Genomic DNA, 115,343 nt, shown 5'->3' on the forward strand with positions numbered 1-115,343 from the left:
TGAGGGCCCGATAGGACCGGCTCAGCACGGTCTCCTCGGACTCGGGGACCGGGGGGACGCCGGAACTCTTCGCGACACCGGTGTCACGCGGCTCAAGGACACTCATGCCCGCCAGCGTAAGGGCCACAACCCACTTTGACCCCTGTCGGGAGACGGCTCCGACCTGGGACCTTGGTCGTACGACCGGAGTTTCATGAACGCGGTATGGCAGTCCCGTTGCAGGGCCCGCGATTCCCTTGAGCCGCCCCCGGCCCCGCCCGTACGGTCGAACCACTGACCAAGGCGAACACCCGAAAGTCAGCGATGGCCGTGTGCCCGAGTGGTTCAGGGACTCGCCTGCAAAGCGAGTTACGTGGGTTCGATTCCCGCCACGGCCTCCAGAACAGCGCTACGGCCGACCACTGGCGGGTGGTCGGCCGGGTGCCCGAAGGTCTCCCCCTTCTCCCCCTCTTCTCCTCAAACGCCAGCACAACCCTCAGCCCCCTCCAGATGTCCAGAACATGACTGGACGGCAAAGCTCCGGTCGCCGTGCTTCCTGTTTGGACGAGGAGACCCACAGTGCGTCAGCACCTGCGCCCGCACCTCCGTACCTCGGCCGCCTTCGTGGCCGCTGCCGCGATCGCCGCGGCCGTTCCCGTGGCCGTCGCGCCCGCGGCGCAGGCCGAGGAGGGGGAGCCCTCTCTGGTGATCTCGAATCTGCCGCGTACGTCGCCCAAGCCCGGTGAGGTGTACGACGAGTCCGTCGTCGTCACCAACAAGGGCACCGCGGCCGCGAACGGCATCACCTTCCGGATCCGGCTGACCCGAGGGCTCGACTTCCCCGAGAACGTGGAGGGCTGCACCTACTCGACCATCGAGGACCAGGTCAGGCAGGCGCTCTGCGAGCTCGACACCGTCATCGAACCCGGCGCCTCGATCGAGACGCCCGTCCGGTTCAAGGCGCTGCCGAACGCGCTGATGGAGGCCGTCCAGTACGGCACCGGCCCCACCGGCGAGGCCCCGGGCGAGGGATTCGACAACAGTCACCTGCGGCTGACCCTGACCGCCGACAGCTCGGCCGACCTCGCCGCCGTCGGTGACGACACCGAGGCACTCGCGGGCGACAAGCAGTCCGTCACGGTGAAGCTCCGCAACGACGGCCCCGGCTGGATCCAGAACCAGGAGAGCGACGACCTGACCGCGCTCATGGTGCAGATCCCCAAGGGCACGGTCGCCGCCGAGGTACCCAAGGAGTGCTCGCCGTTCGGGATCGACGGGCCGTCCGCGCCCGGTGGGACGCCGCGCAAGGCCAAGTACGTCTGCCGGCCCGCCGACGCCACCCTCGATGTCGACGAGATCGCCTCCTTCACCTTCATGCTGGAGATCAAGGACGACGCCAAGACCACCACCGGCGAGGTGAAGGCGACCTCCATCTACGACATCCACCCGAAGTTCGACAAGAACCCCGCCAACGACAAGGCCCAGATCCGCATCGAGATCCCCACCGACTACGAGCCCGGCCCCTCCACCTCCGGCGGCTCCGGCACCGGCGGCGGTTCCACGGACGGCGGCTCCTCCACCGGCGGGAACGGCAACGACCCCGACGGCCAGTCCACCGGCGGCTCGGGCAGCACCGGCGGCTCGGGCAGCACCGGCTCCACCTCCACGGGCACCACGACCGGCGGCACCGGCTCCGTCGACGGCAACCTCGCCAGCACCGGCGCCGACGGCACCCCGCTCCTCGCCGGCGCCGCAGCCGCCACGGCGGCCCTCGGCGGTGTCCTGGTCATGGCCGTACGCCGCCGCCGCGCGACCGCCAAGTCCTCCTGACCACTGCTGTCCCTGAGGCCGGCGGCCAGAAGGAGCCGGCCGGTCTCAGGGGTACGGCGTCGTCCGTGCCACGTGCGCCTGGAGGAGACGCGCCGACTCGGTGAAGCCCTGGCGGATGTACGCCGGCACCGCCCGGGGTGAGGAGTGGACGGTGACCCGCTCCAACCCGAGCTCCCTCGCCCGGTCCAGAGTCTCGGTGATCAGCCGGCCGCCCAGCCCCGCGTCGCGCGCCTCGGGGACGACGTACACGCACTGCAGGTCACCGGACGCCCGGTGCAGCGCGTGCGGTGTCGGGACGCGGTGGACGACCGCCAGCCACGCCATGCCGAGGATCTCCGTGTTCCCTGTGCTCTCCCCGTCGCGGGCCAGGACCATGCAGCGGTGCGAGGCGGTGTTCTGTCCCGCCCAGGCGACGAAGTGGCGTACGAAGTCCTCGCGATCGACGTCCGGGGATGCCGGTGCGGCGCCGTCGTTCTCCAGGATCCACTGCCAGCGGAGTCCGGCGACGGCCGCCAACTCGCCGGGCTCGGCCGGGCGGACGGTGATGTCGTCCCTACGGTCGCCGCCCCCCGACCCCCATCCGGCATTCCCGGGTCGGCTCACCGCACGCCGCCGACCGACTCCAGCACCCCACTCGCCACGTCCCGGAACGCCTCCGTCCAGTAGTGCCGGCCGTCCCTGCCCGCCGCGGCGACGCCGGTCGGGTCGACCGTGGACAGGACCTGGAGCATCGTCATGGCCAGTTGGTCGTAGGTGTCGGTCGTCAGCTCGTGGCCGGACTCCTCGTCGATCGCCTGCTCGCGGTGGAGCAGCCAGAGCGTGAAGGCGAGCGTCGAGACGTCGGTGTTCAGGGGGAACAGCCTCGCCTCGGGTTCGCTCCAGTTAAGGACCGCGCCCGTCGCGCCGTCGACCACCAGGCTGTTGTCCTCGACGAGGAGGCCGAGGCGTATCAAGTGGTCGGCCCGATAGGGAAGTTCGGCCGAGGGGTCGACGTCGGCGTAGTACTCGGCCAGCGTCGGCAGCGGGACGTCCGTGTCGAGGTCGAGGGAGAACAGGTAGCCGTCCTCCGGCAGCCCGACCTCGCGCAGGAAGCGGCGGGTCGGCTCGTGCGTGAGCGTGGAGGGGAAGTCGACCTCCTCGAAGCGCACCATCCTGCGCGCGCCGAACTCCTGGTCCAGGAGGCGCCGCGGCAGGTCCAGGGCGAGCCCCGACTCTCCGGCCCGGCCCGCCACGAGCGCGAGCGGGCGGATCAGGGCCGCCATCTTCCAGAACGGCGCCGGCTCGCCGTCCGCGCCGTCCTCGAACACCGCCAGCAGGTGCCGGGAGGCCTCCGCGACCGCCTTCGGGCCGTACCGGCCGACGTAGGAGGCGAACTGGCCGCGCAGGCCCGCCAGTTCGTCCGTGGCCTCCGCGAAGCGGACCAGCGTGCGCAGGCACGGGGCCAGGGGACGGCGGTCCATCAGGTCGGGGCGGTCGTACAGGAAGTGCGTCGTCGAGATCTCGCCCGTCGCGCCGTCCAGCAGGACCGACTCCGTCTCCAGGGCGCCGGGGCCCAGGAGTCCGCCTATCACCAGCTGGTCCCGCAGCTCCGCTGCCAGCCGGTCGACGGGGCCGCACGTCGAGTCCGCCACCGTCCGCAGGCCCTCGCGGGACAACTCGGCGAAGCTCAACACGCCGCTGTCGCGGGGCAGTCCGACGCCCGTCAGCCATCGCCGCGACGACGCGTGCGTGACGTACGGATCCAGCTCGGTGTCGGTCAGGATGATCGCCGTATCACCGGCGTGCGTCGTGATCGTCGTGCTCATGGCTCCCCCGCATGCGCTTGCTCACCGCCCCGGGCAGGACACGGCCGACCGTCCGGTCCGCCGGACCCGGCTGCCGTCCCCACTGCCCAGAACACTACGCGCCACCACTGACAACGCCCCCGGATCGGCACGAGCACCGACGACGCACCGAATCAGCACGACCACTGACAGCGCTTCACATCAGTAAGACGCTCAACCCACCCTCGCGCGTTCCCGCCCGGCCAGAATCGTCTCCACCGTCTCCCCCACGGTCAGCTCGGAGGAGTCCACCCACAGCCCGATACGCGGCGTCCGTGCCCGCAGCTCGCCATCCAGCCGCTAGACCGTCCAGGCCCGGTAGCCCGTCTTCGCCCGCCCAGCACCACGTCCTGCACGACCGCCGTGAACCCGGCCTCCGCGCACGCGACCGCCGCGGCCGCCGACAGCCGGTACTGCAGCCGGAGTTGGGCCTCGCACTCGCCGCCATCGTCGCCGTCGCCGTCGTCGCCCGAGGCTCCGGGTTCGTACTCCACCCGTCCCGAGACGATCATCCGCCGGAACACGTCGCCCCGCACATGCGCCGCCCTCGGCAGCCTCTCGGCCGGCGCCTGCGCGACCGTCCACTCCGGCCGCCTCCCCCGCTGCAGCGGGGGCAGGCTCACTGCCCGGTCACCACCGCCGCCTGCGGCCGGATCGGCAGGCGGTTCACCGGGCGGCCCGTCGCGGCGCGTACGGCCGACGCGATGGCCGCCGGCGAGGTCACCACCGGCACCGCGCTCACCGCCTTCGCGCCGAACGGCGCGACCACGTCCCGCTCCTCGACCAGCTTCACGATCTGGATGTCGGGGGCGTCCAGGGCCGTCGGCAGCGAATAGCCGGTCAGATCGGGGTGGCGGATCAGGCCGCGTGCCGAGCGCAGGTTCTCCGTGAGCGCTATGCCCACGCCCTGCGTCACGCCCGCCTCGATGCGCGCCTCCAGCTGGGCCGGGTTCAGCACCCGGCCGACGTCCTGGGCGAGCGCCAGCTCGACCACGCGTACCGAGCCCAGCTCGATGTCGACGTCCACCACCGCGCGGATCGCGCAGAAGGACATGCCCACGAAGGCGTCGCCCTGACCGGTGTCGTTCAGCGGCTCGGTCGGGTGCGGGCGGCACTGGGCCGTCGCCCACAGTTCCTTGCCGTCCAGCGCCTCGGTGACGGTGGTCGACAGGACGCCGTCGTACGAGGTGATCTTGCCGTCGGTGATCTGGAGCAGCTCGGTGGACATGCCGAACTTGTGCGCCAGGGGCTGCAGCAGCTGCGTACGGACCATCTTCGCGGCCCGTTCCACCGCGCCGCCCGACACCCAGGTGTGGCGGCCGCGGCAGCCCGCGCCCGCCGGAGGCTGGTCGGTGTCGACGGGCGCCACGTGCACCTCGTCGATGCCGAGGGTCTCCTGGACGATCTGCCGGGCCAGCGTGGTGAAGCCCTGGCCGGTCTCCACGGCCGCGCACAGCACCGTCGCCACGCCGTCGTGGACCTTCACCGTCGCCGTGGAGACCTCGTCCGCGCCCTCGGCGCCGAGCATGTGCACCATGCCGATGCCGTAGCCGACGCCGCGCCGCACGGCACCCGGTTCGCCCGCGCCCTCGGGGCCGCCGGGCAGCAGCCACTCGTCCTCGGGCGTGTCCTTGGGGAGGGCGGGGAGCGGGTAGTCCCGTACGGCCTGCAGCAGTTCCGCCACGGGGGCCGGGCAGGTCACCGTCTGGCCCGTCGGGAGTACGTCGCCGGTGGCCAGGGCGTTGCGCAGGCGCAGCTCCGCCGGGTCCACGCCGAGCTTCTTGGCCAGCTTGTCCATCTGCGCCTCGTACGCGGCGCACACCTGCATGGCGCCCTCACCGCGCACGTGCCCGGAGGGCGGGTTGTTGGTGCGTACGGCCCAGCCCTCGATGAAGGCGTTCGGGACGACGTACGGACCGCAGGCGAAGGCGACCGCGGCGGCCAGGGCGTCGGAGGACGTGTCGGCGTAGGCGCCCGCGTCCAGCAGGATCTGCGCCTCGACCTTGACCAGCTTGCCCTCGGCGTCCGCGTGGTGGCGGTACCGGAGCAGGGTGGGGTGCCGGTGCGTGTGGCCGAGGAAGGACTCCTCGCGCGTGGCCGTCAGCTTCACCGGGCAGCCGGTCTTCAGCGCGAGCAGGCCGAGCGGGAGCTGGAAGCCCTGGTCCTCGCGGTCGGCGGTGGCGCCGGGGACGCCGGTGACGACGACCTTGACGCGTTCGGGTTCCAGGCCGTAGCAGGCGGCGGCCCGGTCGCGGTCGGTGTGCGGGTCGGTCGAGGCCAGGTAGAGCTCGACGCCGCCGTCGGGGCGCGGTACGGCGAGGCCCGCCTCGGCGCCGATGGGCGCGGGGTCCTGGCGGCCGATGCGGTACAGGCCCTCGACCACGAGGTCGCCGGCCGCGTCCGGGTCGCCGTGGCGCAGCGGGATGTGGCGGATCAGGTTGCCGTCGGGGTGCAGCGGCTCGGCCTCGAAGGCCTGCTCGGGGTCGGTCACCGGGTCGAGCACCTCGTACTCGACGATGACGGCCGCGGCGGCCAGGCGCGCGGTGTCGGGGTGGTCGGCGGCGACCGCGGCGATGGGCTCACCGTGGTGGCGTACGACCTCGGAGGCGAAGACGGGACGGTCGGCCTTGCCGCGGCCGAGCAGCGGGCTGCCCGGCACGTCCTCGTGCGTGACGACGGCCCGTACGCCGGGCATCTCGCGCGCGTGGGACGTGTCGATGGACGTGATGCGCGCGTGCGGGTGCGGCGAGCGCAGCACGGCCGCCCACAGCAGGCCCTCGGCCCACAGGTCGGCCGCGTACGGGAAGGTGCCCTCTGTCTTGGCGCGCGCGTCGGCGGCCGGCAGGGAGGCGCCGAGGCCGTGCGGGATCTGATCGGGGGCGGGGGCTGCCTCCGCGGCTGTGGTCGCGGTGGCGGCTTCGTTGCTCACGCCTGGCCTCCGTCCTGTCCGTACGGCTGGTCATGCGGTCCCCTGGCACCGCGCGGCTCGAACGCCGACGGGTTGACCCCGCCGGCTCCCGGGCCCGCCTGGTGAGGGATACGCGGCTCGTCGCCGTTCTGTTCGGAGTGGTCGGCCGCCGACTGCGCCTCGCGTTCGGCGACGACCTCCTTGACGGCCTCCACCACACCCCGGTAGCCGGAGCAGCGGCACAGGTTGCCGCACAGCGCCTGGCGGGTCTCCAGCTCGGTCGGCGCCGGGTTGCCCTCCAGCAGGTCGTGCACGGTCATCGCCATGCCCGGCACGCAGAAGCCGCACTGCACGGCGCCGCATCGCGCGAGTGCGCGCTGCACGTCCGAGGGCTGCCCGTCGGCGGCCAGGCCCTCGACGGTGCGGACCTCGGCACCGGCGGCGGTCACGGCGGGCACCAGGCAGGACGCGACGAGCCGTCCGTCGACCTGCACGTTGCAGGCCCCGCACTCGCCCTGCGAGCAGCCGTCCTTGGCGCCCGCGAGGCCGAGCCGCTCGCGCAGCACGTAGAGCAGCGACTCGCCGATCCAGGCGTCCGAGACGGGCCGGTCGGCGCCGTTGACGCGCAGGACGTAGGAGGCGAGGGGGTGTTCCTCGCCGGGAGGCGCCGGTACGTCGTCGGAGGCGGCCTGGGTGGCGTCCTCGGTGGCCTCCGCGGCGGAGTCGGCGCCCTCGGCGGGGGCGCTCTCCGCGGAAGCCTCTGCCGGGCCCTGAGCGGCCTCTGTGGCGCCCTGGGCGTCCGTGACGGCCTCACCGGCCCCGGGAGCGGCCTGTGAGGCCTCCGAAGCGCTTTCGGCGGAGTCCTCGGCCGAACCGGGCTCCACGCGCGCGTGCCCGTCCGCACCCGGCGCCGCGGGCCGGTTCCCGTCCGGGCCGAACCCGGCCGAGGCGGGCGGCTGCTCGTGCGAGTCCGGGACGAGCCGCTCGCCGGGCCGGCCACCGGGGTGTCCGGCGTGCTCGTCACCGGTGTGCGCTCCGGGCCGTTCCGGCTGTCCGGGCTCGCCGGGGACGTGCCCGGCATCGGCGGGCCGTCCGGGCGCGGTTCCCACCGCTTCCCCGGTCGCGCCGGCGGCCTGGGCCTGCTGCCCCCACGGCTCTCCGGTCGGCTGCGTCGCCCACGGTGCGGGCGCGCCGCCCGGCAGCGTGGCCGGAGGGGTTCCGCCCCACTGCTCGACCAGCGACGACGTGGTGAACTCGCCCGATTCGTCCGGAAGATCACCGTCGGCGACGGGAATCGACCACTGCCCGGTGACGTCGTGACCGGGCGTCGCGGCGGCCTCCGGGCCTGCCTGACCTGCCGCGGTCTCCGAGAAGTTCCACTGCTGGGTGGCCCCGGGGTTGTACGTGAACCGGTCGCCGCCGTCCTGCGGGGCGGCGTTCGGGTCGGGCCACTGGGCACCCTCGGCGGGCGTGCCCGCGACCGGCCAGCCACCGGTGGCCGCGGGGTCGGCGCCCGGGGCCGAGCCCGGCGCGAACGCTATCTGCGGCGGCACGTACCCGTGTCCGGGCGCGGCCAGCGGGGTGTCGGAGGAGGCCAGGAGGGCGTCGATGCCCCCTTCGGGGAGCTTGACGAAGGCGGTGGCGCCGTCGTCGTACTCGCCCTGGGGCAGCGGGTCCCAGCGGCCCGCGCCCTGGGGCGCGCCCTCTGCGTGCTGGTCGTCGGTCACGACAGCGCCCTCCCCAGTGCTCGTCGGGCCAGTGCGGCGACGGTGCGCCGCAGGTGCAGTACAGCGGGCGGATGCTGAGTCACGGTCCCGTCCTCGGCGGGGGTCGGGTCGGGGATGCAGGCCGCGGCGACGTACTCGCCGAAGGCGTGCAGGGCCTCCGGGACGATCGCGCGGTTGTTGTCCCAGTCGATCAGCTGGGCGACCCAGTGCTCGGCCTCCAGGGGCCTGAGCGGCATCGGCGCTATGGCGCCCACGGCGCACCTGACTCCGCGCCGGGCGGGGTCGAGCACGACCGCGACGGACGCCATGGAACGCCCCGGGCCGGTACGTCCGGTGGCCTTGAGGAAGACCTGCGGGGCGTGCAGCAGCGGCACGCGCACGTAGCCGATGAGTTCGCCGGCGCGCAGCATCTCCATGCCGGCCAGCAGGTGCGACACAGGGATCTCCCGGCGGGCTCCGCCCGGGCCCGCGATGATCAGGGTCGCTTCGAGTGCGGCGAGGACCGGCAGCGCGTCACCGTTCGGCGACGCCGAGGCGATGTTGCCGCCGAGGGTGCCCGCGTTGCGGATCTGCGGCGGCCCCGCGGCGCGCGCGGCGGCCGCGAGCGCCGGGATCAGGGCGGCGAAGTCGGGGCGGCCCATACGCGCGTGCGTGAGGCCGGCGCCGAGCAGAGCGTGACCGTCCTGGTACTGCCAGCCGCGGATCTCGCTGATCCGGCCGAGACCGACCAGCGCGGCGGGCCTGAGCTGTCCGGAGTTGACGGCGGCCATGAGGTCGGTGCCGCCCGCCACCGGCACGGCGGCGGGCATGGCGGTGAGCGCCGCCACGGCTTCGTCCAGCGTCGTGGGCAGCGTGACGGCCTGCGCCGCCTGCGGTGCGCTCGTGGTCAAACCGGCTGCCCCTTCCCGCTGCCCCACCTGGTCCCACCTGTGTTGCCGTACGGTACGTGCTGACAGGGCGGACGTGGCAACTCTGGCACATCTTCGCAGGACCCGAGGACAGGGGTCCGCTAGGAGGCATTCGCCCACCTCATCGGGGAGATGGTCCGTTTTCGTACGGCATCACCGGTGCGTGCCGATTGACACTCTTCGGTGACACCTTGCCGGTTTTTTCCATTACCTGTTCGGGGGCGGGCCGTCGATCGGTCGCCCGAGCACACCGGGGCGCCGCTGCCACGGCCGCGGTCCGGCCGGGGGACGGTAGGCGACCCCAAGGGCGTCAAGTCGCCGGTAATGGGCGGCCATCCGCCGCTCGAATCCGGTGAAGTCCCGTTCCGCCGGGGCGGGCAGGGGGCTCCACGCCACTTCGGCGAAGGCGGCGAGGCGCGGGAACGTCTGGTAGTCCACGCGCCCCTGGTCCTCCATCACCTCGGTCCACACGTTGGCCTGCGTGCCGAGCACGTGCCGGGCCTCGTCCGGCGTCAACTCCGCGGGAACGGGCTCGAACCGATAGACGTCCTCCAGGGTGCGGACGTAGCCGATGGGGACCGGCTCGTCCGCGCCTTCGTGCTGACGGTGGTCCAGGTACACCTGCTGCTCCGGACACATGACGACGTCGTGGCCCGCGCGGGCCGCCGCGATGCCGCCCGCGTACCCGCGCCAGGACGACACCGTCGCCCCCCGCGCGAGTCCGCCCTCCAGGATCTCGTCCCAGCCGATGAGCCGGCGCCCGCGCGCGGAGAGCCAGGTGTCGAAGTGGCCGATGAACCACGCCTGGAGCTCGTCCTCGTCCTTCAGCCCGAGTTCCCTGATGCGCGCCTGCGCGGTGGGCGACTGGCGCCACTGGTCCTTGAGGCATTCGTCGCCCCCGACATGAATGAACTCGGAGGGGAACAGCTCCAGGACTTCCTCGAAGACCCCCTCGTAGAAGCGCAGGGTGTTGTCAGTGGGGGCGAGTACGTTCGGATTGATCCCCCAGGTGTCCCAGACGGAGAGGGCCGAGGTGTCGATGACGTCGGAGTTGCCGAGTTCCGGATACGCGGCGATGGCCGCCTGCGAGTGTCCCGGTACGTCGATTTCGGGGACGACGGTGATATGGCGCTCGGCGGCATACGCGACGATCTCGCGGATGTCGTCCTGGGTGTAGAAGCCACCGTGCGGCTTGTCGTCCCAGAGCGGCGAGGCCCGATGGCCGAATTTCGTGCGCGCCCGCCAGGAGCCGACCTCGGTGAGCCGGGGGTACTTCTCGATCTCGATGCGCCAGCCCTGGTCGTCCGTCAGATGGAAGTGGAAGACGTTGAGTTTGTGGGCGGCCAGCAGGTCGAGGTAGCGCAGGACTCCGTCCTTGGGCATGAAGTGCCGGGCCACGTCGAGCATGAGGCCGCGCCAGCGGAATCGGGGGGCGTCCCGGATCTCGGTCAGGGGCAGCCGCCACGTCCGGCCGGGAAGGGGTGCGCGCCGGAAGGCGTCGGGGCCGAGGAGCTGGCGCAGTGTCTGGGCACCCCAGAAGACACCGGCGGGCGAGCCGCCCTGGATGTGCACGCCATGGGGGGCGATGACGAGGCGGTATTCCTCGGCGTCGAGGCCTGGCCGGACGGACAGATGCAGGACGTCGTACTCGTCCCCCTTCTTGGGCGGCAGCGCGAACCCGGTCGCCGCGCCGAGCGTCGCGCGCAGCCGGCGCGCGGTGTCCTCGGTGCCCGGCCCAGCCTCGATCCCGAAGCCGTCGCCGAGTTCGTAGAAGCCCTCGGCCCGCTCCATCTGGCGAGGTGCCGGAATGAGATCCATGGATGATCAGACCCTTCAGTCCTTGACCGCGCCGCCGAGCCCGGACACCAGGCGCCGCTGTACGAGTACGAAGAAGACCAGTACCGGAATGGTCATCACGGTCGAGGCCGCCATCACCCCGCCCCAGTCCGGCTCGTCCGGCTTGTAGAAAACGAGCAGGGCCATCGGGAGGGTGGACTGCGAGGTGTCGCTGATGATGAAGGACTTGGCGAACAGGAAGTCGTTCCAGGCCGAGATGAACGAAAACACGCTCGTGGCCACGAGCCCCGGGAAGACCAGCGGGAAAAGGATCTGCCACAGGAATCGCGACCGGCTCGCCCCGTCGATGTACGCGGCCTCCTCCAGCGCCTCCGGAACGGCCTTCACAAACCCCCGCAGCATCCAGATCGCGAACGGCAGCGAGAAGGCGATGTGGGGCAGGATCAGCGAGCCGAGCGTGTTCAGTTGGCCGAAGTCCCGCATGAGGAAGAACAAGGGGATGGTGAGGGCCTCCACGGGGACCATCTGGGCCACCAGAAACATGATCAGCAGGGTGGTCCGCAGGCGGAACCGGAATCGGGTCACCGCGGTCGCCGCCAGAAACGCGATCAACGCCGAGACGATCACGACAGTGCACGCGACGACAAGGCTGTTGAGGAAGTAACGGCCGAATTCGTTCTGCTCGAAGACCCGCCGGAAGGAATCCAGGGAAGGCGCGAGCGTCCACGGCCGCGGCTCGCTCGACTCGATCTCCCCGGCCGGTTTGAAGGCGCTGAGCACCATCCAGTACAGCGGAAACGCGACCACCACGGCGATCAGCAGCGCGGACGTCTCCGCGAGCAGCCGCCAGGGACGCCGTACGAAACTCAGGGAAGTCACGGACCTCACGAACCTCACAGCTCCTCCCCCTGCCTGCGCAGCAGCCGCAGATAGCCGAGCGTCACCGCCAGCAGGATCAGCAGCATCACCACGCCGATCGCCGAGCCCAGGCTGTACTGCGAGGACGCGAACGCCTTCTGGTAGGCGTACACGTTCAGCACCAGGTTCTGGCCCGCGATGCCGCCGCCGTTCGTCATGACGTAGATCTGTGTGAAGACCTTGAAGTCCCAGATCACCGACTGGATGGTGACGACCACCAGGATCGGCCGCAGCATCGGCGCCAGCACCGACCGCCAGACCCGCCACTGCGAGGCGCCGTCCAGTTCGGCGGCCTCCAGCACCTCGGCCGGTACGGCGCGGATGCCGGCGTACACCGTCACCATCACGAACGGGAAGGAGCACCACACCACTTCGAGCAGGACGAGGAAGAAGGCGCTGAACCGCCCGTACGTCCACGAGTGGTCACCGAGTCCCAGCACCCGGTTCACCGGGCCGAAGTCCGGGTCGAACAGGAACAGCCACACCGTCGACCCGGTGATGGCGGGCGTCGCCCACGCCCCCAGCGCGGCCAGCATCAGTGCCAGCCGCGGCACGGCACGCACGCGCGTGAGCAGCACGGCGAGCGCACAGCCCACGGCGAGCGTCGACACGACGCAGGCCGCCGCGAAGACGACGGTCGCCCCCAGCACCTGCCAGAACTGGTCGTCGCCGAACAGCTCCGCGTAGTTCCCCAGCCCCTGGAAGCTCGTCGGCTCCCCACCGCTGACCTGCGCCTGGGTGTACTGGAAGAACGAGATCAGCCCGAGCTGGTAGATGGGGTAGGCGAGCAGCCCGCCGAGGACGACGAGGGCAGGGGCGAGATAGAGCCAGGGGGTCCAGGACGGCTTCGTACGAGGACTCACAGGCTCAACCCATGGAGGCGAACGCGTCGTTCATCTTCTTCGCCGCGTCCGCCGAGGCCGCCGCCACGTCCTTCTTGCCGCTGATGACCTCCTGGAACATCGTCGGCAGAACGAGCGAGGAGTCGATCTGCGCCCACGCGGGCGACGCGGGGACGAACTTGGTGCCCGCGGAGAGCGTCTGCGCGAACGGCTCGACGTACGGCTCCTTGGCCGCGACCTGCTGACGCACGTCGGAGAAGGTGGGCAGGAACCCCATCGCTTCGAACATCGAGGCCTGCGTCTTCTTCGAGGTGAGCTGTTCCATCAGCTCGACCGCCAGCGTCCGGTGCGACGTGCTCTTGAGCACACCGATGTTGTTGCCCCCGGCGAACGCCGGCGCGACGGACCCCGCCCGCACGCCCGGCAGCGGCACGACCGCGTACTTGCCCTTCACCTTCCCGGCCTCCACCGCGGTGTGACTGAAGTCGCCGCCGATCGCCATGCCCGCCTTGCCGGCCGCGAACGCGGTCACGGTGTCGTTGCCGCCCATGCCGGCGCACTTGGCGGCGGGACAGTTGTCGTCGCTGAAGAGGGACGTGTACGCCTTGATGCCCTTCTGGGCCGCCGCGCTGTCGATCGCCGAGGCGTAGCTGCCGCCCTTGCCCTCGGCTATCTCACCGCCGTTGGCCCAGACGAAGGGCATCGCGCCGTACGTGTAGGCGCCGCCCACCACGAGGCCGTACAGCTCGGGCTCGGCGGCGCGGATCTTGCGGGCGGTCGCCGCCAACTCGTCCATGGTCTTGGGGACTTCCAGGCCGAGTTCCTCGAAGACGTCGGTCCGGTAGTACAGGGCGCGGACCCCGACGTAGAAGGGAGCGCCGTAGATCTTGCCGTCCACGGTGACGGACTGCCTGGCCGTGGGGTCGGTGTCCTTCGTCTCGCTCCAGGCGCCGAACTCCTTGGTGACGTCGAGGAGTCCGCCGTCCTTCACATAGCCGGCGGTGTCGGTGTTGCCGTACTCCATCACGTCGGGCGCGGACTTCGGGTCGTTGAAGGCGGCCTTGACGCGCTGGGCGCGGGTCTCGATCGGGATGTACTCGATGTCGACCTTCGTGCCCTCGTGATCCTTCTCGAAGGCGGTGACGACGGAGTCGACGACCTTCTCCTTCGGCTTGTTGCCGACTTCCTGGAAGAGCCAGACCCGCAGCGTGCCGGTCTTCTCGTCCTTGTCGGAGGAGGAGTTACTGGAAGTCTGGGGGGCGCAGGCGGTGATGACCGCTGCCGCCGCCAGGAGTGCGGCGAGTCGCGAGGGAAGCTTCATGGAGTGTTCCTCCGAGCGTTGCGTTGCAACATATGCAATGACTATTCCACCCTGTACAACGCATCGGAGCCTAGGGACTACATGAACATGTCCACAAGAGGTCTCAACCACTTCGTGACACGCAAAGGCCCCCGGGGTGCGCCGAACAGCGCCCCGGGGGCCTCGCGAAACTCAGGTCGAAGGCAGGGTTACTTCTTGTCGCCGCCCTTGCCCTTGTCGTCCCCACCTGCACCCATGGACTCGTAGATCTCCTTGCACATGGGACACACCGGGTACTTCTTCGGGTCGCGGCCGGGCACCCAGACCTTGCCGCAGAGCGCCACGACGGGGGTGCCGTCGAGGGCGCTCGCCATGATCTTGTCCTTCTGGACGTAATGGGCGAAGCGCTCGTGGTCGCCGTCGCCGTGGGACACCTGTGGCGTCGGCTCTACGAGGGTCCCCGTACCAGTCCCGCGCTCGGGCTCGAGAGTGCTCATAACGCCAAGAGTACTGAAGCTCACATGTTTCAGTTGAGCGAAGGGTCGTCCGGGTAGGTGGCCACCATCGCGAGCTCGTTGCGCTGGCGGCGCAGCACCTCGCGCCACAGCCGTTCCGGGGACGGCGAGGAGACGTCGCCGGGCTCGGACTCGACGACGTACCAGGCGCCCTCCACCAGCTCGTCCTCCAGCTGGCCGGGTCCCCAGCCGGCGTACCCGGCGAAGATTCTCAAGGACCCGACGGCCGAGGCGAGCAGCTCCGGCGGGGCCTCCAGGTCCACGAGCCCGATCGCGCCGTGCACCCGGCGCCAGCCCAGCGGGGCGCTCTCGCCGTTCGCATCACCGGGGATGACAGCGACACCGAGGGCCGAGTCCAGGGACACCGGGCCGCCCTGGAAGACGACACCGGGTTCGCCGGCGAGGTCCGCCCAGCCCTCCAGGATGTCGCCCACGTCCACGGGGGTCGGACGGTTGAGGACGACACCGAGGGAGCCCTCCTCGTCGTGGTCGAGAAGGAGCACCACCGCGCGGTCGAAGTTCGGGTCCGCCAGGGCGGGCGTTGCCACGAGCAGCCGCCCTGTGAGCGAGGACACCTCGGTCATGCCAGACATGATCCCGCATCTTCCCTTCGTGTGGGGAGGCAATGGCGGTTCGGGAGTGAATGCAGCTCAGGGCGGAAAGAAGCAGGATCGGGCGCACGACGGCGATGGTCACCGCTTGTGCCCGACGGCGAACGGTTCGTGTTGTGACAGAGCTATGACGTTCCTGAGCCGTCCTCGGGCTTACAGAAGGGGGGTCGGCGGCGATTACCCTTTCCCTTCTGGCCCCTGCCCAACTCATCGGAACGCGAGATACATGACCGTCAACGACGATGTCCTGCTTGTCCACGGCGGAACCCCGCTGGAGGGCGAGATCCGTGTCCGCGGTGCGAAGAACCTCGTACCGAAGGCCATGGTCGCCGCCCTGCTGGGCAGCGCGCCAAGTCGACTGCGCAACGTGCCGGACATCCGTGACGTGCGTGTCGTAAGAGGCCTGCTGCAGCTGCACGGGGTCACGGTCCGTCCGGGTGAGGAACCCGGCGAGTTGGTGATGGACCCCTCCCACGTGGAGAGCGCGAACGTCGCTGACATCGATGCCCACGCTGGTTCGAGCCGCATCCCGATCCTGTTCTGCGGCCCCCTGCTCCACCGCCTCGGCCACGCCTTCATCCCCGGCCTCGGCGGCTGCGACATCGGCGGCCGTCCCATCGACTTCCACTTCGAGGTGCTGCGGCAGTTCGGCGCGCGCATCGAGAAGCGGGCGGACGGGCAGTACCTGGAGGCTCCGCAGCGGCTGCGCGGCACGAAGATCCGGCTGCCGTACCCGTCCGTCGGCGCGACCGAGCAGGTGCTGCTGACGGCGGTGCTCGCGGAGGGCGTCACCGAGCTCTCGAACGCGGCCGTGGAGCCGGAGATCGAGGACCTCATCTGCGTCCTGCAGAAGATGGGCGCCATCATCGGCGTGGACACCGACCGCACGATCCGCATCACCGGTGTGGACTCGCTCGGCGGCTACAACCACAAGGCCCTCCCGGACCGTCTGGAGGCCGCCTCGTGGGCGTCCGCGGCGCTGGCGACCGAGGGCAACATCTACGTCCGCGGCGCGCAGCAGCGCTCGATGATGACGTTCCTCAACACCTACCGGAAGGTGGGCGGTGCCTTCGAGATCGACGACGAGGGCATCCGTTTCTGGCACCCCGGTGGCCAGTTGAAGTCCATCGCCCTCGAAACGGATGTGCACCCGGGCTTCCAGACGGACTGGCAGCAGCCGCTGGTGGTGGCCCTGACGCAGGCGACGGGCCTGTCGATCATCCACGAGACGGTCTACGAGTCCCGCCTCGGCTTCACCTCCGCGCTGAACCAGATGGGCGCCCACATCCAGCTCTACCGCGAGTGCCTCGGCGGCTCCGACTGCCGCTTCGGCCAGCGCAACTTCCTGCACTCCGCGGTCGTCTCGGGCCCCACCAAGCTCCAGGGCGCCGACCTCGTCATCCCCGACCTGCGCGGCGGCTTCTCGTACCTCATCGCGGCCCTGGCGGCCCAGGGGACTTCGCGGGTGCACGGCATCGACCTGATCAACCGTGGCTACGAGAACTTCATGGAGAAGCTCGTGGAGCTCGGTGCCAAGGTGGAGTTGCCCGGCAAGGCACTGGGGTAGCTCCCGGCACGGCCGGCGTTCGCGGCCGTTGACAAGTGAAACCACGATGGGGCGGCACCCGAGAACCGGGTGCCGCCCCATCGGCGTTCTACAAGCCGCACACCGTCCCGTGGTGTACAGACGGCAAGGTCACTTGCCCTTGGCGGCTTCCTTGAGCTTGCTGCCCGCGGAGACCTTCACGCTGTAGCCGGCCGGGATCTGGATCGGGTCGCCGGTCTGCGGGTTGCGGGCGGTGCGAGCGGCACGGTGGGTGCGCTCGAAGGTCAGGAAGCCGGGGATGGTGACCTTCTCGTCGCCCTTGGAGACGATGTCGCCGACGACCTCGGCGAAAGCGGCCAGCACGGCGTCGGCGTCCTTGCGGGTCACCTCGGCGCGGTCGGCCAGCGCGGCCACCAGCTCACTGCGGTTCATGTTGTTACTCCCGTGTTCTTTTTGCCGTTGAGGCGTGCCACGCGGCGGAGCCGCATATCGGGCACAGCGAAGTCGATGCTGCCAGGGCCCTGGGACAGTCCCCGGACCCGGGTCCGTCGTCAGACCCTCGCGCCCAGAGACGCATCCTGCCCCTACCTGCGGCGGGAAAGCCAATCCGGCGCCCGGAGGAGTCGTGAGAACACCCGTGGGAGTCACACGAAGAGAGGGCCTGAGCTTGGCCGTCACGATAAACGCCGTTTCAAGGCCCTTGGTTCCACGACGCGCCGTTACAAGGGCTTGCCGTGGCGATCCTCACAGCCCACGCACACTTTTCGGGGCTGTGAGGCGCCGAACCCAGGTGATTACTCGGCCGACGGCACCGCGGACGCCGCCTTCGCCGCCTCCCGCACCGCCCCGGCGACCGCGCCCGCGACCTTGTCGTTGAAGACGCTCGGGATGATGTAGTTCGGGTTCAGCTCGTCCTCGGTCACCACGTCCGCGAGCGCCTTCGCGGCCGCGAGCATCATGTCGGTGTTGACCGTGCGGGACTGGGCGTCCAGCAGACCGCGGAAGACACCCGGGAAGACCAGCACGTTGTTGATCTGGTTCGGGAAGTCGGAGCGGCCCGTGGCCACAACTGCGGCCGTCTGACGGGCGATTGCGGGCTCGACCTCGGGGTCCGGGTTCGCGAGCGCGAACACGATGGCGTCGTCGGCCATGGCGGCCACGTCGTCGCCGTCGAGCACGTTCGGGGCGGAGACGCCGATGAAGACGTCCGCGCCGCGCACGGCCTCCTTCAGCGTGCCGGTCAGGCCCTCGGGGTTGGTGTTGTCGGCGATCCAGCGCAGCGGCGAGTCGGTCGCGGCGTCCACCAGGTCCTCGCGGCCGGCGTGCACGACACCGTGGATGTCGGCGACGACGGCGTTCTTCACGCCCGCGGCGATGAGCAGCTTGAGGATGGCCGTACCGGCCGCGCCCGCGCCGGACATGACGACGCGGATGTTCTCGATCGCCTTGCCCGCGACACGAAGTGCGTTGGTCAGGGCGGCCAGGACGACGATCGCCGTGCCGTGCTGGTCGTCGTGGAAGACGGGGATGTCGAGGGCCTCGCGCAGCCGTGCCTCGATCTCGAAGCAGCGGGGGGCGGAGATGTCCTCGAGGTTGATGCCGGCGAACCCGGGGGCGATCGCCTTGACGATCTCGACGATCGCGTCGGTGTCCTGGGTGTCGAGGCAGATCGGCCAGGCGTCGATGCCGGCGAACCGCTTGAAGAGGGCCGCCTTGCCCTCCATGACGGGCAGCGCGGCCTTCGGGCCGATGTTGCCGAGGCCCAGCACCGCCGAGCCGTCCGTCACGACCGCAACGGAGTTGCGCTTGATGGTGAGGCGGCGGGCGTCCTCGGGGTTCTCGGCGATGGCCATGCAGACCCGGGCCACACCCGGCGTGTAGATCATGGACAGGTCGTCACGGTTGCGGATGGGGTGCTTCGACGCCATCTCGATCTTGCCGCCGAGGTGCATCAGGAACGTACGGTCGGAGACCTTGCCGAGCGTGACGCCCTCGATGTGACGGAGCTGCTCGACGATCTCGTCGGCGTGCGCGGTCGAGGTGGCCGCGATGGTGACGTCGATGCGGAGCTTCTCGTGGCCGGACGCGGTCACGTCGAGGCCGGTCACCGAGCCTCCGTGGGACTCGACGGCTCCGGTGAGCTGGGAGACCGCGGTTCCGCTCGCGGGCACCTCCAGCCGGACCGTCATCGAGTAGGAGACGCTGGGCGCCGTTGCCATGGCCGACTTCCTCTGCTTTCACCGTGTAACGCTGGGTACGCCGTCCGATCGTCGCACCTACCGCCGAGTAGGGGTTAGCCGGGCTTGAATTGCGAACGTATTGTTCGCCACGCCTTCTCATGAGAAGGGACCCACGTCACATGGTGACGTGGGTCCCTTCTCTACGTTCATGACACCGACCCGCCATGCTCGCCTCGCGGCAAGTGGTCGCTCGTAGCGACGAAGGTTGGGCCCGGGGGCTTGGATCGAGCCGGTGCCACACCCAGGCTAACAAACGGATCCCGTAAGGCCATTCCCGTACCGGTGGTTCATCCGGATCAATCTCGAAGGAGGTCGGGCACCCCGGTGGTGTCCGGCTCGTCCCGCTCCGCCGATACGACCGTGAGCTGCTGGGTGGCCCGGGTCAGCGCGACGTACAGCACCCGCAGCCCGGCCGGTGACTCGTCCGCGATCTCGGCCGGGGAGACGACGACCGTCGCGTCGTACTCCAGGCCCTTCGCCTCCAGGCTGCCGAGCGCCACGACCCGGTCGCCGAGCCCGGCCAGCCACTTGGCCGCCTCCTCGCGGCGCTGCATGGCGACGACCACGCCGACCGTGCCGTCGACCTGGTCGAGCAGCCGGGCGGCCTCTTCGCGGACGGTCTGCGCAAGGGAGTCGCGCACGACCGTGCTGTGTCCATTGTTCGTTGTCACAAAACGGGGTTCGACACCCGTGGAGCGCACCGCCGACGGTGACGTGGAGCCCGGCATGGCGAGCGCCAGCACCTTCGCCGCGAGTTCAGCGATCTCGGCCGGGTTGCGGTAGTTCACGGTGAGCTGGAAGCGGCGGCGCGGGCGGGTGCCGAGGGCCTCGTCGCGGGCCTCGGCGGCCTCGTCCACGTCGGACCAGGACGACTGGGCCGGGTCGCCGACGACCGTCCACGTGGCGTGCCGGCCCCGGCGCCCCACCATCCGCCACTGCATCGGCGTGAGGTCCTGGGCCTCGTCGACGATGACGTGGGCGTACTCGGTGCGCTCGGCCGCCAGCCGCTCGGCGCGCTCGCGCTGCGACTCCTCGCGCACCGGCATCAGCTCCTCCAGGCCGCTGAGCTGGTCGAGCGGGTCCAGCTCGCGCTTCTTCCTCGGGCGGGCCGGGGTGCCGAGGATCGCCTGGAGCTCGTCGAGCATGGCGATGTCGTGCACGGAGTGGCCGTCCCGCTTCAGCGAGCGGGCCACCTTGCGGATCTCGCCGGGGTTGAGGATCCGGCGGGCCCAGCGGCCGAGCCGGCGCTCGTCGGCCATCGCGTCCAGGACGGCCTTCGGAGTCAGCTCCGGCCACCAGGCGTCGAGGAAGCCGATGAAGCTGTCCTCGGAGATCACGTCCTCGTCGAAGGAGGAACGCAGTTCGGCGGCCAGTTCCGGGTCGGTGTGGCGGGAGGCGCCGCCCGACTTCGCCCACAGGGCGTCGAGCAGCAGCTTGCGGGCGCGCGGGCGCAGCAGGTTCACGGGGGCGGTGCCGCCGAGGGCGGTCCGGCGGATACGTTCCAGCGCGTCGGCCTCCAGCTCCAGGCGGCGCCCGAAGGCGACCACGCGCAGCCGGGTGGGAGGTCCGGCGGAGGTCTGGGCGGGTGAGTCGGCCTCGTCCTCGCCGAAGGCGAGCTGACCCGTGCCGTTCGCCCCGGCGGCACCGGCGGCGGGCCGGCCGGGAGTGGCCCGGCCTCCCGGCCCCAGCTCCAGCGCGCCCCGCGCCGCCTTCCGCAGCACCTTGAGCATGCGGTACGAGCCCTTGGCGCGGGCCACGGCCGGTGAGTCGTACAGCGTGGCCTCGGCCCCGTCGACGAGCGAGCCGATCGCGCGGATGGCGACCTGGCCCTCCTCGCCCAGGGAGGGGAGCACGCCCTCGGTGTACGCCACCAGCAGCGGGGTCGGCGAGACGATCAGGATGCCGCCCGCGTACCGGCGCCGGTCCTGGTAGAGCAGGTAGGCGGCGCGGTGCAGGGCGACGGCGGTCTTGCCGGTGCCGGGACCGCCCTCGACATACGTCACCGAGGCGGCGGGGGCGCGGATGACCAGGTCCTGCTCGGCCTGGATGGACGCCACGATGTCCCTCATGGTGTGGCTGCGGGCCTGCCCGAGGGCGGCCATGAGGGCGCCGTCGCCGATGACGGGCAGCTCGTTCCCGCCGAGGAACGCCTTGAGCTCGGGGCGCATGAGGTCGTCCTCGACGCCCAGCACGCGGCGCCCCTTGGAACGGATGACCCGGCGCCGTACGACCCGCCCGGGATCGACCGGGGTGGAGCGGTAGAAGGGCGCCGCGGCCGGGGCCCGCCAGTCGATGACCAGCGGGGCGTAGTCCTGGTCGAGCACACCGATACGGCCGATGTGCAGGGTCTCGGCGATGTCGGCGGTGTTGTCGTCGCGGACGGCGCCCTCGGCGGGCTCGACCGCGGTGTAGGCGCCGTCGGGCCCCTTCTTGCCGTCCTTGCCGAGCAGCAGGTCGATACGGCCGAAGAGGAAGTCCTCGAACTCGTTGTTGAGCCGGTTGAGGTGGACGCCCGCCCGGAAGACCTGCGCGTCCCGCTCGGCGAGGGCGCCGGGCGTACCGACCTGGCCGCGCTTGGCCGCGTCGTTCATCAGGAACTCGGCCTCGTGGATCTTCTCCTCGAGGCGCCGGTACACCCGGTCCAGGTGTTCCTGTTCGACGCCGATCTCTCGGTCTCTCCGGGAGTCTTCGAGCGCGGTTTCCTGTTGAGCCTGAGCGGCCACCGGGCCCCCTTCTGACGTGCTGGGCAGCCGTCAACCGTACGCGAAGGGGACCCGGAAAAGCTACGGCGACTACACGTCGACGTCGGCCAGCTTCTTTCCGTCGAAGGTCATGACCTCGATGTGGTCGACCTCGTCGGGAGCCATGGACACGCCGCCGCTGACGTAGAGCGGGTTCCTGGCCTGCTCGGTCTTGGCGTCCGGGATGCCGTAGCCCCACTTCGGGACGGACCAGGAGGCGGCCGTCTCGCGCTCGCCGTCCTTGCTGACGAAGATCAGGGAGCACTTGAGCGGACCCTTGACGCCCTTGAGTTCGAGGGCCGTCTCGGTGCCCCAGAGCTTCTCCTGCAGGGCGACGGTCGCGCTGACACCGGTCGTCGAGTCGTTGCCCGAGACCTTGTTCTTGATGCTGGTGAACAGTTCCTTGGCGGGGTTGGCCGCCGTCACGACCCGGTTCCCGCCGTCGCCGCCGTCGCCGTCGCCGCTGCCGTTGGTCGCCACGGCCACGAACGGCCCGCCGACGATCAGCGCGGCCGCCGCGGCCACCATGTAGAAGCTGCGCCGGCGCTTCTGGGCACGGCGCTCGGCGACCTCGTCGACGAGCTTGTTGACCAGCCGCGGGCTGGGCTTCGCCGACAGGGACTCGCCGATGGCGGGCGTGCCGGAACCGGGCAGGTCCGCGAGCGCGGCCAGCATCGGCTCCATCCCGGCGAGCTCGTCCAGCTGCTGGGCGCACCATTCGCAGGTCGCGAGGTGTGCTTCGAAAGCGGTTGCCTCAGCGTCGTCGAGGATCCCGAGGGCATAGGCGCCGACGGTCTCGTGCTCGCTCGGAACCGGATGTCCCTGCATGGGTCCAGACATACCCGAACCGCCCATCCCGAATCCCTGGTTTCCCCCGTAAACACTCATCACGCCGTCACCCCCCGCTCCTCCAGAGCCAGCTTCATCGACCGCAGGGCATAGAAGACCCTGGAGCGGACGGTGCCGCTGGGTATGCCCAGCGTCTCGGCCGCCTCGTTGACGGTACGTCCCTTGAAGTACGTCTCGACCAGCACCTCCCGGTGGGCAGGAGTCAGGTCGTCGAGTGCGTCCGACAGCGTCATCAGCCACAGCGCCTTGTCGATCTCGTCCTCCGCGGGGATGACCTCCAGCGGCGACGGATCGACCTCCTGCGGCCGGGCCTGCCGGCTGCGGTGGCCGTCGATGACGATGCGCCTCGCGACCGTCACCAGCCAGGGGCGTACCGATCCGGTCGCTCGATTGAGCTGTCCGGCGTTCTTCCAGGCACGGATGAGCGTCTCCTGCACGACGTCCTCTGCTCGTTGCCGATCACCGGCGACCAGTCGAAGGACATACGCAAGGAGGGGTCCGGCGTGCTCTCTGTACAGCGCACGCATCAGCTCCTCATCAGGTTCCGAGGGCTGGGACATGCGATGTCGGGCCCTCGATCCACGTTCATTGGCCACGACGGAATCCTTGCGCACGCCCACCTCCGATGTCCGGGGGTTCCCCCAGTCGGTCGCTCGACCACCCGTACGGAAGCGGCCCTTTGAGCGTTCAAAGTGAGGCGACAGTTTTCTGTGGAGTGACGTGACGAGCGGGACATGGCAGCACATTCCCACCGTGCGATCTTTACATTTCCACCACATCGGCAAGATCGAGCCCGTGCTTCCCTACGGGTGCGTAGGTAAACGAGGTGTAATCGAAATCACTTCGACAGCCCACGCACACAAGCCGCATAACGGACTGTCAGGCTCGGGTGAGAGCGGCGCGACGGCGATGCCGGGCGACCCTTTCGCGGTTCCCGCAGACCTCACTGGAACACCAGCGCCTCCTGCGCCCCCGGGACGTATCGAGATAAACGATCGGACAGTTGTCGCCCTCGCACTCCCTCAGCCCGGCCCGCGCGACCGGATCGGTGAGCAGCTCCAGCACGTCCCGGGCGACGGCCCCGAGCAGGGCGGCACACTCGGGCGGATGATCCAACTCCCGCACGAGGGTGCCGTCTTCACCGCGTACGGCGCGGGGTGCCGGGGGCGCGGCGAGAGCGATGTCGTTGACCTGCCCGAGCGCGATGTCGTACGACGGCCAGGGCTCGGGATGGAGACCGCCTCGCACCAACTGTCCGATACGTCCGCGCAGTTCGCGGAAGGCCACGAGCCAGGAGGCGTCCGCGTGGGCGAGCGGCGTGCCCGGTGGGACGAGCCCCGCCCCGGCGATCCAGGCGCACAACACCTCGACGGAGTCGAACCGTTCCTCGGGGTGCGTGGTCGCGAGGAGGTCCAGACAGATCCGTCCGGCGTCGAACCGCAGCTCGTACGCGTCCGTGACCGTACCCAGTGCCATGTGCCTGTCACCGCCTAGGGGTCACCCCGGTCAGGAGGGGTCGGTGAGATGCCGTGAGGAGGGCTGGGGGAACCGTTCCCTCTAACAGTGCCTGCCCGCTCGCGGAGCCGGAACCCCTCGTACCGGTGGTTGGCGCTGGACGACCGCGTATGGAGCTGCGCGTGACGGCCATGTTCGGGCGGCGTTCACGCCCGTTGACTGAAGGACATGACACGAAACGACACGATCGCCGGAACCGTACTGGGCGCGGCCACCGTCGCGATGGGCCTGATCGCCGGGAGCTTCTACGTCTTCGCGTGCGCGGTGATGCCCGGGCTGGCGCGCAGTGACGACCGGGTCTACGTCGAGGTCATGCGCGACATCAACGAGGTGATCCAGAACCCGGTGTTCTTCCTGAGCTTCCTCGGGGCGCCGGCGCTGACGGCGGTGTCGGCGTGGCAGCTGCGTGGGGAGCCGTACCGGTGGTGGGTGCGGGTGGCACTGGCGGCGTACGCGCTCGCCTTCCTCGTCACGGTCGCCTTCAACATCCCGCTCAACGACGGGCTGGAGGGGGCCGGCGATCCGGCTGCTCTGCGGGAGGAGTTCGAGGGACCGTGGGTGGCGTGGAATGTGGTGCGGGGGGTTTTGTCGACGGTGGCGGTGGGGTGCTTGGGGCGGGCGCTGGTGGAATACGGCCGCTCTCGGCGCCGGTCAGTTGATCTCAGCCCGTCCGGGGCCCCCTCTGGGGGAGTTTGAGGACGAGGCCGTTCAGGCCGATGGGGGGTCCAGGGGGCGAAGTCCCCTGGCGGGGTCGAAGAGGCGGAGCCCCTGGAGAGGGGACGGGTAGGGGCGGCGGGGGCGAAACCAGCTCAGACGTCCGCGTACTTCGCGTCGGCGGCAGGGTCCAACGCCAGCCGATACCCCCGCTTCACCACCGTCTGGATCAACTTCGGCGCCCCAAGAGCCGTCCGCAGCCGAGCCATGGCCGTCTCGACCGCATGCTCATCGCGCCCGGCACCCGGCAACGCCCGCAGCAGCTCCGATCGGGCCACCACCCACCCGGGCCGACGGGACAGAGCCCGCAGCAGGGACATACCCGCCGGCGGTACGGGCCGCAGCGCCCCGTCGACCAGCACCGCATGACCGCGGATCTCCACCTGGTGCCCGGCGATCGGCAGCGACCGGGCCCGGGCGGGCAGCTCCTGGCACAGCAGCTGGACCAGCGGACCGAGCCGGAACCGCTGAGGCTGCACCGTGTCGACCCCGCGGGCCTGCAACGGCAGCGCGGTGACCGGACCGACGCAGGCCGGAAGGACGTCGTGGTTGAGGGCGGCGAGCACCTCGGGAAGCAGCCCGCGTTCCTCGGCCCGCGACAGCAGGGACGCCGCGGCCGGGGCGCTGGTGAGGGTGAGCGCGTCCAGGCCGCGGGAGACCGTGGCGTCCAGCAGACGGTCGACCGGCCCGATGTCCTCCGGCGGCAGCCACCGGTACACCGGCACCCCGAGCACCTCCGCTCCCCCGACCCGCAGCGCCTCCACGAACCCGGGCAGCGGCTCACCGTGCAGCTGGACGGCGATACGGCGCCCGTCGACACCCTCCTCCAGCAGCCGGTCCAGCACCTCGGCCATGGACTCGCTGGACGGCGACCAGTCCTCGGTCAGCCCCGCGGCCCGTACCGCACCCTTGACCTTCGGCCCGCGCGCGAGGATCTCGACCCCGCGCAGCCGTTCCAGCAGGTCCTCGCCCAGCCCCCACCCGTCGGCGGCCTCGATCCAGCCCCGGAAGCCGATCGCGGTGGTGGCGACCACGACGTCGGGCGTCCGCTGGATGATCTCCTTGGTGGCGGCGAGCAGCTCGCTGTCGTCGGCGAGCGGCACGATCCGCAGGGCGGGGGCATGCAGAACCGCGGCGCCGCGACGCTGAAGCAGCGCCCCGAGCTCGTCGGCCCGGCGCGCGGCGGTCACACCCACGGTGAACCCCGCGAGCGGCCCGTGTTCCGGTTGCTGCTGTTCGTCGTACATAACTCTCGTCCCGCACTCGAGTTGTGGTACTTGCGCCAGGTGTTTGCACCGAGGGAGTTCCTGACTTCACCCAGGGTGGTCGAACCTGCATGCCGATCGAGCCTGTCAACGGTGCGTGACAGGCTCGGTTCGGCTTCATGTCGGCAGTGTTACGTCACACTTCGGCGTAGCTGAGCTGCGGCTTTGCCTCGGTCGCCGATGTGGCGTGAGTCTCGGAGGCGGCCGGGCGGCGAAGGTATACGGCCCAGGTGACCGCGAAGCAGAGGCCGTAGAAGGCGAGGAAGGCGACGAAGGCGCCGGTCCCGGAGCCCACGGTGAGGAAGGACTGGCGGAAGGCGAGGTTGATGCCGAGGCCGCCGAGCGCGCCCACCGCGCCGATCAGGCCCATGGAGGCGCCGGAGAGCCGGCGGCCGTAGGAAGCGGCCTCCTCACCGGTGAGCCCCTTGGCGGCGGCCTTCGCCTGGAAGATGCCGGGGATCATCTTGTACGTCGAGCCGTTGCCGAGGCCGGTCAGCACGAACAAGGCGATGAACGCGGTGGTGAACAGCGGCAGCGACTCCTGCATCGAGGCCACGATGATGACCGTGGTCGCGGCGGCCATGGCGACGAAATTCCACAGCGTGATCTTCGCGCCGCCGTAGCGGTCGGCGAGCCAGCCGCCCACAGGGCGGATCAGGGAGCCCAGCAGCGGGCCGATGAAGGTGACGTAGGCGGCCTGGAGCGGCGTACGCCCGAACTGCGTCTGGAGGACCAGACCGAAGGCGAAGGAGTAGCCGATGAAGGAACCGAAGGTGCCGATGTAGAGGAAGGACATGATCCAGGTGTGGGCGTCCTTCACGGCGTCCTTGGCGGCGCCGGTGTCGTTCTTCACGGACGAGATGCTGTCCATCTTCAGCCAGGCGAGGACGGCGGCGATCACGATGAACGGGATGTAGATCCCCAGCAGGACGCGCGGGCCGGCGCTGGCGCCGATGACCGCGAGACCGACGAGCTGTACGACGGGCACACCGATGTTGCCGCCGCCGGCGTTGAGTCCGAGCGCCCAGCCTTTCTTCCGGAGCGGGAAGAAGGCGTTGATGTTGGTCATGCTGGAGGCGAAGTTCCCGCCGCCGACACCGGCCAGCATCGCGCACAGCAGGAACGTGGTGAACGAGGTCCCCGGCTCCATCACGGCGAACGCGGCGATCGTCGGCAGGAGCAGCATGCTGGCCGAGATGACCGTCCACATCCGGCCACCGAAGATGGCGACGGCGAAGGTGTAGGGCACGCGGACGATGGCGCCGACCAGCGTGGCCATCGAGACGATGAAGAACTTGTCGGCGGGGGTGAGCCCGTACTCCGGCCCCATGAAGAGCACCATCACGGACCACAGGGTCCAGATCGAGAACCCGATGTGCTCGGAGAGGACGGAGAAGAAGAGGTTCCGGCGGGCGATCTTCTCACCGGTCTCGTTCCAGAACGCCTCGTTCTCGGGGTCCCAGTGGTCGATCCAGCGGCCTCCCCTGCTCGCGGCGGGGGCTGTGCTAGGGGCTGTCATGACGCCTCCACGGTCTTCGGGGCTCGGTCGCGCTTGAGTGGCTGGTCCCGAAGGTAGGGAGGGCGCGTTTCCGGTCTGTGGCACCGGGTGACCGGAAAGGAACTTTGCTCTCACCCGGCGGGGAGGGCGGGTGAGAGGTTGTGTTGGTCGTCCCTATATAAGGGCGAGATATGGGGACGGGATGCGGGACGAGGGTGGGACTGGATGCGGGGCGGGATGTAAGGGACACCCGGTGGTGGATATAGAGGATATAGGGGCACGAAGAGAACGCCGCCGTGTCAGCGTTGCGGGGGCTGCCAGTGGGGGTTCTGCTGCGGGTGGGGCGGCTGAGGCGGCTGGGGGCTCTGCTGCGGGGGGTAGGGCTGGGGCTGGCCGTACGGCGGCTGGGGCTGGGGCTGCTGCGGCGTGCCGTACGGGCCCTGAGGCTGGGGAGCGCCGTAGGGACCCGGTGCGGGCTGGTTGCCGTACGGGCCGGGGGCGGCGGGCTGCGCGGGGTAGGCGCCCGGCGCGGCAGGCTGAGCGGGATACGCACCCGGCGCGGCAGGCTGTGCAGGATACGCACCCGGCGCCGCGGGCTGGCCGTACGGCCCGGGGACCTGCTGCCCGTAACCGGCCGGGGCGCCCGGCGCGGGGGCGGGGGCCGGGGCCTGGTTGCCGTACGGTCCGGCCGCGAACGGGTTGCCGTGCCCCGGCAGCTGTCCGCCGGGCGGCAGATAGCGCACCCGCCCGGTCTCGTCGGTGATCGGCGCGAACCCGGCGGCCTGCAGCCGGGCCGCGAACTTGGCGTTGCGCTTGCGGTTGACCGCGAAGCCGATGCCGATGATCGCCATGAAGATCACCCACACGATGACCGCCGTGATCCAGGCAGCGGCGTCCGCGCCGAGCCGCACTCCGAGGACCCCGGCGCCGACGGTGAGGCCGATGGCCCCGTAGGCCATCCGCTTCTCGGCGTTCTTGCCGGTGAGGTCGAAGTTGATACGGGCCTTGAGGAGTTCGAAGGCGTCGGGCACGAGGGGCGGTACGGACACCCCGTCGCTCGCGTTCGGGTACTGCGCCCAGTTCTGGCCGGCGCGGGCGCGGGCCTGGGGGCTGGGGTCGGGCGCGATCAGCATGACGAGCGCGTTGTTGCGCCCGGCGCTCTGCCGTACGTCCACGTACTCGTACCCGAACTGCTGGGCGATGAAGGCCAGCCGGGCGAGCTTCTTCACGGAGGCCAGGGGGCTGGTGAGCTCGACGGGCTCACAGCTCGCCATCAACCGCAGCATCTTCTGTACTTGCCGCTTGCTCATCGCCGTCCGCTCCCCACCGGCCACCTGGGCCGCTCGGCCCCTCGGGCCACCCCGTTCACCTGCGCAACCCGGTCAGTGTTCCATGGGGGTCTGCCAGTCGGAACCTGGGTGGGCGTGCTTCACAGGGTCTTGGTGGGACTTTGCCGGGGGAATGCTGGGCAGCCGCCGCTACGGCTGTGCGCGAGCGTCATCACGCTGCCACCGTCCAAGGACTGACCAAGGTCCTCCGCTTCCGCCTGGCCAGCGGCTGAGCAGTGGGTTACTGAGGAATGGCCCACTTTGCAGCCTTGGGCGCGCCATTGGGTCCCCACACAGCCAGGGCGGGCCGTGCGCTGCGGGCGCCCAGGAAGTCGATGGTGCCCTCGGCGCACTGGCCGGGCTTCAGCACAATGTCATTGCTCGGGAAAGCAGTCTTGGGATCGGGGGCCTTCATCTTGATGGTGTTCACTTCGCCCGTCGGCCTGATAAGCGCGATGAATCTCCGATAGACGGTGATCGGCGTGCCGGCAGTGCTGCAGATACGGACTTTCACCTGGTCGTATCGAAGGTTCTCATCCGCCGGGCTGGGCGGCTTGTGTTGCTCGTAGGCCAGCACCGCTGTTGTGCCGGTGGCCTTCGCACCGCTGCGTGTTGTGCTGGTCCACTGCCATGCCTCGCCGAGAGCCATCGGCCTGTCCGGGGGCGCGGAATAGGTGAGGCCTGCAGCGGTTTGCGGATCGTCGGCGCTCGGCTCATCTGCTTGCGCAGGTGTAGGCACTGAAGCCGACTTCGTCTTCTGTGCGGTACCGCTGACAACATCGGCTGTACCACTACAGGCAGCGACGGCGGCGCAGAGCAGGCCGACGGACAATGCTGCGGTGATGGTGCGCATGCTTCCCCCCGAGCAGTCGTCCACTTGAGTGGAAACTGGTCTAATTCTTCGAACGGGCAGGCTTCAACGAACTCGGCAGCCCGGAAATCCAGACCGTTACATCGTAAGAGATATCGGATGCTGAACCACTGACCACCACTCGATGCCGTCGGCTCTGGGGAATCTGTCACGGGGCTTCAACCTTGCGAGCGCTACGAATGCGTATCGCTCGCCCAGTCAGTTCCCGCGACACCATTCGGAGAATTAAAATCCACCGAACATAAATCCCAGCATCGGTCCAGCTTGACCCGACTTCGGGATTCTGGGCGGTGAAGAACTGGGGGCCTTAATACTCCACCCCTTTTTCAGGATACCTTTCTGCTTGAACCTTGATGGATTCACCGCTATACACCTCGTCTGGATCGATGTAGCGCCCGGTCGGCACGAGGACAGACTCTGGGAGCATGGTCGTTTCATCCCCGATGAGGACAGCGTAGATCCTCTCGTCGACGCCTTGACTCTTGCCCAAAATCACCCCTGCGGCACCAGCAACTCCGAGTTCTACAGTGTGGCTGGTCTCAAGAACGGTGACGACTTCGTCGAAATCGAACAATCTCATCTATGAGTCACCTCCCCAAATGGGTCTACATTGACGTGGCGATTATCGCGAGAGAGCCAACCGATCTTCTCCCGTCCTTGACGCGACAACTGAACATCCCACTCGAAAGGATGCCCCTCGGTACGCGATGGACCCACTGTCCACTCGTTACCGAATCGGTCAACATATCCACCGTTACGACCTCGCGGCAAGGGGTTCGCGGGATTATAGCCCTTCGGGGGCACATATCGAATGCGACCTTGGTTCGGCAGACCGAATTCCTCCCCCGGACCGGCTGCACGCATTCTTGCCTTGACAGTCCAACAGTTGCTGTTGTGAACGAGTACCGGAGTCTCCCCCGCCAGCACATAGTACGTGTGCTACGCGAAGTCTTCGACCTGCTTTTTCGCTGGTCAAGTGCGGTTTGCTGGTCCGGTGACGTGCGTGGGCGTCCGTGGTTGTGCGGGGTTGTTGCCGTCAGCTACTGCCGTCAGCCGGCTCAGCCCAGATACGGCTTCTCACGGTGTTCCAGAAAATGCTGGAGCCTGAGCTGTTGGGTGTGGTGCATCGGCAGCTGCTCGATCTCTTCGGGCGATACGAACCGGAGCTCGGTGGACTCGTCGGAGATTGCCAGCTGGCCGCCGGTGATGCGGGCGGTGAAGCAGACGTTGAACTGGCGGCGGACCTCGCCGTCGGTGTAGGCGATGATGTGTTTCGGGTCGGTGTAGGTGCCGACCAGGCCGGTGATCTCGACGTCCAGGCCGGTCTCTTCTTTGACTTCGCGGACGGCCGTGCCTGGCAGGGAGTCGGTGAGGTCCATGCCTCCGCCGGGTAGCGCCCACAGGTCGTTGTCGCGGCGGCGCTGGAGGAGGATGCGGCCGTGGTCGTCGGTGACGACGGCGGAGGCGGCGACGACCATGCTGTTCGGCTTGGGGGCGTTCGGGTCGTCGTAGTACTCGGTGCGGGCCACGATCAGCCTTCCTCTCGTACGGGCGTCGCCGTCGCCCACACCGCGTCGAAGCTCGCGGCATAGGTATCGAACATGCCGCCTGTCTCATGTCGCCGAAGATGCCACACGGGGGCGGCGTACGCGTTGACGCCCCAGACGTGGGCGTTGACGAGTTGCTGGTCGTCGGCGCGGTAGAGGGAGTTGTAGAGAGTGGTGCCGTGGGTGCGGACCTCGATGCCGGGGCTGCCGGTGAGCGGCCTGTAGTGCATGAGGGCGAGGCGGCAGCGGGATTCGATGCCGTGGCCGAACCGCTCCTCCTGGCCGCGGGCTTGGACGTTGTCGCTGTCGGCGTCCCCGATCGCGATGCGGACGGTGCAGCCTTCGGCGGCGCGTTCGGTGAGGAGTTCGTTCAGCCGGGGGTACGCCTCGTGGAGGAAGACGGCCGCGTACACGAGGATGTCGATCCGCTCCCGGGCCTGGGCCATCAGGTCGGTGAACGTCGAGGCGGGGATGTCGGCCCGCTGCTCGTAGAGCGCGACCAGTTCGGGGCTGATGGCGCGGGCGGGGCGGGCCTGGCGGAGCGCCGGCCAGAGTGCGTGCACGTCTTCTCCCAGGGCTCGGGCCGCCTGGAGGGCTGTGGTCCGGCGTGGCGTGCGCCCGAGGTTCACCCAGCGCTCGACCGACTTGGGGTCGACCTCGACTTCCTGAGCGAGGGCGGCGTACGTCCAGCCTCCCGCCGACATGACGGCTCGTAGTCTTTCGTTCGGCATGAGTCTCCCCCTTCGTCTCAGGACGGCACTAGGGACGTTCTACATGGTGCGGGACGTCCCGGAGTGGGGTTTGGTGGAGGTTCCTTCGTCCTGGCGACCGGCGTGAGGATCGGTGCCGACCCTGCGGCACCGACAGGCCCAGGGGCACGGATTCACGCCGCTGAGGAGCGTCTACGTGCGAAAGTGCGCCACACCTTATGTTCCCGCCCTGCGACTGGATGCCCGGTCGCGGACCGCCTTGCCGGGGTGGTCACGATGACGGACCGCAATTCTGACGCGGTCCAGTGCACCGCCTCGCCCAGTGTGGGCGCCGTGGCGGTCGACCGGCGGAACGGCAAGGTGGGCGTGGTGATGGGGCATGTCGGGCCGTACGTGCAGCTCCGGCCGCCACGCGGTGGCCGGGAGTGGGACGTGCCGCCCGAGGACGTACGTCCACCGACCCCGGCCGAGGAGCTGAGCGCCAAGGTGGCCGTGGCCAACCGGAGGTGGGGACGGTGACCCCTCGCTCGGTCCTCCGCTACGAGACCTGGACTCTCCAGCCTGACCGCGAGCCGGACGCGGAGCCGGTCCTGTACGCGATGCAGTGTGCCGTGGACGGCGAGACGTCCCCGGCAAGCGAGGACTCCACCGAACCGCAGAACTGGGTGCTGCGGCACTGCGGCCAGAACCCGTCCCACCACACCTACCGGGAGATCATCACCCGGCCCTGGCGGGCTTGGCGGCAGACCTGACCACCCTGCTCGCCCGGGTACCGCGCTGACCCACCCGACTCCCGTCCCTGCCGGGCGCAACTGATTGAGGCTCCCCCGTCCTCGTCAGCCTCGGCAAGGACGGGCCTTCACGTGCGCGCCGCGCCCATGACCGTGAGGCTCTGGCCTCAGCCCCAGAAAGTCAGCCACAACGGCGGGCGTGCCGACCGATCACCCGCCACGTGTGTCTCGCTCAACCCCGCACCGGCACCAGCCCAGTTACTCCATCGTCACGGCCCCAGCCAGGCATCACGGCTGGCGTTCCGGACGACAGCACCGCCGGGATACTGGTGCTGGCCTTGGCGAACCGTTCTTCGGCGGCGGCGAGTTCGGCGGCTACCTCGTCGTCGCTCTTTCCGCTGAGTCGTGCCGCTTCCTCGTCCGCACGTCGCTGGGCGATGCTCTCGTCGAGCATCTCGTTGTAGCGCTTGAGGAACTGATCGCGCGGGCTGAGCTGGCGGACGAAGACGCCTCGGCCCTGTACGGAGTAGATCAGCCCTCTTCCTTGAGGACCCGCAGGGCGTTCTGCGCGGTGGAGTTGGCGATGCCGTACTGGGCTTGCAGGTCGCGGGCGGACGGGAGCTTGGCACCGGGCGCGAGCCGGCCGTCCTGGATCTGCTTGCGGAACTCGTCCGCGGTCCGCACGTACGGGGGGCGTGGATCGTCAGCGGGACTGTCGGCAGTCTGCCAACCACGCCGGAGGTCACCGAGACCGATGTACTCGAGGTCGGACTCGCCGGGATCGACCTCGTTCAACGCCCACGCCGGAGCCTTGTGGGCACGCTTCACCACCTACCTGCGCCGGGAGATCGCCGCCGGGCTCGGCATGACCAAGGCGTCGAACTCGTCGTGATCAAGGAACTCCTCGGCCACGCTCACATCGGCGTGACCGCCACCGTCTATGCCCACGTCCGACTCCGCCTCCAGCGCGACGCCATCGACGCCCTCGGCACCGCGCTCGACGGCGTAACGAACACGCAAACCAGCCGAACTGACGGCGACGATCCGCCTCCGCTCCCCGCCCTTGTCCGTTGACGTTGCCGTCAACTACTGCCGTCATAGCCCACGGGAGCCCCACCTACGGGGCTCCTGTTTTGCTACAGCACTTTGCAGATTAACTCACGTCGACGTCTGGCGTGTAGCGCATAATGTCTCACATGAGCTCTCTCGCCCCCACGGACAATCAGGGCCTACTGCGTTTTCTACGGAGATGGTATGGTGCCCCGAAATCGCCCAATGTGAGACCGGAAGAATCACCTGAAACGCCCAGGGAACTTGTCGAGTGGCATGAAACCTCTGCCCAGTGGGACGGGGCGATCACGTCGCACAACTACGCCATTCCCCTGCCGGAACTCGCAGTAGAAGATGGAAAGATCCCGTTCTGGGTTGAGAACCAAGGAACTTGGGTTTGGGCATTCGATCCGAACGACGAAGATCACTCTGTATACGAGCGAGAACCATCCGACGAACCGAACCCCTGGAAGCGAACTGGCGAGCGACTCTCAGAATTCTTGATTCACGCCACAGTCCTAGAAGCCATTCTGGGTGCTCCTGCAACGAAAGTCACGCAAGGAGTACAAGCGGATTGGCTCTGGTCTCAGGAAGGCAGTCGTGAATTCCCCTTCCCTGCATGGAACTGGCCGGCCCGCGATTCACGCATCCTCTGCGGCGAGAACTGGCTGGCTCTCGTCCACCCGAGCGATGACCCCGAGGCAGGTCATGACATCACCCTGGCAGCGATTGCGCCAGAGGATCTCACCTGGGCGGAGAATACGCCAGGAATCAAGTGGCGCTCATACTCCGGCGCTCAGGACTACACAACTGATGAGCCGCCCCCCTGGTAGGTAGCCAAAACATGAATCGGCGGCCGATCCACCCGGATCGGCCGCCGATGACGTTCCTGAATCAGTGAGCTTCTTCAGCGTTGCAACTCCAGTGTGAGGACGGCCTTGGCGATTGACGTCATGCGGTTGGGGCTGCAGCGGGACCTGCGGAAGATCCGCCAGGACTTCAGGCGGGCGACTCCGCGTTCGACGGGTGCGCGCGCTGCGGCCAGGGCACGGTTGCGAGTCTTCTCGGTGGGAGTCAGTTTCTTCAGGGGCCTGCGTTTGATGCCCGTAGTCAGCCACGGACCGGCGCCCTGGTAGGCGAGATCGGCCACGATCGGAACGCCCTGGCGCTCGCAGATCCGGATGATCCGGTGGGTGCGGGCAGCGGTCAGGTCGTGGGTGCGGCCCGGCAGGGCGGGCGAGAGCCACAACAGCCGGCCGCCGGGATCGGTGACGACCTGCACGTTCACGCCGTGGCGCCGGTGTTTGTGGGAGTAGTCGGCCCGGCCGTCGCCGACCCGGTCGCACTCGGCGAGAGTGCCGTCGAGCAGGACGAAGTCGGGATCATGCTCGCGCAGCGTCTTCAGCAGACCCGGTGCACGGGCGGCGAGGAGGTCGACGACTGCGCTGGTGTAGGCATGCACGGTGGACTCGCTGATCCCGAACCCGGCAGCCATCTTCGCCAGAGTGATGTGCTCGCGCAGGTACACCAGTGCCACCATCGCTCGCTGGGACGGACGGAGCTTGCAGCGCCGGTCGCCCTCACGGGTGACGATCAACATGGTGACCCACTCCACGAGTGCATGCGGCAGGTCAAGTGCGGCAGGATGGACGACCAACGAGGCCCCCGAGCAACGTGATTGAGACGTCAGACATCTCGATCAACAGCCCGGGGGCCTCGCTCGTTGCGCTGCACGGGCCGTCACCCGATCGGTGGCCACATCGAAGAAGCTCAGTCAGGAAGTCCCACGAATTTCTCAGTCCTCCGTGGTGAGATCACCCAAAGCTGAGCACCTTCGGGCAGCATGTCAGGCAAGGTACTTCGGCAAGTCCCACACGCCCCCGTCGGATAGTCAATATAGAGCACGGCCTTTCTGACACCTGGATTCATGCGCAAGAATGCTGCTGCATGCGTCTCCACGTGCTCTGCGTTGGCCCTGGTCCTACCCGGAAGATTCTTGAGGAGCCCGGACTGCCCGCCAGGACCACTGATCATCGGAAGCTGGTCGCCGCCGACATCAAGAATCCCCACTGTGCGCCGCGGGTAGTCCTTCTGCAAATCCTTCAGGGACGGGCCGCAATTTGCATTGTGAACCAGGACCGGCGTCTCCCCCGCCAGCACATAGTACGTATGCAGGTCGTCAACCGTGAGGTTGTACGTACGAGCGTGCTTGGTGAAGGAACGGTTGGCGGTGACGATGACGGTGTCGCCCTCGTCGGTGAGCAGGGTCATGCCCGGCTTGAGGTCTCCCGCTTCGACCCAGCTTCGTTCCGATGGCGACCAGAACGGATGCTCGTACGTGGCCGTCAGTTTCTCGATGCCGTCCGCTGTTGCGATGGATAGCTCGTTGAAGAGCTTGTCGTCCTTGGTGACGATCAGGCGAGTTACCTTGCGCGGGCCGGTTTCCCCGGTTTCGGGGTCCGTGGCCAGTACTTCATCGCCGACCTCTACGTCCTCGATGTCCCTCGCGCTTTTGTCCGCCAACAGGACGTCAGTACCGGCGAGGAAACACTTGCAAGGAGCTGGGCCCTGCGACGTACGGCTCCGACCGAATCCGATGCCACCCCGCCCTGTCCCGCTTTCTGCGGCAACCAAGAGCCCGGACGCCATCGCGGCAGACATTGCGTAGCCAAGACCTGCTGGGCACTTCCTTCCCGCGGCCAGGCAGGCGTCGCCCTTCGCACCGTTTACTGTCACGGAGTTGGACGCGAAGGACAAATCGGCACAGGATTCACGGCCGTAATAACAAAGCTCGTCTATCGTCTTGTAGAAAGCATTGATGTACTTGCTGACGTTTTTCCACTTGGCTTCGACGTTGACTGTGGGGAATATCGAAATGTAGCCGTCCCCGTTGTAGTCGTACTGACTTGTTCCCTCGTCCCTCCAGTCCGTCGAGGGCCGTTCTCCGTCAGGGACGTCACGTACACAGCCACCTGGCTTGGTGCACGTTGCTGTGCCCCCATGCGCGGCCTCCAGCACCAGTCCGGTCGGGTCGCTCTTGCTCACCGGGCTGTTGTTGCTGTAGGCGTACCCGTTCATCTGAAGCGGGTCCGCGATGTCGATGATCGGATCCGCCGAAAGGAAGCGGCCGGAGTTCTGGTCGTACTCGCGGGCGCCGATGTGGGTCAGGCCGGTGGCCGCGTCGTCGATGCCGACGCCCAGGTAGCTGCGCTTGTTGGGCCAGTTGGTCGGCTTGGTGCCCCGGATCTCGCCGTACGGCTTGAAGGCGCGGTGGGTGGCCGCCTGTCCGCTCGCCACGTCCACCGATGTGTTCGCGGTGCCCAAGTGGTCCGCGAGCAGGACGTTCAGCTTGTGGCCCGTCGTCGCGCCGTTGCTCGTGGTGCGGGTCACCACAGGTGCGCCGGGTTGGGCGTAGGAACGGGAGGCCTTGGTGATCGCCCCCGTGGCTCCCGTCGTCACCTCGGTCTCGCCCAGGTAGAGCGTCGAGCCCGACGGTGAGTTCTCCAGGATGCGGTTGCCGGCGGCGTCGTAGACGTACGTCGTCTTCTTGCCGTCGTCGGTGATCGTGTCGAGCCTGTTCTCGGACGTCCAGGTCAGGTTCTGCGTGGTGGCGGACAGGGAGCGGGTCTCGGTGTTGCCCACGGCGTCGTACGCGTAACTGCTGCCCTTGCCCGACGGGTTGGAGCTGATCCACTTCATCGTGTGCGGCTGCGCGGTGGTGCCGTAGCCGTACGTGTAGGTGACGTTCTTGGTCGCGTCCGCCGGGTCGTGTTCCGTCAGGGTTGCGCGGTTGCCCAACCAGTCGAAGGTGAACGACTGACGGTACGCCGTCGCGCCAGTGGCCACGATCGTCGCGTCGGGAGCTGTGGCCGCCAGGGTCGAAGACAGGGAAGCGTCCGGGCTCGACCTGTCGCTCGCCGTGTCTGGGGCATGGGCCACCGGGCCGGAGGAGTTCCGGTAGTCGGTGCGATAGCCCCACGTTGTGCCGTTCGACGCCTTGCAGCCGGTGGCGTTGCCGGCCGGGGTGATGTTCGACGTCCAGGCGTTCACCAGCTCGCCCATCACGTCGTACGTGAAGCACTGGGTGTCCCACGTGGCGCCCGAAGCCTCAGACAGCTTGCGGGCGTTCGACGTGATAGTGCCGGACGCGTCGTACGAGTAGTAGCTGTCGGTGATGCGGTGCGGGCCGGAGGTCTCGCGGTCGGTGACCGTGCGCTGGAGGCTGCCGGTGTGCGGGTCGACGAAGTTGGTGGTCCAGACCCGGTAGGGCTGGGAGCTGGACACCGCCCGCAGGACCTCGCCGTACGGCGAATAGGTGGCGTCGGACGTGTACCAGGCAAGGCCGGAGGTCGACTCGGCCAGGCCGTCCCCGTTGTAGCGAGTGACGACCTTCTCCTTCGCCAGTCCGCCCACGGCAGGCAAGGTGACCGACTGCGGCTTGCCGGTCTGGGTGTAGGCGTACGCGTACGCGTAGGTGCCCGCCAGGCCCGCTGTCAGCGTGTTCGACGGGATCACCGTCTCACTGCCCGTGGGCCGGTAGTCGGTGTCGTAGCCGGTGACCCGGTTGATGTAGTCACCGCCCGGCGTGTGCCGGGTCGAGGCGACCGGCTGGCCCAGCGCGCCCGGCAGGCTGTCGTACGTGAACGACCTGACCGGGGCGGCGGTTGCCGAGCCCTCACGGACGAGCGTGACCCGGCCGAGCTCGTCGTAGTCCGTGTACGTCGTCCGCGACTTGGCGTCCGTCACCTTGACCGGGCGGTCGGCGTCGTCGTACCAGGTCTCCGTCTTGCCTGTGTCCGGGTCGGTGGTCGACGTCACGCGACCCCGGGCGTCGTACGTGTAGGTCCAGGCGTTGCCCGCCGGGTCGGTGACCTTGGTCCGGTAGCCGCGGGCGTCGTACTCGTACGTCGTCTTGCGGCCGCTGCTCTCGGAGGTGGCGGAGTCCCAGTTGCTCTTGGTGGCGTTGTCCTTGTAGTGGCGGATCGCGGTGACCCGGCCCAGTGCGTCGGTGTATGTGCGGGTCTGAGGGGCGGTCGAACCCGCCGGGTCCGTGAAGGCGCTGGTGTCGTCGTAGAAGGTGTACGAGAGGTAATCGGCCCTATAGGTGTCGCCGTGGTACGTCAGCTGGATCGACGGCCGTTCCAGACCGTCATAGATGTGCTGGACCCGGCTCGGGATCAGCGCTTTCGATCTCGGCGCGAACAACTCGGCCGCCGGCTCGCCCTTCGCGAGGTAGCCGCTCGTCTGCTCAACGACCAGGCCGTGGTCGTCGTACTTCGTGTCGGTGATGATCCGGCCGGGCCCGTGTGCCTCGGACTGGGTCTGGACCTGGCGCATCAGACCGTCGTAGATCGCCACCTGACGGCTGTACGTACCGTCGTCCTTCAGCGTCTTCATGGTGACGGCGGCGGGCCTGGTCTCGGCGGAGGTGGCCACCGCGCCCTGGTACGCGATCTCCACGTCCGGGGACTTGCCGCCCGAGGAACGCGACGGCGACCAGCCCTTCACCAGGCGGCCGAGGGCGTCGTACTCGTTGCGCGTGACCCGGCCGTTGGCGTCGGTGACCGTCAGGGCCAGGCTGCGGCCCGGGTCGTAGGTCGTGGTGACGGCGTGGCCCATGGCGTTGATCGTCTTCACCGAGGTGACCGGTCCGCCCGCGTCCGCAGGCGTGTACTCCGTCCTGGTGGTGCCGGCGCCCGGCTTGGTGACGGTGCGGATGCGGCCCAGCGGGTCGTAGGTGGTCTTGGTGACGACCGAGTACGAGGTTCCTGCGCCGTTGATCCCGGCAGCGGAGGTGACCCGCCCCTTCGTCGGTGTCTGACCGACCTCCAGGTCGTCGTAGCTGTTCTGCACCGCATTGATGAGCTTGGTCGCCGGGTCCGCCGTGTCGTGGGCGGCACAGGACGTGCCCGTACTGCGCCGCTCCTTCGGCAGACCGATCAGCCACGCGGAGGTGTTGTGCACATACGACGTCTTGGTGCAGGTCTGGTCGGAGAGGGTCTCGCCGCTGCCGTTCGGCTTGACCACGGCCCTCTCCACCTGGACCGGCAGGCCGTAGGTGCCGTCGACCGTCGTCAGCGTCCGGACGGCCCGCCAGCTGTCGTCGACCTTCTGGATCTCCTCCGTACGCTCGACCCCGACGCGGTGCGCGAGCAACGGATCCATGTCCGTGCCGTTCTCGGCCTCCCGCGGGCGGGACGCGGTCTGCTTCGACCAGGGGAAGTTGAGCGTGCGCTTGTGGATCCGCTTGTCGGCGTCCCGGTAGGTGATGGTCTCCGCCGTCATGCCCGCGTACTGCGGTGCGTCGTCGGCGAGCAGCGTGTGCTTGTCTTCGGAGTCCTTGACCGCCCCGCCCACGCCCTGGAAGTACCGGGTCTCGGAGTATGACTGCGCCTGCGGGAAGTTCAGCTGGTTGGTGGTTCTACTGCCCTTGGTGACGGCCACCTGGCGGTAGCCGCGCCAGACGCTGTGCGTGCGCAGGGACGGGCGGGTGAACTCGTCGTCGCTCTTGGCCCAGGCGGGTTCCGAGTACGCGTATGTCGTGTGGACGGGCTTGCCGTGCGAGGTGACCTTGTCGGTCTCGGTCACGGAGTCGACGACGTACTTGTTGAACCAGGACTTCGCGGGCGTCTTCTCGTCGCCGTCGGGCGACCAGCGGACGGGGTAACAGGTGCCGTTCCGCTCGCCCTTGTCCTCGGACGGCTCGGTGGCGCAGCCTCCCGTGTACTCGACCTCGATGTCGCCGCCGTACTCCGTGGCGACCGTGCCGATACGCGGGCGCGTGAACGCGGGGCGCTGATCGTTCGGGCCGCTCGGCACCAGGTTCGGCAGCTGACGGTCCTTCAAGCGGTCGTGCAGGGGCGAGGTGGGGCCGACCGAGTACTCGGCGAAGCTGACGCCGTCCTTGTGCTGGAGGGTGCCGGTGGTGTCGCCGGGGGCGAAGCCGCGACGGGTGATCGAGTTGAGCCACAGGCCGGGGGCCGTGTCGTACCAGTCCTCGGGGAAGGACTGGTGGAGCTGGTACGTGTCCACCTTGCCAAGGCCGGTCTGGCCGGCGCGGGCGGCCTTCGTCGTCACCGTGTCCAGGCGCATCTGCGTCCAGAAGGACGGGAACGACGGGCACAGCTTCGAGGTGGACTTGCAGTTGAGGTTGCCGGGAGTGTCCCACCAGGGGCGGTACGCGCCCGGGTCGTCCGTCTTGGCGAAGTTGGCGGGGTCGCAGGCCGTCTCGGACTTCAGGCAGCGCTGCTTGACGCCGAACTCGACGGTGGCGGACGGCTTGGTCAGGTCGGTTGGACGCATGCCGTACTCGATCGACGTCGGGTAGGCGTAACGGTCGTACTGTTCGGGAGTCTTGAACCTCTTCTTGACGGCATTGTGGTTCGTCTCCTGCTTCCAGTTGACGACCATCGTGTTGCCGTGCACGTCGACGACCTTGTCCAGGCCCCAGCGCCAGGCCTGCTTCTTGCCGGCGCCGCAGCGGGAGTCGGCGAAGGCGGTGGCGTGGCAGGGTTCGCCGGGGTGGTTGCCGAAGACGGGGACCGTGGAAACGGAACTCGTGTCGGCGTGGCCGCCGCCGACCTGGTTGAGACCGAAGTAGTACTTGGTGCCGTCCCGGGTCGTGACGATCCAGTACTCGCCGTCGTTGTCGCCGTTGGCTCCGCCCGTCCGGCGCTCCACGCGGATTCCGTCGTCGCTCTGGGGGCGGTAGATCTCGGTGTCGGTCTCGGGATTGCTGCCCGCGGCCGCGTCCCGCACCAGCTCTACGCTCCGGCCAGCCAGGGACATCACCGCGCGCAGAACGGGGCCAGGAACCGCTGAAGAGGCGCGAGCCTTGCTTTCCCGGGCGGGAACGGAAGTTCATTCGTCGAATGCGTGACCATTGCGTGGAGTGCTCGTTAGGTGCGGTGAGAGGATCTTCGCACCGGGGGGAGGCTGTCGAATGAGCGGGAAGTTCCGGCCACGGCCCGGTTTCGTGGTGCAGGCCTACAAGTTCGCGCTGGACCCAAACACCGCGCAGGAGCGGGCGTTGCGCTCGCACTGCGGCGCCGCCCGCGCCGCCTACAACTGGGCCGTGTCCTGGGTGACCGCCTCGTGGTGGCAGCGCAAAGCCGAAGCCTCCTATGGCCTGGGCGAGGAGGGGCTCACCTCGTGGCGTCCGTGGTCGCTGCCCGCGCTGCGCAGGGAGTTCAACAGGGTCAAGATCACCGATCCCAGGTTCGCCGACTGGTGGGAGGAGAACTCCAAGGAGGCCTACAACACCGGGCTGGCGAATGCGGCCGCCGCGTTCGACAACTACGCCAATTCCAAACAGGGCAAGCGCAAAGGCCCCAAAGTGGGTGTCCCACGCCGGAAAGTGAAACGGAAGGCACGACTGGCCTGCCGGTTCACCACCGGGACGATCCGCGTCGAGTTGGACGGTCGGCACGCCACCCTGCCCCGGCTGGGCACGATCCGCACCCACGAACCCACAGTCAAGCTCCTGGCCCGCCTCCAGGACGGCACAGCCCGCATCCTGTCCGCGACCATCCGGCATGAACGCGGACGCTGGTTCGTCTCCTTCCAGGTCGAGGCTGCACGCGAGATCACCCCCGTTGCCCGGCCCGATGGGGCCGTCGGCATCGACCTGGGCATCAAGCACCTCGCGGTCCTGGCCGACAGAACCGGTGAGATCCGCTACGAGCCCAACCCACAGCATCTGGACGGCTCCCTCAAGCTGCTGCGGTTCCATTCTCGCCGCGTCTCCCGACGGCAGGGACCGGACCGCAACAAAGGCATCCAACCTTCCAAGCGATGGATCAAGGCCAATACCGAGCGCAACAAGGTGCACCACCGGGTGGCGAACCTGCGCACGGACGCCCTCCACAAACTCACCACCCGTATCAGGGCCGAGTACGGCACCGTGGTGGTGGAAGACCTCAGCGTCGCCGGAATGCTCAAGAACAGCCGCCTTGCACGCAAGGTCGCCGATGCCGGGTTCGGGGAGATCCGGCGCCAGCTCACATACAAGGGCCAACGGAACGCCTGCCGCACCATCGTGGCGGACCGCTGGTACCCCTCCTCCAAGACCTGCTCGGCGTGCGGCGCGGTGAAAGCCAAGCTGCCGCTGCACGTCCGAGTCTTCACCTGCGATGTCTGCGGCCTGGTCATGGACCGGGACGAGAACGCAGCCCGCAACCTCGCCGCTCTCACCGCGGCCGTAACAACTGGTACCGGAGTGGCCGGAGACCAGGACACGCCCTGCGTGTCGAAGCCTCGTGGAGCCGACCGTAAGACCCGCCGCCAACGCCCCGACCGGAACACCGGCCGAGGCGGGCGGGCAGGTGGCGCAACCCTGCCGCACCAGCGACAGACGGAAGCGAGAGACCGTCGTCAAGCCGAAGCCCTCGTGCTTTGGTGACGTCACGGACCTTCCCATCCGAAAGGATGGGACTGCTGAAAGCTACTGAATCTTTCAGTGTCGGAAGGGGAGCTCGCCCGAGGACGCGCAACTGGCGCCGTGTGCCCGGACCTCGGACCACCGCAACTGGCATCACCTTCATCGGCCTCGGTCTGGACGAACCCCGGCTCGCGCGGCGGGTCGGGCCGTGCGGAGAAGGCGAAGCCCGTGACCGAGGCCGCCGCGATCGCACGAGCGACGAAGACGGGCAAGTCCGTCGAGGTCACCGCGCTGCGCACCGCGCGCTCCACTACGTGGGCGCGGCCCGACGGTCTGATGGCCAAGGAGCTGTACTCCGCGCCGATCCGGGCCAAGGTGGGCGGTGAATGGAGGGACATCGACTACGACCTCCACCGCACGAAGGCCGGTTGGGAGCCCAGGGCCACGAACACGCGGATGGTGTTCTCGGCCGGCTCCGAGGCGCGCGACGGGAAACAGCGCGCCTCACGCTCCTCAGTACGCCGGGTCTCCCTGGTCCAAGGGCTGAAGAGCGCTGACGAGACCGCGAGCCCCCTGGTCACCCTGACCGTCGACGGCCACGCCATCCAGCTCACCTGGCCGGGCCCGGTCCCCGCCCCGGTCATCGACGGCTCGCGCGCCCTGTACCCCGAGATCTTCCCGGGCGCCGACCTGGTGCTGACGGCCGACGACGACGGGTTCGCCCAGCTGCTGGTCCTCAAGAACCGGCAGGCCGCGGCCGATCCGCGGGCCCGGCAGATCTCGTACGGCATCACCTCCACGACCCTCAACTTCCGGCTGGATCCGGTCACGGGCGTCCTCACCGCCGAGGACGCCTTCGCCGCCGAGCTCGCGATGTCGCCGACCCCGCTGATGTGGGACAGCAGCGGCCAACCGGCCGTCACCGACGGGTCGGTCGGCGCCACCGCCCAGCCGACGACGTCGGAGAGCCCCGCACCGACCGAGTCGGCCACCGACGGACCGAGCGAGAGCCCGAGCCCCACCGAGGAGCTCATCGAGACGGACGAGCAGGCGGACACCGCCCCCGAGACCCTGCCGGCGGCCACCGACGGCCCCGAGCCCTCGGTGTCCGAGTCTCCGCTGCCCACCGCTCCGGCCGAGCCGACGCCCGCACCCTCGCAGACCGGCTCGGCGGCCACGCTCAGCCTTCCCGGGCTCGACGGGCCCTCCCCCGACTCACGCGGCGAGCTGGTCGAGCCCAGCCTGACCGGGGCGAACTGGGTGCTCACCCCCGACCTGGCCTTCCTCGACGACCCGGCCACCACGTACCCGGTCTTCATCGACCCGTCGGTGAAGAAGCACACGCAGAACTGGACCACCGCCTACAGCCGCCACCCCAACGCCACCTTCTACAACGGCAAGGGATTCAACAAGGGCGGTACGCACGAGGCGCGAGTCGGCTTCGAGTCGGACACCTGGGGCACCTCGCGTTCGTTCTTCAACATCGCCTTCGACAAGGACCTCAAGGGCACGAAGATCACCAGTGCGAAGCTGCGCATGCTGGAGACGTACTCCTGGTCGTGCAGCGCCCGTTCGATGAGTGTGCACCTCACCGGCCCGGTCAACGGGAAGACCAACTGGAAGAACGCGCCCAAGCTGCATGACGGCAACAAGTTCGCGACCAAGAGCTTCGCGCACGGATACAAGTCCGGGTGCCGGGACGCGTACGAGACGTTCGACGTGCGGAAGGCCGCGCAGAAGCGGGCCGATGAAGGCAAGGAAACCATCACCTTCGGCCTGCGGGCACGGGACGAGCACTCGCAGTACGCCTGGAAGAAGTTCCAGGCCAACGGGGACAACGCACCCGTACTGGAGCTCGTCTACAACCGCAAACCCACGGTCGACCCCAAGTCGCTCGATCTCGGCCCGGAGGCCAAGTGCACCACCACCGAGCCGTACGTCCGTATGGGCTCGGGCGACCTGACGTTCACCGCGCGGGCGTCCGACAAGGACAGCAACCTCGACCACCTCGATTTCGACCTGTGGCCGCACAAGAAGTGGCAGACGACGGGCGATCTGCTGGGCTCCACCGGCAAGGTCTCCGTCGGCGGTGACAAGGACACCGCGTTGCGCACGACGACGGGCTTCTCCACCAGCAAGCTCACCAACGGGACCACCTACTCGTGGAGGGTGCGCGCCGTCGACGACGCCGGTGCCAGCTCGGCGTACGCACCGGGTAAGACGCCATGCCGGTTCATCCTCGACACCACCGCGCCGAGTCCGCCGAACGTGACCTCCACCGACTTCCCCGACGCCGACGGCAAGGAGAACGGCTTCGGCAACGACGCGGAGGACGCCAACTGGTCCACGAAGAAGTTCGGTACACCCGGATCGTTCACGGTCCGCGCGCTCCAACAGGACGTCGTGCGCTACGAGTACGGCTTCAACTCGCCCACCTACAGCGGCAGCCTCCCCCGCACCGCCGGCACGGCCGTCAGCGTCAGTGCGACCATCTCCAACGCCAAGCCGCCGACGGCCGGACCCAACGTGCTCTATGTCAGGGTCGTGGACAGCGCGGGCAACCCCTCGGCGGCGACGAAGTACTTCTTCTACGTCACGCCCCGGGACCAGGCCGACGCACCCGGCGACTTCACCGGCGACAAGCTGCCCGACATGATGGTCGTCACCGAGGCCGGCAACCTGGGCATGTATCCCTCGGAGGCCACCACCACCGACCTCAACAAGGGCAGCGGCGACCTGAACTACTCGATGCCGGGCGCCTACCGGGACAACCCCGACAAGGACCCCAACGGCGACGACCTGCCACCCTACGTGCCCGCACCGGGCGGTCACTTCAAGGGTGCCCTGATCACCCACAACGGCGACATCTACGGCGGCGACGGCCTCCAGGACCTTGTCGTCCGCGTGGGCGGCAAACTGTGGGTGTATCCCGGTGACGGCTACGGCGCGGTCAACATCGACAAGCGCCGCGAGATCCTCCTCCCCGACGGCGCTCCGAGCCCCGCCGACCTGACCCAGTTCGTGTCGGCCGGCGATGCCACCGGAGACGGGCGGACCGACTTCTTCGCCACCATCGGCGACGAGTTGTGGGCCTTCACCGGCTACCACGGGGCGACCATCGACCAGGCGACCCGGCTGTGGACCTCGGGTTGGACCAGCCGGGACATCGTCACCGCGCTGGACGTCAGCGGCGACGGTGTCACCGACCTCGTCTACCGGTCGGACACGTCGGGCAAGCTCCAGCTCCGCAAGGGCATCGCCGCCTCCGGAGGCGGCGTCAGCCTCACCTCCCTGGGGAACGCCGGAAGTTCGGCCGGGGGCAACGACAGCGAGTACGGTGCCGCCGGCTGGGAGGTCAGCAATTTCCCGCTGCTGATGGGCACGCCTGACACGAACGGCGACGCGGACACCACCCCCGATATCTGGGGTGTGCGGTCCGACGGATCGGTGCGTTTCTACGCGGGCGGCCCGAGCGCGGTCGTGCCAGGGTCCGGCACGGAGATCATCGCTCCGGCGAGTTACTGGAAGACACGTATCGCGATCGGGTGACGCGGGTCCCCGGCCGCCAGTTCACCACACTGGCGGCCGGTCCCCTTCCACCTGGCGTGTGTACGCCTCTTCCACCTGGCGTGGGTACGCCTCTTCTACCTGGCGTGGGTACGCCTCTTGCGAGCCCCGTCCGGCCACACCTGCGGCCTCCTCTTCGCCGCCAGGTCCTCCGCCCACCCGAACCACACGATGCAGCTGCCGATGAGCACCCAGGTGAAGGCCAGGACCGGCCACGGGCTCTCCAGCAGCCAGGAGAAGTGCATCCACATCACGTCGATGCCCCACAGCTGGTCCCACATCGTCGCGGCGATGAGGATGCAGGTGTTGTGCCACAGGTAGATCGTCACCGCGCGGGAGTTGAGCAGGGTGATCACACGGTCCCAGCGGCGCAGGCGGCGCGGCCACTCGGACCACGAAGGGCTGAGGTGCAGCAGCAGCATGACCGTGCCGAAGGACCACAGGGCCTGGGCCATGGGCATGCTGTCCAGGTCGTTGCCCTCGCCGAAGTCGTTGTTCAGGGCGTACCAGAGGCCGACCGCGGCGAAGATCGGGGCCACGGAAGGCACGACGTAGCGCGGGATCCGGCGCAGGATGCCCTCCTGGTGCGCCATGCCGAGGATCCAGCAGGCGCCGAAGGTGCTGAAGTCGGTGAGCGCGGACGGGACGCGCTCGCCGGGGAGGGTGAGGTAGCCGAAGTTGAACGCCGCGGACAGCGCGAGCGGCGCCAGGAGCGTCACCAGTGGCATCGCGCGCAGCGCCTTCAGCAGGAACGGCGAGAGCAGGACGTACCAGAGGTAGGCGCGGATGTACCAGAGCGGTCCCGCGAGGTCGACGGCCCAGTTCTCGCCGATGAAGCCGTGGATACCGGGCAGGCCCTCGGCGTACGGGGGGTCGCTGAGCGGAACGATCCAGTAGGCCAGGTGGATCCACCACCAGCCGGGGTGGCCGTCGGCGTCCGGACCCCAGCCCTGGATGACCATGCCGGTGACCCCGACCACGCCCAGCAGCCACAGCGGGGGCAGGAGGCGGCGTATGCGGCTCCGGATGACCTGTACGGGCGGGCGCTTCAGGGAGCGGGCCATCAGGTTGCCGGCGAGGGCGAACATCACGCCCATGGAGGGGAAGACCAGCGGGAGCCAGGCCCAGCCCGTCAGGTGGTAGAGGACCACGCGGAAGAGGGCCAGGGCGCGCAGCAGGTCGAAGTAGCGGTCGCGGGCCGGGGCCGGCCGGGTGGCCTGCTCGGGCTTCGCCGGGTCGGTCGGCGGGGTGGGCGCGGGTGCGGTCGCGGTCGCGTCCAGGACCGGGCCCGCCGTCGGTACCGCTGCGGCCGACGCGCCGGCCGCAGCGCCGGTCGCCGCCCCCGTCGTCATCGAAGGACCGTAGAGCGAAGGGTCGTAGGAGGGAGGGTTCATCGGACCGGCCTCTCGTCCATGACCTGCCGGCGCTGCGTCGGCACGGTCGGCGGTGCGGACACCCCGCCCTTGCGCCGCAGCTTCTGCCAGCGCAGGCGGCCGCCGGTGAGGGCCGTGATCCAGGACTGGAGCAGGACGACGTACATGAGCTGGCGGTAGAGGATCTGCTGGAGCGGGAGCGAGATGAGCGGGGTGAGGCGCTCGCGGTCCAGGACGAAGGCGTAGGCCGCGCAGGCCGCCTGGATGGCGAGGACACCGAACCAGGCCAGGATCGTCTTCTCCGTGGGCCCGAAGACCAGGCCGTAGATGAGGAAGACGTCGATCAGCGGGGCCAGCAGCGGTGCCAGGACCATGAAGAGGGACACCAGCGGCAGGCCCACCCGGCCGAAGCGGCCCGACGGGCCCCGGTCCACCAGGGCGCGGCGGTGCTTCCAGATCGCCTGCATGGTGCCGTACGACCACCGGTAGCGCTGCGACCACAGCTGCTGGACGGACTCGGGCGCCTCGGTCCAGGCCCGGGCCTTCTCGGCGTACACCACGCGCCAGCCGTCGCGGTGGATCGCCATCGTGATGTCGGTGTCCTCGGCGAGGGTGTCGTCGCTCATGCCGCCGACCCGTTCCAGGGCCGAGCGGCGGAAGGCGCCGACCGCGCCCGGGATCGTCGGCATGCACTGCAGGACGTCGTACATACGACGGTCCAGGTTGAAGCCCATCACGTACTCGATGTGCTGCCAGGCGCCGATGAGGGTGTCCTTGTTACCGACCTTGGCGTTGCCCGCGACCGCGCCGACGCGCGGGTCGGCGAAGGGCTGGACGAGTTCGCGGACGGTGGACGGTTCGAAGACCGTGTCGCCGTCCATCATCACGATCAGGTCGTAACGGGCGTTCGCCAGGCCGCGGTTGAGCGCCGCGGGCTTGCCCGCGTTGAGCTGGCGGATGACGCGGACGTTCGGCAGTCCCAGTCCTTCGACGATGCGGGCCGTGCCGTCGCTGGAGCCGTCGTCGATGACGATGATCTCGATGGGGTACTCGCTGCGCATCAGCGACCGCACGGTGCTCTCGATGCACTTGGCCTCGTTGTACGCCGGGACCAGCACCGACGCCGGTTCGGTGACCGGCGCGTTCGGGCCCCAGACGAAGTCCCGGCGACGGGTGCGGCGGGCGTGGACGGCGGAGAGCAGCAGCATCAGGCCGAAGCGGCCGATGACGAGGGAGCCGATGGCGGCGAGGCCGACGACCAGGATCGCGGTGATGTTGTCGGAGGCGTCGACCAGGAAGACCCAGGCCTTGCCCTTCCACAGCTCCAGACCGGTGACCTCGGTGTGCGCGCTGGGCGCGTCCAGTGCCTCGGTGAGGTTCTGGAACTCGTAGCCCTTGCCCTTGAGCTGGGGGATGAGCTTGTCCAGCGCCTGCACCGTCTGCTGCCGGTCGCCGCCGGAGTCGTGCATCAGGACGATCGCGCCCTGGCCGCTCTTGGGCGTGGAGTTGCGGATGATCTGGTCGACGCCCGGCTTGCGCCAGTCCTCGCTGTCGGTGTCGTTGACGATGGTGATGTAGCCGCGGCTGCCGATGTACTCGGTCACCGGCCAGGAGTTGTTGTCCATGTTCACGGACTTCGACGAGTACGGCGGCCGGAACAGCGAGCTGCGGATGCCGACCGCGCCCGCGAGCGCGAGCTGGTTCTGGGACAGCTCCCAGTCGATGCGCTTCTTGGACTGGTAGGACAGGTCGGGGTGGTTGAAGGTGTGCAGGCCGATCTCGTGCCCCTCGTCCACCATGCGCTGCACGAGGTCCGGGTAGCGGGAGGCCATCGTGCCGGTGATGAAGAAGACCGCGTGCGCCTCGTTCCGCTTCAGGGCGTCCAGCACCTTCGGCGTCCACTCGGGGTCGGGGCCGTCGTCGAAGGTGAGGACGACGCTGTTGTCCGGCACCCGCAGCGTGCTCGCGCTGCCGTCGCGGGTGTCGATGACGGGGCCGCCCTTGAGGATCTCCTGCGGCACCTTGTCGTTGGCCGCGGCGGGCCGGATGCGGTAGTCGGCCAGGATCTCGCTGTGGACGTAGCCGCGCAGCATCAGCATCGCCATCAGCGCGACGAGGACGAGCGAGGGCAGAAGCAGGCGCATGGGCACGCGGCGGCGCCGGGAGCCGTCGGGGGCCCCCTTCGCGGGCCCACGGCGGCGGGTGCGGGATGCCATCAGAGGGTGTACTCCGGGGACGGGGCGGCGGGCGCGGGAGCGGAGGCGTCCGGCTCCTGCGCGATGGGGCTCGGGTCGTTCGGGCCGTTCGCGACCGTCCCGGTGGCGGGTTCGCCGGTGGTCGCGGGATCGGTCGGCTCCTCGGTGGGGCCGCCGCCGTCCGTCGGGCTCGGGTCGGGGTCGGGGATGGTGGGCTCGGTGGTCGGCTCGGGGTCGGGAGTGGGGTTCGTGCCCGGGTTGGTGGTGGTCTTGGTGGGGGTCGGCTTCGGGTCGGCGGACGCGCCGGGGTCGGCGCTGGTGGACGCGCCGGGCGTGGTGGCGTCGGCGCCCGGGGATGCGGTCGCGTCCGTACCGGCCGTCGGGGAGGTGCCCGGGGAGACGCTGCCGGTGCCGGAGGGCTGCGGTGCCGACTCCGCGGGCAGCGGCGGGGTGTCGACCTGGCCGGCCGGCTGCTCCTTGGGACGCTCCACCGGCAGCCAGGGCGCGTGGGAGTTGCCGGACAGCAGGGTGGCGACGATGACCACGGCGTAGACCGCGCAGGCGAGGCCCACGGCCATGCCGATACGGCGGTAGAGGCGGCTGCGGCGGCCCGACTCGTCGACGAACACCGGCCCGTCGGAGCCCTCGCCGCCGCCCGGGGCGTCCTTGGCCGCGCGCAGCATGTTGTCCAGCTGCAGGCCCACGCCGTCGAGCTGGATGGTGACCTCGTGCGGATCGTGGGTGGCGCCGGCGTCGGGGCGCGCCTCGGCGTGCCCGGTCCGCTCCGGTTCCTGGGCCTCCGCCCACGGGTCGCGGACCACGGGGGTACGCGAGGGCCGCTCGAAGGCCGACCAGCCGTCCGATCTACCGGTCGACGGACGGACGTCCGCCGCCTGCCCACCAGTCCGGCTCACGTCCGCCGCCTGCCCGACCGCCGGAAGCACCGCGGTCTCGTCGGCGTCGGCAACGGCCCCTCTGGGACGGACCCGCAGGATCGCCGTCTCGTCGGCGTCCCCGGTGGTGCGGCCGCCGCCGCGGAGTATCTCCGTCTGTCTTGTCCCCGTCTCGGATCGGGAACGCCGGCCCCGATCGGGGACCTCGGTCTCCCCGGTCGCCGGGAAGGCCTGGGTGTCGCCCTTCGAGCCCGCCGGGGAAGAACCGCCCCCTGCTCCGGATGCGACCTCGGGCCACTCCGGTTGGGCGTCTTCTCGCCACTTCTTCACGCGCACGCACATCCCCCCACGGGACCGTTCTGGGTGCGCGCACGACACTGAGCACCCGTCGCCGTACCGAGCCCCCACCCGGCCGAGCGCCCCCCTTTACCACAAACGTGCTCAGGCCAAGAATGTAGCGCACGCGGAGGTTTTGTGTTTGCCGAGTGTCAGTTGTGGACGTTCATCGTGTCCAAATCGATGGCTGGAATCCATCCCCCAGCGGGCCGCCGCAGCCACCCCTCCTCGGCCGCGACCTGCGCCGCCGCCCGTCGAAGGGCGTCGAATGCGGGGTGCACCAGGCCCTTTCGCCACACCAATGACACCGGCGACAGAGGCACGGGGTCGGTCAACGGGCGCAGCACCGCCCCGGGCATGGCCGGAAATTCGACGACGGCGAGCACGGGGGTCCGCGTCTTGGCCATGATCCGCTGGAACTCCTCGTCGCCGACGGCGAGCGGCGCGGGCGCGGCGATCTCGATGCCGCGTCCGTCGAACAGCCGGTGCGCGAGGTCGGTCCACTCCGGGGTACGGGGGTTGCCGGCACCGGCGTACACGGTCTCGCCGGCCAGCGCGGCCAGCGGCACCCGGTCCGAATCGGCCAGCGGATGCCCCTCGGGCAGCAGGATCGCCATCGGCTCGTAGCGCACCGGCTGATGGTCGAGGCCCGCCCGCAAGGCCGGGTCCAGTCCCGCGAACCGCCCGAAGGACGCGTCCAGCCGCCCCGCGACCAGCTCACCGGCCGCACCCGTCAGACCGCTCTCGTAGCGCGCCATCAGCTCGTGCTCGGGGGCGAGTTCGCGGGCCCGGTGCAGGATCCTGCGGCCGGTGGCCATGCCCGGCGAGTTCAGGTCCACCAGCAGGGGGCGGGTCTGCCCGAAGGCGGCGAGCAGGTCGTCCTGGGCCTGGAGGGCGCGGCGGGCGTACGGCACCAGTCGCTCGCCGTCGGCCGTCAGCGTGACCTGCCGGGTCGTCCGCACGAACAGCTCGGCGCCCAGCTCCCGCTCCAGCCGCCGTACGTCCCGGCTGAGCGCCTGCTGGGCGACGTACAGCCGAGCCGCGGCCCGCGTGAAGTGCAGCTCCTGGGCCACGGCGAGGAAGGCGCGCAGGAGTCGGGGGTCGAGGTGCGCGGGAGCGGAAGCGGACATGCGGCGAACTTACAACGCGAGTGCGTGAATCCGCGCCGAGCAGGTGTTGGACCCCTTGATCCACCGGGGGCGAGGGTGGTCCCATGCCGCACCAGCCGTACGAGAAAGCCCCGCAGGTCACGAGGACTTCGAAATCCCCGACGCCTCCGCTGCTCACCGTCACCGCCGACACCCTCGTCGCCGTCGACTTCGGCCCCCGCACGACGCGTCGCGCACCCGGCCCGTACCGCCGGCTCTTCGCCCGCCCCGGCGCCCGCGCCTTCACCGTCGGGAACCTGATCGCCCGGCTGCCCATGGGCATGTTCAGCGTGAGCGCGGTCGTGATGATCGCCGGTTCGCGGGGGTCGTACGCCCTCGCCGGCGCCGTCACCGCTACCGGCCTCGCGGCGACCGCGCTGGTCGCGCCCTGGACCGCGCGGCTCGTCGACCGGTACGGCCAGGCGCGGGTCGCGGTGCCGGCCACGCTCCTCGCGGCGCTGGGCAGCCTCGCGCTGCTGCTGTGCGTGCGCTACGACGCCCCCGCCTGGACCCTCTTCGCCGCGTACGCCGCCACCGCGACCACCCCCAACACCGGCGGCATGTCCCGCGCCCGCTGGGCCCATCTGCTGAAGGACGACACCGAGTCCCTGCACACCGCGAACTCCTTCGAGCAGGCCGCCGACGAGCTGTGCTTCATGCTGGGCCCGGTGCTGGCGGCCTTCCTGTGCGGGACGTTCTTCCCGGAGGCGGGGACCCTGGTCTCGGTGGCGCTCCTGGTGACGGGCGTGCTGCTCTTCGCGTCCCAGCGGTCGACCGAGCCGCCGCCCCGGGGCCGTACGGCCGACGGGTCGACGCGGTCGCCGCTCCGCGCTCCCGGCATGCCCTCGCTGATGGCCGTCTGCCTCGCCATGGGCGCGGTGTTCGGCGCGACGGAGGTCGTCACCATCGCGTTCGCGGACGCGCGGGGCCACCGCACGGTGGCGGGTGCGGTGCTCGCGCTTCAGGCGGCCGGGTCCTGCGCGGCGGGCCTGTGGTTCGGCCGGCTCCGACTCTCCGGGCCCCCCGAGTACCGCTACCCCTGGTGCATAGCCGCGATGACGGCCCTGCTGACGCTGCCTCTGCTCGCCGCGTCCCTCACCGGCTCGCTCCTCCTGCTGTCCGCCGCCCTGCTGATCGCCGGCATGGCCACGGCCCCGACCATGATCACCAACATGGCCCTGGTCCAGCACCGCACCCCGGAGGGCCGCCTCAACGAGGGAATGACCCTCGCGGTGACGGCCCTCCTCGGGGGCATCGCGGCCGGCAGCGCGATCGGCGGCTGGATGGCGGAGCACCTCTCGCCGACGGCGGCCTACGGCGTCCCGGTCACGGCGGCGGCAGCCGCACTGCTGATCGCCCTGGCAGCAACGCCCTCAGCAGCACGGGCCATCGCGCTCACAGCAACGCCCTCAGCAGCACGGATCATCGCGCCCGCAGCAACGCCCCAAGGGGCGCGGGGAACTGCGCGACCAGCCACAACGGCGCAGCAGACAACCGACAACCCATCGCCGCACCCCCCACCCGCCTAACCCCGCGGAGCGACCCGCGCCCGAGCCGGCCCTTTGGCCATCAACGTGATCCCCGCCCCGACCGGCACCTCCCCCACCTCCGCGTCCTCGAACTCGAACTCCCGCAACAGCACCGCCAGCCCGAGCACCGACTCCAGCATCGACAGGTGCTGCCCTATACACGCCCGCGGCCCGCCCCCGAAGGGGAACCAGGCATAGCGCGGACGCCCCGCCTCCGCCTCCGGCGTGAAGCGGGCGGGGTCGAAGCGCTCCGGGTCCGGCCAGTAGGCGGGGTGGCGCTGGGTGACCCAGGGGCTGACCAGGAGGTCGGCACCGGCCGGGATCCGTACGCCGTCCACCTCCGCGTCGGCGACCGAGCGGCGGCCGATCACGGGTGCGGAGGGGTACAGCCGCATCGCCTCCTTCAGCACCATCGTCAGATACGGCAGCTCCTCCATGTCCTCGGCCGTGGGCGCCCGTCCGCCGGGCCCACCGAGCACCCCGTCCACCTCGTCCCGCACCCGCCGCTGCTCTCCGGGGTGACGGGCGAGGAGGTGCAGGGCGAAGGCGAGCGCGGTGGCGGTCGTCTCGTGGCCGGCCAGCAGGAAGATCAGGACCTGTTCGCGGAGTTCGTCGGCGTCGAGGCTGCCGTCCTCGGCGTTCTCGGCGTGCACCAGGAGGGTGGCCAGGTCGTCGCGGTCGTCCCGGTCCCGGCGGCTGTCGATGATGCCGTCGCACAGGGCGTGCAGCTCGGCCTGGAGACGGGCGGCGCGGCGGTTGGCGGGGGTGGGCCAGGTGCGGGGTGCCTTGAGCGGCGAGAAACCGCGCTTGAGCGAGTACTCCTGGAGCGGCGGCAGGGTGCGCTCGATCACCCCGAACGCCTTCTTCACGTCCGTCCCGAACAGGATCCGCCCGACGAGGTGCAGCGCGAACCGGTGCATCTCACCCACCAGTTCCACGGTCCCGCCCGGCGCCTCCCGCCACTCGGCGGCCAGCGCGTCCGCCTCCCCGGCGACCTGCTGCGCGTATCCGTTCACCCGGCGCCGGGTGAACAGCGGCTGCACGAGCCTGCGCTGGCGCAGGTACGCGTCGTCCTGGCTGGTGAGCAGCCCGTTGCCGACCGACTGGCGCAGTTCCTCGTAGAAGACGTTGTCCTTGCGGAAGTTGGCGGCCTGGGTCGCCAGCACCTGCTGGGCGCCCTCGGCGGAGAACACCGCGTAGATGTCGGTCCGCAGCCCCGGCGGCCCGGCCCGGAAGCGCACCACGTCGCCATGGTCGCGGCGGGCTCGCAGGTAGGCGGCGAGGGGATCGTTCAGCAGGTCGCTCATCGAGCCGAGCAAGGGACTCCCCGCCACGATCGGCGCCTGGGCGGCCGTCGTCGTCATCGTCATGGTTGCCCCATTCCCGCCGGAGCCATTGACGCACCCTCAGCCCACACCCGCGGCGACCTGATGACGGGACCGGTCATGACGATCGACGCCCACACCCCGATGCCCGACGTCATCGGCCTCACCCTCACCCACTTCGCGGGCGAGCAGCCCCGCGGCCCCGAGTTCGAGCCGGCCGGGTCCTGCGCGTTCCGGCCGACCTGTTGCTGATACGGAAGCCGGACGGCAAAGACGTACCGGAGGCGACGCCGCTGCCACCGGGGATGACGGAGCGGGCGAGTACCGCGCGGCGGGAGCCGACGTGAACGGGCGCTGACAGCGCGGCATCGGGCCGGACGCGAGGCATCCCCCCAGCCGTCTCAGGCACGGTCTCGTCGGACCCATGCGCTAGATTCACGGCGATGATCATGCCGACGAGGGGCGATTACGGGTGAGTTGCGGGTGAGCCGAGCAGATCGGGGACGGGAGACGGCCGAGCGGGCGAGGGCGCTGATACCGGCGGGCGAGGTGCTGCGCGCCGACCACGGGGTCTCCTTGGCCGGCAGAGCGCCGAGGCCCGGCTATTTCCGCCGGCCGCGCGCTCTGCGCTCCGAGCGCCGCACCCTCGGGAGCTGGTTGCTGATCCCCGTCAACGGGGTCGCGAGGCTTCTCTCCATCAACTGGAACCCGTTCGATGCTTTCTTCGAGGCGGTCTTCTGGCGCGAGAAGAAGAAGCCGGGCAAGCCGTTCCACGGCGGCTGGGACAGCATGGCCGGCCGGCTGGCCCGCGCCGTGGTGCCCCGCACCAAAAACAGCGCGGCCGTGATGCTCCAGGTGACCGACCGCCGCCTGCAGGTCGCGTACGTGTCCCGCGCGCGCTCCTTCTTCACCGGCACACCCGGTCCGGCCGAGGTGGGGTGGGCCACGGACCTTCGCAACGTGGCCTACATCCGCGACCGCAGCGACGTGGCGGGCGGCAACCACGAGATCGGCTTCGCCGACGGTTCGTGGTGCTCGGTCCACTTCGCCGGGCAGGGGTGGAGCCGGGTGTCGGACGCGTTTCCGGTGCGGCTGAGTCACCTGGACGCGGTGCCGGTCTCGGGGTGAGTGAGCACTCACGGACCCGGCTCTCAGCCCAACCCCCAGGCCAGCCCCATCCGATACGCGGCACACACATTCACGTCGAGCAGGTACGCCCCGGCACTCCCGCACTGCTCGGCCCCGCTCCCCGGATCGACCGGCTGACCGTGCCCCATCCCCGTGACGCTGTACGTCTCCACGACCGCGCGCCCGCCCGCGTCCCGGAAGACCCGGTGGGGATACCCGGCGACGGTGTCACTCACGTCGGCGGCCTGATCGGCCCCCTGCACCTCGGTCCACTGGCGCGTCAGGTCCGTCATGTTGACCGGCTTCACGGTGTAGTCGGCCGTGCCCTGGAAGGCGACCAGCGTGGGCCAGGGACCGGCATACCCCGGCCGGGCGGCGCGTACCCGGTCGCCCCACTGCCGCGGGGTCTGCGTGGCGCCGACGTACATGCACACGTACGGCGACCCGGCGGCCTGCGCACACCCGTACGGCAGCCCGGCGACGATCCCGCCCGCCTCGAACTTCTCCGGGTACGCCGCCATCATCACGGCCGTCATCCCGCCCCCGGCGGACAGCCCGGTGACATACACCCGTGACGTGTCGCCGGTGACGTCGGCGAGCTGCCGGTCGACCATCTGCGCGACGGACGCGGCCTCGCCCTGTCCGCGTGCGATGTCGCCGCTCTGGAACCAGTTGAAGCAGGACGAGGCGTTGTTGGCGGTCTGCTGCTGCGGCAGGACCACGGAGAAGCCCCAGCGGTCGGCGAGCTGGGTCCATCCGCTGCCGGTGCCGTAGCCGGACGCGTTCTGGGTGCAGCCGTGCAGCGCGACGACCACGGGCCGGCCGGCGGGCAGCCCGTCGGGGACGTACCGGAACATCCGCAGCGCACCCGGGTTCGACCCGAACCCGGTGACCTCCTGAGGCGGGGCCGCCGCGGCCCGGCCCGGCGTGAGGACGACGGCGATCAGCGCGACGAGGACAGGCAGCAGGGCGAGGACAGGGCGAGGACTTGCGGCTCTGGTCTGTGTCATGCGGATGGACCGTAAAGGCGTGAACCACCCGCCGATATGGGGTCGGACACCACAACGGACACGCCCGCCATGGTTGCTCAGCGCGTGCTCGTCGTACGGAACTGCCGCACGAGCACCTTCGGGTCCCGCGCGACCTCCCACAGACCGACCGCGAGCAGCAGCACGCTGCTGACGAAGCAGACCCAGAACACGAACTGGGCGCCCGACGCGAGGTTGTCGGCGCCGCCGCCCTCGTGGAGGCAGTACGCCTGCGGGGGAAACGCCTTGGAGACGCCGACGCCGCCGTAGCGCAGGGAGCACGGGTCCTCGCCGGGATCCTTGAGGGTGTCGTCCGCCGTGACGACCAGAAGCCAGGCCAGCGCCGCCCCCGGGACCGTGCCGAACACGGTCATCTTCGTCCAGGTCGGCAGGCGGGGGTGGGCGAGGAGCCCGTTCAGCGCGATCAGTACGACCACGAACACCGCTGCGACGGCCACGGCGGCGAAGGGCTTCCCGAACACCGTGCCCAGGAGCCACATCACTGCGCCCACCGGCGGCGCGGTCAGGACAAGCACCTTGATCCCGGGCGCGATCCCCGAAAGGGCGAGCAGATACAGCGCGACCGCCCACCCGAGGATGACGACGAAGCCGGTCACGGGCGCGGGGTGCCGGCCGCCGCAGGATCCCGGTACGTCTCGTCCTTCTGCCACGGCCCGACGCCGAGCTTCCCCGTCGTCCCCAGGTCCAGTTCCGGCACCACCATCACGGGGCGTGCCCCTTGCTTGGCCCGCACGCGGACGTACGGCGCGTTCACCGGTTCGCCGAACTGGGTGGTGTTCCGCCAGGCCAGCGTGGTCTGCGCGGCCTCGCCCGGCCGCAGAACGACGGGCTGCGGGCCGCCGTCGCCGCCGACGCCGGTGCTGATCCGATCGGTCCCGTGGAGGATCCGCACGCTGTCGACGTTGTCGTGGTCCTCGTCGAGGATCTCGAGTTCCGGGTAGCCGTCGAGCTCGTAGGGCCCGGTGCCGCAGTTGACGAGATGCAGGCCGACGACACGCAGGCCCAAGGCGGCGTCCCCGTCGTCCGCGTAGACGTGCAGCCCGGAGGCGGGGCAGGGCCCCGAGGCGGACGACGCCTCGTCGACGGGGACGCTGCGCACCTTGACCACTTCCACGCCCGACACATCGGATTCCACGCCGGACACATCGGCGCCCCGTCCGAGCGACTCCCCCATGCCGACGGTCTTCTTGACGGTCCGTCCCGGCCCGACCGACGCGACGATCTGCTCCACGTCGTCGACGCGGCCTGCGGACGCCGAGCGGAACCCGAGGGTGACGGTGAAGGTGGCCGCCTCGTTCGCCTGGTTGGTGACCTCGAACTCGGCCGAGAATTCAGCTCCGCACGCGTACAGTCCGGTGACCTTCACACCGTTCTCGCCCGGACCGTCGAGCGAAGGCAGGGGAATCGGAGTCGGCGAACCGGAGGGCCGGCTGCCCTGACGTAATTCCGACGGGCACGACACCTCGGTACCGGCCGGAGCCTCCGAGAGGCTCTCCGAACCGCACGCGGCGAGCAGCAGAACTCCGGCGAGGGCGGTGGGAACCGTGCGGAAGACTGTGGGCATCCGCTCACCCCACCAGGAGGCCGACTTCGCAAGCTGTGGCGGAACCCACACCTCCTGTCACAGCGGTGTCACAGGCCACCGTCTTTCGTCGTCCGGCATGACAAAGGCCCCGCTGCCCGAAGGCGGCGGGGCCTTTGCCCACATGGGATGAGTGGAGATGGCGGGAATCGAACCCGCGTCCAACGGTGCAGAATCAGGGCTTCTCCGTGTGCAGTCCGCTGTGATTTTCTCGGCCCCGGCGATCACGCGAACAAGTCGCCGACGGGCCCAGTCACTGTTAGATTTCCCTCTTCACCCCGTGACCGGGATCAAGGTTTAGTTCCCTAGCTGATGCCAGGATCCGGGTCGGGAACAGCCCCGGGCTGACACTTCGCAAGTCGCTACTTAGGCAGCGAGGGCGAAGGAATCGCGCTTGGTGTTGGCGATTATTTTTTGCGACATATGGTTTACGAGATCATTGCCGCTTCCTCGACACGCTTCCCCTGTTTCAACAGCCGCTGTCGAAACCGATCATCCCCATGTTGTTTTTTCAATCCCCACCGGACGGATCCGGAAGGGGGCGCGCACCCTCTGTGAGGTGCAGTGCCATCGTACGTGACCAACGCACGCCGATGCCACTGTATTCCCGCCCGTCAGACGCCCCGCTGCCGCCGCTTCGCCGCCGCGATCGCCCGGTCCGACTCCCGCCGGTCCTGCTTCTCCCGCAGGGTCTGCCGCTTGTCGTACTCCTTCTTGCCTCGGGCCAGGGCGATCTCCGCCTTCGCGCGGCCGTCCTTGAAGTACAGGGCGAGGGGCACGATCGTGTGACCCGTCTCCTGGGACTTCGCCTCCAGCTTGTCGATCTCCTCGCGGTGCAGGAGGAGCTTGCGCTTGCGGCGCGCGGAGTGGTTGGTCCAGCTGCCCTGGTGGTACTCCGGGATGTGGGCGTTGTGCAGCCACGCCTCGCCCCGGTCGATCTGGACGAAGCCGTCTGCCAGCGATGTCCGACCCTCGCGCAGCGACTTGACCTCGGTGCCCATGAGCACCAGGCCGGCCTCATAGGTGTCGATGATCGCGTAGTCGTGCCGGGCCTTCTTGTTCTGGGCGACGATCTTGCGCTTGCCGCCCTTCTCGCCGTCCCTGGCCTTCGCGGCCGCCGCCCCGCCCTGCTTGGGCTGGGACTCCTTCGGTACGTACATTCCCTTGCTCATAGTGCCGTCCATTTTCGCACTACGGACGGGGTACGGGGAAAGCCGATTTACGACTCGCCCAGGCCGCTGAGGACCGTCTCGGCCCGCCCCAGGACGCCCCGGTCGGCCTCCAGGTCGGGGGTGATCCCCATGCCGTCGACGGCGCGGCCGGAGGGGGTGCGGTAGTGGCCGACGGTCAGCTCGGCGACGGAGCCGTCGGGGAGGCGGCTCGGCATCTGGACCGAGCCCTTGCCGAAGGTGCGGGTGCCCACGACGACCGCGCGGCCGCGGTCCTGGAGCGCGCCGGTGAGCAGCTCGGCCGCGCTCATCGTGCCGCCGTCGACGAGCGCCACCAGCGGCCTGGTGGTGTCGCCGCCGGGCTCGGCGTGCAGGGCGCGCTGGTCGCCGTCGACGTCGTACGTGGCGACGAGGCCGCCGTCGAGGAAGGCGGAGGCGGCGGTGACGGCCTCGGTGACCAGGCCGCCGGAGTTGCCCCGCAGGTCCAGCACGATGCCGGTGGCGGCCGGGGACTGCCGTACGGCGGAGCGGACCGCGTCGCCGGAGCCCTTGGTGAAGGAGGCGATCCGGATGACGGTGACACCGTCGGCGAGTTCTCGAACAGTGACCGAATCGGTGGACAGGACGGCCCGGCGCAGAGTGAGGTCCCACGCGCGCTTGCCGCGCTCCAGCCCCACCTTGACGGCCGTACCGGCGGGCGCGTCCGTCGCGTCGCCCCTCAGTAAGGAGACGACCTCGGTGACCGGACGCCCGTCGACCTTCGCGCCGTCGACGCTGCGCAGCCGGTCGCCCGCGCGGATCCCGGCGGCGGCCGCGGGCGACCCCGGCCGCACCTTGGTCACCTCGATACGGCCGTCCCGCTCGCGCCGCGCCCACAGGCCGACGCCGGTGTACTCGCCGTCGAGGGCCTCCTCGAACTCCTCGTACTCGCCCTCGGAGTAGACGGCGCCCCAGCGGTCCCCGCTGCGGCTGACCGCTCGCTCGGCGGCCTCCATGGGGGACTTGCCGGCCGCGATGGCCTCGGCGGCCACCTCGGCGAGGTCCTCGTGTCGGACCGCGGCGGCGTCCGAACGGGTGGCGCCGTCGGACGGCTTCCGGTCGGGGCCGGGCAGCGAGCCGGTCGCGGCACCGGCCACGAGCACGCTCGCGAAGACCAATGTCAGGGCGGCCCCGCGGCCGAAGCGGCGGGGCTGACAGAACAGGTCACGACCTGACATGCCGGTGAGTCTAGGACAACGCAAGGGGCCGTACGGTCCGTTGTCCGTACGGCCCCATTGGCGTTGGTCACACCTTCAGGTACTTGCGCAGCGCGAAGAACGCCGCCAACGCCGGCATCAGCAGGCTGGTCGCGAGGATGAGCGGGAGCTTGGTCAGTACGGCGTCCCAGCCGATGAAATTGACCAGTGTCAGCTGGTCGGCCAGGGCCAGCCCGTGATCGATGAGGAAGTACCGCGCGATCACCAGGAAGGCGCAGGCGACCGTCCCGCCGATGAGCCCGGCGACCGCGGCCTCCATGATGAAGGGCGCCTGGATGTAGAAGCCCGAGGCACCGACGAGCCGCATGATCCCGGTCTCACGCCGCCGGCTGAACGCGGACACGCGCACCGTGTTGACGATCAGCATCAGCGCGACGACCAGCATCAGCGCCATCACCGCGCGTGCCGCCCAGTTCATGCCGTTGAGCAGCTTGAAGAGGTTGTCCAGGATGCCCTTCTGGTCCTGCACGGACTGCACGCCGTCCCGCCCGTTGAAGGCGGTCGCCACGACCTGGTACTTCTCCGGGTCCTTCAGCTTGATCCGGTACGACTCCTGCAGCTGGTCCGGTGTGAGCGAGGCGGCCAGCGGGGAGTCGCCGAACTGCTCCTTGTAGTGCTTGTACGCCTCGTCCTGCGACTCGTACGTCACCTTCTCGACGACCGACATCTTGTCCAGGTCGCCGAGGATCTCCTTCTTCTGGTCCTCGGTGACCGCGCCCTTGGCGCAGTTGGGGTCGGACTCGGCGTCGCTCTTGTTGCAGAGGAAGACGGAGACGTTGACCTTGTCGTACCAGTAGCCCTTCATCGTGGTGACCTGGTCGCTCATCAGGAGCGACCCGCCGAACAGGGCGAGCGACAGGGCGACGGAGACGACGACGGCGAACGTCATCGTCAGATTGCGGCGGAGACCGACACCGATCTCGGACAGTACGAACTGGGCGCGCATGGCGTCTGGTTGAGCCTTTCCGTGGACGGTGCGGTCAGTGCTGGTAGCCGTAGACGCCGCGTGCCTGGTCGCGGACGAGGCGGCCCTGCTCCAGCTCGATGACGCGCTTGCGCATCTGGTCCACGATGTTCTGGTCGTGCGTGGCCATCACCACGGTGGTGCCCGTCCGGTTGATCCGGTCGAGCAGCTTCATGATGCCGACGGAGGTCTGCGGGTCGAGGTTACCGGTGGGTTCGTCGGCGATGAGCAGCTTGGGCCGGTTGACGAAGGCCCGCGCGATGGCGACGCGCTGCTGCTCACCACCGGACAGCTCACCCGGCATCCGGTCCTCCTTCCCGCCCAGCCCGACGAGGTCGAGCACCTGCGGCACGGACTTGCGGATCTCGCCGCGCGACTTGCCGATGACCTCCTGCGCGAAGGCCACGTTCTCCGCGACCGTCTTGTTCGGCAGCAGCCGGAAGTCCTGGAAAACCGTCCCCAGCTGGCGGCGCATCTGCGGCACCTTCCAGTTGGACAGGCGCGCGAGGTCCTTGCCAAGAACGTGCACCTGCCCGTGGCTGCACCGCTCCTCGCGGAGGATCAGCCGCAGGAAGGTGGACTTTCCGGAGCCGGAGGACCCCACGAGGAACACGAACTCGCCCTTCTCCACTTCCAGGGACACATCCCTGAGTGCGGGGCGGGTCTGCTTGGGGTAGACCTTGGAGACATTGTCGAATCGGATCACGGATGCACCACGGGTCGCCGGGGGTAGATGAGCGTGACCATACGCGAACCGGAGGCGGGGGCGCAGTCGCCGGAGGGGTTGCGCGAGCCTTGTGCACTTTTGTGCGGGGTTCGCTTCTTGACGAACAGCGGGGAAGCGCCCCTTTAGGGGCGCGGGGAACTGCGCGAGCAACCACAACGGCGCCGCGGCCGCGAATCCCCCTCAGCCACCCCTCCGGAAGCGACCCGGCGCAGCTTCCGCAGGAACCTGGCACAGTAGAGGTGGGGAACGTTCTGGAGGCCGAGCCCGTTGAACCCCCGGAGGGAACACGCTAGGAGGGTGGCGCATGACGTACGACCGGCTGGTGTGCGCGAACTGTGCCGCGCCCGTGAGTGAGGGCCGCTGCCCCGTGTGCCGGGCGAACCGAGAGCGGCTGCAGCACGAAAACCTGTTCGCGGGGCTGAACCCGATGACACTGATCGCCCTGCTGGCGGTGCTGATCGCAGCGGTCGCGCTACTCGCGCACCAGACGGCGTAGGGCGGCGCACCTCCCGTACACGGACATGGCGAGGGGCCCGGAGCGAAACGCGCTCCGGGCCCCTCGGCCGTACAAACTACGTCACACGGCGTGCATCAACGGCTACCGTCAGGCAGCCGCACCGCCGCGGCCGCCCGCGAGGCGCGGGAGGATGCGGAAGCCGATACCGCCGGCGATCATCGTGGCGGCGCCGACCAGCAGGAACGTGGTCTGGGCCGCACCGGTCTCGGCGAGCTGCTCGCCGCCGCCCTGGGCGGACGTGCTGGTGCCCGTGCCGCTGTTCGAGCCGGTGTCGGCGAGGCCGGAGGAGCCCTCCTGCTGCGGGGAGGTGCCGCCGTCGGGGTCGGTGTTGTTGTTACCGCCGCCGTTGTTGCCGTTCCCGTTGCCGTTCCCGTTACCGTTCCCATTGCCCGGGTCGGTCGGGTCGGTGGTCGGGTCGTCGGTGGGGTCCGTCGGCTCGGTCGGCTCGGTCGGGTCCACCGTCGGGTCCGTCGGGATGTCCGTCGGCACGTCGGTCGGGATGTCCGTCGGGATGTCCGTCGGGATGTCCGTCGGGATGTCCGTCGGCGGGTCGGTCGGGTCGTCGTCGCCGAGACCCGTGTCGACGCTCACACCGATACCGCTCTCGTCGGCGCTCACGCCGATTTCCAGCGCGGAAGCGGCACCCGCAGCGGTCAGCGAGGCACCGGCCGCGATCACGGCGCCGGCCGCGATCCGCGCGATACGGATCCGCGTCTTCTTAGTCATCTGGTTGCTACCCCCAGTAGCTGAATCGTCGGTGAGGCGGGCGCTCGGGGGCCGTGATCGACGGAGGTAGTGCTGCAGTTGAGCTCCCCCGGTTCACATGCGCCCCAGAGATACGCATGCCACGCTTTACCCTTCCCATTTTTCAAAGACTCGTCAAGGCCGTTTACTTGCGCCATGTCCAAATACGGGGGCTATGCCAGGGGTTGGAGCCTGTGAGTGTGATGTAAAACCCAGACATGCAGGCACAGAAAAGGCAACTGCCGCCGAAGTGGCGGCAGTTGCCTTGTCGACAAAGTTACTTCTCCTGCTGCTTGCGCCAGCGAATTCCGGCTTCGAGGAACCCGTCGATCTCACCGTTGAACACGGCCTCGGGGTTGCCGACCTCGAACTCGGTGCGCAGGTCCTTGACCATCTGGTACGGGTGCACCACGTAGGACCGCATCTGGTTGCCCCAGGAGTTGCCGCCGTCGCCCTTCAGGGCGTCCATCTTGGCCTGCTCCTCCTGCCGGCGCCGCTCGAGGAGCTTGGCCTGGAGGACGTTCATCGCGGTGGCCTTGTTCTGGATCTGGGACCGCTCGTTCTGGCAGGAGACGACGATGCCGGTGGGGAGGTGGGTGAGTCGCACCGCGGAGTCGGTGGTGTTCACGCCCTGGCCGCCGGGGCCGGACGACCGGTACACGTCCACCCGCAGCTCGGACTCGTCGATCTCGATGTGGTCGGTCTGCTCGACCACGGGGAGCACCTCGACGCCCGCGAAGGAGGTCTGCCGCCGGCCCTGGTTGTCGAAGGGCGAGATACGCACGAGCCGGTGCGTGCCCTGCTCGACGGAGAGAGTCCCGTAGGCGTACGGCGCCTGCACGGCGAAGGTGGTCGACTTGATGCCGGCCTCTTCGGCGTACGACGTCTCGTAGACCTCGGTCTTGTAGCCCTTCTGCTCCGCCCAGCGCAGGTACATCCGCTGGAGCTTCTCGGCGAAGTCCGCGGCGTCGACGCCGCCGGCCTCGGCGCGGATGTTGACGAGCGCCTCACGGGCGTCGTACTCACCGCTGAGAAGCGTCCGCACCTCCATCTCGTCCAGCGCCTTACGGACGGCGGCGAGCTCGGACTCGGCCTCGGCACGGGTGTCCGGGTCGTCCTCCTCCTCGGCCATCTCGAAGAGAACGCCGAGGTCGTCGATACGACCGCGGAGGGCCTCGGCCTTCCTCACCTCCGCCTGGAGGTGGGAGAGCTTGCTGGTGATCTTCTGCGCCTCGTCCGGGTTGTCCCACAGGGACGGCGCGGCCGCCTGCTCCTCGAGCACGGCGATGTCTGCCCTCAGCTTGTCGAGGTCCAGAACGGCCTCGATCGACTCCATGGTCGAGGAGAGGGACTTGAGCTCTTCGGATACATCGACGACTGCCACGCCTCCAGCGTAACGGCTCCGCCAAGCGGGGAGCTCCGGGCACTGCGGGCTGACGTGACGCCCGGTGACGCCTCTCTCCGACGCGGGTGCGCCTTTCGGCCCGTTCCGCCGCTCGACGCGCCTTCTCGACGCCGGCCCAGGCATGTCAGCCCGTCCGGCGTTTGAGGACGAGGCCCCTTAAGGGCCGAAGCGGGGGTCTGGGGGCGCAGCCCCCAGAAACGCCCCGGGGTCGAAGGGGCGGAGCCCCTGGAGGGCGGGACGGGTAGGGGCGGCGGGGGCGAGGAGAGCTAGGGGGCCGCCGGGGCCGAGTTGTTCGTGTCCTGCGGCGTCGCGTCCGCGTCGTCGCCCGACGTGGCCAGCCACGTCCCCACACCCGCCGCGGCGACCAGCGCCACCGCCGCCGCCCCCAACGCCACCCGGCGCCGCCGCGTGGCGGCCCGGTGCCGGGCGGACCCCGGACGCGGCGCCCCCGCCGCCCTCGGCACCCGTGCCGTACCGCGCGCACCGCCGGCCAGCTCGTCCGGAGCCGGCACCCTCATCGACGTATGGGTGTCACGGTTGGAGTCGGCCGGCTTGGCGCCAGGCACCAGCGGCACCGCACCCCGCCGCCGCACCCGCTCCCCCGCCGGAGCCGCCTCCTGCGCGACCGGCGCCTCCTCCTGCGTCGGCTCCGAGTCCGGCTCGTCCACGTCCAGCGGCGGCATCCCGGCCAGCATCGGCAGCAGCTCCCGCAGCCGCGCCCCGAGCTCCGACGCCCGCAACCGCGAGGCCGGCGCCTTCGCCAGGCACTGCACGATCAGCTGCCACAGCTCGTCGGGGATGCCCGGCAGCGGTGCCACCGACTCCGTGACGTGGCGGCGCAGCACCGCACCCGGGTGGCCGCCGCCGAACGGCGTGAAGCCCGCCAGCAGCTCGTACAGGACCGTGGCGAGGGCGTAGATGTCGACCGCCGCTCTCGGCGGCAGTCCCTCCACGATCTCCGGCGCCAGGTAGTCCGGCGTACCGATGATCTTCGTCGCGCGGGTCCGGCGCGGTGAGTCGATGAGTTTCGCCACACCGAAGTCCGTCAGGAGGGCGGGGTGGGAGCCGCCGGGCCCCAGCGGGCCCTGCATGTCCAGCAGGACGTTCTCCGGCTTCACGTCCCGGTGCACGACCCCGGCCGCATGCGCCGCCGCCAGCCCGTCCGCGATGTCGGCCACGATCGCCACCGCCGCCTCGGGCGCGAGCCGCCGGTCGCGGTCGAGCCGGGTGCGCAGGTCCGTGCCGCGGACCAGGTGCATGACCAGCGCGAGGTCGTTGCCGTCGACGACCAGGTCGCGTACGGAGACCACGTTCGGGTGCTCCAGGCCGAGCAGCGCCGTCCGCTCCTGCACGAAGCGCCCGACGAGCTCCTGGTCGGACGCGAGATCCTCACGCAGCAGCTTGATGGCGACGGGCCCCTCGGGCCCCTCACCCAGCCACACCGTGCCGGCGCTGCCCCGCCCCAGGATCTGGTTGGCGGTGTACCGGCTGCCGATCTTCCGTGCCAAGACTGCTCCTACCGACGCGTGTTGTCGCCGCTGCGTCATTCCGGGGGACGACCCCCCGGACCCCCAGCCGACAAAACCGGGACCCCCGGTCGATAAAACTACGCGTTCAAGGAGCCAACCTTCACTCCGGAGACGGAAATCACCCGCGAGGTGTCGACAAATCACCAACCCAGCTCAGGCCTTGCCGAATCCGGGCGGTACCGAAGCCTTGGCTCAAGCGGTACCGGAGCCTGGCTCAGGCAGTACCGGAGCCTTGGCTCATGCGTTGCCCGAGCCTTCGCCCAGCTCCCCGATCCACCCGGTCACGGTGCTGAACCAGTCGGTGAGCTGGTCCCAGTAGCCCTTGCCCGTGCCGATCCAGCCCTGCAACGGGCTCAGCTCCCAGATCAGCCAGCCCGCGACGAACAGGATGACGATCGTGAACAGGCATCCCTTGAGGCAGCCGAGCCCGGGGATCCGCATCGGGTTGGCGCTGCGCTGACGCGGCTGACGCGGCTCGCGCTGCGGCCGCTGCGGCTCCGGCGCGGGCGGCGGGGCGTAACGCTGGGGCTGCTGCTGCGGCCGGCGCGGTGGGGCGTACGGCTGCGGCTGGTGCTGCTGCGGATGGCCGTACCCCTGCGGCGGCCGGCCCTGTGAGGGCCGCTGCTGCTGGGGCTGCTGCTGCGGGCGGGCGACCTGCCGCTGGGGGCGGCGGCGCAGCGGGTCCTGGTCGGGGTCGAGGTACTGGACCTGCGTCTGCTCGTTGCGGTCCCGGGCCGCGCGCAGCTGGTTCTGCCAGGGGTGCGGGTCCTCGGGGCCTGGCTGGCCCGGCTGCTGTCCGGGGGGTCCGGGCGGCATCGACGGCATGACGGCCGTCGGGTCCGCGGCGCCGCGTGCGCCCGGGCCGCCCGTGTTCGGCAGTACGGCGGTGGGGTCGGCGGCGCCCGCCGGGCCGGGGGCGCCGGTGTGCGGCAGGACGCTGGTCGCGGCGTTCGGGTCGAACGCGCCCGCGCCGTGCTGCAGCACCTGGGTGGGGTCGGCCGAGCCCGGCACGGCGGTCGGCGAGGGGTCGGGGGCGAGCAGCGCGGCGACGCCCTCGGCGGCCGCGATCTGCGCGGAGTTCGCGTGCACGCCGACGCCCTCGGCGACGACGCGCAGGGCGCGGGCGAGGTTCTCGGCGCTGGGCCGTTCGTCGGGGCTCTTGCGCAGGCAGCGTTCTATGACCGTCCACAGGGGGTCGGGGACCGTGGACGGGCGGCGCGGTTCGGCGCTCAGGTGCTGGTGCAGGACCTCCAGGGCGGAGCCGCCGCCGAACGGCGGACGGCCGGTGACCAGCTCGTAGAGGAGGATTCCGGCGCCGTAGATGTCGACGGCGGACGTCTGCGGGCGGCCCTCGGCGGACTCGGGCGCGATGTACGCGGGCGTGCCGACGAACTCATGGGTGCGGGTCAGGCCCGGGGAGTCGGCGAGGCGGGCGATGCCGAAGTCGGTCAGCATCGGGTGCATCTGGCCGCCGCTCTGCTTGAGCAGGACGTTGGCGGGCTTCAGGTCGCGGTGGACGACGCCGTCGGCGTGGCTGGCGCCGAGCGCGTCGGCGATCTGCGCGGTGAGCAGGGACGCGGCGACCGGGCTGAAGGGGCCGTTCTCGCGGAGGTAGCGGTGCAGGTCGGGGCCGTCGACGAGGTCCATGACCAAGGCGAGCAGATCGCCCTCGACGACCAGGTCACGGACCCGGACGATGTTCGGGTGGGTCAGCCGGAGCAGGACGGAGCGCTCCCGCAGGAACCGCATGACGATGTCCGCGTCGCTGGCGAGTTCCTCCTTGAGGACCTTGATCGCGACGGTCTCGCCGGGCTGCCCCGGCACGGCCGCCTCGGCCCCCGCGGTCTCCCGCTGGCGGGCTCGCCAGACGGTCCCCGTGGCGCCACGACCGAGCGGCTCCTCGAGGAAGTACTTGCTGCCTACCGGCCGCACGTCGCGCTCCCTGCTGCTTGCCTACGTTCCGATCCACTGTAGTGCCGTCCCCCACGACACCGGCCTGTCGTCATTCTGTGCGTCTTACGTACGGCTTCCCGTACATGTTCGAAGGAAAGACGCTCGGCTCTGTCTCGTGGTTGCCGCAAGCGGACGTGAGCGATCTCAAGTGATCGCCGGCAGTGCACTTGTCAGGCACTTTTGCGGGCAGAGCCGACCAATCAAGATCACTTGCCTTCGGGCGGGGGGCGCGTTGTCAGTGGCAGGTGCGAGGATGCGTGCAGTACTGGCCGAAGTGCTCGTGTGGGGTGGGGAGATCCGTCGGACGGGCCCTGGTCCGCGCCCGCGCAGAAGGGACCGCTGACGCCGATGCAGATCCGGCTGACCGTCGTAGACCCGCTGGCCTCGCCTGCCCCGGCGAGGGGCCGCGCCGCGAGCTGCGACGTGCTGGTCACGGCGCCCGCGGGCACGGCCCTGGCCACGGTGGCGTCGGCGCTCGCCTCGGCGGTGTCCGGCGGTGACGGCCCCATCGTGCTGTACGCGGGCACGGAGCGGCTCGACGACCACCGCAGCACGCTCGGCGAGCCCCCGCTGATAGACGGTGCGGTGCTGTCCCTGGGCGCCCCGCCCGCGCCCGAACCGCACCCCGAGCTGGACGACGCCCCGACCCAGCTCCATGTCGTGGCGGGGCCGGACGCGGGCGGGGTCCACCTGCTGCACGGCGGCGAGATCCGCATCGGCCGCTCCGCCGACGCCGACGTCCCGCTCGACGACCCGGACGTCTCCCGGTTCCACTGCGCGGTCACGGTCGCCGCCGACGGCCGCGTCTCGGTGGCCGACCTCGGCTCCACGAACGGCACGACGCTGGACGGCACCGGCGTGACCACCCGCCCGGTGCGGTTCGCGCCGGGCGCGCTGCTGCGGATCGGGGAGTCGGCGCTGCGGCTGACTCCGGCCGCAGGCCCGGGGGCGCGGGTGCGGACGGAGCCGGACGGGGAAGGGCATGTGCGGGTCCCCGCCGGGGACGACGGGCTCGATCTCCCGCCGGGGCCCGCCGCGGACGCCTCGACGGTGGCGCACACGCGCGTGGCGGACGGCGGCGACGCGTCCGGGTCCTCGGGAGTCCGGCCGGCCGCTCAGGAGCACGGCTCGGTCGAGCCGGCCGTCGTGCCGCTCCAGGGCGGGGCACCGCGGATCGAACGGCACGCCGGGGCCGAGCGGCCGCCCACGGCACCGCGCGGCGGCGACACGCACGGCGCGGGCTTCGAGGTGGGCGCCTTCGGCGGGGACGGCGGGGGCCACGGCGCCGACGGCGAGGCCGGCCGCGACGCCGCCCCGGCGCACGGCAGCAGCCGTAAGGGCACCCCGCTGCGGGGCACGGACGTGCCGCCGGGCGTGCGCAGGCGCGGAGGGCTCTCGAAGTGGGCGCGGCGGCTGGCCGGCGGGCGCGGGGAGCAGGGGACGGCGCGGCATGAGGCGTACGACGATGACGAGCGGGCCGAGGCGACCGAGCTCCCCTCGACGGCGAACGGACCCCGCGTGCCGGAGACCTGGCCGGACCCCGCCTCCCTGCTGCTGACGGCCCTGGGCCCCGGCCCCCGGCTGTGGGAGCGCGCACCGGGCCACCCGGAGGCGCTCACGGTACGGCTCGGCACGGCGGACCGGTCGGCGCCCGACGGCTCGGGACTGCTGCCCGCGGTACCGGTGACGGCCGATCTGCGCGAGGTCGGGGCGCTGGGTCTGGCCGGCCCGCGCGAGCGGCTCACCGGGCTGGCCCGCGCGGTGATCGCCCAGCTCGCCGCGCTGCACTCGCCGGACGCCCTGGAGGTCGTCCTGATCAGCGCGGACCGCCACCGTCCTCTGGAGGAGCGCACCGCGGAGTGGTCCTGGCTGGGCTGGCTCCCGCATGTCCGCCCCGGACACGGCCAGGACTGCCGCCTTCTGCTGGCCTACGACCGCGAGCAGGCGACGGCCCGTACGGAGGAGTTGCTGCGGCGCCTTGAGGACCTGGCGGCTCAGACGCCCGCCGGGGCGGGGTCCGACGGTGCGGCGCGGGGCGCGGACGGGCAGCTCCCCGACCGGCGTGCCGTCCGGCGGCCCTCCTGGGCGCGGGACGACGACCCCGCCGACGGGGCGGACGGATTCGCGGGGCCCTACAGCGTGGTCGTCGTCGACGGCGATCCCGGCGGTGCCGACGTACGCGAGGCCGTGGCGCGGCTGACGCTGGAGGGTCCGCGGGCCGGGATCCATGTCGTGTGCCTGGCCGAGACGGCCGCGGCGTCGCCCGCCTCGCCGGTGACGGAGACCTACGAGGCGGCGTGCACGGTGTCGCCGGTGTTCCGGGAATGCGGTGCGGTCGCGCTGCTCAGCGGCGATGTGGCGACGGCGCTGCGGCTGATGCGGGTGGCGCGGGGCGGCGGCGTCGATCCGGGCACCGTGGGCCCCGGGCGCGTGGCTGACGGCACGGCCGGCGACGGCCAGGCCGGATCCGCGCCGGCCTCCGCGGCCGACCCCGGCCACGGCCCTGTCGGGCACGGCACCGTCGCCGCCGTGGACGCCGTCTCGCTCGCCTGGGCGGAACGGTTCGCGCGGGCGCTGGCGCCGTTGCGGACCGAGGGAGCCGCCGGGGAGCGGCACGCGCGCGTGTCCGTGCCGTTGCCTCAGGCGGCGCGGCTGCTGGACGAGTTGGGGCTGGCCCGGGCCACACCCGCGTCGCTGATGGCGCGTTGGGCCGACGCGGGCGATGACGCGGAGGCCCTCGGCGGGCGGGCGTGTGCCGTGCTGGGGGCCGGGCCGCGCGGGCCGGTCAGCGCGGACCTCGGCGCCGACGGGCCGCACCTGCTGATCGAGGGGCCGCCCGGCAGCGGGCGTACGGAGCTGCTGCGGGCCGTGGTCGCCTCGCTCGCCGCGGCCGAGCGGCCGGACCGGCTCAGCGTCGTGCTGATGGACGGCCGGGACACGGTGAGCGCGGGCGGCGCGCACGGCGACGGACTGCGGGTGTGTACGGACGTCCCGCATGTCACCACCCATCTCACCGCCAACGACCCGGTGCGGATGCGGGAGTTCGCCCAGTCGCTCAGTGCCGAGCTGAAGCGGCGCGCGGAGCTGCTCGGGCGGTCCGACTTCACCGAGTGGCACACGGGCCGTGAGCTGTCGAGCCGGATGGTCGCGCAACGCGCGGCGGGGACGGGGGCCGGTACCGGCAGCGGTGACCTCACGGGCGATCTCGACACACCGCCCAGCTCCACCATCCGGCTGCGGCCGGGGGCGGCGCGTCGGCAGGCCGAGGCCGTGCCGCCGCCGTTGCCGCGGCTCGTCGTGGTCGTGGACGACCTGGACGCGTTGGTCTCGCCCGCGCTCGGCTCGCCGGGCAGGCCGGCCGCGGGCTCGGTGATACGGGCGCTGGAGGCCGTGGCGCGCGAGGGCGAGCGGCTCGGCGTGCATCTGGTGGCCGCCGCGGGGATCGGAGGCCGTACGGCGGAGTCGGAGCCGGCCCGCCTGGCGACGTTGCGGGTGACGCTGGACGCGGTCGCGGCGGGGCCGGACGAACCGGCGCCGGGGCGCGGGCGGTTGACCTGGGCGGACGGGAGAGCGGTGCCGTTCCAGAGCGGGCGGGTCACGGGGCGTATTCCGCGGACGGCGACGCTGCGGCCCACGGTGGTGCCGTTGGAGTGGCACCGGATGGGCGATCCGCCGGCCCGGCGTCCGGTGCGCGAGTTGGGGAACGGTCCTACGGATCTGGCGTTGCTGGCCAGTGCGTTGGAGAGGGCGGCACGGGAGGTCTCGGCCACGGCGGTTCCCTCGCTGCTGTGAGGCAGGTGCCGTGCGGGGCCCGCTCGGCCGGCCAGGCGGCCGGGCTTGAGGGCGAGTCCGCCGGTGCCGATGGCAGGGGTGCGGGGTCCTTGGTCACGAGGCCGTCACGATCCCCCGCTTGACAGCGGACGCGGTCTTGCCGCCCCCCACCCCAGGGCGTAGACCAGATCAAACGGGACAGCGCTCGAACGTTCGACGAGGCACGAAGAACGGGGCAGTGATGCGCAGCACGAGCAGCAAGAACCGGACAGGCAGGGCCGCCAGGGCCGCGGCGGCCGTACTCGCGGGAGCCCTCGCTCTCTCGCTCACGGCATGTGGCGGCGACGGCGACGACGATGGCGACGAACAGGGCGGTTCCGGCAACGAGGAGACCGCCGGCGCCGTCACCCTTCCCAAGCTGAACGGCGAATCCCTCGAGGTCGCCGCCGTATGGAGCGGTGCCGAGCAGGAGAACTTCAAGAAGGTCCTCGCCGAGTTCGAGAAGCGCACGGGCGCCAAGGTGACCTTCGTGCCCGCCCAGGACCCGATCATCAACTTCCTCGGCTCGAAGGTCGCGGGCGGTCAGCCGCCGGACATCGCGATGCTTCCGCAGCCCGGCGCCATAAAGCAGGCCGTCGACAAGAAGTGGGCCAAGCCCCTGGGCGCCGACGCGATCAAGGAGCTCCAGGAGAACTACTCGCAGGGCTGGCAGGACATCGGCAAGGTCGACAACAAGCAGTACGGCGTCTACTACAAGGCCGCCAACAAGTCCCTGATCTGGTACAACGCCAAGGTCTTCGAGAACGCGGGGGCCAGTGAGCCCAAGACGTGGGACGAACTGCTGAGCACCGCGCAGACCGTCTACGACTCCGGCGTCACCCCGTTCTCCGTCGGCGGCGCGGAGGGCTGGACCCTCACCGACTGGTTCGAGAACATCTACCTCTCCCAGGCGGGCCCGGAGAAGTACGACCAGTTGGCCAAGCACGAGATCAAGTGGACCGACCCGTCCGTGAAGGACGCGCTCACCGCGCTCGCCCAGGTGTGGGGCAAGAAGGACTACGTGGCGGGCGGCGCGACCGGCGCGCTGCAGACGGACTTCCCGGCGTCCGTCACCCAGACCTTCACCGGCGGCGACCAGCCGAAGGCCGGCATGGTCTACGAGGGAGACTTCGCGCAGGTCAACATCGTCCAGGCGAAGGCGAAGGTCGGCACGGACGCGAAGGTGTTCCCGTTCCCGGCCGTCGGCGACACCGCGCCCGTCGTCTCCGGCGGCGACGCGGCCGTCATCCTCCAGGACTCCAAGGCCGCGCAGGCCCTGGCCACCTGGCTCGCCTCCCCGGACGCCGCGACGATCCAGGCGAAGCTCGGCGGCTACCTCTCGCCGAACAAGAACGTGGACAACTCGGCGTATCCGAACGAGGTGCAGCAGAAGATCGCCAAGGCGCTCATCGACTCCGGCGACGACTTCCGCTTCGACATGTCCGACCAGGCCCCGCAGGCCTTCGGCGGCACGCCCGGCAAGGGCGAGTGGAAGGCGCTGCAGGACTTCCTGAAGAACCCGACGGACATCGCGGGAACGCAGCGCAAGCTGGAAGCCGACGCGGCCGCGGCGTACGGAAACTGACGCCGTGTCGTCGGCGGAAGCGGCAGGGGCCCCGCCGGCCCCTGCCGCACCCAGGTCGCGCAAGAGTGTGACCGGCACGCGCAGGACCATGGCGGCGCTGTTCCTGCTGCCCGCCCTCGTGCTGCTCGGCGCGCTCGTGGTCTACCCGATCGGGTACTCGGTCGTGCGCAGCTTCTACGACCAGTCCGGCGGCGGCTTCGCCGGATTCGACAACTACGAGGCCCTCTTCACGGATGACGGCATCCGCACCGCCCTCAAGAACAACGTCATCTGGGTGGTGTTCGCCCCGACGGTCGCCACCGCGCTCGGTCTGATCTTCGCGGTGCTGACCGAACGGGTGCGCTGGGGCACCGCGTTCAAGCTGGTCGTCTTCATGCCGATGGCGATCTCGATGCTGGCGGCGGGCATCATCTTCCGGCTGGTCTACGACCAGGACCCGGACAAGGGTGTCGCGAACGCGGTGTGGGTGGGCGTGCACGACACCTTCGCGCAGGCGTCCGCGTTCCCGAAGGCGCACCCGGGCCGGGAGTCGCCCCTGGAAGCGGCGCCGGGCGGCGGTTTCATCACCAAGGCCACCGTCAGCGCCGGCACCCCGGTCGTCCTGCCCCTCGTCGGTGTCGCCCCCGACCAGATGCCGGACGACGCCAAGGCCGCCGTACAGGCCAAGGCCGACCCGGACAGCATCACCGGCACCACCTGGCAGGACTTCACCCGCGGCAAGGGCGTCGGGACGCTCGGCGGGGTCGACGCGTCCGAGCTTGGCTATGCCGGGATGAAGATCGAGGCCGTGAAGGACGGCAAGGTCGTGGCCTCCACGAAGGCGGCGGACGACGGCACGTTCACGTTGCCGGCCGCCGCCGAGGGGGCCCGGCTCAAGCTCCCGGCGGACAACTTCAAGGAGCCGTACAACGGGCTGGACTGGCTCGGCCCGTCGCTCGTCACACCGTCCATCATCGGGTCGTACATCTGGATGTGGGCCGGTTTCGCGATGGTGCTGATCGCGGCCGGGCTCGCGGGCATCCCCCGCGATCTGCTGGAGGCGGCCCGGGTCGACGGCGCCAACGAGTGGCAGGTGTTCCGCAAGGTCACGGTGCCGCTCCTCGCACCCGTCCTCGCGGTCGTCACCGTCACCCTGATGATCAACGTCCTGAAGATCTTCGACCTGGTCTTCATCATCGCCCCGGGCTCCTCCCAGGACGACGCGAACGTCCTCGCACTGGAGCTGTACCGCAAGGGCTTCTCCGAGGACCAGCCGGGCGTCGCGAGCGCGATCTCGGTGTTCCTGCTGCTGCTGGTGATTCCGGTGATGTGGTTCAACATCCGTCGGTTGAGGCGGGAGGGGCGGCGATGAGCGCTGACGCCGGAAGGCTTACCAAGGCGGCGCCCGAGCCGCTCAGCGTCGTCAAGGGCGAGCAGTCCCTGGGCGGACGGCTCGCCTCCTTCGTCAGCGGTGGGCTGGTGCGGGTGTTCCTCATCGTCGTCGGACTGTTCTGGCTGGTCCCGACGATCGGACTGCTGATCTCCTCCCTGCGGCCACCGGAGGAGATGACGGCCAGCGGCTGGTGGGAGGTCTTCAGCAAGCCCTCCCAACTCACCTTCGACAGCTACGACAAGCTGCTGGGCAACAGCGACATCACCAACTCGATCCTCAACACCGTGCTGATCACGGTCCCGGCGACGGTCCTGGTCGTCATCATCGGCTCGCTCGCGGGCTACGCGTTCGCGTGGATGGAGTTCCCGGGCCGCGACTGGTGGTTCCTGGGCGTGGTCGGCCTGCTGGTCGTGCCCGTGCAGGTGGCGCTGATCCCGATCGCCGAACTGTTCGGCAACATCGGCATCTTCGGCTCCCTGATCGGCGTGATCCTCTTCCACGTCGGCTTCGGGCTGCCGTTCGCGGTGTTCCTGCTGCGGAACTTCTTCGCGGAGATCCCGAGGGAGCTGCTGGAGGCGGCCCGGCTGGACGGCGCCGGTGAACTGCGCCTGTTCTTCCGCGTCGTGATGCCGCTCGGCGGGCCGGCGATCGCCGCGCTCGGCATCTTCCAGTTCCTGTGGGTGTGGAACGACATGCTGGTCGCGCTGATCTTCACCGACGCCGACAGCCAGCCGATCACGGTCGCGCTGCAGACACAGGTACGCCAGTTCGGCAACAACATCGACATCCTGGCGCCCGGCGCGTTCATCTCCATGGTGATCCCGCTGGTCGTGTTCTTCGCGTTCCAGCGGCAGTTCGTGTCCGGCGTGATGGCGGGCGCGGTCAAGTAGCCGCGGGGAAGGGCGGCCGCCGTACAGGACGGTGCCTCAAGGGGGCGGGCCGACATCGGTTCGCCCCCTGCCGTTCACTCACGGTCCCCCGTATGCCGTAGGTCCCGTAACCAAGTCACTCCATTGGCCGTTCCCGGCAAGGCGACAGCGCCCCACCGCCCCGGCCGACCCAGTGGATGTCCCTTGCCCAGGTTCAGTGTCATTGTCCCCGCGTACAAGGTTCAGGCGTACCTGCACGAGTGCCTGGAATCGGTGCTCTCGCAGTCGTACCCCGATCTCGAGGTGATCGCCGTCGACGACTGCTCGCCGGACGCGTGCGGCGCGATCATCGACGAGTTCGCGGCCCGCGACCCGCGCGTACGCGCCGTGCATCTCGCCGAGAACCGGGGCCTTGGGGCCGCCCGCAACGCCGGTATGGCCGAGGCCACCGGCGACTACCTGGTCTTCCTCGACAGCGACGACACCCTCACCCCCGACTCCCTGCACGCGATCGCCGACCGGCTGAAGGAGACCGGCGAGCCGGACGTCCTGGTCTACGACTACGCGCGCACCTACTGGACCGGTGAGACGATCCGCAACCAGGCCGCGGACCGGCTCACCGAGGAGGGACCGGCGCCCTTCCGGCTGGCGGACCGCCCGGGGCTGCTGCGGATGCTGATGGTCGCCTGGAACAAGGCGTACCGGCGGGACTTCGTCGAGCAGGAGGGCTTCGCCTTCCCGTCCGGCTACTACGAGGACACGCCCTGGACGTACCCGGTCCTGATGACCGCGGAGTCGATCGCGACCCTGGACCGGGTGTGCGTGCACTACCGGCAGCGGCGCCGGGGCGGCATCCTCGGCACGACCAGCCCGCGCCACTTCGACATCTTCGAGCAGTACGACCGTGTCTTCGCCTACGTCGACCGGAACCCCGAACTGGCCCGCTGGCGTCCGCTGCTGTTCCGCCGCATGGTCGATCACCTGGTCGTGGTGTTCGCCCGCCGCGACCGCCTCCCGCGCCGCCGCCGCGCCGAGTTCCTGCGCAAGGCCCGCACGTACTACCGCCGTTACCACACCCCCGGCGCCCCCGTCCCGGCGCGCACCCGTGTCCACTACGCCCTCGTCCGCCTGGGCCTGCACCGCACCTACCGCGCCCTGCAGCGCATGGCGGCACTGTCCCGCCGTACCGCCAAGTTCACCAGCCGTCTGCTGAAGGGCCTGCGGGCCGGCGTCCTGCGGCTGCACTACCGCGTCCAGCGGTGCCTCCCCGTGCGTGCCGACCGCGCCGTCTTCGCCGCCGACGGCGTCCGCGGCCACGGCTGCGGCCCGGGCGCCCTGGAGCAGGCGTTCCGCACACACGCCCCGCGCATCCGCACCGCCTGGATCGCCGAGGCCGAGCAGCACGACGCCGTGCCGACCGGCACCCGCCGGGTGCGCCCCGGCACCGTCGGCTACTGGACGGCACTCGCCCGCTCCAAGTACCTCGTCCACAACGCCGACTTCGACCGCCGCCTGGTCAAGCGCCCCGGCCAGGTCCTGGTGCAGACCCGGCGGGGCACCCCGCTCAAGCACATGGGCCTGGATCTGCGCGAACGCCCGGCCGCCGCCGGGGACACGGACTTCGACGAGCTCCTCGGGCACGTCGACCGCTGGGACTACGTCCTGTCCGCCAACCGCCACTCCACCCTGACCTGGGAGCGCGTGTTCCCGGGCGGCTACACGACCCTGGAGTACGGCAGCCCGCGCAACGACGTCTTCCAGCAGGCGACGTCGGCGGACGTGACCCGGATCCGCGAGTCGCTCGGCGTCCCCGAGGGCGCCGTCGCGATCCTCTACGCCCCCACCCACCGCGACTACCGCCGCACCCAGCGCGCCACCCTCGACCTGCACCGCGTCGCACGCCGTCTGGGCCCCCGCTTCGTCGTCCTCGCCCGCGGCCACCACCGGCACGGCGGCCCGCTCGCCCCGGCCGGCGACCAGGTCATCGACGTCACCGACCACCCGAGCGTGGAGTCGCTGTGCCTCGCCTCGGACGCGCTGGTCACCGACTACTCGGCGATCATGTTCGACTACGCCAACCTGGACCGGCCGATCGTGATCCACGCCGACGACCGGGAGGCGTACGAGGCGGCCCGCGGCACCTACTTCGACCTGCGGTCCTTCCCGCCGGGCGCGGTGTCGCGCAGCGAGGACGAGCTGATCGACATCTTCGCCACCGGCCACTGGCGCGGCTCGCGCTCCACCCAGCTGCGGTCGGCGTTCCGCGAGCGCTTCTGCCCGTACGACGACGGACGCGCCGCCGAGCGGGTCGTACGCCATGTGGTGCTGGGCGAGACCGGTCGGCCGGCCGTCGTGCCGCTCGGCAACCGCCACCCCGTGCCGTCGGCTGCCGCGACACCCGCGCGCTCCCCGCGCACCGCCGTGCCGCAGCCCACGGACCCGCTGACCGTCACCGAGAACCTCTGAACGCCGTTCTCACGGAAGAGGAGCCCCCATGCCCTCCAGTCCGTCGCGGCCCACGCCGAGCCGGCCCCACACCTGGCGTCCGGCCGGGCGGCCCGGCCGTCGTCGAAGCGGGCCGGGGCCGGCCCCGGCGTCCCGGGGAACCTCGGCAGCCTCCTGAAGAACCTCGACAGAAAGGGCAGTATGCCCCGCTTCAGCATCATCGTTCCGTCCCACGGGGTCGCGGGCCGGCTGTCCCTGGCGCTGGACTCGGTCCTCGCCCAGTCCTTCGGCGACTTCGAGCTGATCCCGGTCTGCGACGGCCCCGACTGCACGGCGGCGGCCGTCGTGGCGGGGTACGCCGAGCGGGACTGCCGGGTGGCGCCCGTGCACTCGCCGCCGGCGGCCGGGCCGGCCGGGGCACGCAACGCCGGGGCGCGGGCGGCGATCGGTGAGTGGCTGCTGTTCCTGGACGGTGACGACGTGCTGGTGCCGGGGGCGCTGGCGGCGCTGGACGCCCGGCTGGGCGAGACCGGCGACGTGGACGTCCTGCACTTCGAGCACGAGCGGACGCCGTGGTGGGTGGGCGAGCCGACCAACCCGGCCGCGCCACTGCTGGCGCGGGTTCCGGGCGGGGTCTTCTCACCGGAGCAGGCGCCGGAGCTGACGGGGGTCCGGCTCCCGGCCTGGAGCGCGGCCTACCGCCGGGCCTTCCTCACCGAACGGCAGCTCGCCTTCCCCGACGGCCACTTCACCGATGTCGGCTTCGGCGGCCTGGTCGCGTTGAGCGCCGAGCGCATGGCGGTGCTGCGCCAGGTCGTCGTACGGCATCTGCTGCGGCGGCAGGGCAGCCGGCTGGGCCTGCCGGGCGAGCACCACTTCGAGCTGCTGGACCAGGCCGAGCTGGTGCTGACGCGGGCGGCCGGGCAGGGGCTGTCCGGGGAGCGGTTCGCGGCGCTGTTCGAGCAGCTCTTCGGCGCCGTACTGAAGACGGCCGCGCATCCACGCCGGCTGCCGCGCGGGCGGCGTGCCTTCTTCCGGCGGGCGAGCGGGCTCTACCGGCGGCATCGTCCTGCCGGGTTCCGGGTGCCGGGCGGCAGTCTCGGTGTGCAGCACCGGCTGCTGGCGACGGGGGCGTACGCGGCGTTCCGGGCGCTGCGCGGGGCCAACCAGGCGGCGGCGAGGCTGGCGGCGGGTGTGCCGCGCCCGCGTGGCGGACTGCGCACGCGGCTGCGGTACCAACTCCAGCTGCGCCGCCGCCTGGACCCGAACCTCGCCGTGTACTGCGCGTACTGGGGCCGCGGTTATCTCTGCAACCCGGCCGCGATCCACGCCAAGGCACGCGAACTCGCCCCGCACCTGCGGTCGGTGTTCCTGGTCGAGGCGGACCAGGCGCACACGATGCCGAAGGACGTGGAGTACGCGGTCATCGGCAGCCGTGCGTACTGGGACGTGCTCGCCCGGGCCACGTACCTGGTCAACAACGCCAACTTCGCGGACGCCGTGGTCAAGCGCGAGGGCAGCGTGCACCTGTCGACCCAGCACGGCACCCCGCTGAAGAAGATGGGCGCCGACCAGTCGACGTACCCCGTGGTGGCCGCGGCGACCGGCAGCTTCGCCAAGCTGCTGGCCCGCGTCGACCGCTGGGACTACAACCTCACCTCCAACCGGCACTCCACGGAGATGTGGGAGAGCGCCTACCCGTCCGCGCACGAGCCGCTGGAGTACGGCTATCCGCGCAACGACGTCTACTACACGGCGGATGCGGCCGACGTGGCCCGCGTCCGCCGCGAACTCGGCGTCCCCGAGGGCAAGAAGGCCCTGCTCTACGCGCCCACGCACCGCGACTACGCCACCGGCTTCGAGACCAGCCTCGATCTGGAGGCGCTGTGCGAGGAGATCGGCGACGAGTACGTCGTGCTGCTGCGCGCCCACTACTTCTACGACCAGGGCGGCGAGCGCGGCACCGGCCGGATCATCGACGTCACCGGGCACCGCTCCTCCGAGGACGTGTGCCTGGCCGCCGACGCGCTGATCACTGACTACTCGTCGATCATGTTCGACTACGCCAACCTGGACCGGCCGATCGTCGTGTACGCCGACGACTGGGACGTCTACCGGGAGCTGCGGGGCGTCTACTTCGACCTGATGGAGGCGCCGCCGGGGCGGGTGGCGCGGACGCCGGGCGAGCTGGCGGCGGTCTTCCGCGACGGCTCGTGGGCGGACGGGGAGGCCAAGGCGCTGCGGGCCGCGTTCCGGGAGCGCTTCTGCCAGTTCGACGACGGGCAGGCGGCCGAGCGTGTCGTACGCCGGGTGCTGCTGGGCGAGCCGCCCGAGGCGATCCCGCCGGTGATCCCGCTGGCCGAGCGCATCCCCGCCCCCGCCGCGACGACCCTCGTGAGGAACTGACGTGCCCCGCTTCAGCATCATCGTCCCCGTCTTCAAGGTGCAGGGCTTCCTGCGGGAGTGCCTGGACTCGGTGCTCGGGCAGTCGTACCGCGATTTCGAGGTGATCGCCGTCGACGACCGCTCCCCCGACGGCTGCCCCGCCATCCTGGACGCCTACGCCGAGCGCGACGCACGCGTGCGCGTGCTGCACCTGCCGGAGAACGTCGGCCTCGGCCGGGCCCGCAACGCGGGTCTGGAGGAGGCGAGCGGCGACTACGTCCTGTTCCTCGACAGCGACGACTCCTACACGCCGGGCCTGCTGGCCGCGGTGGCGGCGCGCCTGGAGGCGGGCGACGACCCCGACATCCTGGTCTTCGACCACGTCCGCACGCACTGGTGGGGCCGCGGCGGGCGCAGCACGGCGGCGGACCTGCTGGCCGCGGCCGGCTCGGACACCTTCTGCGTCCGCGAGAACCCCGAGTACCTGCATCTGTTCCTGGTCGCCTGGAACAAGGCGTACCGGCGCGACTTCCTCCTGAAGCACGAGCTGCGCTACGCGCCGGGCCTGTACGAGGACGCGCCCGTCACCTACCGCTCGATGGTGCTGGCCGACCGCATCGTGTGCCTGGAGCGGATCGGGGTCGAGTACCGGCAGCGCCGGCAGGGGGCGATCACCAAGACGCCGGGGCGGCGGCACTTCGACATCTTTGCGCAGTACGAGGGCCTGTTCGCGTTCCTCGAGGAGCGCCCCGACCTGGCGTGGGCGCGCCCGCTGCTGTTCGAACGGGCCCTGGACCACATGCTGTTCGTGCTGGCCCGCGAGGACCGGGTGACGCCCGCGGACCGGCCGGACTTCTACCGCGAGATCCGCTCCTTCCACGCCCGCCACCTCCCCGAGGGCTTCACCCCGCCGGACGGCTGGCGCGGCAAGGAGATGCGGCTGCTGGCGACGGCGCCCTACGCGTCGTACGCCGTGGCGCGCGGGCTGCGCGATCTGCGCAGGGCGGCGGGCAGCGGCAAGCGGCGCGTGACGCGGGCGGCGGCGCAGCGGACCCAGCACGCCTGGTACGCGGCCCAGTCGAGGCTTCCGCTCGATCCGCACCTGGCGGTCTACTCGGCGTTCTCGCATCGCGGGGTGCTGGGCGATCCGGCGGCGATCCACGCCAAGGCCCGCGAGATCGCCCCGCACATCAAGGGGGTGTGGGTCGTCCAGGAGGACGCGGTGGACACGCTGCCGCCGGGGATCGACTTCGTGACGCCGGGCTCGTGGCGCTACCACCAGGTCATGGCTCGGGCCACGTACTGGGTGAACAACGTCAACTGGCCGGGCACGCTGGCCAAGCGTCCGGGCAGCGTCCATCTCCACACCCACCAGGGCACCCCGCTCAAGTACATGGCGGCCGACCTGCTGACCAAGCCCGGCGCCCGGCACGGTTTCGACGTGCCGAAGATGCTGTGGCGGGCCGACCGCTGGGACTACAGCCTGGTGGCCAACCGGCACTCGGAGCTGGTGTGGGAGCGGGCGTATCCGTGCCACTTCACGTCGCTGCGGACGGGGAGCCCGCGCAACGACGTGCTGGTCAACGCCGGTCCGCAGGCCGTCGAGGCGGCTCGTGCGCGGCTCGGTGTCCCCGCCGGGCACACCGTCGTGCTGTACGCGCCGACCCGCCGCGACTACCGCCGGGGCGGTCATGTCGACCGGATCGATCTCGCCCGGTTCGCCGAGGATCTGGGCGCCGGCCACACGCTCGTCGTACGGCTGCACCCGTCGCTGGCGAAGGGCACGGCACGCGGGATGGGCCTGACCGACCTGCACCGTCGGGGCGTACTGATCGACGCGACGGACGAGCCGCACGTCGAGGACGTGATGCTCGCCGCCGACGTGCTGGTCACCGACTACTCCGCCCTGATGTTCGACTACGCCCACCTGGACCGGCCGATCGTGATCCACGCCGACGACTGGGGGGCGTACACGGCGAGCCGGGGGGCCTACTTCGACATCACGGCCGAGGCGCCGGGCCATGTCTCGCGCTCCTACCGGGAGTTGGCGTGGCTGTTCGCGTCCGGGACGTGGCAGGACGGGGAGTCGGCGCGGGCGCGGGCGGGATTCCGGGAGCGGTTCTGCGAGTTCGACGACGGACACGCCGCCGAGCGGGTCGTGCGGGCGGTGCTGCTGGGTGAGGGGACATCGCAGGGAGCGGTCGGGGCGGAGCGGGTGCCCGCTCCGGCGGGCGCGAGGTCGCTGACGGACGCTCACTAGGTCCCGCGGTCGTCGCTCACTCGATGAGGTGACGTGAGGCAATGTCGTTGACCCGATCGGGAATATACGACAAATGCCCCAAACCCACTCAACCTCCCCCATCGGAAAGGCGGCCGTCGACACTCTCGTCCGGAGGGCGGTGCGCGGTGCGACCGCGCTGTGCGGCGGCCGCGTCTGGCGACCGACGCCGTACCAGGTCTTCGGGTTTCTGTTCTTCCTGGTGATATCGCTGGCGTACTGGGCCGTGCCGCTGTGCTGCGACGCGGGCCAGCACGCGGCGGTGGTGGAACGTCTGAGGGCGGACCTGTTCCACCCACGCCACCCGATGGCGGACCTGCCGGGCGCGGGCAGCCCGTACTACTCGCCGTACGCCGTCACGCAGGGCGCGTTCGCCCGGCTGAGCGGGCTGGGCGGCTGGGAAGTCGTACGGCTGGCCGGGCCGCTGAACCTGCTGGTGCTGCTGACCGGCATCGGCCGCTTCGTGCGGGTGCTGACGCCGCGGCCGTGGGCTCCGGTGCTCGCGCTGGGCGCGATGACGCTGCTGTGGGGGACCGAGCGGGCCTGGTGGAGCGGGTACCTGAGCCTGATGTCGATGACGGGGAACCTCGGCTATCCGTCGGCGTGCGCCATCGGGCTGACCTTCTGGGCCTGGGCCCTGACCGGGGCGCGGGCGCGAAGGCAGGGGCTCGTCCGGTACGTGGGGCCGAGCGGGCTGCCGGGTCTTGCCGGGTACGCGGGGATCGGGGCGCTGTACGGGCTGATCCTGCTGGTCCATCCGATCACCGCGGTGGCGGCGGTGCTGGGGGCGGTGGCGTTCGTCGCCGGGTGGCAGCGCGAGTGGCGGAGCCCGGTGGTGCTGCGGTGGGGAGTGGCGGCGGGGACGGCGGCGCTGGCCGCCTGGTCCTGGCCGTACTTCGATGTGTTCGCGCTGGCCGCGGACGACAGCGTGGACTGGATGCACCGGCGGCTGTACGAGCAGCTCTTCGGGCAGTTCTGGCTGGCACTGCTGGGGCTGCCGGCGCTGTGGCTGCGCGGGCGGCGGGGTTCCTGGCGGGATCCGCTGGTGCTGCTGTTCGCCCTCGACTGCCTGCTCGTGGCATACGGCTGGGTCAGCGGCCACTACACCTACGGCAGGATCCTCGGGCTCACCCTCGTGCCGTTGCAGTTCGCGCTGGCGGTGGAGCTGGCGGCGCCCCGGCCCTGGGGCAGGGCACGCCGGGCGCTGGGCGGGGCCGCGGCCGCCGGGGCCTGTGTCGGGTTCCTGACCGTGCAGGGCGGGGCGGTGGTGCCGCGTGTGCTGGATCCGGTCGGGCTGGAGCAGCCGTCGATCTGGCCGTCGTACGCGTGGGCGGCACGGCATGTCGACAAGGGCGAAGTGGTCATCTCCGACGGGCACTTCGCCCCTCGCTCGATCCCCGGCTACGGACCGAACCTCGCCGCGCCGATCTGGCCCGACCCGGCCCTGGACGAGCGGGAACGGGATCGCAGGCTCGCCGATGTCCACGCCTACCTCTCCCCCACGTCGACCCGGGCCGAGCGCACCGCCGTCGCCCGGCGCTACCACGCGCGCTGGCTGCTGCTGACGCGGTGGAAGCGGGTGCCGGAGGAGGCGGTGATCGTGGCTTGGAGCCCGGAGACGGGGGAGGTGCTGGCGCGGATCGGGTGACCGTCGACTCCGGGCGAGGTCACGCGAGGACCCCGGCCGGGGTTGCTCGACGGCTCCGGGCGGGGTCACGCGAGGACCCCGGCCGGGGTTGCTCGACGGCTCCGGGCGGGGTCACTCGACGGCTCCGGGCCGACTACTCGATGACGAGGTCGACGTCGATGTTGCCGCGGGTGGCGTTGGAGTAGGGGCAGACCTGGTGGGCGGTCTCGACGAGCTTGCGGCCGGTCGCCTCGTCCAGGGTGTCGGGCAGCTCCACGCGCAGCGTCACCTTCAGACCGAAGCCCTCGCCCTGCTTGCCTATGCCGACCTCGGCGGTGACGGCGGCGTCGGACACGTCGACCTTGGCCTGGCGGCCGACGAGGCCGAGGGCGCTGCCGAAGCAGGCGGCGTAACCGGCGGCGAACAGCTGCTCCGGGTTCGTGCCCTCGCCGTTGCCGCCCAGCTCCACCGGCGGGGCCAGCTTGAGGTCGATCTTGCCGTCGTTGGAGACGGCGCGACCATCGCGGCCGTGGGTGGCGGTGGCGACAGCGGTGTAGAGCGCGTCCATGGAAACCATCCCTCTCAAGTCACGTTCCGGCGGCTCTGGTGGCGGCCGCCGCACGACCACAAGTAGAGCACACAATTCAATTGCACACAACTAAATGGCGGAACACGAGCTACCCTGGAGGCATGACGACCACGCCCACGGCCGACTGGCTCCGCCTCGACCAGCAGATCTGCTTCTCCCTGAACGCCGCCTCGCGCGCCTTCGGCGGCGTCTACCGCGTTGTCCTGAAGGACCTGGGGCTCACCTATCCGCAGTACCTGGTGATGCTGGTGCTGTGGGAGCACGGCGACCTGCCCGTGAAGAAGCTGGGCGAACACCTGCGTCTCGACTCAGGCACGCTGTCTCCGCTGCTCAAGCGGCTGGAGGCGGCCGGTCTGGTGCGCCGGGAGCGCAGCGCGCGTGACGAGCGCTCGGTGGAGGTGCGGCTGACCGAGGAGGGCACCGCCCTGCGTGAGCGGGCCCTGCAGGTGCCGCGCCGGATCGCCACGGCGACGGGCTTCGACGTGGACGAGATCCGCGAGCTGCGGGCACGGCTGGACCAGCTCACCGAGGCTCTGGACGCGGCCGCGGTGGAGGAGACGCCGGGGCAGGGTGCGTAAGCGGAGCATGATGCGCAGGCCGGGGGTGGGGTCGGGACCGGTGCGCGGCCGGGGCGGGGCGCGGAGACGACGCGCGGCGGACGTAGAGCCGTAGGGGGCCGTGGGGCTGTCCAGCGGCAACGGGCCTGAACTCCTCGCCGACGATGTCCAGCTTGGCGCGCTCGGTCGGGTTGCGTGGATACCAGGGCGAGTTGAGGGCGTACGGCTCGGCGACGACCCAGACCCGGTCGACCGGCTCCAGCCTGCGCCGCAGCTCCCCGGCCCCGACCTCACGGCCGTACAACGTCCCCGACCTCGGCCCGGACTGCCGCAACGCGACGTCCCAGGCCGACCGGAACCCTCGTGGATAGGCCAGCGCCGAACGCCGCCCGATGGACGGCAGGAACAGCACCGGGTCGCCGGGGCGCAGGTGCCGGGCGGCGAACGCGGAGGTGGCGGCGAGGTTGTCGGGGCGGTGCGCCGCGGAGCGGTCCTGGCGATGGAGGGGGAGGTGGTGGAGGAAGGCGAGGGTGATGGCGAGGGCGCCGGCCAGGGAGGTCAGCGGCCTCAGCGGCCGGCCGCCGTACGGGTGTGCGCGAGCCACGAGGCCGACCACCCGGTCCGCCCCCGCCGCCACCAGCAGCGGAGCCCCCGCGAGCGCGTACAGCACGTACCGGTCGTCGTACACGGGCCGCACCTGCGACACGGTGACGAGAAGCACCGGCGGGACCACCACCAGCGGCAGCGCGACCTCCGTGACCCGCCCCGCCCGCAGCCCCACCACCATCAACAGGACACAGGCCCCGAACACCACCCCCGTGGGCCCGGCGACGAAGCCCCGGAGCAGGCGTTCCGCGGTCCCCCACCCCGGCGCCGCCAGCCACTCCACCTGCCCGGCCTGCGCCCGGGACACGGCCACCAGCGGCAGCAGGGCGACACCCGCACCGGCCGCCGCGCGTGCCCACCCGAACCACACCCGCCTCGGCGCACGGCCCGCCGCCAGGGTCACCGCATGGGCGCACACCGCGAGGACGGCCAGTTCGTGCAGCAGACAGGCAGCCCCGAGGACGACTCCGTACGCCCACCACACCCGCCGCACCAGCAGCAGCGTCGCGCCGGCCACCCCGGCCGTCACCAGCGCGTACGACCGGCCCTCCTGCGCGTAGTGCCCGACCATCGGCGTCACCGCGAACAGCAGTCCGGCCCACAGCCCCACCCTCGGCCGCGCCAGCCGCACCCCGAGCGCCGCGACCAGCCCCGCCGCCACGGTCGCGCCGAGCACCGACGGCAGCCGGAGGGCGACCTCGCCGGGGTGAAGGGCGAGGACGGCGTGCATGAGCAGGTAGTACAGGCCGTGCACGGCGTCCACAGCCTGCACCAGCCGCCAGATCTCCGGCACCGACCGGCGGGCGACCTGGAACGTCACTCCCTCGTCCCGCCACATGCCCTCACGGTCGAGCCCCCACAGGCCGATCCCGAGTGTCACGGTCATGGGGACGGCCATCGGGACCGCGACGGCGCCGGCCGTGCCGACCGCACGGCCGCTCCACCCCTGCTTCCTCCGCCCCGGTTCCGCGTTCCTCACAGGGCCGATTTTGTGCTATTAGCAGACTCTTATTATTCATTGACGGCGTATCACCACAAATATGGCGTTCGACCGGCTTACGATCCGCCGTGATGAACAGTGAACCGGACCTCGGTTCCGGCCGTCTTCCGGAGCGGGCCCCAAGTCCCGCCCAACGGGCGACACCCCACCACACCCTCGATCCCGGAACGGGCCCCATGCACCCTCCCGCCGCAGACGCCGGGCACGCCGAGCGCGAGCCGCAGGTCGGCGTCGTCGTCATCGGCTACAACGACGCCGCGCACGTGACGGCCGCCGTCCGCTCGGCGCTGGCACAGGGGCCCGCCGTCCGGGAGGTCGTCGCCGTCGACGACTGCTCGACCGACGACAGCGCGGAACTCCTCGCCCGCCTCGCCGCGACCGAGCCGCGCGTGAAGGTGGTCCGGCGCCGGGTCAACAGCGGCGGCTGCGGCAGCCCGCGCAACACCGGGCTGGACCGGGTGACATCGCCGTACGTGATGTTCCTGGACAGCGACGACGTCCTGCCGCCGGGCGCGGTGGACGCGCTGCTCGCGGCGGCGAAAGAGGCGTCCGCGGAGGTGGCGGGCGGGCTGTGCGTGCGACGGGAGCTGCCCGAGGGGCGCACGGTGCCGTGGCAGGCGTCCCTGTACGCCGCGCACGCCGTGTACGAGCGGCCGGCGCAGCGCCCTCGCCTGGTCCACGACACGCTCTGCGTCAACAAGCTCTACCGCACGGACTTCCTGCGCGACCACGGCATCCGCTTCCCCGAAGGCCGCTTCCCCTACGAGGACTTCGTCTTCACCGCGCGCGTACTGGCCGCCGGGCCACGCATCGCCCTCGTCCCGAACGAGGTGTACGTCTGGCACGTGCGCCGCTCCGCCGACCGGCTGTCCATCTCCCTGGACCGCGCCGGCATCACCAACTGGCGGGCGCGCACGGAGGCGTGCCGGCTGGCGTACGAGATCCTGCTGGGCGCCGGCCAGAAGGAGCTGGCACGGGCGGCGCGCGGCAAGTTCCTCGACCACGAACTGCGGATGTACGTACGCGAGTTGGGCCTGCACGACGCCGAGTACCAGCAGACGTGGTGGGCGCACACCCGGGCGTACCTCGCCGAGTACGACGCGTCCGACTGGGCGTACCACCCCACCGCACCCGGCCGTCTCATCGGCCGCGTCGTCCTGGCCTCCCCCGAGCCCCGCGACCTGCCCCGCCTCAGGGACCTCGCCGCCCGCCCCGCCCGCCTCCTCCCTCCCTACGCCCACACCCCCGACGGCACCCCCACCTGGTCCGCCGGCCTCCCCCAGGTCACCCTGGAGCCCCTGCTGACCCGCCCCGTCGGTCTCCTCCCCCTCGCCGTGGACGCGGAACTGCGCCCACGCGCGCGTGCCGCCCAGCTCCGGCTGCGCCTGCACGAGCTGTACGGCCGGGTGGCGCAGGCGGGCCCCGAGGCGCTGGAGGTGGAATGGCGGTGCCGGGAGACGGGGCGGGCGGCGGGGCCGCGGACGACGGTGGGGCTCACGGCATCGGGGGGCGGGGCCGACGGGACAGGCGAGGCCGACGGGGCCGACCGGGTGTGGTCCGCCGAGACGACGGTCTGCTGGGCCACGTTTTCCGGGGCGCCGGGGACGAGCACATGGGATCTGCGCCTGCGCGTGCGCTTCCGAGGCGGTGCGTACCGCGAGGTCACGGCGCACGCCACGACGGGCGCCGGCCCGCTGCGCCGCCGCGCCGCGTTGAGCACCCGGCACGCCGTAGTGCTCGTACAGCCGTACGCCACACACTCAGGGGCGCTGGCACTACGTGTGGCCCCTGGTTCACGCGGAGTCATGGCAGTGGTCCGCGCCAGAATCCACCGCCTGCTTCACTGTCACTGACACCGACCACTGACGACCACGGACAACCACAGGCCTTACTGACGAAGGGGACGGCCGCACATGACCTGGCTGATCACCGGCGGTGCCGGTTATATCGGAGCGCACGTCGTACGGGCGATGACCGAGGCGGGCGAACCCGCCGTGGTGTACGACGACCTGTCGACCGGCATCATCGAGCGCGTGCCCGACGGCGTGCCGCTGGTGGTCGGCTCGACCCTGGACGGCGAGCGCGTCGCCCGCGCCCTGACGGCACACCGCATCACCGGTGTCGTCCATCTCGCGGCGAAGAAGCAGGTCGGCGAGTCCGTCGACCTGCCGCTGCACTACTACCGGGAGAACGTCGAGGGCCTGCGCGTCCTGCTGGAAGCGGTGACCGGGGCCGCCCGCGTACGGTCCTTCGTCTTCTCGTCCTCGGCGGCGGTGTACGGCATGCCGGACGTCGACCTGGTGACGGAGGAGACACCGTGCGCGCCGATGTCGCCGTACGGCGAGACCAAGCTCGCCGGCGAGTGGCTGGTCCGGGCCACGGGCCGCGCGACGGGCCTGTCCACGGCCTCGCTGCGCTACTTCAACGTGGCCGGCGCGGCCACCCCCGAACTGGCCGACACCGGCGTCTTCAACCTCGTCCCCATGGTCTTCGAGAAGCTCACCGAGAACGCGCCCCCGCGCATCTTCGGCGACGACTACCCCACCCCCGACGGCACCTGCGTCCGCGACTACATCCACGTCGTCGACCTGGCCGAGGCCCATGTGGCCGCGGCCCGCGCCCTCCAGACCTCGCCGGGCCGCGACCTCACCCTCAACATCGGCCGCGGAGAGGGTGTTTCGGTCCGCGAGATGATCGACACGATCAATGCCATCACCGGCTACGACCGGCCCCCGACCGTCACGCCCCGCCGCCCCGGCGACCCGGCCCGCGTCGTCGCCTCCGCCGACCGCATCGCCACCGAGCTGGGCTGGAAGGCCAGGCACGACGTACAGGACATGATCACGTCGGCGTGGGAGGGGTGGGTGCGGTCGCATCCGGACGCGGCGCGGGACTGAGGTCTGGTGGAGGCGGAGCGGACTGCGGTCTGGCGGAGGCGGAGGCGGAGCGGACTGCGGTCTCCGGTGCCTCTGGTTTCTCCGGTGCCTCCGGTGCCTCCGGTTTCTCCGGGGCGCCTCTGGTTTCTCCGGTGCCTCCGGTTTCTCCGGGGCGCCTCTGTTACCGGGCTACTTCCGAGCAGGTCTCGTCGGCGTCGTGCGCGATGATCTCTGCCTCGGTCCGCGCGGCCGGCCCGTGGAACACCACCGTGAAGCAGCGGTCGACCGTCGCCTGGGCCGGTCCGAAGAGCGTCAGCGAGCGCTCGAAGGTGCGGGAGAACTGGAGCACAGTGCGCGTCCGCCCCTCGGTGGAGCGCATCGCGTACAGCAGGCCCTGCCCCTTCCCGACGGCGGAGTCCAGGGCCCGCTCGGCGTCCCGCCGGTCGTGCGGCGGGCCTTCGTTCCCGTCGACGACGGCATCCGCGAAGCGCTGCGCGTCGGCGCGGGTCGCCTCGAAGGCCGAGCGCTCGCGGTCCGCTTCACGGGATTCACCGACCGCGTAGGCCACGATGACGACCGCGAGGAAAACAAGGAGAACCGCCCCGAGGGCCTTGGCCCAAGGGGCGCTCCGTCCGGCCTGACGGGATGCCATCGATACCCAGGGGTTGCTCATCGCTCGGCGGAACGCCTCGGCGTATGCGTGGGTGCCTACGCGGTTCGGATGGTAGCTCTCCCGGTCACGCTCGGCGTGGCCGATCCGATGAACGCCGGCGGCGCCAACGCCACTTACCCGGCCGGTTAGCCTCGCGGGGTGACCGAGTCCCTTCGCACCGCGCGCGCCCTGGGCGCCGTCATCGGCTCCGCGGTGGGCGACGCCCTGGGCGCCCCCTTCGAGTTCGGCCCCGAAGGAGCCTTCTCCGCCCGCTTCCCGAACCCCGGCCATGGGGGCGAGATGTGCGGGGGCGGCGGCTGGGAGCCGGGCGAGGCCACCGACGACACGCAGATGGCCGTACTCGTCGGCGAGTCCCTGCTGGAGTGCGGCGGGCTCGAACTCGCGGACGTCTTCCGACGGTTCCAGCGGTGGGCGGCCGCCGGCCCGAAGGACATCGGCCTGCAGACGGAAGCCGTCCTGAGCAGCGGCGATCCCTGGGACATGGCCGCAGCCCTGCACTTCCAGGTGAACCAACGGGCGGCGGGGAACGGGGCGTTGATGCGCGCTGCTCCCTCCGAGGTGTACTTCGCCCGCCCCGGCTGTGACGGCAGCGGCGGCATCGGCAGTGGCGGCGGCATCGCCGATCGTGACGGTCGTGCCGCCACCATGGACGCGGCCCGCCGCATCGCCGCCCTCACCCACGGGGACCGGGCGGCGTGGGAAGGCACCGCTGTCTTCCACGAGCTGGTGCGCGTCGCCATGGAGGGCGGCGACCCTCTGGCTGCCCTCCCGGCCACCCTCGCGGCGGTCCATCCGGATCACCGGAAGCGGTACGCCGACGTCCTCGCCCCCGACTGGCATCCCGACCGGGCCACCGAGTTCAACGGCGCCGTCTGGCCCTGCCTCGGCTCCGCCGTCTGGGCCCTGCGCACCACGTCCTCCTACGAGACCGCCGTACGCGCCGCGATCGACCTCGGCGGCGACACGGACACCGTCGCGGCCGTGACCGGCGGGCTGGCCGGGGCGGTGTACGGCATCGCCGGGGTGCCGGAACGGTGGGCCGCGGCCCTGCACGTGCCGTTGCCGGGGTTCGGCGAACGGGTGCTGCGGGTCGGGGAGTTGGCGGAGCTGGCGCGGCGGTTGAGCGGCTAGGGGGTGTCTTCTGGATCAGGCCGGCTGCAAGGAACGGCGCGACGCCGGCATGATCCGCCGGACAGGTACTAGGCGCGCTGTGTGCTGTTCAGGTACGCCAGCACGGCCAGCACCCTCCGATGCCCACTGTCGCTCTGCGGCAGGCCGAGCTTGAGGAAGACGTTGCCGATGTGCTTGTGCACGGCGCGCTCCGTGACGACGAGGGTCTTGGCGATGGTCGCGTTGTCGTGGCCCTCGGCCATGAGGGACAACACCTCACGCTCGCGCGGGGTGAGGGGGTCAAGCGGGGAGTCGCGGCGCCGGGTCAGCAGTTCGGTCACGACCTCGGGGTCGAGCGCGGTGCCGCCGGCCGCCACCCGCTCCAGCGCGTCGAGGAACTCGTCCACCCGACCGACCCGGTCCTTGAGGAGGTAGCCGACGCCGCTCGCGCCACCGCCGAGGAGTTCCGCGGCGTACGACTCCTCGACGTACTGGGAGAGCACCAGCACCGGCAGCCCGGGCATCTCCTTGCGCGCGGCGAGGGCGGCGCGCAGTCCCTCGTCGCGGAAGTCCGGTGGCATCCGTACGTCGAGGACGGCGGCGTCGGGGCGGTGTTCCAGCAGCGCGGGCAGGATCTCGGGGCCGGTGGCGGCGACCGCCACGACCTCGTGTCCGGCCGACCTCAGCAGCAGGACCAGGCCCTCGCGCAGCAGCGCGTTGTCCTCGGCGATCACGACTCTCACGGCGGTTCCGCCTCTGCTCCGGTCACCGCACGCGCGCGATGACGCCGCGCCGCCCCGATCGAACGGCGGTCGCTGCGCGCAGCCTACTCACAGCGCTTTGAGCGCCTCCGTCGTGGCCCGGGCCAGGGAGTCCAGATAGCCCTTGGGCAGCTTCCGGCCGCGGGCCGCCACCACCGTGCGCCAGTACAGCGGGCCCGAGATCAGATCGAGCGCCAGCTCGTCGTCGAGGCCCGCACGCACCTCGCCACGCTGCTCCGCCCCAACCAGGATCTTGCTGGCGACCCCCTCCTGCCCCTGCTCCAGCGCCTTCTGCAGCGCCTCGGCGATCTCGGGGTTGCGGGCGGCCTCGGCCTGCAGGTCGGGGATGATCTGCGAGACCACGGGGTGACGCAGGGCGCGCGAGGTCACCTCGTACAGCATCCGCAGGTCGCCCTCCAGGGAGCCCGTGTTCGGCGTGGGCAGCCCCATCACCGCGACCGCCGACACCACGTCCAGCACCAGGTGCAGCTTGGAACGCCAGCGCCGGTACACCGCCGTCTTGCCGACGCCCGCGCGGCGCGCGATGCCCTCTATCGACATCCGCGCATAGCCGACGGCCGCCAGTTCCTCGAAGACAGCCGCCCGGATGGCCTCCGTCACGTCCTCGCGGAGTACCGCCGCACCGGCGGGGGTCCGGCGGCGCGGACGCGTCTGCGGCTGGTCGGGGTTGGTCGTCATGCGGACCAGCATAGGGCGTTACGACGATACGGTCCCGTCCCCACGCACGACGTCGGAACGCAACCGTCTCGTCGTTACGTCTCTCACGTCGCGACGTTACGTCGCTCACGTCGCGTCGTTACGTCGCTCACGTCACGACGAAACGGTTGCGTTCCGACGCCCATTCGACCTACGCTCGCGTTGCGACGATACGGTCCCGTCCCGACGTAAGAAAACGTGAAGAGAAGCGTAAGGAACCGCCGAGCCACGCCCGGGCCAATGCCATGACCGACCGACTGGCACCGGCACCGGCACCGGCACCGGCACCCCAACGCCTCACCCCCACCTCCTCCCCCCGAACGAAAGCAGCGGATGTGACCCAGGCCCTCCACACACCGCCCAGCACCACCCAGGCCCCACCCGAAGCCGATCTCGCGGCCCTGGCCGCCCGGCACGGCCTCTCGGTCAGCGGTGCCCGCCCCTCGCTGCCCGCGTACGTGCGCCAGCTGTGGGCACGCCGCCACTTCATCAGCGCGTTCGCCACCGCCAAGCTCACCGCGCAGTACAGCCAGGCGAAGCTGGGCCAGGTGTGGCAGGTGATGAACCCGCTGCTGAACGCGGCGGTCTACTACTTCATCTTCGGCATGCTGCTGGGCACCAGCCACGGCGTGCAGGACTACATCCCGTTCCTGGTGACGGGTGTGTTCGTCTGGACGTTCACGCAGAGCTCGATCATGGCGGGCACCCGCGCGATCTCAGGGAACCTCGGCCTCGTCCGCGCCCTGCACTTCCCGCGGGCCGCGCTGCCCATCTCCTTCGCCCTGCAGCAGCTCCAGCAGCTGCTGTTCTCGATGGCCGCGCTGGTCGTCATCCTGCTCTGCTTCGGCATTCCGGTCGCCGCGTCCTGGGTGCTGGTGATCCCGGCGCTGTTCCTTCAGTTCGCCTTCAACGCGGGCGTCGCGATGGTCATGGCGCGCATGGGCGCGAAGACGCCGGACATCGCCCAGCTGATGCCGTTCGTGCTGCGCACCTGGATGTACGCGTCCGGGGTGATGTTCAGCATCAGCCACATCGCGAGCGGCCGCAAGGGCCTGCCGTCCTGGGTGCCCGAGCTCCTTCAGGCCAACCCCGCCGCCGTCTACATCGACCTGATGCGCTTCGCGCTGATCGACAGCTTCCACGCGAGCCAGCTCCCGCCACACGTGTGGGCCATCGCGACGGGCTGGGCCCTGCTGGCCGGCGTCGGCGGCTTCATCTACTTCTGGAAGGCTGAGGAGACGTACGGCCGTGGCTGACATCGCAAAGACCGCACGAGAGACCGCACAAGAGACCACACGAGAGACCGCACAATTGACCGCACAAGGGCGGATCCCCACCGTCATCGCCGACGGCGTCGACATCGTCTACCGCGTCAACGGCACCGGCGCCGGCCGCGGCTCCGCCACCGCCGCCCTCAACCGCATCGTGCGCCGCAGGCAGACCGAGAAGGCGGCCGGCGTGCGCAAGGTGCACGCGGTCAAGAACGTCTCCTTCGTGGCGTACAGGGGCGAGGCGATCGGCCTCATCGGCACCAACGGCTCCGGCAAGTCGACCCTGCTCAAGGCGGTCGCGGGCCTGCTCCCGGTGGAGAACGGCCGTATCCACACCGACGGCCAGCCCTCCCTCCTCGGCGTCAACGCGGCCCTGATGAACGACCTCACCGGCGAGCGCAACGTCTTCCTCGGCGGCCTCGCGATGGGCATGTCCCGCGAGCAGATCAAGGACCGCTACCAGGAGATCGTCGACTTCTCCGGCATCAACGAGAAGGGCGACTTCATCACCCTCCCCATGCGCACGTACTCCTCCGGCATGGCGGCCCGCCTGCGCTTCTCCATCGCCGCCGCCAAGGACCACGACGTCCTGCTGATCGACGAGGCGCTGGCGACGGGTGACCGTTCCTTCCAGAAGCGTTCCGAGGCCCGGATCCGCGAGCTGCGCAAGCACGCGGGCACGGTGTTCCTGGTCAGCCACAACAACAAGTCGATCCGCGACACCTGCGACCGCGTGCTGTGGCTGGAGCGCGGCGAGCTGCGCATGGACGGTCCGACGGACGAGGTCCTGAAGGAGTACGAGGCGTTCACGGGCGACAAGGCGGCCAAGCCGAAACCGAAGCCCGCCCCCGCTCCTGTTCCCTCGTGAGGCGCAACTCAGGACCACCCTTTCATCCCATTAGTGACACTATGGCCGGTGTGGCCGGACAGGGTGCGCCCGGCGCGATGGAGCAGGTGAAGGAGTCCCCGCGATGCCCGTCCCCGCGATGCCCGAACTCACCGTCATCGTCCACGGGCCCAACACCCAGGACCGCCTGACCGGACTCCTCGCCTCCCTTGCCGCGCACCCGCACCCCGACGTCGAGGTGATCGTGGCCGCGGTCGGCGCCTGGGCTCAGGAGACGGCCCGGGCGTACGCCCCCGAGATGCTGGTGCTGCCCCTGCCGGACGGCACGGACGACGCCGCGGCCCGGTCGGCGGGCGCCGCCCGGGCCTCCGGCCGCTGGCTGCACTTCGTGCACACCAAGGACGGCCTGCCCGCCGGCGCCCCGCGCATGGTGGCCGAGCGCGCCGCGGAGCTGCCGGACGACGCGGACGTCCTCCTCTTCGACCACGTCCGCTCCACCTGGGACACCTCCGGCCTCCCCTCCGAGGACGGCCCCCTCCTGGCCCGCGCGGGCCGCGCCGCCCACCTCCTCGACGACATCGCCCGCACCGCACTGCGCGTCACCCCGCTCCTGGGCAACCGCGCGCTGCGCACCTCCTTCTGGCAGGCGCACGAGCACCGACTCACCACCCCCGACGAGCCGTTCGCGGCCTACGCCGCCCTCCTCCTCGCCGACCGCGTCGCCGCCTTGAACCAAGTTGCGTACGAACACCACGAGTTGCGCCCCGAGAGCCTCCCCCCAGTCACCCCCGAGGACCACTACACCCTCGTCGACCGCTACGAGACGCTCCTCACCCTCACCGAGAACAGCACCACGGCACCCCGCCCCACAGCCCACTTGGCGACGCACGCCACGACCCGCCCCGCACGCCCCTCCACAACCCACTCCGTCCTGTACGACGTGATGGTCCACGACTGCCTGCGCACCTTCGCCCGCACGACCATGCCGGACCCGGTGGCCAGGGAGTTCTTCCGCCGAGCCGCCGAAGCGGCCGTCCGCCACCGCCCGCCCGAGCACCGCCGCCCCGCCGGCCCCGAGGGCATCCGCCGGGCCCTCCTCGAAGAGAACGCGTACACCAGGTACCGCGCCTTCCAGGCCGCCAACCGAGCCCGCCGCGCCGCGAAGTCGGCCGTACGAACCCGCGGGCACCAGGTCACCGCCGCCCTGGGTGACCGCCACTACCGCAAGGCGCTGTCCCGCCCGGTCGACCCCAACCTGGCCGTCTTCGCGGCGTACTGGAACCGCGGGGTCGCCTGCAACCCGGCGGCGATCGCGGCCAAGCTCACCGAACTCGCCCCGCAGATCCACCCGGTGTGGGTGGTGACCCCGGAGAACGCCCCCCTCCTCCCACCTCACACAGACCATGTGCTCCCCGGCACGCGCCGCTACCGCGAGGTGCTGGCGACGGCGAAGTACCTGGTCAACAACGTCAACTTCCCCAACGCGATCGTGAAACGCCCGGACGCGGTCCACCTCCAGACCCACCACGGCACCCCGCTCAAGCGCATGGGCGTGGACCAGATGGAGTTCCCGGCGGCGGCCAAGGGCCTCGACTTCCAGGCTCTGCTGTCCCGTATCGACAAGTGGGACTACAGCGTCTCCGCGAACAGCCACACCACCCGCATGTGGGAACGCGCGTACCCCTCCCGCTTCGTCTCCCTCGACTACGGCTACCCCCGCAACGACGTCTACTACACGGCCACCGCGGCCGACATCCGCGCCGTCCGCGACCGCCTGGGCATCCCCCCGACCCACCGCGCCATCCTCTACGCCCCCACCCACCGCGACTACGAGGCCGGCTGGACCCCCCGCCTCGACCTCGCCACCCTCGCCGAGCGATTGGGAGAGGACACGGTCCTCCTGGTCCGCGGCCACTATTTCTACGACGGCACACCATCCCCCCTGAACTCCCCCCTGACCGCCCTGCGCCGCACGGGCCGGATCATCGACGTGTCCGCGTACGACCCGGTCGAGGACCTGGCCCTGGCCGCGGATGCCCTGGTCACGGACTACTCGTCCATCATGTTCGACTACGCCAACCTCGACCGCCCGATCGTCATCCACGCCGACGACTGGGAGACCTACCGCTCCACCCGCGGCGTCTACTTCGACCTGATGGCCGAGCCCCCGGGCCAGGTGGCCCGCACTCAACAGGAACTGACCGAGATCCTCACCACCGAGGCCTGGCACGACGAGGGCGCGACGAAGGCGCGGGCGGCCTTCCGCCGCCGCTTCTGCGAGTACGACGACGGACACGCCGCCGAACGGGTCGTACGCCGGGTGTTCCTGGGCGAGAACGAGGACGCCCTGCCACCGGTGACCCCGCTGGAGGAACGCACCCCGGCACCGAGCCCCCGGGAGACGGCATGACCCTCGAACTCACGTCCCCGGACACCCAGGACACCCCGGACGTCACGGTCACGGTCATCGTCTACAACGACGCGGAACGCCTCCGCCGGGCAGTGGAATCGGTACGCCGCCAGACCCACGCCACCCTCGAGATCGTGATCAGCGACGACCACTCGACGGACGGAACGCCCGAAGTGGCGCGGGCGTTGGCGTCCGAGGACCCCCGTATCCGCTACCTGCGCCTGCCGCGGAACAGCGGCGGTTGCAGCGCCCCACGCAACCGTGCCCTGGACATCGCCCGAGCTCCGTACGTGATGTTCCTGGACAGCGACGACGAACTCACCGACAACGCGGTGGAACTGCTCCTGTCGGCCCACCGCGAGCGGGAGATCGACTTCGCTATGGGCGCGGTGGTGCGGGTCCGGGAGGACAGCGGCCGCCGTACGAAGTGGATGCCGCACCTGGTCGCGGAGGCCCGCACGGTGGTCGGCATCGAGTCCGAACCCCGGCTGCTCTTCGAGCACCTGTCGACGAGCAAGATGTACGCCCGCGCCTTCCTGGACCGCCACGACCTGCGCTTCCCCGAGGGCATCCACTACGAGGACCAATTGTTCACGGCGCAGGCGTACTGCCTGGCCAAGGAGTTCACGATCATCCCGGACCCGGTGTACCGCTGGCACATCGCGCCTTTCGCGGCCACGGACGCGGCATCGATCTCCAACCAGCGCGACAGACTCGACAACGTCCGCGACCGCGTCCGGGTCCAGCACCTCATCGACGGCTTCCTCGCCGAGAGCGGGCACGGGGCGCTGCGCGAGGACAAGGACTACAAGTTCCTCAAGCACGACTTCCGGATGTACGCCGGGGACCTGCCGTACCGCGACGAGCGATGGCTGAGTTCCTTCGCGGACATCATGACCCCCTACCTGGAAACCCTCTCCCCCTCCGCCTACGCCAGACTGCCGCGCACGGAACGAGTGGTCCTGCAACTGATCCGCGAGCGCCGCTTCCCCGAGGCCCGGCTGGCGGCAAGGGGCCTGGGCCGCGCGGTGGCACCCCGGCAGGTGAGCCAGGACGCGGAGGGCAACACGTACTGGGGTTCCGTCCTCCCTCCCTCGGACTGGTCCCGCCGCGAACTGAACGTTGCCGACCTGGAGTTGGACACCCGCCCGTTCCGAAGCGCCCAGTTCCGCCACGAGATCACGGAACTCACCCGGGGCCCCGGCGCCTCGGTCGACCTGACGATCCGGACCTACGACCCCGGCCTGCGCCTCCCGGTCGGCCCCCAGCGCGCAAGCCTCCTCCTCACCCCAGGCCGACGCCGCCTCATCACCCCCTTCCGCCTGACCCCCGTCCGCCCCGGCGTCTTCGAGGGCCACGTCCACCTGGACCTGACCACGGCCCCCGTCCCCCACCACGGCTTCACAGGCGTCCGCCACCCCCTGCTCCGCATCGAGCACCAGGGCCTCCGCCACACGGCCGTACTCCTGGCCCCCCTGACCTTCCCCACCTTCACCACCCGCATCAACTACCACTCCGCCACGGCCCCCCACCACGTAACCATCGAGCCCGAGGGCCGGGGCCCCGGCCGCCTCCAGGTGCGGTGGGAGCCGGTGGGCGTGACGGCGAGGCTGGTACGCCCGGTGGTACGGCGCCTGGCGCGGCCGAGGGTACGGAAGGCAGCCCGGCTGGTACGGAGCGCGCTGCGGTAGGCCGGCAGGCCTTTGAGCGGCGACAACCGCTGGACGCCGGCCCAGGCAAAGTCAGCCCGTCCGGCGTTTGAGGACGAGGCCCTTGGGGCCGAAGCGGGGGTCTGAGGGCGGCAGCCCCCAGGGACGGGACGGGTAGGGGCGGCGGGGGCGAGGAAAATCCCTCACCGCACCACCTCATACAGCACCTGCCCACCCGGCCCCCAGGTCACCACCCGCACCCCCGAATCCCGCACCCCACCCACCCCACCGACCCCCCGATCCACAACCCACCGCACCCGATACGCCTCCACGATCCCCCGCCGCACACCCCCCGACGTCCCCACCGCGAAGTACCGCCGCACAGCCGCCTCCCGCCGCCCCTCATCCGGCAGGAAGAAGTCGGGATACCCAGGCGCCACGGTGTAGGCCCCGTACGCCGGAATCTGCCGAGCCGGCATGGTCCGCGCCATGACCACGTCCCCGTACCTCACCCACGGCGTGACCCACTGATACCCCACCCACGGCGCCCGGTACTTCCCCGCAACCACCTCCGGCAGCACAGCACGCGGAACGACGTACCCAACGGCCCCGACCTGCGTCCACGCCCCCACGAGCAACGCCCCGGCCAGCACCCCCGCCCCCACCCCACGCCACCGCAAGACCCCAGCCCGCACACCCACGCCCACGCGCGCCCCCGCCTCAAGCACCCCCAACGCGGCAGCGATCTGCGCCGGAATCACCACCGCGGGCAACGCCCGCCCCCACGAGTAGTGCCCACTCACCCCACCCACCCCCACAACCACCACCCCCAGCACAAAGAGCAGCACCAACGGATCCCACCGATCCCGCACCCACCGCACCGCCAGCGCCCCCACCCCGACCAGCACCAGCCAGTACCTCCCGACCAGATCCCGGTACAGCCCTCGATGCACCGCCTCCAGATCGCCCCCCGCCCCGAACAAGGCGAAGAAGTCGTAGTACGGCCAAACCCACAGCACCCCGACCCCCACCACCAGCCCACCCGCCAGCCGCAGCCACACCCCCCACCCCGGCCGCGCGGCGACGACAACGGCCAGCGCCCCCAAAGAAGCCACCACCCCCGAGAACTGATGGCAGAGCAGAATCGCCGCCCAAAGCACCCCGAGCCCGACCCACGTCCCCCACCCCTTCCACCCCTCCACCGCCCGCACCGACACTCGCCCGCGCCCCCGCACCGCCCCCGCCAACCAGGCCCAGAAGTGAAAGGTCAGCCCCAACGCGAACACACTCGGATACGACACCGTCAACGCCAGCGAGTTCAGCCCCAGAAACCCGCTCCACGTGAACAGCGAGGTCCCCCACAGGAACACCAGACACAGCACGGCAAGCGCGGGCGCGGCCCGATGCGCGCTCAGCGTTCGCACATACCGCCACACACCGCTGACCAGCAGCCCCAGCCCGACCAGCGCACCGATCCGCAGCACGACGAAGACGGAGAACCCCGTCACCCGCGCGACACACCCGAGCACCAGCATCCACGGCGAGTAGTACGGACTCGGTGTGTCCGCGTCGACCAGCGGATTGCCGGGATCGACGAGGCTGTGCCGCAGACGCTGCACGGTCGCCGCGTGCACACCGAGGTCACCGGCCCACGGCAGCCGGACGATCACGAGGACGAGCAGCAGGACGACCAGCCCGGCGGCGACCTGAGGAACGCCCGTCGTTCTCCGCAGCGCGGCCCGGATCATGCTCACGCGAGCACGATAATTCCCGTTTTGCCCCAAATGCACGAGCGCCCCGGACTGTCACAGTCCGGGGCGCCCTGACGCACGTACGACTCAACGAGCCGGCACGGCTCTTTGCGACTTACGGCATTCGGCCTACGAATGCTGCCGCAGCAACGTCCGCATGGTCCGCATGGCCACCGACAGATTGGCCAGGTCGAAGGCCTCCGACCCCTGGATGTCCTCCAGCGTCGTACGCGCCCGCCCCAGAATCGCCGTGTTCTTCTGCTCCCACGCCGCGAACCGCTGCTCGGGCGTCGCGGTGCCGTTGCCGGCCGCCAGGATGTCCGAGGTCAGGGCCGCGTGGGCGGCGTAGAGGTCCTCGCGGATGGAGGCGCGGGCCATGGACTGCCAGCGGTCCGCGCGGGGCAGCTCGATGATGCGGTCCATGAGCTGGGTGATGTTGAGGCGGTCGGCGAGGTCGTAGTAGACCTCGGCGACGTCCATCGCGTCCTTGCCCATGCGGTCGGCCACGGACACGATGTCCAGCGTCGGGAAGGCCGAGGAGAAACCGGCCACGCGCGTGGCCAGTTCGGCCGGGACGCCGACGCCGGTCAGCTCGTCGTAGATCTGCTGGTACCACTCCAGGTCCGCGCCCTTGAGCAGCTTCGGCAGCTGCGACCAGACCTGCTCGACCCGCTCGGCGAAGAAGTCGATGGTGTCGGCGAGCTCCAGCGGCTGCGGCCGGTTGTTGAGCAGCCAGCGCGTGCCGCGCTCGACGAGGCGGCGCGAGTGCAGCCGGATCCGGGTCTGGACCGCGGCCTCGACCTTGTTGTCGAGTGCCTCGACCGCGTCCCACACCGCCGCCGAGCGGAAGATCGCGCGGGCCACGGTCTGCGCCCGGACGATCTCCTCCAGCGAGGCGCCGGTCTCCTCGCGCAGCCGGTGCAGATACGTCGTACCGCCCGTGTTGACCGTGTCGTTGACCAGCACGGTCGTGGTGATCTCACGGCGCAGCGGGTGGCTGACGAGATGCTCCGGGAACTGCTCGCGCAGCGCCGTCGGGAAGTACGCGTGCAGCAGGGTGCTCAGGTACGGGTCGTCCGGCAGCGAGGTGTGCAGCAGCTCGTCGGCGACCGTGATCTTGGTGTACGCCAGCAGGACGGCCGTCTCCGGGCCGGTCAGGCCGTGGCCGGTGCCGAGGCGTTCGCGGATCTGGCGGTCGGTGGGCAGGAACTCCAGCGCCCGGTCCAGGTGGCCCTCCCTGACCAGGTGCTTCATGAAGCGCTGCTGGGCGTGGAGCATGTCCTTGGACTGGGCGAGGGCGTTGGCGATCGCCGTGTTCTGCGCGTAGTTGTTGCGCAGGACCAGGCGGCCGACCTCGTCGGTCATCTCGGCGAGCAGCTTGTTGCGCTGCTTGACGGTCATGTCGCCCTCGGCGACCAGGCCGTTGAGCAGGATCTTGATGTTCACCTCGTGGTCGGAGGTGTCGACGCCCGCGCTGTTGTCGATGGCATCGGTGTTGATCTTGCCGCCGTGCCGCGCGAACTCGATCCGGCCGAGCTGGGTCAGGCCCAGGTTGCCGCCCTCGCCGACGACCTTGACGCGCAGGTCGGCGCCGTCGACGCGGATGACGTCGTTGGCCTTGTCGCCGACGTCGGCCTGCGTCTCGGTCGAGGCCTTCACATACGTACCGATGCCGCCGTTCCACAGCAGGTCCACCGGCGCCTTGAGGATGGCCTTCATCAGATCGGCCGGCGTCATCTTGGATACCTTGCCCTCGATACCGAGGGCCTCGCGGATGTGCGCGTTGACCGGGATGGACTTGGCGCTGCGCGGGAAGATCCCGCCACCGGCCGACAGCAGCTCGGTGTTGTACTCCTCCCAGCTGGAGCGGGGCAGCTCGAACAGGCGGCGGCGCTCGGCGTACGAGGTGGCCGCGTCCGGGACCGGGTCGATGAAGATGTGCCGGTGGTCGAAGGCGGCGACCAGGCGGATGTGCTCGCTGAGCAGCATGCCGTTGCCGAACACGTCACCGGACATGTCACCGATGCCGACGACCGTGAAGTCCTCGGTCTGCGTGTCCACGCCCAGCTCGCGGAAGTGCCGCTTGACCGACTCCCAGGCGCCCCGGGCGGTGATGCCCATGCCCTTGTGGTCGTAGCCCGCCGAACCACCGGAGGCGAAGGCGTCCCCGAGCCAGAAGTTGTACTGCTCGGCGACCCCGTTGGCGATGTCGGAGAAGGTCGCGGTGCCCTTGTCGGCGGCGACGACGAGGTAGGTGTCGTCCTCGTCGTGCCGTACGACGTCGGCCGGGGGCACGACCTCGCCCGCCACCATGTTGTCGGTGATGTCGAGGAGCGCCGAGATGAAGGTCTTGTAGCTCGCCACGCCCTCGGCCAGCCATGCGTCCCGGTCCACGCTCGGGTCCGGCAGCTGCTTGGCGACGAAGCCGCCCTTGGCGCCGACCGGCACGATCACGGTGTTCTTCACCATCTGCGCCTTGACCAGGCCGAGGATCTCGGTACGGAAGTCCTCACGCCGGTCGGACCAGCGCAGACCGCCTCGCGCGACCTTGCCGAAGCGCAGGTGCACGCCCTCGACGCGCGGCGAGTAGACCCAGATCTCGTACGCCGGGCGCGGTGCCGGCAGGTCGGGGATGGCCTGCGGGTCGAACTTCATGGAGACGTAGTCGTGCGGCAGGCCGCCGCCCGCCTCCTGGAAGAAGTTCGTCCGCAGGGTCGCCTTGATCACGGTCAGGAAGGACCGCAGGATCCGGTCCTCGTCCAGGCTCGCCACCTGGTCGAGCGCCGCGTCGACCTCTTCGAGCAGCGCGTCCACGATCTCGCGGCCCGCGCGCTGACGGTCCGGGGACATCCGCGCCTCGAACAGGGAGACCAGGAGGCGGGTGGTGTGGACGTTGTGGCGGAGGGTGTCCTCCATGTAGTCCTGGCTGAAGGTGGAGCCCGCCTGGCGCAGGTACTTCGCGTACGCCCGCAGCACCGTGGCCTGCCGCCAGGTCAGCCCGGCGCTCAGCACGAGGGCGTTGAAGCCGTCGTTCTCCGCCTTGCCGGTCCAGGTCGCGGCGAACGCCTCCGAGAACCGCTCGCGCGCGTCGTCGCCGAGATAGTCACCGGCACCCGCCGACTTGGGCATGCGCAGACCGAAGTCGTAGATCCAGGCGACGCTGCGGTCGGAGCAGCGCAGTTCGTACGGCCGCTCGTCCACGACCTCGACGCCGAGCCGGTTGAGGACCGGCAGGACGGCGGACAGCGAGATGGCCGGGCCCTTGCGGTAGATCTTGAACCGGCGCTCCTCCGGGGCGGCGCCGACCGGCTCGTACAGGCTCAGCGAGAAGTTGTTCTCCTCGGTGAGCTGTTCGAGGTGGACGAGGTCGGAGACAGCGGAGCGCGGGCCGTGGTCGGCCTTGTAGCCCTCGGGGAAGGCGTTGGAGTAGCGGCGCAGCAGCTCGGCGGCGCGCTCCTCGCCGAGTTCGGCGTTCAGCGCGTCGGAGAAGCCGTCGGCCCAGGAGCGCGCGGCCTCGACGAGGCGCGCCTCGATGCGCTCCTTGTCGCTGTCGCTGAGCTCCGGCAGTTCGGTGCCCTGCGGAACCCGGACGACGAAGTGCAGCCGGGAGAGGATCGACTCGGTGTTCCAGGCGGTGAAGTCGACGCTGGTGCCGCCGAGCTCCTCCTTCAGGATGTCGATGATCCGCAGGCGCACGCCGGTGGTGTACCGGTCGCGCGGGAGGTAGACGAGGGCGGAGTAGTAGCGGCCGTACTCGTCCTGGCGGAGGTAGAGGCGCAGCCTCCTGCGCTCCTGGAGGTAGAGGACGGAGGTCGCGATGCGCTGGAGCTCGGGGACCGGGGTCTGGAAGAGCTCGTCGCGCGGGTACGTCTCCAGGATCTGCAGCAGGTCGCGCCCGTCGTGGCTGTTGGGCGAGAACCCGGCGGCCTTCAGCACATCGTCGACCTTGCGTCGCACGACGGGCACGCGGCGGACGGACTCGGTGTAGGCGGCGGAGGAGAACAGTCCCAGGAACCGCCGCTCGCCGACGACCTCGCCGTTCTCGTCGAACTTCTTCACCCCGACGTAGTCGAGATACGACGGACGGTGCACGGTCGCCCGGCTGTTGGCCTTGGTGAGGATGAGGAGCTTGTGCTCGCGGGCCTTGGCGCGGGCGTCGGCGGGCAGCCGCTCGAAGGACGGGCTGACAGGGTGGCTGTCGGTCTCGGAGTGGTGCGGGTCGGCGCGCAGGATACCGAGCCCGGTGCCCGGCACGGCGGCCAGCGAGTCGTCTTCCCGCAGCTCGTACTCGCGGTAGCCGAGGAAGGTGAAGTGGTCGTCGGCCAGCCAGCGCAGCAGCTCGCGGGCCTCCTCGAACTCCTGCTCGCGCAGGTCGGAATGGGGCTCCTGGGGCAGCTCGTCGGCCATACGCATGGCCAGGTCCCGCATCTTGCTCCAGTCCTCGACGGCCTCACGGACGTCGGACAGGACACGCAGCAGGTCGGCGGTGATCTGCTTCAGATCGGCGCGGTCGGTCTCGCGGTCGATCTCGACGTGGATCCAGGACTCGGCGTGCGTGTCGTGCGGCAGCTCGCCGGTGGGCGGCGCGGTGAGCACCTCGATGAGCTTGCCGGTGAGATCGCGGCGGACGAAGACCTGCGGGTGGATGACGACGTGGATCCCACGCCCCTGCCGGGTCAGCTCGTTGGTCACGGAATCGACGAGGAAGGGCATGTCGTCGGTGACGACTTCGACGACGGAGTGGCTGCAGGTCCACCCGTTCTCTTCCACGGTGGGCGTGTGCACCCGCACGTTGGCCGTGCCCTGGGGGCGGTTCTCGGCCAGACGGTAGTGCGAGAAGGCGGCACCGAAGATGTCGACCGGGTCGCGGTCGGTGAGGTCCTCCGGTGCGGTGTGCAGGTAGTAGCGCTGGAGGAACGCGAGCACGACGTCGTGGTCCGGGGTGCCGGCCGTGCTCTCGTCCGTCGTCCCGGTCGGTAGATACCCCCCGACCGGGCTGTTCTCAGCTACCCGGGCGGCCCTCTCGAGCAGCTCGGCCTTGGCTTCGTCCAGCTTGGTCTGCATTGTCCTCTGGCTCCTGTCGCGCGCCGTTGCGTGACGTAGAAGGAAGTACGGTCTCTTCCCCTCCGGTGTAACGCCGCGACGCGGGGTGTCCGGTCTGCTTCGACGCTATGCCGCGAGGTGAGACGAGCGGGGTTATATGAGCCAATTTTGAGCTACCCACAGGGTGTGATGCCGCTCTCTGCGACGTCCGGGCCCAGGGTCTGATTGACGTCCCGGGAGCCTTTACGGCCCCCTCCCGCCCGCGAAGACCAGCGACCGCCGCCCGGTCACGGATGTCGTCCGTGCTGTCCGGGCGCAGGGCAGGGGCACCAGTGCCCCCGCGAGCTATCGCGCTGATCACGCCACTAAGGCTATCGCTCCTTACAGGGGCCCCGTCATGAGCCGTATGTGTACAAAACCAGGGGTGGAACTTTGACGTTCTGCACAGGGGCAAAGGGGGCGGGCAGGGCGTAACTGGCGGTGCCGGGCACGGAGGGGGAGGCTGGAGGGGCCGGGGCACAGGGCAGCGGTGGCGCATGGACCGACGGGACGGAGCGGAATCCAGGCCAACCGAGGGCAAGCCGTGTCCAAAAACAGCCGCCACCCCAACCCGCCGAGCAACCCCACACACCCCGACAACCCGATGGGGATCGGCAGCGGCAGCGGCAGCGGCAGCGGCAGCGGCAGCGGCAGCGGCAGCGGCAGCGGCAGCGGCAGCGGCAGCGGCAGCGGCAGCGGCAGCGGCAGCGGCAGCGGCAGCGGCAGCGGCAGCGGCAGCGGCAGCGGCAGCGGCAGCGGCAGCGGCAGCGGCAGCGGCAGCGGCAGCGGCAGCGGCAGCGGCGAACGATTCCCCGGTGGCGTAGCTACTCCCTGCCGGCGTAGCCACTCCCGCCGACGTAGCCACTACCCGCCGGCGTAGCTGCGGGCAGTCGTGCCGCTGGGGCGGCACGGGTGGGCGCAGCGGCACCCCCGCAACGCCGGGCCGCGCAACGCCCCGACCCCAGCTACAACGCCGGGCACCCAGCGAAACACCGGCCACCGAAACCCACAGCCCCGGCGCCCCCACAGCCGCAAGCCCCCTTGGCAATCCCCCCACCCCGAGGCACGTTGCCCAGTAAGCCCGCCCCGACGGAGCCGCAGACCACGGCCAACAACAGGAGCGCACCCGACATGACAGCGAAAATCCTCATCGTCACCGGCGACGCCGCAGAGTCACTGGAGGTCCTCTACCCTTACCAGCGCCTCCGCGAGGAGGGCTACGAGGTCCACATCGCGGCTCCCACCCGCAAGAAGCTCCAATTCGTCGTCCATGACTTCGAACCCGGCTTCGACACCTACACCGAGAAACCCGGCTACACCTGGCCCGCCGACCTCGCCTTCTCCGAGGTCGACCCCGGCGACTACGCAGCCGTAGTCATCCCCGGCGGCCGCGCCCCCGAGTACCTCCGCAACGACCCCGAACTCCGCAAGATCCTCAAGTCGTTCTTCGACGCCGACAAACCCGTCGCCCAGATCTGCCACGGCCCCCTGCTCACCGCCGCGACCGACAGCCTCCGCGGCCGCCGCGTCACGGCGTACCCCGCCCTGGAACTGGACATGCAGGCCGCCGGCGCCACCTTCCAGGACGCCGAGGCAGTGGTCGACGGCACCCTGGTCTCCTCCCGCGCCTGGCCGGACCACTCCGGCTGGATGCGCGAGTTCCTGACGGTGCTACGGGCGAAGGCACCGGTGACCTGACACCTGCGCCACCGCCGACCCGCACCGGCCGGAGCTGCGGACGTCGTGCCGCCGCCACGGCACGACGTCCGCCAGGGGTACCCGCTGCGCGCGCCCAAGCCTTGGGGGCCCCTGCCCGACGAGCCCGGTCCTGCCCAAAAACCCCGCTACGCCGCCAACCGCTCCGCCTCCGCGACCGCCTCCCCCAACGTGTCCACCACCGGCACCCCCACTTCCTCCAGGCTCGCCCGGCTGTGCGACCCCCCGGTGTAGAGCACGGCCCGCGCCCCCACATGCAGCGCTGCCACCGCATCGTCGGCCGCGTCCCCGATCACCACCGTGCGAGCGGGATCCACACTCGCGAGCGCCCCGATGTGCCGCACCATGTGCTCGGCCTTGCTGCCCCCGGACGGCCCGGTCCGCCCGTCGACGCGTATGAAGTGCTCCTCGATCCCGAACCCCCGCACCAGCGGGACGAGTTCGTCATGCCCGTACATGCTGAGGATCGACTGACTACGTCCCGCCGACCGCCACTCCACGAGCAGCTCGGCCACGCCCTCAGTGAGCCCGCACGTCACCCGGTGCTCGGTGTAGTACCGGTGGAAGGTCTCGTCCATGACCTCCCACTCGGCGTCGGTCGGCAGCCGCCCGAGCAGCCGCTCGTAGAACTTCGGCACCGGCACGCAGTACAGCGTCCGGTACTGCTCCATCGTGATCGCCTCGAGCCCCAGTTCGGCGAACGCCGCGTTCGTCGCTCCGATGATCGCGTCATTGTCGTGGAACAGCGTCCCGTTCCAGTCCCAGACGATGTGCGCCCCTACCAGCTTCCCCATGCCAAAAACCGTACCCGCCCCCACTGACAATCATGAGAACAGCAGGTCAACGAGGCATCCGCCTCCATCCGGCGCAGGCCCATCCGGCGCAGGCCCATCCGGCACGGGCCCGTCCTTTCACGGGCCCGTCCGGCCCCGGCCTCAGTCCCCCAGCCCGACCAGACTCGGAATCTCCTGAGTCGCGTACCACAGCAACTCGTGATCCTCGGCCCCGTCCACCACGAACTGCGCGTCGTCGTCCCCACCGTCCGCCGCCGCAAGCGCCTCCGCGGCCGCCGTCACGTCCGCCTCCGCGTCGTCCGAGTCGACATGCACCGAGGCCGCCTTGGCCATCGCCACACCCCCGGCGATGCGCACCTCACCCAGCGCGGACGGATCCAGCCCCCGGTCGGGGTCGGCGACCGCCGCCCCGTCGGGCACGTCCACCGCGACCACGACCCGCCGACGCACCGCCCCGGCGTCCGCCGCCAGCAGCCGCAGCGAGGCCAGCGCGGCCCGGTTCAGCGCCGCGTACTCCAACTCCTCGATGTCGTCGGAGACGTACCACTCGCGCAACGCGGGCGTGACGGCGTACGCGACGAGCGGCCCGGTCCCCAACTCGCCCGTCTTGTACGCCTCGGCGAGGCCGGGGAGGGTCAGGGGGACGTAGACGCGCATGGCCGACCGCTTTCGTGTTCGTGAGACTCCGCAAGGGCCCGGAAGGCCGGATCCCGCACCTCCCGGAGGGCCTTCAGGATACGTGCGCGCGTCCCCTTTCGAGTCCCCACCACCGCCTCGTACGGCGTCCACTCCGGTCCGGAAACTCACCCGGTGCAGCCCCGCCATCACGGCCTTCAGGGCCTCTCGATCACCCGGATAAGTGAAGTTTCCTGCCGCCCGATCCGGGCTCGCGCTTTCTTGCCGTCGGCGCCCAGAACCCCGTACAAGATCACCGACCGCGAAGTTACTGCCCGGTATCTCCCGGGCCCACCGAACGGGGACTCCATGAACAAGGTCATGACCAGGACCCAGCACCGCCCCGGCACCCGCCCACCGACCCGCCGCGACACCCGCCGCCCCGCAAGCACCCCACCCCGCACCCCGAGCGGCGGCACGCCCCGCACGACATCCCCCGACAGCCGCCCACCCGGCTCGTCGACCACGCCGGGCACTCACCCCCGCACCCGGCCCACGGACAACCGTCCGCCGACCACCCCCGCCCTGGGGTCCAGCAGCCTCTCAACGGCCCCGTCCCGACCACCGGCAGTAGCGCCGACAAGCATCCCGACCCCCACGGAGGACTACACCCCTGCAAGCGAAACCCCCCTCCTCAGGCCCGCCGTTCCCCACCCCCGCCCCACCGATGTCTTCGCCGACCGCCTGCTCCTGGTCCTGAGCGGCCAGCGCCCCGTCCACTCGATGCTCCGCCACACCGCAGGCCGCGCCTACGACGAACTCGCCTGGCTGGCGGAACGCAGCCCCCTGCGCACCCGCGGCACCCGCCCCGTCGTCCGCGACATCGGCTACTTCGAACCCCGCCCGGGCGCCCTCGAGGCCTTCGCGCGCATCGGCGCCGGCGACCAGCTGCGTGCCATGGCGTTCCGCCTGGAACGGGGCGGAGACCTCCGCTGGCGCTGCACGGCCGTGGAACTGGGCGGCCCACGCAGGCCGCACACGGACGACGACTGACCGTCGGCCTCGTCCACAGCGAGGCCAGACCACTGCACAGGCTCGTCCACATACGACGCCACAACCCCGCCCCCGGGCCGGCCCGCAAACGCCGAACAACCCACGACGCGAGCGCGTCCACGGACGACAACAAGCCCCCACACGGCCTGGCCCACGGACCGGGACAAGCCACCACACGGTCTCTTCCACAGTCGCCGAGAAGCCCCCACACGGCCTCGCCCGCAGGCGCCGGCCAACCACGTCCCACGGACCGCCCAAAACGCCGACAGACACCCGCCTCGGACCGCCCAAGCCGAAGGGCCGGGTCCCCAAAGGAGACCCGGCCCTTCCAGCCACTACGGCGCCCCAGGCACCGCCACTGTCCGCTCGACGGCGCTATCTACCTGGCGCCGCCCCAGCCGGCGCTACTTCTTACGGCGCCGCCCACCACGCGACTGCTTGCGCCGCTCCGCGCGCGTGAGGCCGTCGGCCTCGGAACGCACCGGCTCGTCGCCGTTGTCGAAGTCGCCCTCGACGATGTCACCCTCGCCGTCGACCTTGGGCGCGGTGAAGTGCAGCCGGTCAGGGCGGCGCGGAGCCTCGAGCCCCTTGGCGCGGATCTCGGGACGGGCGCCCGCCTGCGCCGGCACCGCGTCCTTCTTCTCGAGGTCGGCCACCGGCTTGGCGTCCTCGACCGGGACCTCCTCGACCTGCTGCTCGACCTGGACCTCCAGGTTGAACAGGTAGCCGACGGACTCCTCCTTGATGCCCTCCATCATCGCGGTGAACATGTCGAAGCCCTCGCGCTGGTACTCGACCAGCGGGTCCTTCTGCGCCATCGCGCGCAGGCCGATGCCCTCCTGGAGGTAGTCCATCTCGTAGAGGTGCTCGCGCCACTTGCGGTCCAGGACCGACAGCACGACCCGGCGCTCCAGCTCACGCATGATCTCGGAGCCGAGCTGCGCCTCGCGCTCCTCGTACTGCGCGTGGATGTCGTCCTTGATGGACTCGGCGATGAACTCGGCGGTGAGACCGGCACGGTCACCGGCCGCCTCCTCCAGCTCCTCGACGGTGACCTTCACCGGGTAGAGCTGCTTGAAGGCGCCCCACAGCCGGTCCAGGTCCCACTCCTCGGCGAAGCCCTCGGCGGTCTCCGCGGCGACGTACGCGTCGATCGTGTCGTCCATGAAGTGCTGCACCTGCTCGTGCAGGTCCTCGCCCTCCAGGACGCGGCGGCGCTCGCCGTAGATGACCTCACGCTGGCGGTTGAGGACCTCGTCGTACTTCAGGACGTTCTTACGGGTCTCGAAGTTCTGCTGCTCGACCTGCGACTGGGCGGACGCGATCGCGCGCGTGACCATCTTGTTCTCGATCGGCACGTCGTCCGGGACGTTCGCCATCGACATCACGCGCTCGACCATCTGGGCCTTGAACAGGCGCATCAGGTCGTCGCCGAGCGACAGGTAGAAGCGGGACTCTCCGGGGTCACCCTGACGGCCGGAACGACCACGCAGCTGGTTGTCGATACGACGCGACTCGTGCCGCTCGGTGCCGAGGACGTAGAGACCGCCGAGGGCCTTAACCTCCTCGAACTCCGCCTTGACCGCCTGCTCGGCCCGCTCCAGGGCCGCGGGCAGGGCGTGGGCCCACTCCTCGATGTGCTCCTCGGGGTCGAGGCCGCGCTGGCGCAGCTCGGCCTCGGCGAGGTCCTCGGGGTTGCCGCCGAGCTTGATGTCGGTACCACGGCCGGCCATGTTGGTGGCCACGGTCACGGCGCCCTTGCGGCCGGCCTGGGCGACGATGATCGCCTCCCGGTCGTGCTGCTTGGCGTTCAGCACCTCGTGCTGAACGCCGCGCTTGCTGAGCTGCTGCGAGAGGTACTCGGACTTCTCGACCGACGTCGTACCGACGAGGATCGGCTGCCCCTTCTCGTGCTTCTCGACGATGTCGTCGACGACCGCCTCGAACTTGGCGACCTCGGTGCGGTAGATCAGGTCCGACTGGTCCTTGCGGATCATCGGCCTGTTGGTCGGGATCGGGACGACGCCGAGCTTGTAGATCTGGTGGAACTCGGCGGCCTCGGTCATCGCCGTACCGGTCATGCCGGAGAGGCCGGGGACTTCCTTGCCGTCGTGGTCCTGGCGCTTGTAGAGGCGGAAGAAGTTCTGCAGGGTGATCGTGGCGAGCGTCTGGTTCTCGTCCTTGATGTCCACCCCTTCCTTCGCCTCGATCGCCTGGTGCATGCCCTCGTTGTAGCGGCGGCCGGCGAGGATACGGCCGGTGTGCTCGTCGACGATCATGACCTCGCCGTCGATGACGACGTAGTCCTTGTCCTTCTTGAACAGTTCCTTGGCCTTGATGGCGTTGTTCAGGTAGCCCACCAGAGGCGTGTTCACCGACTCGTACAGGTTGTCGATGCCCAGCCAGTCCTCGACCTTGGAGACACCGGCCTCGTGGATGGCGACCGTGCGCTTCTTCTCGTCGACGTCGTAGTCGCCGGTCTCCTCGAGGCCCTTGAGGGGGTTGCCGGCCTCGCCCTTCTTCAGGCGCGTGACCAGCTTGGCGAAGTCGCCGTACCACTTGGTGGCCTGGTCGGCCGGGCCGGAGATGATCAGCGGCGTACGGGCCTCGTCGACGAGGATGGAGTCGACCTCGTCGACGATGGCGAAGTTGTGGCCGCGCTGGACGAGTTCGTCCTTGGACCACGCCATGTTGTCGCGCAGGTAGTCGAAGCCGAACTCGTTGTTCGTGCCGTACGTGATGTCGCAGGCGTACTGCTCGCGACGCTGGGCCGGCGTCATGTTGGCGAGGATGCAACCGACTTCCAGGCCCAGGAACTTGTGGACGCGGCCCATCATCTCCGAGTCGCGCTCGGCCAGGTAGTCGTTGACCGTGATCAGGTGGACGCCCTTGCCGGCCAGCGCGTTCAGATACGCGGGCAGGGTGCCGACGAGCGTCTTGCCCTCACCGGTCTTCATCTCGGCCACGTAGCCGAGGTGGAGGGCCGCGCCACCCATGATCTGCACGTCGTAGTGGCGCTGGCCGAGGACACGCTTGGCGGCCTCGCGAACGGTGGCGAAGGCCTCGGGCAGCAGGTCGTCCAGGCTCTCACCATCGGCGTAGCGCTGCTTGTACTCATCGGTGAGGGCCCGCAGCTCGGCGTCGGAGAGGTCAGCGAAGTCCTCTTCGATGGAGTTGACCTGGTCCGCGATGCGGTGCAGCTTGCGCAGGATCTTGCCTTCGCCTGCACGCATGATCTTCGAGAGGACGGACACGGGGGTTGGTCTCCTTGCCGGTCGGGCCTGGGACGGTCGGTTTCCATTTGACTTGTCTGAGCAACGGCCATCGTATGCGAGGACCCCGCCGTGCCGGGAGCCTGCCGGGG

Annotated in this window: 88 protein-coding genes, 1 tRNA gene, 1 other RNA gene and 2 pseudogenes (1 of these 92 cut by a window edge); 34 read left to right on the forward strand and 58 right to left on the reverse strand. The window is 70.4% G+C overall.

Going from position 1 to position 115,343, the window contains the following annotated elements:
* A protein-coding gene (locus EJ357_RS17630) for an MFS transporter (RefSeq protein WP_126392590.1) crosses the window boundary here: on the reverse strand, nt 1–106 show its start. It extends 1,343 nt beyond the left edge of the window; the window shows 106 of its 1,449 coding nt (coding positions 1–106); the start codon lies at nt 104–106; its stop codon lies off the left edge, out of view.
* Between the two features lie 199 nt (nt 107–305).
* Between EJ357_RS17630 and EJ357_RS17635 the strand changes: the two genes are divergently transcribed.
* Nucleotides 306–380 (forward strand) — tRNA-Cys (locus EJ357_RS17635).
* Nucleotides 381–558: 178 nt separating this feature from the next.
* Entirely contained in the window at nt 559–1,809 is a 1,251-nt protein-coding gene (locus EJ357_RS17640) for an LPXTG cell wall anchor domain-containing protein (protein ID WP_126392591.1), read from the forward strand.
* A 45-nt stretch (nt 1,810–1,854) separates the two neighbouring features.
* Here EJ357_RS17640 and EJ357_RS17645 read toward each other — a convergent pair whose 3' ends face one another.
* From EJ357_RS17645 to EJ357_RS17700, 12 genes and pseudogenes are all read right to left on the reverse strand, one after another.
* The gene (locus EJ357_RS17645) at nt 1,855–2,412 is read right to left on the reverse strand and encodes a GNAT family N-acetyltransferase (protein WP_126392592.1); all 558 of its coding nucleotides are present in this window, start codon (nt 2,410–2,412) and stop codon (nt 1,855–1,857) included.
* A complete protein-coding gene (locus EJ357_RS17650) occupies nt 2,409–3,614 on the reverse strand; it encodes an SUKH-4 family immunity protein (RefSeq protein ID WP_126392593.1) in 1,206 nt (401 codons plus the stop codon). The genes EJ357_RS17645 and EJ357_RS17650 overlap by 4 nt, the downstream gene beginning before the upstream one ends.
* 192 nt (nt 3,615–3,806) lie before the next feature.
* A pseudogene (locus tag EJ357_RS17655) lies at nt 3,807–4,255 on the reverse strand (phosphotransferase).
* Nucleotides 4,252–6,561: a xanthine dehydrogenase family protein molybdopterin-binding subunit gene (locus EJ357_RS17660; RefSeq protein WP_126392594.1), complete on the reverse strand. Its 2,310-nt coding sequence runs from the start codon at nt 6,559–6,561 to the stop codon at nt 4,252–4,254. Before EJ357_RS17660 ends, EJ357_RS17655 begins: the two are co-directional and overlap by 4 nt.
* Nucleotides 6,558–8,267 (reverse strand): 2Fe-2S iron-sulfur cluster-binding protein, encoded by a 1,710-nt coding sequence (locus EJ357_RS17665; protein WP_126392595.1) that lies wholly within the window; start codon nt 8,265–8,267, stop codon nt 6,558–6,560. The genes EJ357_RS17660 and EJ357_RS17665 overlap by 4 nt, the downstream gene beginning before the upstream one ends.
* Nucleotides 8,264–9,157 (reverse strand): FAD binding domain-containing protein, encoded by an 894-nt coding sequence (locus EJ357_RS17670; RefSeq protein ID WP_126392596.1) that lies wholly within the window; start codon nt 9,155–9,157, stop codon nt 8,264–8,266. Before EJ357_RS17670 ends, EJ357_RS17665 begins: the two co-directional genes overlap by 4 nt.
* 225 nt (nt 9,158–9,382) lie before the next feature.
* Nucleotides 9,383–10,993, reverse strand: coding sequence for a beta-N-acetylhexosaminidase (locus tag EJ357_RS17675; RefSeq protein ID WP_126392597.1), 1,611 nt, complete (start codon nt 10,991–10,993; stop codon nt 9,383–9,385).
* Between the two features lie 15 nt (nt 10,994–11,008).
* Nucleotides 11,009–11,842, reverse strand: coding sequence for a carbohydrate ABC transporter permease (locus EJ357_RS17680; RefSeq protein WP_407698521.1), 834 nt, complete (start codon nt 11,840–11,842; stop codon nt 11,009–11,011).
* 23 nt (nt 11,843–11,865) lie between these two features.
* Complete coding sequence (locus EJ357_RS17685; RefSeq protein WP_126392599.1) at nt 11,866–12,753, reverse strand: carbohydrate ABC transporter permease; 888 nt, start codon at nt 12,751–12,753, stop codon at nt 11,866–11,868.
* 4 nt (nt 12,754–12,757) lie between these two features.
* The gene (locus EJ357_RS17690) at nt 12,758–14,053 is read right to left on the reverse strand and encodes an extracellular solute-binding protein (RefSeq protein ID WP_126392600.1); all 1,296 of its coding nucleotides are present in this window, start codon (nt 14,051–14,053) and stop codon (nt 12,758–12,760) included.
* A 188-nt stretch (nt 14,054–14,241) separates the two neighbouring features.
* Nucleotides 14,242–14,529 carry a DUF3039 domain-containing protein gene (locus tag EJ357_RS17695; protein WP_031478284.1) on the reverse strand — a complete coding sequence of 96 codons (288 nt, stop codon included), beginning with the start codon at nt 14,527–14,529 and terminating at the stop codon, nt 14,242–14,244.
* 29 nt (nt 14,530–14,558) lie between these two features.
* Nucleotides 14,559–15,131 carry a YqgE/AlgH family protein gene (locus EJ357_RS17700; protein WP_030054423.1) on the reverse strand — a complete coding sequence of 191 codons (573 nt, stop codon included), beginning with the start codon at nt 15,129–15,131 and terminating at the stop codon, nt 14,559–14,561.
* A gap of 253 nt (nt 15,132–15,384) precedes the next feature.
* Here EJ357_RS17700 and murA point away from each other — a divergent pair, with 253 nt between their 5' ends.
* Nucleotides 15,385–16,725 (forward strand): UDP-N-acetylglucosamine 1-carboxyvinyltransferase, encoded by a 1,341-nt coding sequence (murA, locus tag EJ357_RS17705; RefSeq protein WP_126392601.1) that lies wholly within the window; start codon nt 15,385–15,387, stop codon nt 16,723–16,725.
* Between the two features lie 129 nt (nt 16,726–16,854).
* On the opposite strand, the gene EJ357_RS17710 is transcribed toward murA, so the two are convergent.
* The 6 genes from EJ357_RS17710 to EJ357_RS17735 all read right to left on the reverse strand — a co-directional run bounded on the left by EJ357_RS17710 (nt 16,855) and on the right by EJ357_RS17735 (nt 24,010).
* Nucleotides 16,855–17,136, reverse strand: a complete 282-nt coding sequence (locus EJ357_RS17710; RefSeq protein WP_004000874.1) for an HU family DNA-binding protein — start codon at nt 17,134–17,136, stop codon at nt 16,855–16,857.
* Between the two features lie 362 nt (nt 17,137–17,498).
* Nucleotides 17,499–18,923 carry an NAD-dependent malic enzyme gene (locus EJ357_RS17715; RefSeq protein ID WP_126392602.1) on the reverse strand — a complete coding sequence of 475 codons (1,425 nt, stop codon included), beginning with the start codon at nt 18,921–18,923 and terminating at the stop codon, nt 17,499–17,501.
* A 317-nt stretch (nt 18,924–19,240) separates the two neighbouring features.
* The gene (locus EJ357_RS17720; protein WP_126392603.1) at nt 19,241–21,667 is read right to left on the reverse strand and encodes a HelD family protein; all 2,427 of its coding nucleotides are present in this window, start codon (nt 21,665–21,667) and stop codon (nt 19,241–19,243) included.
* Nucleotides 21,668–21,736: 69 nt separating this feature from the next.
* Nucleotides 21,737–22,573, reverse strand: a complete 837-nt coding sequence (locus EJ357_RS17725; protein WP_126392604.1) for an anti-sigma factor family protein — start codon at nt 22,571–22,573, stop codon at nt 21,737–21,739.
* Nucleotides 22,573–23,094, reverse strand: coding sequence for a sigma-70 family RNA polymerase sigma factor (locus EJ357_RS17730; RefSeq protein WP_010039908.1), 522 nt, complete (start codon nt 23,092–23,094; stop codon nt 22,573–22,575). The genes EJ357_RS17725 and EJ357_RS17730 overlap by 1 nt, the downstream gene beginning before the upstream one ends.
* Nucleotides 23,095–23,413: 319 nt before the next feature.
* Entirely contained in the window at nt 23,414–24,010 is a 597-nt protein-coding gene (locus EJ357_RS17735) for a CGNR zinc finger domain-containing protein (protein ID WP_126392605.1), read from the reverse strand.
* Between the two features lie 207 nt (nt 24,011–24,217).
* Between EJ357_RS17735 and EJ357_RS17740 the strand changes: the two genes are divergently transcribed.
* The gene (locus tag EJ357_RS17740) at nt 24,218–24,745 is read left to right on the forward strand and encodes an anthrone oxygenase family protein (protein WP_126392606.1); all 528 of its coding nucleotides are present in this window, start codon (nt 24,218–24,220) and stop codon (nt 24,743–24,745) included.
* A 113-nt stretch (nt 24,746–24,858) separates the two neighbouring features.
* On the opposite strand, the gene EJ357_RS17745 is transcribed toward EJ357_RS17740, so the two are convergent.
* From EJ357_RS17745 to EJ357_RS17780, 8 genes are all read right to left on the reverse strand, one after another.
* Nucleotides 24,859–26,010 carry a uroporphyrinogen-III synthase gene (locus tag EJ357_RS17745; protein ID WP_126392607.1) on the reverse strand — a complete coding sequence of 384 codons (1,152 nt, stop codon included), beginning with the start codon at nt 26,008–26,010 and terminating at the stop codon, nt 24,859–24,861.
* A gap of 154 nt (nt 26,011–26,164) precedes the next feature.
* A complete protein-coding gene (locus EJ357_RS17750; protein WP_126392608.1) occupies nt 26,165–27,547 on the reverse strand; it encodes a nitrate/nitrite transporter in 1,383 nt (460 codons plus the stop codon).
* 278 nt (nt 27,548–27,825) lie between these two features.
* Entirely contained in the window at nt 27,826–28,836 is a 1,011-nt protein-coding gene (locus tag EJ357_RS17755; RefSeq protein ID WP_126392609.1) for a hypothetical protein, read from the reverse strand.
* A 259-nt stretch (nt 28,837–29,095) separates the two neighbouring features.
* Nucleotides 29,096–29,707 (reverse strand): hypothetical protein, encoded by a 612-nt coding sequence (locus tag EJ357_RS17760; protein WP_126392610.1) that lies wholly within the window; start codon nt 29,705–29,707, stop codon nt 29,096–29,098.
* 325 nt (nt 29,708–30,032) lie between these two features.
* On the reverse strand, nt 30,033–30,305 hold the full coding sequence (locus EJ357_RS17765; RefSeq protein ID WP_126392611.1) for a hypothetical protein: 273 nt from the start codon (nt 30,303–30,305) through the stop codon (nt 30,033–30,035).
* Complete coding sequence (locus EJ357_RS50755) at nt 30,302–30,589, reverse strand: polymorphic toxin type 17 domain-containing protein (protein WP_126392612.1); 288 nt, start codon at nt 30,587–30,589, stop codon at nt 30,302–30,304. The genes EJ357_RS17765 and EJ357_RS50755 overlap by 4 nt, the downstream gene beginning before the upstream one ends.
* 194 nt (nt 30,590–30,783) lie before the next feature.
* Nucleotides 30,784–31,254, reverse strand: a complete 471-nt coding sequence (locus EJ357_RS17775; RefSeq protein WP_126392613.1) for an NUDIX domain-containing protein — start codon at nt 31,252–31,254, stop codon at nt 30,784–30,786.
* Between the two features lie 2 nt (nt 31,255–31,256).
* Complete coding sequence (locus EJ357_RS17780) at nt 31,257–32,003, reverse strand: helix-turn-helix transcriptional regulator (RefSeq protein ID WP_126392614.1); 747 nt, start codon at nt 32,001–32,003, stop codon at nt 31,257–31,259.
* A gap of 255 nt (nt 32,004–32,258) precedes the next feature.
* On the opposite strand from EJ357_RS17780, the gene EJ357_RS17785 reads away from it, so the two are divergent.
* Nucleotides 32,259–32,501 (forward strand): hypothetical protein, encoded by a 243-nt coding sequence (locus EJ357_RS17785; RefSeq protein ID WP_126392615.1) that lies wholly within the window; start codon nt 32,259–32,261, stop codon nt 32,499–32,501.
* Entirely contained in the window at nt 32,489–32,734 is a 246-nt protein-coding gene (locus EJ357_RS17790) for a DUF7848 domain-containing protein (RefSeq protein ID WP_126392616.1), read from the forward strand. Before EJ357_RS17785 ends, EJ357_RS17790 begins: the two co-directional genes overlap by 13 nt.
* 211 nt (nt 32,735–32,945) lie before the next feature.
* On the opposite strand, the gene EJ357_RS49380 is transcribed toward EJ357_RS17790, so the two are convergent.
* Entirely contained in the window at nt 32,946–33,167 is a 222-nt protein-coding gene (locus EJ357_RS49380) for a hypothetical protein (RefSeq protein WP_228473085.1), read from the reverse strand.
* A gap of 77 nt (nt 33,168–33,244) precedes the next feature.
* Complete coding sequence (locus EJ357_RS50230) at nt 33,245–33,397, reverse strand: GntR family transcriptional regulator (RefSeq protein WP_267132851.1); 153 nt, start codon at nt 33,395–33,397, stop codon at nt 33,245–33,247.
* A 70-nt stretch (nt 33,398–33,467) separates the two neighbouring features.
* On the opposite strand from EJ357_RS50230, the gene EJ357_RS50235 reads away from it, so the two are divergent.
* From EJ357_RS50235 to EJ357_RS17805, 3 genes are all read left to right on the forward strand, one after another.
* Complete coding sequence (locus EJ357_RS50235) at nt 33,468–33,605, forward strand: hypothetical protein (RefSeq protein WP_175647217.1); 138 nt, start codon at nt 33,468–33,470, stop codon at nt 33,603–33,605.
* Entirely contained in the window at nt 33,602–33,787 is a 186-nt protein-coding gene (locus EJ357_RS17800; RefSeq protein ID WP_126392617.1) for a hypothetical protein, read from the forward strand. Before EJ357_RS50235 ends, EJ357_RS17800 begins: the two co-directional genes overlap by 4 nt.
* Before the next feature lie 122 nt (nt 33,788–33,909).
* Nucleotides 33,910–34,596, forward strand: a complete 687-nt coding sequence (locus tag EJ357_RS17805; protein ID WP_126392618.1) for a hypothetical protein — start codon at nt 33,910–33,912, stop codon at nt 34,594–34,596.
* A gap of 74 nt (nt 34,597–34,670) precedes the next feature.
* On the opposite strand, the gene EJ357_RS17810 is transcribed toward EJ357_RS17805, so the two are convergent.
* Both EJ357_RS17810 and EJ357_RS17815 read right to left on the reverse strand, forming a co-directional pair.
* Nucleotides 34,671–35,420 (reverse strand): transposase family protein, encoded by a 750-nt coding sequence (locus EJ357_RS17810; RefSeq protein ID WP_126392619.1) that lies wholly within the window; start codon nt 35,418–35,420, stop codon nt 34,671–34,673.
* Between the two features lie 113 nt (nt 35,421–35,533).
* A complete protein-coding gene (locus tag EJ357_RS17815) occupies nt 35,534–41,521 on the reverse strand; it encodes a polymorphic toxin-type HINT domain-containing protein (RefSeq protein WP_228473087.1) in 5,988 nt (1,995 codons plus the stop codon).
* Nucleotides 41,522–41,738: 217 nt separating this feature from the next.
* Between EJ357_RS17815 and tnpB the strand changes: the two genes are divergently transcribed.
* A complete protein-coding gene (tnpB, locus tag EJ357_RS17820; RefSeq protein WP_228473088.1) occupies nt 41,739–43,163 on the forward strand; it encodes an IS607 family element RNA-guided endonuclease TnpB in 1,425 nt (474 codons plus the stop codon).
* A 26-nt stretch (nt 43,164–43,189) separates the two neighbouring features.
* A pseudogene (locus EJ357_RS17825) lies at nt 43,190–46,691 on the forward strand (DNRLRE domain-containing protein).
* A 95-nt stretch (nt 46,692–46,786) separates the two neighbouring features.
* Here EJ357_RS17825 and EJ357_RS17830 read toward each other — a convergent pair.
* The 4 genes from EJ357_RS17830 to EJ357_RS17845 form a co-directional block, all read right to left on the reverse strand.
* The gene (locus EJ357_RS17830; RefSeq protein ID WP_126392621.1) at nt 46,787–48,061 is read right to left on the reverse strand and encodes an acyltransferase family protein; all 1,275 of its coding nucleotides are present in this window, start codon (nt 48,059–48,061) and stop codon (nt 46,787–46,789) included.
* A gap of 38 nt (nt 48,062–48,099) precedes the next feature.
* Nucleotides 48,100–50,298 carry a bifunctional polysaccharide deacetylase/glycosyltransferase family 2 protein gene (locus tag EJ357_RS17835; protein ID WP_126392622.1) on the reverse strand — a complete coding sequence of 733 codons (2,199 nt, stop codon included), beginning with the start codon at nt 50,296–50,298 and terminating at the stop codon, nt 48,100–48,102.
* Nucleotides 50,298–51,500 carry a hypothetical protein gene (locus tag EJ357_RS17840; protein ID WP_175647426.1) on the reverse strand — a complete coding sequence of 401 codons (1,203 nt, stop codon included), beginning with the start codon at nt 51,498–51,500 and terminating at the stop codon, nt 50,298–50,300. The genes EJ357_RS17835 and EJ357_RS17840 overlap by 1 nt, the downstream gene beginning before the upstream one ends.
* Nucleotides 51,501–51,658: 158 nt before the next feature.
* Entirely contained in the window at nt 51,659–52,636 is a 978-nt protein-coding gene (locus EJ357_RS17845; RefSeq protein ID WP_126392624.1) for a LysR family transcriptional regulator, read from the reverse strand.
* Between the two features lie 83 nt (nt 52,637–52,719).
* Between EJ357_RS17845 and EJ357_RS17850 the strand changes: the two genes are divergently transcribed.
* On the forward strand, nt 52,720–54,183 hold the full coding sequence (locus tag EJ357_RS17850) for an MFS transporter (protein ID WP_126392625.1): 1,464 nt from the start codon (nt 52,720–52,722) through the stop codon (nt 54,181–54,183).
* Here the strand turns inward: EJ357_RS17850 and EJ357_RS17855 are convergent.
* Entirely contained in the window at nt 54,180–55,553 is a 1,374-nt protein-coding gene (locus tag EJ357_RS17855; protein ID WP_126392626.1) for a cytochrome P450, read from the reverse strand. The two genes, EJ357_RS17850 and EJ357_RS17855, sit on opposite strands and share 4 nt — an antisense overlap.
* Before the next feature lie 75 nt (nt 55,554–55,628).
* Between EJ357_RS17855 and EJ357_RS50240 the strand changes: the two genes are divergently transcribed.
* Nucleotides 55,629–55,760 (forward strand): hypothetical protein, encoded by a 132-nt coding sequence (locus tag EJ357_RS50240; RefSeq protein WP_267132882.1) that lies wholly within the window; start codon nt 55,629–55,631, stop codon nt 55,758–55,760.
* Nucleotides 55,761–55,991: 231 nt separating this feature from the next.
* Nucleotides 55,992–56,636 (forward strand): hypothetical protein, encoded by a 645-nt coding sequence (locus EJ357_RS17865; protein ID WP_126392628.1) that lies wholly within the window; start codon nt 55,992–55,994, stop codon nt 56,634–56,636.
* 23 nt (nt 56,637–56,659) lie between these two features.
* On the opposite strand, the gene EJ357_RS17870 is transcribed toward EJ357_RS17865, so the two are convergent.
* From EJ357_RS17870 to ftsE, 8 genes are all read right to left on the reverse strand, one after another.
* Complete coding sequence (locus EJ357_RS17870) at nt 56,660–57,646, reverse strand: extracellular catalytic domain type 1 short-chain-length polyhydroxyalkanoate depolymerase (protein ID WP_126392629.1); 987 nt, start codon at nt 57,644–57,646, stop codon at nt 56,660–56,662.
* 77 nt (nt 57,647–57,723) lie between these two features.
* Nucleotides 57,724–58,281: a hypothetical protein gene (locus EJ357_RS17875; RefSeq protein WP_126392630.1), complete on the reverse strand. Its 558-nt coding sequence runs from the start codon at nt 58,279–58,281 to the stop codon at nt 57,724–57,726.
* The gene (locus tag EJ357_RS17880) at nt 58,278–59,249 is read right to left on the reverse strand and encodes a DUF4232 domain-containing protein (protein ID WP_126392631.1); all 972 of its coding nucleotides are present in this window, start codon (nt 59,247–59,249) and stop codon (nt 58,278–58,280) included. Before EJ357_RS17880 ends, EJ357_RS17875 begins: the two co-directional genes overlap by 4 nt.
* 149 nt (nt 59,250–59,398) lie before the next feature.
* Nucleotides 59,399–59,767: a transfer-messenger RNA gene (gene ssrA, locus EJ357_RS17885) on the reverse strand.
* Between the two features lie 114 nt (nt 59,768–59,881).
* Nucleotides 59,882–60,427, reverse strand: coding sequence for an SsrA-binding protein SmpB (smpB, locus tag EJ357_RS17890; RefSeq protein WP_126399591.1), 546 nt, complete (start codon nt 60,425–60,427; stop codon nt 59,882–59,884).
* Between the two features lie 59 nt (nt 60,428–60,486).
* A complete protein-coding gene (locus tag EJ357_RS17895) occupies nt 60,487–61,653 on the reverse strand; it encodes a S41 family peptidase (protein ID WP_126392632.1) in 1,167 nt (388 codons plus the stop codon).
* Nucleotides 61,654–61,720: 67 nt separating this feature from the next.
* Nucleotides 61,721–62,638: a permease-like cell division protein FtsX gene (gene ftsX, locus EJ357_RS17900; RefSeq protein ID WP_126392633.1), complete on the reverse strand. Its 918-nt coding sequence runs from the start codon at nt 62,636–62,638 to the stop codon at nt 61,721–61,723.
* A 34-nt stretch (nt 62,639–62,672) separates the two neighbouring features.
* Nucleotides 62,673–63,362 carry a cell division ATP-binding protein FtsE gene (ftsE, locus tag EJ357_RS17905; protein WP_126392634.1) on the reverse strand — a complete coding sequence of 230 codons (690 nt, stop codon included), beginning with the start codon at nt 63,360–63,362 and terminating at the stop codon, nt 62,673–62,675.
* A 325-nt stretch (nt 63,363–63,687) separates the two neighbouring features.
* Here ftsE and EJ357_RS17910 point away from each other — a divergent pair, with 325 nt between their 5' ends.
* A complete protein-coding gene (locus EJ357_RS17910) occupies nt 63,688–63,879 on the forward strand; it encodes a hypothetical protein (RefSeq protein ID WP_126392635.1) in 192 nt (63 codons plus the stop codon).
* A 108-nt stretch (nt 63,880–63,987) separates the two neighbouring features.
* Here the strand turns inward: EJ357_RS17910 and EJ357_RS17915 are convergent, their stop codons facing one another.
* The 4 genes from EJ357_RS17915 to EJ357_RS17930 all read right to left on the reverse strand — a co-directional run bounded on the left by EJ357_RS17915 (nt 63,988) and on the right by EJ357_RS17930 (nt 69,510).
* Entirely contained in the window at nt 63,988–64,626 is a 639-nt protein-coding gene (locus EJ357_RS17915; protein WP_126392636.1) for a hypothetical protein, read from the reverse strand.
* Nucleotides 64,627–64,921: 295 nt separating this feature from the next.
* The gene (gene prfB, locus EJ357_RS17920; protein WP_126392637.1) at nt 64,922–66,028 is read right to left on the reverse strand and encodes a peptide chain release factor 2; all 1,107 of its coding nucleotides are present in this window, start codon (nt 66,026–66,028) and stop codon (nt 64,922–64,924) included.
* A 287-nt stretch (nt 66,029–66,315) separates the two neighbouring features.
* On the reverse strand, nt 66,316–67,557 hold the full coding sequence (locus tag EJ357_RS17925) for a serine/threonine-protein kinase (protein ID WP_126392638.1): 1,242 nt from the start codon (nt 67,555–67,557) through the stop codon (nt 66,316–66,318).
* A gap of 258 nt (nt 67,558–67,815) precedes the next feature.
* On the reverse strand, nt 67,816–69,510 hold the full coding sequence (locus tag EJ357_RS17930) for a serine/threonine-protein kinase (protein WP_126392639.1): 1,695 nt from the start codon (nt 69,508–69,510) through the stop codon (nt 67,816–67,818).
* A 369-nt stretch (nt 69,511–69,879) separates the two neighbouring features.
* Between EJ357_RS17930 and EJ357_RS17935 the strand changes: the two genes are divergently transcribed.
* The 8 genes from EJ357_RS17935 to EJ357_RS17970 all read left to right on the forward strand — a co-directional run bounded on the left by EJ357_RS17935 (nt 69,880) and on the right by EJ357_RS17970 (nt 85,923).
* Nucleotides 69,880–73,323 carry an FHA domain-containing protein gene (locus tag EJ357_RS17935; protein ID WP_126392640.1) on the forward strand — a complete coding sequence of 1,148 codons (3,444 nt, stop codon included), beginning with the start codon at nt 69,880–69,882 and terminating at the stop codon, nt 73,321–73,323.
* A 220-nt stretch (nt 73,324–73,543) separates the two neighbouring features.
* Nucleotides 73,544–74,926 (forward strand): ABC transporter substrate-binding protein, encoded by a 1,383-nt coding sequence (locus EJ357_RS17940; protein WP_126392641.1) that lies wholly within the window; start codon nt 73,544–73,546, stop codon nt 74,924–74,926.
* Nucleotides 74,927–74,993: 67 nt separating this feature from the next.
* A complete protein-coding gene (locus EJ357_RS17945) occupies nt 74,994–76,277 on the forward strand; it encodes a carbohydrate ABC transporter permease (protein ID WP_126392642.1) in 1,284 nt (427 codons plus the stop codon).
* A complete protein-coding gene (locus EJ357_RS17950) occupies nt 76,274–77,188 on the forward strand; it encodes a carbohydrate ABC transporter permease (protein WP_126392643.1) in 915 nt (304 codons plus the stop codon). The genes EJ357_RS17945 and EJ357_RS17950 overlap by 4 nt, the downstream gene beginning before the upstream one ends.
* A 183-nt stretch (nt 77,189–77,371) precedes the next feature.
* Nucleotides 77,372–79,633 (forward strand): bifunctional glycosyltransferase/CDP-glycerol:glycerophosphate glycerophosphotransferase, encoded by a 2,262-nt coding sequence (locus EJ357_RS17955; protein ID WP_126392644.1) that lies wholly within the window; start codon nt 77,372–77,374, stop codon nt 79,631–79,633.
* Nucleotides 79,634–79,813: 180 nt separating this feature from the next.
* Nucleotides 79,814–82,018 carry a CDP-glycerol glycerophosphotransferase family protein gene (locus tag EJ357_RS17960; RefSeq protein WP_126392645.1) on the forward strand — a complete coding sequence of 735 codons (2,205 nt, stop codon included), beginning with the start codon at nt 79,814–79,816 and terminating at the stop codon, nt 82,016–82,018.
* A gap of 1 nt (nt 82,019) precedes the next feature.
* A complete protein-coding gene (locus tag EJ357_RS17965; protein ID WP_126392646.1) occupies nt 82,020–84,257 on the forward strand; it encodes a bifunctional glycosyltransferase/CDP-glycerol:glycerophosphate glycerophosphotransferase in 2,238 nt (745 codons plus the stop codon).
* A 73-nt stretch (nt 84,258–84,330) separates the two neighbouring features.
* Entirely contained in the window at nt 84,331–85,923 is a 1,593-nt protein-coding gene (locus EJ357_RS17970) for a hypothetical protein (protein WP_126392647.1), read from the forward strand.
* A 133-nt stretch (nt 85,924–86,056) separates the two neighbouring features.
* On the opposite strand, the gene EJ357_RS17975 is transcribed toward EJ357_RS17970, so the two are convergent.
* A complete protein-coding gene (locus tag EJ357_RS17975) occupies nt 86,057–86,470 on the reverse strand; it encodes an organic hydroperoxide resistance protein (protein ID WP_126392648.1) in 414 nt (137 codons plus the stop codon).
* 122 nt (nt 86,471–86,592) lie between these two features.
* Between EJ357_RS17975 and EJ357_RS17980 the strand changes: the two genes are divergently transcribed.
* Complete coding sequence (locus EJ357_RS17980; protein WP_126392649.1) at nt 86,593–87,069, forward strand: MarR family winged helix-turn-helix transcriptional regulator; 477 nt, start codon at nt 86,593–86,595, stop codon at nt 87,067–87,069.
* Here EJ357_RS17980 and EJ357_RS17985 read toward each other — a convergent pair.
* On the reverse strand, nt 87,014–88,633 hold the full coding sequence (locus tag EJ357_RS17985; protein WP_323378014.1) for a glycosyltransferase family 39 protein: 1,620 nt from the start codon (nt 88,631–88,633) through the stop codon (nt 87,014–87,016). The two genes, EJ357_RS17980 and EJ357_RS17985, sit on opposite strands and share 56 nt — an antisense overlap.
* A gap of 197 nt (nt 88,634–88,830) precedes the next feature.
* Here EJ357_RS17985 and EJ357_RS17990 point away from each other — a divergent pair, with 197 nt between their 5' ends.
* Nucleotides 88,831–90,507 (forward strand): glycosyltransferase family A protein, encoded by a 1,677-nt coding sequence (locus EJ357_RS17990; protein ID WP_126399597.1) that lies wholly within the window; start codon nt 88,831–88,833, stop codon nt 90,505–90,507.
* Between the two features lie 60 nt (nt 90,508–90,567).
* Nucleotides 90,568–91,551 (forward strand): UDP-glucose 4-epimerase GalE, encoded by a 984-nt coding sequence (gene galE / locus EJ357_RS17995; RefSeq protein WP_126392650.1) that lies wholly within the window; start codon nt 90,568–90,570, stop codon nt 91,549–91,551.
* Nucleotides 91,552–91,711: 160 nt separating this feature from the next.
* Here galE and EJ357_RS18000 read toward each other — a convergent pair whose 3' ends face one another.
* Nucleotides 91,712–92,182 carry a hypothetical protein gene (locus EJ357_RS18000; protein ID WP_126392651.1) on the reverse strand — a complete coding sequence of 157 codons (471 nt, stop codon included), beginning with the start codon at nt 92,180–92,182 and terminating at the stop codon, nt 91,712–91,714.
* A 159-nt stretch (nt 92,183–92,341) separates the two neighbouring features.
* Between EJ357_RS18000 and EJ357_RS18005 the strand changes: the two genes are divergently transcribed.
* Complete coding sequence (locus EJ357_RS18005; protein ID WP_126392652.1) at nt 92,342–93,334, forward strand: ADP-ribosylglycohydrolase family protein; 993 nt, start codon at nt 92,342–92,344, stop codon at nt 93,332–93,334.
* A gap of 68 nt (nt 93,335–93,402) precedes the next feature.
* Here EJ357_RS18005 and EJ357_RS18010 read toward each other — a convergent pair whose 3' ends face one another.
* The gene (locus EJ357_RS18010) at nt 93,403–94,056 is read right to left on the reverse strand and encodes a response regulator transcription factor (RefSeq protein WP_126392653.1); all 654 of its coding nucleotides are present in this window, start codon (nt 94,054–94,056) and stop codon (nt 93,403–93,405) included.
* An 87-nt stretch (nt 94,057–94,143) separates the two neighbouring features.
* Nucleotides 94,144–94,785 (reverse strand): TetR/AcrR family transcriptional regulator, encoded by a 642-nt coding sequence (locus EJ357_RS18015; RefSeq protein ID WP_126392654.1) that lies wholly within the window; start codon nt 94,783–94,785, stop codon nt 94,144–94,146.
* 341 nt (nt 94,786–95,126) lie between these two features.
* Here EJ357_RS18015 and EJ357_RS18020 point away from each other — a divergent pair, with 341 nt between their 5' ends.
* From EJ357_RS18020 to EJ357_RS18035, 4 genes are all read left to right on the forward strand, one after another.
* The gene (locus EJ357_RS18020; RefSeq protein ID WP_126392655.1) at nt 95,127–96,047 is read left to right on the forward strand and encodes an ABC transporter permease; all 921 of its coding nucleotides are present in this window, start codon (nt 95,127–95,129) and stop codon (nt 96,045–96,047) included.
* Nucleotides 96,048–96,102: 55 nt separating this feature from the next.
* Nucleotides 96,103–96,930, forward strand: coding sequence for an ABC transporter ATP-binding protein (locus EJ357_RS18025; protein ID WP_175647826.1), 828 nt, complete (start codon nt 96,103–96,105; stop codon nt 96,928–96,930).
* Nucleotides 96,931–97,048: 118 nt separating this feature from the next.
* The gene (locus EJ357_RS18030; protein WP_126399604.1) at nt 97,049–99,319 is read left to right on the forward strand and encodes a CDP-glycerol glycerophosphotransferase family protein; all 2,271 of its coding nucleotides are present in this window, start codon (nt 97,049–97,051) and stop codon (nt 99,317–99,319) included.
* Nucleotides 99,316–101,010 (forward strand): glycosyltransferase family 2 protein, encoded by a 1,695-nt coding sequence (locus tag EJ357_RS18035; protein WP_126392656.1) that lies wholly within the window; start codon nt 99,316–99,318, stop codon nt 101,008–101,010. Before EJ357_RS18030 ends, EJ357_RS18035 begins: the two co-directional genes overlap by 4 nt.
* Nucleotides 101,011–101,171: 161 nt before the next feature.
* On the opposite strand, the gene EJ357_RS18040 is transcribed toward EJ357_RS18035, so the two are convergent.
* Entirely contained in the window at nt 101,172–102,716 is a 1,545-nt protein-coding gene (locus tag EJ357_RS18040) for a hypothetical protein (protein ID WP_126399607.1), read from the reverse strand.
* Nucleotides 102,717–102,848: 132 nt separating this feature from the next.
* Entirely contained in the window at nt 102,849–107,783 is a 4,935-nt protein-coding gene (locus tag EJ357_RS18045) for an NAD-glutamate dehydrogenase (protein WP_126392657.1), read from the reverse strand.
* Between the two features lie 562 nt (nt 107,784–108,345).
* Here EJ357_RS18045 and EJ357_RS48325 point away from each other — a divergent pair.
* Nucleotides 108,346–108,681: a hypothetical protein gene (locus EJ357_RS48325; protein WP_175647427.1), complete on the forward strand. Its 336-nt coding sequence runs from the start codon at nt 108,346–108,348 to the stop codon at nt 108,679–108,681.
* Nucleotides 108,682–108,932: 251 nt separating this feature from the next.
* Complete coding sequence (locus EJ357_RS18060; RefSeq protein ID WP_126392659.1) at nt 108,933–109,499, forward strand: DJ-1/PfpI family protein; 567 nt, start codon at nt 108,933–108,935, stop codon at nt 109,497–109,499.
* A gap of 146 nt (nt 109,500–109,645) precedes the next feature.
* On the opposite strand, the gene EJ357_RS18065 is transcribed toward EJ357_RS18060, so the two are convergent.
* Nucleotides 109,646–110,311, reverse strand: coding sequence for an HAD family hydrolase (locus tag EJ357_RS18065; protein WP_126392660.1), 666 nt, complete (start codon nt 110,309–110,311; stop codon nt 109,646–109,648).
* Nucleotides 110,312–110,452: 141 nt separating this feature from the next.
* Nucleotides 110,453–110,968 (reverse strand): DUF6912 family protein, encoded by a 516-nt coding sequence (locus tag EJ357_RS18070; RefSeq protein WP_126392661.1) that lies wholly within the window; start codon nt 110,966–110,968, stop codon nt 110,453–110,455.
* Nucleotides 110,969–111,295: 327 nt separating this feature from the next.
* On the opposite strand from EJ357_RS18070, the gene EJ357_RS18075 reads away from it, so the two are divergent.
* The gene (locus EJ357_RS18075; RefSeq protein WP_126392662.1) at nt 111,296–111,979 is read left to right on the forward strand and encodes an Rv3235 family protein; all 684 of its coding nucleotides are present in this window, start codon (nt 111,296–111,298) and stop codon (nt 111,977–111,979) included.
* Nucleotides 111,980–112,383: 404 nt separating this feature from the next.
* Here EJ357_RS18075 and secA read toward each other — a convergent pair whose 3' ends face one another.
* Complete coding sequence (secA, locus tag EJ357_RS18080) at nt 112,384–115,233, reverse strand: preprotein translocase subunit SecA (RefSeq protein WP_126392663.1); 2,850 nt, start codon at nt 115,231–115,233, stop codon at nt 112,384–112,386.
* Nucleotides 115,234–115,343 lie beyond the last annotated feature (110 nt).

The sequence above is a fragment of the Streptomyces cyaneochromogenes genome, assembly GCF_003963535.1.
GTDB classification, from domain to species: domain Bacteria; phylum Actinomycetota; class Actinomycetes; order Streptomycetales; family Streptomycetaceae; genus Streptomyces; species Streptomyces shaanxiensis.

What these genes read in the sequence shown, in the direction of transcription:
- EJ357_RS17835 (WP_126392622.1), bottom strand. Translation starts at nt 50,298, where the DNA reads ATGGCATCCCGCACCCGCCGCCGTGGGCCCGCGAAGGGGGCCCCCGAC.
- EJ357_RS17750 (WP_126392608.1), bottom strand. Translation starts at nt 27,547, where the DNA reads ATGACAGCCCCTAGCACAGCCCCCGCCGCGAGCAGGGGAGGCCGCTGG.
- EJ357_RS17805 (WP_126392618.1), top strand. Translation starts at nt 33,910, where the DNA reads ATGAGCTCTCTCGCCCCCACGGACAATCAGGGCCTACTGCGTTTTCTA.
- EJ357_RS18040 (WP_126399607.1), bottom strand. Translation starts at nt 102,716, where the DNA reads ATGATCCGGGCCGCGCTGCGGAGAACGACGGGCGTTCCTCAGGTCGCC.
- EJ357_RS18075 (WP_126392662.1), top strand. Translation starts at nt 111,296, where the DNA reads ATGAACAAGGTCATGACCAGGACCCAGCACCGCCCCGGCACCCGCCCA.
- EJ357_RS17675 (WP_126392597.1), bottom strand. Translation starts at nt 10,993, where the DNA reads ATGGATCTCATTCCGGCACCTCGCCAGATGGAGCGGGCCGAGGGCTTC.
- EJ357_RS17785 (WP_126392615.1), top strand. Translation starts at nt 32,259, where the DNA reads ATGACGGACCGCAATTCTGACGCGGTCCAGTGCACCGCCTCGCCCAGT.
- EJ357_RS17935 (WP_126392640.1), top strand. Translation starts at nt 69,880, where the DNA reads ATGCAGATCCGGCTGACCGTCGTAGACCCGCTGGCCTCGCCTGCCCCG.
- EJ357_RS17730 (WP_010039908.1), bottom strand. Translation starts at nt 23,094, where the DNA reads ATGTCCCAGCCCTCGGAACCTGATGAGGAGCTGATGCGTGCGCTGTAC.
- EJ357_RS49380 (WP_228473085.1), bottom strand. Translation starts at nt 33,167, where the DNA reads ATGCTCGACGAGAGCATCGCCCAGCGACGTGCGGACGAGGAAGCGGCA.
- EJ357_RS17940 (WP_126392641.1), top strand. Translation starts at nt 73,544, where the DNA reads ATGCGCAGCACGAGCAGCAAGAACCGGACAGGCAGGGCCGCCAGGGCC.
- EJ357_RS50235 (WP_175647217.1), top strand. Translation starts at nt 33,468, where the DNA reads ATGTACTCGAGGTCGGACTCGCCGGGATCGACCTCGTTCAACGCCCAC.
- EJ357_RS18065 (WP_126392660.1), bottom strand. Translation starts at nt 110,311, where the DNA reads ATGGGGAAGCTGGTAGGGGCGCACATCGTCTGGGACTGGAACGGGACG.
- EJ357_RS17740 (WP_126392606.1), top strand. Translation starts at nt 24,218, where the DNA reads ATGACACGAAACGACACGATCGCCGGAACCGTACTGGGCGCGGCCACC.
- EJ357_RS17725 (WP_126392604.1), bottom strand. Translation starts at nt 22,573, where the DNA reads ATGAGTGTTTACGGGGGAAACCAGGGATTCGGGATGGGCGGTTCGGGT.
- EJ357_RS17755 (WP_126392609.1), bottom strand. Translation starts at nt 28,836, where the DNA reads ATGAGCAAGCGGCAAGTACAGAAGATGCTGCGGTTGATGGCGAGCTGT.
- murA (WP_126392601.1), top strand. Translation starts at nt 15,385, where the DNA reads ATGACCGTCAACGACGATGTCCTGCTTGTCCACGGCGGAACCCCGCTG.
- EJ357_RS17715 (WP_126392602.1), bottom strand. Translation starts at nt 18,923, where the DNA reads ATGGCAACGGCGCCCAGCGTCTCCTACTCGATGACGGTCCGGCTGGAG.
- galE (WP_126392650.1), top strand. Translation starts at nt 90,568, where the DNA reads ATGACCTGGCTGATCACCGGCGGTGCCGGTTATATCGGAGCGCACGTC.
- EJ357_RS17700 (WP_030054423.1), bottom strand. Translation starts at nt 15,131, where the DNA reads ATGACCGAGGTGTCCTCGCTCACAGGGCGGCTGCTCGTGGCAACGCCC.
- EJ357_RS17830 (WP_126392621.1), bottom strand. Translation starts at nt 48,061, where the DNA reads ATGACGACGGGGGCGGCGACCGGCGCTGCGGCCGGCGCGTCGGCCGCA.
- EJ357_RS50755 (WP_126392612.1), bottom strand. Translation starts at nt 30,589, where the DNA reads ATGCGTGCAGCCGGTCCGGGGGAGGAATTCGGTCTGCCGAACCAAGGT.
- EJ357_RS17735 (WP_126392605.1), bottom strand. Translation starts at nt 24,010, where the DNA reads ATGGCACTGGGTACGGTCACGGACGCGTACGAGCTGCGGTTCGACGCC.
- EJ357_RS17975 (WP_126392648.1), bottom strand. Translation starts at nt 86,470, where the DNA reads ATGGACGCGCTCTACACCGCTGTCGCCACCGCCACCCACGGCCGCGAT.
- EJ357_RS17980 (WP_126392649.1), top strand. Translation starts at nt 86,593, where the DNA reads ATGACGACCACGCCCACGGCCGACTGGCTCCGCCTCGACCAGCAGATC.
- EJ357_RS17990 (WP_126399597.1), top strand. Translation starts at nt 88,831, where the DNA reads ATGCACCCTCCCGCCGCAGACGCCGGGCACGCCGAGCGCGAGCCGCAG.
- EJ357_RS17855 (WP_126392626.1), bottom strand. Translation starts at nt 55,553, where the DNA reads ATGACGATGACGACGACGGCCGCCCAGGCGCCGATCGTGGCGGGGAGT.
- EJ357_RS17950 (WP_126392643.1), top strand. Translation starts at nt 76,274, where the DNA reads ATGAGCGCTGACGCCGGAAGGCTTACCAAGGCGGCGCCCGAGCCGCTC.
- EJ357_RS17870 (WP_126392629.1), bottom strand. Translation starts at nt 57,646, where the DNA reads ATGACACAGACCAGAGCCGCAAGTCCTCGCCCTGTCCTCGCCCTGCTG.
- EJ357_RS17695 (WP_031478284.1), bottom strand. Translation starts at nt 14,529, where the DNA reads ATGAGCACTCTCGAGCCCGAGCGCGGGACTGGTACGGGGACCCTCGTA.
- EJ357_RS17880 (WP_126392631.1), bottom strand. Translation starts at nt 59,249, where the DNA reads ATGCCCACAGTCTTCCGCACGGTTCCCACCGCCCTCGCCGGAGTTCTG.
- EJ357_RS17850 (WP_126392625.1), top strand. Translation starts at nt 52,720, where the DNA reads ATGCCGCACCAGCCGTACGAGAAAGCCCCGCAGGTCACGAGGACTTCG.
- EJ357_RS17765 (WP_126392611.1), bottom strand. Translation starts at nt 30,305, where the DNA reads ATGAGATTGTTCGATTTCGACGAAGTCGTCACCGTTCTTGAGACCAGC.
- EJ357_RS17760 (WP_126392610.1), bottom strand. Translation starts at nt 29,707, where the DNA reads ATGCGCACCATCACCGCAGCATTGTCCGTCGGCCTGCTCTGCGCCGCC.
- EJ357_RS17970 (WP_126392647.1), top strand. Translation starts at nt 84,331, where the DNA reads ATGCCCCAAACCCACTCAACCTCCCCCATCGGAAAGGCGGCCGTCGAC.
- EJ357_RS18015 (WP_126392654.1), bottom strand. Translation starts at nt 94,785, where the DNA reads ATGCTGGTCCGCATGACGACCAACCCCGACCAGCCGCAGACGCGTCCG.
- ftsX (WP_126392633.1), bottom strand. Translation starts at nt 62,638, where the DNA reads ATGCGCGCCCAGTTCGTACTGTCCGAGATCGGTGTCGGTCTCCGCCGC.
- EJ357_RS17845 (WP_126392624.1), bottom strand. Translation starts at nt 52,636, where the DNA reads ATGTCCGCTTCCGCTCCCGCGCACCTCGACCCCCGACTCCTGCGCGCC.
- EJ357_RS17745 (WP_126392607.1), bottom strand. Translation starts at nt 26,010, where the DNA reads ATGTACGACGAACAGCAGCAACCGGAACACGGGCCGCTCGCGGGGTTC.
- EJ357_RS17915 (WP_126392636.1), bottom strand. Translation starts at nt 64,626, where the DNA reads ATGACTAAGAAGACGCGGATCCGTATCGCGCGGATCGCGGCCGGCGCC.
- EJ357_RS18035 (WP_126392656.1), top strand. Translation starts at nt 99,316, where the DNA reads ATGACCCTCGAACTCACGTCCCCGGACACCCAGGACACCCCGGACGTC.
- EJ357_RS50240 (WP_267132882.1), top strand. Translation starts at nt 55,629, where the DNA reads ATGACGATCGACGCCCACACCCCGATGCCCGACGTCATCGGCCTCACC.
- EJ357_RS18070 (WP_126392661.1), bottom strand. Translation starts at nt 110,968, where the DNA reads ATGCGCGTCTACGTCCCCCTGACCCTCCCCGGCCTCGCCGAGGCGTAC.
- EJ357_RS17960 (WP_126392645.1), top strand. Translation starts at nt 79,814, where the DNA reads ATGCCCCGCTTCAGCATCATCGTTCCGTCCCACGGGGTCGCGGGCCGG.
- EJ357_RS17690 (WP_126392600.1), bottom strand. Translation starts at nt 14,053, where the DNA reads ATGAAGCTTCCCTCGCGACTCGCCGCACTCCTGGCGGCGGCAGCGGTC.
- EJ357_RS18000 (WP_126392651.1), bottom strand. Translation starts at nt 92,182, where the DNA reads ATGGCATCCCGTCAGGCCGGACGGAGCGCCCCTTGGGCCAAGGCCCTC.
- smpB (WP_126399591.1), bottom strand. Translation starts at nt 60,427, where the DNA reads ATGTACGTACCGAAGGAGTCCCAGCCCAAGCAGGGCGGGGCGGCGGCC.
- EJ357_RS17895 (WP_126392632.1), bottom strand. Translation starts at nt 61,653, where the DNA reads ATGTCAGGTCGTGACCTGTTCTGTCAGCCCCGCCGCTTCGGCCGCGGG.
- EJ357_RS17710 (WP_004000874.1), bottom strand. Translation starts at nt 17,136, where the DNA reads ATGAACCGCAGTGAGCTGGTGGCCGCGCTGGCCGACCGCGCCGAGGTG.
- EJ357_RS18030 (WP_126399604.1), top strand. Translation starts at nt 97,049, where the DNA reads ATGCCCGAACTCACCGTCATCGTCCACGGGCCCAACACCCAGGACCGC.
- EJ357_RS17650 (WP_126392593.1), bottom strand. Translation starts at nt 3,614, where the DNA reads ATGAGCACGACGATCACGACGCACGCCGGTGATACGGCGATCATCCTG.
- EJ357_RS17780 (WP_126392614.1), bottom strand. Translation starts at nt 32,003, where the DNA reads ATGCCGAACGAAAGACTACGAGCCGTCATGTCGGCGGGAGGCTGGACG.
- EJ357_RS18045 (WP_126392657.1), bottom strand. Translation starts at nt 107,783, where the DNA reads ATGCAGACCAAGCTGGACGAAGCCAAGGCCGAGCTGCTCGAGAGGGCC.
- EJ357_RS17910 (WP_126392635.1), top strand. Translation starts at nt 63,688, where the DNA reads ATGACGTACGACCGGCTGGTGTGCGCGAACTGTGCCGCGCCCGTGAGT.
- EJ357_RS18060 (WP_126392659.1), top strand. Translation starts at nt 108,933, where the DNA reads ATGACAGCGAAAATCCTCATCGTCACCGGCGACGCCGCAGAGTCACTG.